The organism is Bradyrhizobium sp. i1.15.2 (assembly GCF_040548425.1).
Lineage (GTDB): Bacteria > Pseudomonadota > Alphaproteobacteria > Rhizobiales > Xanthobacteraceae > Bradyrhizobium > Bradyrhizobium canariense.
On sequence record NZ_JBEPRQ010000003.1, the window covers coordinates 1 to 112,728 of the forward strand.

The following is a 112,728-nucleotide window of genomic DNA, read 5'->3' on the forward strand; positions in this document are numbered from 1 at the left end:
CGCTTTCCACGGCATCTACACCTCCCGCAGAACAAAAGCGGAAAGTGTAACCCATGTGTCCGGTACGAACTGTCACCTATGTCTCGGGTCGCTCATCTTGCGAAAGCAAGGCACCCAAAACCCCGGCTTCCGAAAGGACGTCGGGGTTTTTCTTGTTCGCGGCGAACCGAAGGATCGCGGCTAAGTCGCCCCGCAGCACGATCGCCAGCTCTTCCGCGTCGGGCACGAGCGTCACCTGGTCGACCAGCGTCCGGAAAACTTCCGCAGCCTCGGCCTTACCGTCCTCGTTCTGCAGGCTCTCATAGAGCGCGCCGATCCGCTGGCGGTAGATCTCCGCCATGTTCGGATGCAGTATCGCAGGTGCCCTTATTCCGTGACGTGGCGCAGCCCAGCAGATCTTTCGAGATCATCGTATAACCCACATCACTCGGCGCGACGTCGCCCGGGTCTTCGGAGATGACCTCGCCGGCGAGCGTGGCACAGTGGAGATGGTCGAACGCTATTTCCCTCTCTCCACGCCCATTGAAGATTTCCTCGGAAGCAGCGGTCGCAGCCTGCGCGATCAGATCGATCGGCACATGGATCGCAATCCCGGCGATTGGTCGGTGGAATATCTATTCGGCGAAATCGGCGCACTGGGCTGCTCCAGAGCCCGGTTCGGGGCGTTGCTCGAAGAAGCTGTTCACCCCCTCTCTCGGTCGGGAGAGGAGCAGTTGCAGACGGTCGCTGCCCTCAACAAAGTCCTTGCGCGCGATGGATATGAGCTGGCGCAGGAAAGCGAACTTTCGGGTCACCCGATCTCCGGCTTGCGCCCCCTCGTGCGCGGAGTCGGTGGTCGGCCCAAGAACTTGATCTTCGCCTCGCGCGGACCCAAGCCGGAGATCGGCTTTGCTGACGCCATCAACAACGACATCGTCATTCTTTCCGGCGAGGAGAGCTGCTTGGTCTACGACCGGCCGATCAGTTCAAACGGCCTGCTCTGGTCTGAGCTCGTCGCTTGGTGGAGCGGCGTCACCCCTGGGGCCAATGCAGCAAATCTCGGTGCGCGCCTTCAAGAATCTCTGGCTTCAGACGCGGAGCGCAAGCTCTTCGCCACGTATTTCAAGGCCTATCGATCCGTCCTCGGCGAGGCGCTGCCCGCGCTCCTTCCGCAGGTCTATCTTCACTATGACCCCGCTGTCGTGAAAACCCTGCGCCATCGCCTCCCTCTTCCGCGCCAGCGCATGGATTTTTTGCTGCTCCTCCCCGGGCGCCAACGCATCGTGCTTGAGGTGGACGGAAAGCATCACTTCTCGGAGAATGAGCATCCGTCGTTGAAGGTCTATGCTGACATGGTCTCGGCCGACCGCGAGTTGCGCCTGGCCGGATATGAGGTTTACCGTTTCGGAGCGAACGAGCTGGTCGGCGACGGCGCCGAATCGAGGATCACCGATTTCTTGGAGAAGCTCTTTCGATTGCATCGCGTAGGGCGCTGACCACGCCTCGAAGGGGTCAAATACTCGTTGCATGTCGGAAAATCAGACATTATACTAGCTGCAGGTCCTAGAAAGACACAGCGATGGTAACCGCTACGCTCGCCCCGCCGCCCGTCAAGATTGCGCCGTTCCCCTTGGCCGCCGTCGAGGCAAAACTGCGGGACGAATTGATCGAGGCCGTGAAGATCGAGGCATCGATTAGAGGCATGACCTTGCCAGCGGCACCGGCAGACATCGCCAAAGCATCCGTTCACGTTGACTCGTTGGTGGTCGTTGTAATCCTATGCGCAGTTGAACCGATCGTCGGGTTCGAACTGTCTGAGAGCGTCGTCCGCGCAGGTGGATATACTTCGGTCGACAGCGCACTCGGCCAGCTACTGCCCCGTTTGGAGAAAGAGTGGACGAAGAAGAAAGGAGCGAAATCATGACCGAACTCGCAGTTCATCAGGATGACGATGACGAAGCGCGCCGGCTCCTGGGCGATCGGCTACGTGAAGCTCGCAAATATCTCGGCCTCAAGCAGGAAGAAGTCGCAACCTATTTGAAGATTCCACGAACGGCGCTCACGGATATCGAGAACGGTCAGCGCCGCGTCGAGGCGATCGAACTCGCCCGGCTTGCTAAGCTGTACCGACAGCCGGTGGGCTATTTCACGGGGGAAGACGCTGCAGCGAGCCTGCCAATCGATGTGGCCCACCTGGCGCGCAAGGCGGCCGACCTGTCGGAGCAGGACCGTACCGAGCTCGGACGTTTCGCCGAATACCTGCGCGCTCGGTCGCGCGCCGCGGGAGGCTAGTCGATGGTGGCCGCGGATTATCCGAGCGCGGTACGTGCCGGCACGATGGCCGCGGCCCGGCTGCATCAGCAGCTTGGCCTGCGTCAGCAGATCGAGGAAGCCGGCGGCAACGTCGATGTCTTCGCGGCCATCCATGCCTTGGATTTGCCCCTGCTCGTGCGGCCCCTGCAAGGGCTCCTCGGTGCTTATCTGAACGATCCTGGGCCCGGTGTCCTCGTTACGACGCAGCGTCCGATGAGCATTCAACGGTTCACTGCGGCCCATGAGCTCGGTCACTTCCGCCTGCAGCATCAGCCCAGTCTCGATGACGAAAGCATTCTGCGACGGATGCCGCTGCAGGCGCAGCCGACCGGTGACTTTCAGGAGGTTGAGGCCGACGCGTTCGCGGTCGAGTTCATGATGCCGCGCTGGCTCGTCGCTTGGCATGCGGCTCGCCAGGGCTGGACCGTTCCCGATTTTCGGCGACCGAGTGCGGTCTACCAGCTCTCGTTGCGGATCGGCGCGAGTTATGAGGCGACTTGCTGGACGCTTGCCCGCCACAGGCTCATCCAGGCGGCGCAGGCCCGGGAGCTTCTTCAGACCCAACCGCGTGAGATGAAAGTCGCCCTGCTTGAGGCCTACCAACCGCAAGACTACCGCGGCGATGTCTGGCTGCTCACCGGGCGCGACGCAGGAGCGCGCATCGACGGCAGCCGCAACGATCTGTTTGCTCTCCGGCTCGAAGAACACAGCGGCGGAGGCTATCTCTGGGACATCGATCAGCTCAAGGTGAGCGGGTTCGCCGTCGTTCGCGATGACCTTCAGGCGATTGACGCCGACGGCGTCGGCGGTCCAGTCATCAGGCGCGTGACGGCAACCCCACCGGACACCTATCGCGGTCGGCTCGCAATCGACGAACGTCGACCATGGGATCCCGATCCGCCGCTTGCGACCCTTGCCGTGGACGTCGACCTCACCGGTCCTGAGCAAGAGGGGCTTTCGCGCGCCGAACGGCGGAGGCTGCTTGAGGCGGCATGAGCGACGTTACGATTTCGGCCGATCTGCGGGCTTTTTTCGGCGCTGCCCGCAATCAAGGGGCGCGCCCTACCTGCCTTGCCTTCGCGGCGAGCGATGCACATGCTGCTCTACGTGAGGGATGGGCGCCGTTGTCCTGCGAGTATGCCTTCTTTCAAGCACAGCGGCGTGCCGGCCGAATGCCGAACACCGGCGCACTCTTGTCCTCGATGCTGGAGGCGCTCGGTAAGGACGGGCAACCCGAAGAGAGCGGCTGGCCCTATCTATCGGCAACGCCCGCAGATGCAGCGTCATGGGCGCCGCCGCGCGAGATTGGCAAGCTGTACGGCCGTAACGGTGCAACCGCCACCCACTCGATCGACCGCGTCATCCAGGAATTGGATCAGGGGCGTCCTGTGATCGTCCTGACGATGCTGTCGCGTGCCTTCTATCAACCAAACCCTCAGAGTGTCGTCGATCCGGCGCCGGGCGAGCAACCGGAGCCCGACCGACGTCATGCCGTCGTTGCCGTCGGCCACGGGAAGGTCGACGGCCAGCGTGCCGTCTTGGTGCGCAATAGTTGGGGGCCGAGCTGGGGCGATGCAGGCTACGGCTGGCTCACGGAGCGGTTCCTTGGCCCACGTATCTATGCGGCCGCAACCTTGTTGGAGGAGGTCGATGTACCTGCCGATCCCATCGCAGCCTGACTGCGTGAGCGCCTGGCGCGAAGCCGTGCGCGCCGTCGACGATCGACCGGGCCACTCGGCCTACAATGTCATCATCGATATCGCGGATCCGGTCGCTCATGCGACGCTGGCGAACCCCCGTGTTGCGGTCGTCGACGAGTTCTTGTCTGACTGCGAGAAGTCGGTGGAGACGGTGGCGAACACCATTTTTCCCGCCGGCCTTTATCGCCGCTATGGCGCACCTGCCTTCTTCGATATTTTCCGCGACAATGTTCTGAAGAAGGTTCGGCGAAGCGAACGCTGGTCCGGTTACTATTTCGAGCGCATGATCCAATATCCGGTGACCGAGGGTGACGCGCCCAATCAGCTCTGGGATATCATCGGACGCCTGAAAAACGAGGACGTGCGGGCCCTAAACAAGTTCGAACTGTCGCTATTCGATCCGGTCAGGGACGTCGATAATTCGCCTTATGGCGGACAGTGCCTCAGTTTCATAAGCTTTAAGGTCATGCCTGGCACGGAAAAGACGCTGACCTTGACTGCGATGTATCGCAATCACTTCTACATCGAAAAGCTGCTCGGCAACCTGATTGGTCTCGGCCGCCTGATGGACTTTGTCGCTCACGAGGCCGGCCTCAAGATCGGCGCGCTCACGGTCATTTCCACTCATGCCGAAATCGACCAACCTCGGCGCAACGGAAAGCCCGCCAGCCGGTCCGACATTACCGCGATGATCGCGAAGTTCGATCAGGCAGCAGCCCCTCTCGCGGCTTGAGGGCCGGAGAAGGGAATCTCGAGCGTCTGTCGGTCGCCATTGCCGGCTGCCAGACCGTAGATTCGATTGACGCCCGTGATGAACTCGGTCTGGCCGCCATAACTTGGATGGCGGACGATCTCGACTGTTATATCGAGGCCGTTTAGCGCCATGCCGGCATCGCGGCCGATTGCCACGATCCGGCGCGGCTTGATCATCGCAATGAGAGCCGTGAGCAATGGCCATGTAGCTTCGCGCTCGGCCCTGGTGTGGCAGCGATTCGAGAAGGGGTCATCGGCCTCATGCGGATGGAGAGGAAATATATTCCACAACACGGCGGGCTCGCCGATTCGAGTTAGCACGCTCCAGACGATGGCGGCGGTCCGCTCCGCGACCACCGGACCTCTTGTTGCACGATCCAGCACTATGCCGCCCATCAACGCCGCCGCCTGACCCAAATGTACCTCGTCCGTCAGCGGCACGCCTGTTCTGCGGCCGCCGCGATAGCCCAGATCGCGGGCGATCCAGATCGTGTCTACGTGCGCAGTCATGGCCGCATCCAGGCAGCGGACAAGATTCCGCCGCCGAACGTACGCGGCATCTGCTCGATCATGAGTCGGGCAACAATCGGCATAGGGGTTGAACACCGAAGGTAGGTGCGTTTCGGCGAGGGCTTTGGCAAAGGACTTCGGCGTTTTCAAAGTAGTGTCTCGATTCTGAGGCGACGGTTATTCGTATCGATGTGGAGACGCCCGCGCCGATGCTCGCGCAGGAAGCGGAAAGCGGCATAGCCTTGCAAAATCGCATCTTCCCAAAGCCACATCGGAATTTGCTCGGCTTCATACCCGCCGACGAACTGGCGGACATGCTTGAGCATGTCGAACGGCAGCTCACCAACCTTGACGTCGGCGAAGAAATTTAGAGCCACGGCTTGCCCAAATATCCATGTCGCCACGCCTTCTTCGATCAGCGTGGCGCGTGCTCCATCCTGTGCCTCGTCGATCTTGGGATCACTCTTGCGCTTGAGCCGGAAGAGAGAGCGGATGACAGGTGACCAAGTCAAGACCGCCACGTAGGCGTAGTGAAAAACGTCGTGAAAGCGGTAGTCATCGGCCGTCATGGCGTTGTCGGTCAGACGATCGCCAATGTTCAGGCCGTTGCAGCGCTGAAAAACGTAAGTCTGGCCGCGAACTTTGCGTTCGAACACGTCAACGTAGAGGTCGCGGGGCAATTTTTCTTCAGCTTCCGCGGACTCGTCAAGCGGTGCTGGGTAGATGCGTTCGCGAGGCCACCGATCGAAGATCTTGCCCAAATTCTTGACCGCCGCCGCCTCGAGCGTCACGCCCGCCTCGTTCGCGGCCTGAATTAAGGTTCGCATGATCGCGACAAGGCGCCCCGCCAAAGCCGCTTGGTTATTCGTCAGGCGCCCAGCTTCGTGGTCGGTCATCAGCAAGCCGACTTCGCCCGCGAGCTGGAGCAGTGTCTTCTCGAACGCCGTCGTCGGCTCCGCCCGGCGAGTCATTATCGGGGGTTGGAGGGAAGCGAATGAAAGTGGGCCATCAGGCGTACGCTGCCAGTCCGCATATCCCCGATTTAGATTTGCAGCGATATCGCCGAGAGACAGCCCGCCGCGCGTGGCAACCGCCGTGAGATACCAAAGCACGTCTCCCAATTCCTCGACGACCGCACCTGCATAGCCGAGATACGAGGCTCGATCTCGCTGCTTCTTTTTGACCTCGCTGAGCAGGCTGCCGGTCTCGCCAAACAGGCCGAGCATCGGAAACGTGAGCGAGCCGCTGTCGCTTCGCTGATCGGTGGTCAACGCCTGCGAGACATAGTCCTGAATAGTAAGCGGGGTGAACTCGTCCGTCATGCTGGCCGCTTCTTTCGACGGTCGGAGATTGCTTCGTCGGGGACGGTCACGCCATACGCCTTCAGCGCACGAAGGACGACGACCCGGATCGGCTCGCGCGTCTCCGCAGCCCGAATGCCGAGGTGATGCTTCGTGACCGACGGCACCTGGATCTGGAGGTATTCATCGTTGTCATCGGGTGATTGCGCGCCGGCCGCCTTCATGAAATCACGATATCATGAGTTTCATGAAACCGCTATGGCGAAGTCTGATGGCCGCGGGACAAAGTTGCTCTTGTGCCAATTTATGTCATTTGCTATCATATGACATCAAATGATGGTGGATTATGGCTCCTCTCGAAGAAAATTGGCTCTCGCTGGAGGAAACCGCCACCTACATCGGTGTCGGCAAAACCGTGCTCTATGGGATGGCTCGGGAGGGCACCATTCCTGCCCGTAAAGTCGGGAAGAAGTGGACCTTTGAGAAAGCAGGCCTGGACGCATGGATGCGCGGGCATCGTCCCGTGCAATCGTTCTTCACTGACATCGAATTCAAGATCGAGGGCAATGACGAGCTCCGCGATCCGCAGCGTGAGGGGTACCTACGCACCTACGAATTTTTTCGGGCCGGGAAGAACAAAGCTATTCTGCAGATTCCGGTTGGCTGTGGTAAAACGGGTCTCGCATCGTTGCTGCCACTCGGCCTTGCGGAAGGCCGCGTCCTTATCATCGCGCCCAACCTGACTATCAAGCAGGGTCTCTACGAGGCGATGGATGTCACCAATCGCCAGAAGTGCTTCTGGCGAAAAGCGGCTGTACTCACCGCCGATCAGATGATCTCCGGACCCCTGGCGACTACGCTTGATACCGGCAATATCACCGTCGCCACCCGGTCGCATGTAGTCATCACGAACGTGCAGCAGCTTGCCACGGATCTCGACAAGTGGCTGAACCAGTTCCCCGACAATTTCTTCGACATGATTATCGTCGATGAGGCGCATCACAGCGCTGCGGCCAGTTGGCAGCGTGTGATCGAGCGGTTCCCCCAAGCGAAGGTGATCCTGCTCACCGCAACGCCGTTCCGCAGCGATCGGCAGGAACTCGACGGCGAGCTGGTGTATCGCTACCCGTTCCGGAACGCGACCCTCAAAGGTTACATCAAGCGCCTGAAGTCGACCTATGTCGCCCCGTCGACAATTGAGCTTGGCTTCGCTGACGAGCGCGGCCGCGCCTATACGCTCGACGAGGTCATAAAGCTCAAAGATGAAGACTGGTTCAGCCGTGGGGTCGCGCTGGCCTCGGTGTGCAATCAGCATATCGTCGACACCAGCCTCGAGCGCCTTGAGCAGCTACGCCAAACCGGCACGCAGCATCAGCTCATCGCCGTGGCCTGCTCCATCAACCATGCTCGGCAAATTAGCTCGCTCTATCGTGAGCGCGGTTTCACAGCCGAGGTCATTCACAGCAAACAACGGGAAGATGAACAGGCAGGTATCCTCGCCGCCCTTCGCAACGGCACCCTCGATTGCATCATCCAGGTTCAGATGCTCGGCGAAGGTTTCGACCATCCCAAACTCAGCGTTGCGGCGATCTTCCGACCGTTCAGGTCGCTTGGTCCATACCTTCAGTTTGTGGGCCGGATCATGCGTGTGGTGGTCCAGAATAGCTCGGGTCATCCCGATAATCTCGGGCACATCGTGACGCACCTTGGCATGAACCTCGACGCCCGATTTCAGGAATTCAAGGATTTTGAGAACGACGATAAGGCGTTCTGGGACAAGGTCATTGGCGGCGAGGAACCGGAACCGCCGCAGGCTGTACTCGACGGCATGACGCGCTTGCGTGCCGGCGATCTGGTCGTCGTCCACGATGAAATTGTCGACGCCCTGTGGGAAGAAGACTTCACCAGCCACGAAGACCAGCAAATCGTTGACGACCTGCGCGAGCGGTTCAAGCTTCTCGGCCTCGACGATAGCAAAGTCGAGGAGATGGTACGGATGGCCCAGAAGGCCTCGGTCCGTAAGCTATCGCCGACAGCGCCCTTTGCGGTTCAGCCGCAGCGCGAATGGGAAGAGGCACGCAAGCGGTTAAACGAAGAGGCCAAGCGTCTTGCGACTGTGGTTCTCAATCATGTCGAGCTGACGCCTGCCGGAACCGAGCTGATTTACAAGTACAGGTCGCTAAAACTGAGTGGGCGATCGAACTTCATCGCCGCACTGACCATGGTGAATCACGAAATCAACAAGCGCCTGGGCAAGGACCGTCAGGCCGCCTCGATCGAGGAATTTCGGTCGGTCCTGGACAATCTCGAAGACCTTCTTCAGGCGTTGGCCAAGCGGGTTCGAAAGGCAAAGGCGAACCATGACAAAGAAAACCCCTAAGGGGCGAGTGCCATCGCTGATTGGCGGGACCAATGGGCGGCCCGTGCGCGTGGAAGTTCAACGCCGCTCGGAATGCTATCGCTGCGACGACGAGATTGTCGCTGGAATCTCCTGCATTGCCATTCCGGAGCTTGGAGGCGCCTTCGCCAACAAGCGTCGAGTGTGCGACGCCTGCTACCAGGCAATTCTGAAGCAGACTTCGGACGATTTGGAGGAACTGCGCCGGCTGTAAAAGGGATAACGATGGGCGACGGCTACAATTTCCAGCAACTCAAAAAGCACATTCTTCCGCTCAGCAACGCAGCCGCATGGGAGGTGGCCGTCAAGGAGTGGAGCCTGGTCGGCATTCATGAGGCCGATGAGCCGGTGACCTGTCCGTGTGGGCATTTCCCGATTATTGAAATCTGCTCGATCCACAACCGGGCCACCGGCCACGCGACCGAGGTCGGCAATATCTGCGTGAAGCGGTTTCTCGGGTTACGATCCGACCTGATTTTCACCGCCATCAAGCGGATACGGAAAGACCCAGACAAGAGCCTGAACGCCGACGCGATCGCTTTTTTTCACGAACGCCGCGTGCTCAATGAGTGGGAATCCAATTTCTGCCAGAACACGATGCGCCTTCGGAGCCTGACCTCAGCACAGCTAGGTAAGCGCCGGGACATCAATCAAAGAGTTCTCACAGCCATTGGAAAGCGCGGATTTCAGGGACCGCAGTAGCGAGCACCTGAGGGGGAAAGCCTTCCCCTGCGTCCGAGCCTGAGGTCTCGGCCGACCCCTTCTGCGGGCAGAACCCCGCAACGCGCCTATCAGAGTGAGAGGGCGGACGGGCTTCGCCGTGACGGGTTGAAGAACGGAGGAGAGGCCTCCGGCGCCTGTCGTGGAGATGACCCATGACCCAAGTCGAAGTTCTGAGCGCTGGCCACAACCACGTCGGCGGCTACAAGGTGGACGTGACCCGCGGGACGCGCGTCGGCCGAGTATCGTCGGAATGGTTCTCGCGGCCAGCGGACGAGCGCTACCTATCCCTGTCGGACCTCTATGCCGCGGTGCGTGGACGGACCGAGCGAAGCCGGACCCGAACGGTCGAGAGCGCTGCGATCCGGGTTGAGGCCAGCCGATCGCACCGACCCACTGGAGTTTCGGCCAACTCGCCGGCCTCGTCGGAGCGCCGGCGGCTTACCTCCGTCAGCTTCCGGCACCGCTGGCCGGCATCAATCTGCAATACGGCTTGACCTCGCATTCCGTCGAGCAGGTGAAGACGCTCGAGATCGAAGACGGTCGCGTCGAGCTTCGCGCCGTTACGGGCCCCGAATACGGGCGTATCTTCGACGACGAACTCGTCGCGGCCGTTCAGCGCATCGCCGGCAACGGCACGGGGGATACACGCTGGAAGGTCCCGGGCGTGCTCGACTGGTCGACCGGGGTCTATAATCCGCGCGTCGACATCAGCCAGGATACGACGACCCTCTACGCTTCCGACCGCGACGTCTTCCTGTTCCTGGTCGACGACCTCAACCCGATCGAGGCCGGCCGATTGGCATAGCCGACAAGTGCTGCGATCTCACGTCCGTGAAGCCGAGGCGACGTCATTCCGGGACGACGTTAAAGGAGGGATACGGCCGTCGAAAAGCGGCAAGCACTCGATCGCGCGCTCGGTCCATCTCGCGAGCTGCTGCGCCCGTGAGCATGAAGGTTGGGCAGGTGGGATTGCCGCAGCCGCAGGGCCTGATTTCGCCGGAGGACAGCCAAGCAGTTTGGGATCGCGATCAGCACCGCAATCGGTTGGATGCAGCGGGTCGAGGAGACCGGCAGCGTTGAGCCTGGCCAGATGGGCGGTCATAAGCCGAAGGCGGTTTCAGGAGACCACGCGGTTTGGCTGTCGCAACGGATCAAGGACGGCGATTTCACCATACGGGGCTCGTTGCCGAGCTTGCCGGACGCGGCCTGAAGGTCGACTACCACTCTGTGTGGGATTTCGTGCATGCCGAGAAGCTCAGCTTCAAAAAAAAGCGTGGCGGCTGGGCGAACGCGATCGACCCGACGTGGCGCGGCGGCGCCTCCAATGGACAAAGTATCAACGTCGCGTCGAAGCTGAGCGGCTGGTCTTCATCGACGAGACCTGGACCAGAACCGATATGGCGCCTTTGCGGGGATGGGCTCCGCGCGGGCACAGGCTTCCTGCCACGATTCCCCACGGCCGCTGGAAGACCATGACCTTCCTGGCGGCCCTGCGCCATGACCGGATTGATGCGCCATGGTTCATCGAGGGCCCGATCGATGGCGTGAGCTTTCGCACCTATGTCGAGAAGGTTCTCCTGCCGACCCTTCGTCCTGGCGATATCGTCGTCCTGGATAACCTTGGCAGCCACAGGAGCAAAGCCGTTCGCCAACTCATCCGCTCGGTCGGCGCCAAACTCTTCTTCCTGCCCAAATACTCGCCCGACCTGAACCCAATCGAACAGGTCTTTGCCAAGCTCAAGCATCTGCTCCGCAAAGCTGCCGCGCGAACCGTCGACGCAGTCTGCGCTGCAATCGGCCGCGCACTCGATGCCTTCACCCCCGAAGAATGCGCCAACTACCTCAAAAATTCAGGCTATCGAACTTAATGCCATCACGCTTTAGCTGCTGGTGATCAAGCTTCTCTGAATGGATTACACCATTCCTTGCGCTGCTTCAGCGTCTCCTCAATTCAGCCCGGCGTCGACCATAAATGCTTCAATGAGGTGGGATGCGCACCATCGTTGTTGGCCAGGATTGATTCGCGCCGAGTTCGATGAACTCGATGCGCCGGGCGAGAATGGCTTGGCGAATGTTGAGGACCTAAGCCCCATATCGGCCGATCGACAAACTTCTGCAAAGCGCGATTCATCGCGGATGAACCCACGGCGTTTCGGGCATTGGTCGTTTTCCCCTTTGGATCTGTCGCGAGGCTCTCGACCGTGGAGAGGCTTGCCGAGCAGCTCGTGCGTTGCCCCCCGATTTCTCGATCGATGGCGGACGCAATACGTATTTTAAAACCGAGTAGGACTCAAGTGTTACGTTCATGCCTAATAAAATGCAATTTTAGGTAATAACCCTATCCGCAAGACCAACCTTTTATTGGTTGGTTCCATGAATTGGCCCGCTCCCGGGACTAATTCATGCCGTGCCTTGTTCGCGGAAAAATTGGGCCTCAAGGCGGGGCGTGAAGGTCTTCTTATGCCCTTCCACTTCATGACATGTGACGGCGGACCAAGTTCTAAAATCAATTGATCTTTAGATTGCTCTACAGCTATGTTGCAACTTATGAGGACGCGAGCATATCAGTCTTCCCTTCGGCCGCGAGATGGAAGGAACGGCAGATTGGTTGCTCGCGCCCTCGTGATGATCGGGGTCGAAGAAGACGTACTCTGAGGTCATAAAACAAGCTACCGGACGTCCCGCGAAGCGCAGTGAGATGGCCGTGAGGGCGTTCGAGTTGAGCTCTGAAGCGGAGCAAGAGGTGGGTAGATGTCAATGAATCGAATTTGCGTTTTAGTGGAGCGAACTGGGGGGGCAGGATCGAATACCGAGATGCAGCCGCGGCGTTAGGGCAGTTCGTTGCTCAAAGCGGGATCGTTCTCGTTTATGGTGGCACGGCCAACGGTCTGATGGGGGCCGCAGCTGACGCGGCACTCGCAGCCGGTGGTGAGGTGATTGGGGTGGTGCCACGTCCGATTGCGGAGATCGACCGCGTGCACAACCGCCTCTCTGAAATCAAGGTGGTTGATACGCTCGGAGTGTCCTCTTCCAGGTCCAAGCCGATGGCGAGGATTTCCGGCAGGTTCGTCACGGCCGCAGCATAACAATTGGCAGTATGTGCGATAGTTCCCTTGACGCCAGGCGGCCAGTTGGGCGAGCGGTCGGAACTGGCCAACACACCTCGCCCGCAACTATCGAGCCAACCTGATCCTTACCGGCAGAGAAGGTCTACCTGAACCGGCGACCTGGGAGCAACTCCTCGCGGAGCGCGATCGTGGGATTCCCTTTGATGTCCACTCCCGCAGTTCAAAAGAGTGACGCGTGCGCTCGAAAGAGGTGAGCGGAAGACCGACACGCTCCCCAACGTGATCATTCTCGCTCTCCAAGAAGGTCGCCAAGAAGATCGACCGCGGCGTCATTACTTTGGATGCTTCCGACATGCCGCGCCTGATCTGCCGTCACGCTGCATGAGTGAAGATCGAATGAGCCATCATATAGTCGAATTTTCGCGAAAACTTCGTAAGCGTGAAATCATCGTCGTGCACGAAGGTAGGACTTTTACGCGTCGCAAGCTGCTGACCAAAATGAGCTTGCAGTCCGTCTTGCGTCGCCCATGCATTCGGCTCCAGGCCGAAGTTTGCGTAAGACAGCTTTTCGACTGAAAACATGTCTCCACTAGTCTTACTGCGTCACAAATTTTCGATAGTTGCTTTGACTTGAGATTGCCCTGATGCAGCAAGGGCATCGAGATAGTGTGGAGACGAGAGCCGCGCTAAATCTTCTTCGGACGGTCGCAATCGAATTTGCAACGTGCCGTTCAGGCCGCAATGGCGGATCCTCTCGGCCGATAATTTTCGGGAATAGCAGCGTTCTTGAAGATTTTGGTGGGACCTGCTTCTGAGGGGGAAAACGTTTCTCGCTCTGAGATCAGGAATCCATAAGCGGCGATGCACAGTGTTGCGTGATGGTGAAAGCCGCGCCAACCCCGCCCCTCGAAGTGACCAAGGCCCGATCTCCTGTTTGAGGTCGTGGTAGTCGCGCTCGATGCGCCAGCGCAGCTTGACCATATCGACGAACTGACGAAATCCAATGTTGGAGGGAAGCGTTGAAAGCCAATATTTGGTCGGAGCTTCCTCGCCCTCTGGCCACTCGATCAGAAGCCACTCTTCCGGCCGGCTTTCGGCAAGCCAGTAATCTCGATGTGCCGGACGGACGCGCACACGGGCAAAACGTGAAGACAACCGTTCTGCCGTACCCTCACGCCACGTGATCTTATGCCAAGCATGCGCTGGCAGACCGATCGCAAGCTTCTTGGCCGAAATCGGACGGTGCTTGCTATCACGCTGTAGCAGTTTTGGAGGTCGTCCGTTCCCCGACCACTTCTTTGGCAGACGCGGTCCGGTTCCTAGCGCCCATACTGAGGTTTGTGGCAAGATGCCGGCCACATAGCTCAGGCCCAGCTCGGCAATACTCCCAGGCAGAGCGGTGTCGGTGCCATAGCCGGCGTCCATCAGTACCACGCCGCGCGGCAAGCCCATCGCACAGGCCCAGCGCAAATGATCAAGTGCAATTGCCGGCTTCGTCTTGAAGATGATCTCCCTGGGGACTCCGGCTTTGCGCCGGCGTGTACGATCCGTCACCCACTCCCTTGGTAGATAGAGCCGATAGGCCACCGGCAAACTCGCATGATGGTCCGCAAGCGAAAGCGTCACGGCAACCTGACAATTGTCTTGCTTGCCCAGCTGACCGCAATATTGCCGTGCAACCCCGACCGAATGCCGCCCCTTCTTGGGAAAGTCCGTATCATCGATGATCCAAGCCTCGATCTCTCCGTGGCGTTCGATGCTGGGCAGCACTGACTCACGGACCTTGGCCAAAACCTGCTGATCCGACCAGTCGCCTTGACCGACACAATGCAACAACGCTTGATGCTGCGCTGCAGTCCGCTCAGGAGCCGTCATCGCCGCCATCGGCTCAACACTCTTCCGATCGCACGGCATCATCAGCCCAGTGCAGTAGTCGCGAAGCGGTTTGGCCCGTCCCGCATGTCCGATGACGCTTGCAAGACCCTCAATATAGGCCGAAAATCGCGACGCTACGTCTCCCGATCTTGTCAGACCCATCTCAGCTTCCTCGTGCTGAAAAGTGAGTCTTCTCAAATATATGATTCCTGTCGACAAAGGCCGCGACACTCTGACTCAGTAAGACTAGCAGTTTGCTGAAAAACCATGAAGTGGAGAGGTTTCTTATTCTGGCCGGTCATTGTAGGGGCGGCGCGGTGGAGTTGGATATAATTTGCTGGTCTGGTTTTGGGTGTCCCCTGACGCGGGGTGGCTAAGCGGCAAGGAGTTTGGGGATGCGGATCAGGTTATAGGCGATCAGATTGAGCATGAAGTCGGCGACGCGGCCGATGCCGCGATGTTTGGTCTTGCGCATGGTCCCGTGCTGCTTGCCCCAACCAAAGATGCACTCGACGATCGCCCGTCGCGATTGCGACATGCCGTACCCCGGATGCCGCGTGGTTCGTTCGTCGATGGCGCTGTTGCGGGTCTTTCCGGTTTTGGTGACGGCCTGGTTCTGCGTCACATCTGGTGTCACGTTGATGGCGCGAAGATTGGCGACATGATCGGCGGTATCGTAGGCCTTGTCCTCACCGACCGTGATGCGGCCACCGGCAGCTTTGCTCTTGGCTTTAAGCATGATCTCCGAGGCGCGACGCTCGGCGGTGCCGTTGGCGTGCGTGACCATGCCGGCCACCGCCAGCCCATTCCGGTTCTCCATGGTGGCGTGGCCCATATAGCAAAGCTTGGCCTCCCGCCCGGCCGCCTTGCGATAAAGCCTGCTGTCAGCGTCGCTGGTACTCGCATGGGTGTCATTCTTGCGCTTCTGGCCGTGGAAGTTGGCGCCGTCATCGTCGTCACCGAGCACAGGCAGTTCGGTCGAATTTACGGTGCGCTCAATCACGTCAACGAGTTGGCTCCGCGAGGCTTCGTTAGTGCTGCGATAGCCAAGCGATCTGTGATATTTCCTGGCATTTGAGCGCGGCGGGAAGCGCGGCATAGACGGCAGGGGCACTGCCGGTCGCGATTGCTGCCACACCAGGTCTTCGACTCGCGGTCCGTCGCATGACGGACCGCGAGTAGTTGTTAGATGCACGTCATATCAAACAGTTTCGGACAAGTCCGGCGCAAGCTCCTCGACCAACGTTGCCACGTGGCACCAGTGGTGGCGGGTGCCTTTCGGTAGGAACCTCGGGTGAGCGTTGATATTTCCAGCTATGCGAAGGTAAATCGTTGGATTCTCTTGCTTCGGATGCGAACGCAGAGACCGACGCGGTAAGAAGCCAAGCTACTGCCGCAAGGGTGCGGATCATGGGTCTTTCTCCATTCTTGAGGCACGAGGTGCCTTGTTAGTCTTTCATCGTATCGATCGTGCGTTATTTTGGATTTTATGTGCGCATGAAAAAACCCTGTTTCAGTGAACGTCGCGAGAGGCGGAGCATAAGTTATGCCAAATGCAGTGAAGGCTTAAATTTCAATCGATAGCAATTTTTCGTAGCTTGCGGCTAGGCGGTGCCGTGCATTTTTGTCGAACTCCTTACAGGAATTTGTAGAGAACCGGTCGAGTTCCTTCATCTAACCCGTCCTGTGCGTGAGAGTGCGGTTTTTGGTCGGATTGATGCGGCCGCACATCTCCTCTGACGAGGCGCACAGGACTGCCTTCGGCTTTTCACGCCTGACGACCCGTGCTTTTGCAACGCGCTTGAGGGATGGGTTGGGCGAACGGGGGCGCACGCCCCGCCGGTCAAGGACCGAGCGGCAGCAGCGCGCCTGGCAAGCAGCGGATCAGGTCGGCTTCGGGACATGCCGCGGCGAACGCAAGGCGAATGCGGCTCGTGGTCTCGACGACACGGGCAGCGATTTTCAGGAGACGAAGACGCAGCGTCGCGAACTCGGCTGTGGCCAATTCCCGGACTTTGGGAATGGCGTCGCGCACGGTCAGCATCAGCCAATAAGCGGCCGTATGGAGCACGAGACGGACCTGGTTGGCGAGCGCCGAACGGCAACTGGTGCGATCGGAAGCAAGCTGCGTCTTATGCAGCTTGATCAGATTCTCAGCTTGGCCGCGCGCGCAATACAGGCTGTCGTAGATCCACTCGGCCGAGCCAACATCGAGGCTGGTGACGACGAAGCGGATGTCGAGACCGAGCATCGTCGCCTCTATACGGGCGACGGTGCGCCGTTCGCGATCCCAGGACTTTGCCTTGTGGCGCGTCTCGGTATAGCCGCGCAGAACAGGCAGGTTCTCGATGGCGCGTCGCGTGCGGATGACGTCAGCGACCTCGTCGACTTTTCTGGCGAGAGGCTTGGTACCGGACAGACCGAAGATGTAGTCGATGCCGTTGTTCTCACACCACGTCATCGCCTCCGGCCGAGCATAGTGCCCGTCGCCACGGAACGTAATTCGCGTCTTGTGCCATCGCGTGCGGATGTGCCGTACCAGGCGTCGAAGATGGGCACGCACCTCGACGCCGCCTTGCCGGGCCGCAGGACAACCGCCACGGGCCGGCTCGTCTCCGTGTCGTAGACGTGGATCGGCAGGAAGCAGCGTTCGTCATAATGCGCGTTGAACAGCGAGAGCTGCTGGTGGCCGTGGACGACATCGCAGGTGTCGTCGATGTCCAGGGTGATGGATGCGGGCTCGCACGGATAGCTATCCATCCATGCGTCGACCAAGGTGTAGGTCGGGCGGATCACGTCGCGCAGTCGCGGCGAATTCTCCAGCCGCGACAGCGTCGGTTGGGAACACAAATCCCGGCCGGTGTCCGGCAGGCGACCGCAGGCGAGCTTGAACGCCGGATCGGACCGCAGATGATCGAGGTCGTCGGCGTCCTCGTAGCCGCAGCAGATCGCGAACATGCGAGCGCGGAACATATCGACAAGGCTGTGCACGACCCGCGTCGGATCGCGCCGATCCGGGAACGCCCGGGCCAAATTGTCGGCCAAACCGAGACGCCGCTCGGCCATCGCCAGAAGCATCACGCCCCCATTCGAGGTCAGGCGCCCACCATCGAAGGCAGCTGTGACTTCCTTGGCGTGAACGGCTGGAAACGAGAATGGCAGAATCGTATCATCGGTCATGGCGGGCGTGGTGTTCGCGGCTGAAGGTGATGGGGTTGGCTTCGCAACCGAACCCTACGCCGCATCAGCGCTTTACACCACGCTCGCCAGCCTCTCAGGCGCCCTCTGGCGAATAAGACGGGCTTGCCACATTCGCCTTGCGTTCACCGCGGCATGTCCCGAAGCCGACCTGATCCGCTGCTTGCCAGGCGCGCTGCTGCCGCTTGGTCCTTGACCCGAGGGGCGTGCGCCCCCATTCGCCCAACCCATCCCTCAAGCGCGTTACAAAGTACCGGTCGTCAGGCGGCAAAAAGCCGAAGGCAATCCTGTGCGCCTCGTCAGATGAGATGTGCGGCCGCATCAATCGGGCGAAAAAGCCGCACTCTCACGAATAGGACGGGCTAGCGCTCCATCTCGCCCATAAGGATTTCATCTGAAACGTATCGTGGATTGGAAATGAGAGTCCGCATTTCCGCATTCTTGTCCCCGTCCGTAAACCGGAAGCCCTTCTTGTAGAAAAATTGTGAAGCTCCCTCATCTTGAGAGAGAAGGGATAGATTGGAAAGGCCCGCGGACTCCCTAATATGATCCGCGACTTCGATCATAGCCGTCCCAACCCCTTTGTACCTCGACCGGCCGAGATTCTCTATGGTGAAAATTCGCAAACTGTCGCGCCCCGGCGCCACGGTCATAGCCCCCACCCTATTGCGTTGACTGGCATCAGAAAACAAAGAAACACTTTGGGCGTTGCCAATATTGCTACTTTCTCTGTGTAGCCTGACTGACTCACCGCTCCTCTTGTCAACAGCGAAAGACGCTGGTCCTTCAGCAGCTAAAGCGGCCGTAAAAGCAATGCTATCTGCGCCAGAAGTGCCGGCCAGCGCATCGCGCTGCTGGTCCACACTTTGCCCGTAGGAGGGCATGTTGTTGTAATTGGTTCTCATCACAACGAGTTACTATTTGGACGAGCTGACAGAAAGCTGACAAAGCCGACGTTTCTTGCGAATGCGCAGGCGCAGCCTGACACGCTCGCTTTGATCGTCCAAAGCAGTATTCAGCGTTCTAGCCCGTCTATTCGTAAGAGTGCGGTTTTTGGTCGGATTGATGCGGCCGCACATCTCCTCTGACGAGGCGCATAGGACTGCCTTCGGCTTTCACCGCCTGACGACCCGTACTTTGCAACGCGCTTGCTTGAGGGATGGGTAGGGCGAACGGGGGCGCACGCCCCGCCGGCCAAGGACCGAGCGGCAGCAGCGCGCCTGGCAAACAGCGGATCAGGTCGGCTTCGGGACATGCCGCGGCGAACGCAAGGCGAATGCGGCTCGTGGTCTCGACGACACGGGCAGCGATTTTCAGGAGACGAAGACGCAGCGTCGCGAACTCGGCTGTGGCCAATTCCCGGACTTTGACGATGCCCGCATCGAAGCCGTGATCGTGAGGACGTTGGAGAGTTGCCCCGAGAACGCCACCCATTGGAGTTCCCGCGACATGGCGAAGGCCAGCGACCTGTCGGTGTCGACGGTGCAACGCATCTGGCGGGCCTTCGGGCTCCAGCCGCACCGGATGGAGACGTTCAAGCTCTCGACCGATCCAAACTTCGTGGCCAAGGTGCGCGACGTTGTGGGCCTCTACGTCTCACCGCCGGAGCACGCCATCGTTCTATGTGTGGATGAGAAGTCCCAAATCCAGGCGCTGGACCGCAGTCAGCCGATGCTGCCGATGCGTCCCGGCCAGCCGGCCCGAAGAAGCCATGACTACACAGGCACGGCACCACATCGCTGTTCGCCGCCCTCGACATTGCGAGTGGACGGGTCATCGCCAAGTGCTATGGACGCCACCGTGCTGCTGAGTTCCGCAAGTTCCTCGACGAGATCGAAGCTGCCGTGCCGCGTGAACTCGACGTTCATCTCGTCATGGACAATTACGCTACGCACAAGACCCCAATGATCCGGAGATGGCTGGCTAAACGGCCGCGTTGGCACGTGCACCTGACCCCGACCAGTTCGTCATGGCTCAACCAGGTCGAGCGTTTCTTCGCGCTCCTCACCGACAAGAAGATCAGGCGCGGCAACTATCGAAGCGTCGCCGCTCTCAGGGCTGACATCACTTCGTTCATCGAACGACACAACGCCAATCCAAAACCGTTCCGATGGACTAAGTCCGCCGATGACATCCTTGCTTCCATCGAACGCTTCTGCCGATACAATGCCCCCGCAAAACACGACCCAATGTCGCGAACTTCTGGTTCAGGACACTAGGCGGTTATCGTCAAGGCGGTACATGAAGGGGTGTCCACGGAAGCCGCCGCGCAGTCGGCGGACGTGAAGAAGCCTGCGATGGCGGAGGCCGCCGAGCGGTTGCCGGCCGACAGGGTTTGGTTGCCGCAGGTATTGCGTCTACCACATCGGACGCCGGCATCACACGGCGCATGATTTTAGACTGAGCAAGGGGCCAGGCCGCGCACGCGGCCTTAAATTCCCAAGGTTCAGCGCCTACCATCGCGTCCGCAAATCTTTCGTCGAATGCGCCACGGCCGGATTGACTTCCCTGCCTACGCGCAGCAAGTTACAACCTTTACGGGCAGCATCGAGCCTGCCTAATGTATTGAACAGTTTTACATTCGTTCGGGACGTGGGACCGGGGGGCCTCACCTTGCGTACAATTTTGCTTGCTACTGCCTCGGGGCTAATTGTTTTTGCATGCGCCGCCAGTGGCTGCGTGCAAATCCCGCGCCGAGATGGAATCGCTGCCGTGGACGTCAATGCTGTCGTCAAACGGATTAAGTGCGACCTTAACAGGGCTGTTCTGGATAAGGCGTACACCCTCTTTCCGGAAGAAAAGCTACCCGAACGGCGGCAGCCCTTCCTCTTTTTGCGCTCGTGGGCCGCCAAGATTCGACTGACGGTCGCCATCGACGATAGCTTCCAGATCAATCCGGGGGCCTCGTATACGCAGCCACTCCGTACGGTGAACAACGTCGCCCAAACCTTCACGATCGGCGCGGGAGGTGGCTTGACGACGCAAGCGATCAGGCAGGAGGACGTAGAGTTTCTTATGTCCTTTAAGGATCTCGATGCGGAGAACGACAGCGGACGTTTGAAAACCGGGCTCTACGACTTCTGTCATCCGGAGCCCGGATTGCTGCTTGAGAGCGACCTGGGTCTAGACCGTCTCGTTGACGCGGCTCTTAAGCCCGTCGAGACCGGCGTCTTGCGACCAGGCAACAATTTTGGACCGGGCGCGTCGCCGCCTCCTGCCATTCCCAAACTGGACCTCCCGACAATCGTTGCCGAACGGCGAAAGGTCGATCCGAAAGCCATACCTGAGGATTCCATACGAACGATTGCGGCCCAGTCCGAAAAGATGAGGCAATTCTCAACTCAGCTCATTCAGAAATTCAACATTCCTGACCTGGCGGATAAGACCACCCAGGAACTGAAGGAGACACCGTCGCCGAAGAATGAAAGCGCGGAACGGATCAAACAGATTCTTGCGAACTCGGCCGAAGCCACCCGCATCGAGACGAAGACGCAGGCCATCATAAACAATGTGGTGAAGCCTCGTTACAGTATTGCGCAGGGAGCGCTCGACGGATCGTGTCTAAAGCCGGTCGCTGAAGCGCAATTTGAGGCCATTGCACAATCAGCCAACGTTTCGACGTTCGTAATCAACATCGACAAAGCAGCCGAACTCGCTTCCGACCGGCCGACTGCCGCACCGCCATCCAAAGCCGACGAGGAAAGATTGAAAGAAGCCGCAGAGCAATCCGCGGCTGATCTTAAAAAATTGATCGAGGCCCGCGACAAGGTCATCGTCGCCACCAATACGATGAGAGATGCCATGCTCACCTGTTTGGTCGAGACCAAGAAGATTCAAGAGGCAAAGAAGAGAGAAGGCCCGGCGGTCTTCGATCCGGTGTCAACCATAAGTGAAACAGTCAATTTCTATATAACACTGACGGGAGGCGTCACACCGACCTGGAAATTGGTGCGGGTGACCGCACCCACCTCCGGAAATTTCCTTTCAGGCACGCGCAAGGATACAAATACTCTGATCCTAAGTATGGGGCGCCCCACCCCTGGGTCCAGCGCCGGACCTACGTCCGCCATTGACCAACAGATTCTCTATTCGATCCTCGGACAGGCGATCCCGGCATCGAGGCCGTAGAACCATTTCGCTCGTGCTGGCTTACCATCGCGACGGAGAGCGTCGTGGATAGCCACGATGGCCAGCATCGCAGCGATAGCGCCGATAGGTGAACCTTGTTCACGGACGACTGCTTACTTGGCATGACCCTCTCGCGAGAAGGTGGAAGGACCACCGGGGTCACGCCTGAGTCACAAAACATCCTCGGATGAGTGCCCCGCGAGAACGTCTGATCGTGATCGAAGCGCTGAAACCAACGGCGGACGAGACCGCCACCCGCATGCCAAAGACGGGAGCCCTCGGGCGGAGCCTCCTTGCCTGCCCGCTCGGTCCTGCCGCCCTCGAATTCTCCCGACCAGCCGCGATGGCGCAGCCGATAACAACGGGAGAAACTCAAATGCTCAACGACACCCAAACCGATAAAATCCACAGCCTTAACGACAGTCTCCGGCGCAACCTGTCATTGGCTGTAACGTCCTGCTTACCCCGGGGCATGACCTGCCTCGAACCGGATCGTCTGGCCGAGTTGCTCGAAGCGGTGCGCAGGTTCGACAGCTTCACGCGGGATAACGATCCGCACGGCGAGCACGACTTCGACGCCATTGACGGGAATCCCGAAGGTGCTGCGGGTCGCGCTGGAAGGGACGTAGAAATCTACGGTTGTTTACGCTATAGCCCTCCAACGCCCCAATGAAATCAAGGCGCTGTGTTGCGATTTCGGCAAGCCAGAGTTTTCCGGCATCGTCTATCACGCCAACTATTTGCGCTTCATGGAGCGCGGACGGACCAATCATCTGCGGCTGATGGGCGCCGAGCAGCAGGCATTGTTCGAGCAGGCCGAGGCGGAAGACACAAGCTTCGCCTTCGTGGTGCGCTCGATGCATCTGGATTTCCTCAAGCCTGCCCGGATGGACGACGTGCTCGATGTCGTGACTTGGCCGGTCGCGGTAAAGGGCGCCTCGATCATGCTGGCGCAGGAGGTGCGGCGCGGGGAAAACGTGCTGGTCAAAGCCGAGGTACGCGTCGCCTTCATCAGCGGCGGCCGCGCCCAGCCGATCCCGAAATCGATCCGCGCCTTGATGAAGGCTGATCTGATTTCGTGATCGGGCGATAGCGGGCGGCCCCTCGACTCCCCCGCGCGCGGCGATAGATTGCACTCCCGCCAACCGATGAGGTCCTCATGTCGCGCCCGCCGCTTCCGCCCTTTACCCGTGAGACCGCAGCGCAAAAGGCCCGCATGGCCGAGGATGCCTGGAATTCGCGCGACCCGGTGCGCGTCTCGCTCGCCTATACCGAGGACAGCCGCTGGCGCAATCGCTCCGAAATGTTTCAGGGGCGTGAAGCCATCGTCGCATTCCTCACCCGCAAATGGGAGAAGGAGCACGACTACCGCCTGATCAAGGACCTCTGGGCGTTCGACGAAAACCGCATCGCCGTGCGCTTCCAGTACGAATGGCACGATGCGAGCGGCCAGTGGTATCGCTCCTACGGCAACGAGCAGTGGGAGTTCGACGAGCACGGCCTGATGCGGCGGCGCGAAGCGTCGATCAACGACGTGGTGATTACGGAGAAGGACCGGCGGTTTCACTGGCCGGCACCGGGGCCGAGGCCGGCGGATGTGGCGGGGTTGGGAACCGATCCGTTCTGAGATTTCAAGCCTCATGGTGAGAAGCCGCGAAGCGGCGTCTCGAACCATGCGGGCCCCCGTTGCTGTAGCGGGGCCTCGATCCTTCGAGACGCGCGCAAATGGCGCGCTCCTCAGGATGAGGAGATGGGCCTGCGCGCCAGAAATCTCGTAATCGCCCCACCAAGCTTGGCGTGGTCCATCGGCTCCGCCAGCGACTCCTTCGCCGTGGCAACGACGGCGTCCGGCGCCTTGCCGTCGCGCAGCTCGCAGCACACTTGCGCAAACTCCACGTCGAACTCCGGATGCGGCTGCACGGTGAGCGTCGCGCCGTTGGCGTAGAGCAGGCCGGCGTGCGGGGTGAATTCGGAGGAGAGGATCGTCAGCGCATCGTTGGGCGGCTCGATCACTTGGTCCTGATGCGAGCAGGCGATGGCGACCGCTTCGCCGTCGACGACGCCGTTGTCCGGCAGCACCTGATAGACGTGCCGGCCGATGCCCCAGCCCTTCTCCGACTTGCGTACGGTGCCGCCGAGCGCCTGCGCGATCAGCTGATGACCGAAGCAGATGCCGACCATCGGTGTCCTGCTGGCGTAGGCCGTGCGCACGAAATCTTCCAGCGGCGCGATCCAGTCGAGCCCGTCATAGACGCCGGCGGCGGCGCCGGTGATCAGCACCGCCTCCAAATTGCGCGGATCGGGCAGCGCATCGCCGCTCGGGATGCTAACGATGTCGATCGTGGCTGTCGGATCCTCAGCGCGGACCATGCGCTTGAACATGTCGGGGAACGAACCGTGGCGCTCGCGATATTTCTGTGGGACCTGCCCGGTCTCGATGATAGTGATGCGTGCCATGCGCCCTCTGGTAAAGCTCAAGCTTGGTCGCTTTCTGACCCATGTTGCTGGTGTGGCGCTGTGCGCTCCAGCAGCACACTCTCTTTCCGGACCTCGTTGAGAAACGCCTTGGCCAGGCGCGACAGCGGCTCGGCTTCCGACCATAGCATATAGGCCACCGCGTGCGTCGTCGGCGCGAACGGCCGCACGACGAGGCCGGTCCCGCCGTTCTGCCGCGGCGAGAAGGGATCGACCACGGCGGCGCCGACGCCGGCGGCGGCGAGCACGCAGGCCGTGTTGCAGTAGCGCACCTCGACGGTCGGCTGGAACGGCGCGCCGGCGCGTGCGAAACTGTCGCGCACGGCCTCACCAAGCCGCGTGCCGCGCTCGAGCCCGATGAAGGGCAGGCCGGACAGGTCCGCGGCCGAGATCACGGGCCGGTCGGAGAGCGGGTGCTGCGGCGGCAGCACGCACACCATCTCGCCGGTGTGCACCACCTCATGGGCTATGCCCGGATGATGTGTCAGCCCGAGCGCGAAACCGAGCTCGGCGACGCGGTTGAGCACGCCTTCGATGATGCCCTCATAGCGCCGCACGTCGAAGAACACCCGCGTCTCCGGGCGGCGGCGCAGGAAGGCTGACAGTGCCGAAGGGATGATGCTGTAGGCGAGCGGCGGCGTCGCGACCAGCGCGAGATGCCCGGAGCGGTTCTCGCGCAGATCCCGCACGCGGTTCTCGAGCTTTGCGTGCAGCGCGAAGATCGCCTCGCTCTCCTTGTAGAGCGCCATCGCTTCCGTGGTCGGAAACAGCCGGTTGTTGACGCGTTCGAACAGCGCAAAACCCGCCTGCGCCTCCATCGTCTTCAGCGCGTTGCTGACGGCGGGCTGCGACAGCGCCAGTTCGTCAGCGGCCGCAACCGTGGTGCGGTGGCGGATGACGGCGCGGAGAATCTCGAGCTGACGCAGGTTCATATCACTGCCGATTATACTCTGGGCCAAAACATCATAGCAGAACGAATTGATTTTGCAGCCCCGCTTCCGCGTAATGGCAGCGGATTTGCACGTCGCATCAAAGGGTTCATCCGCCCATTGAGGCGGCACTGCGCACAGATTGGAGGCAATCTTGGTTCGTGTCCTTCGCGCCGCCGCCGCACAGATGGGGCCGACGCAAAAAGCCGATACACGCGAGCATACGCTGTCGCGGATGCTCGCGCTGCTGGAGGAGGCGGCCGGCCGCGGCGCCAGCCTCGTGGTGTTTCCCGAGCTTGCCTTCACGACCTTCTTTCCGCGCTGGCTGCTCGAAGGCGAGGCGCTCGACCATTATTTCGAACGCGGCATGCCGAACCCGAACGTCGCCGCCTTGTTCGACCGTGCGCGTGCGCTGCGCGTCGGCTTCTATGTCGGCTATGCCGAGCTGACGCCGGATGGACGGCGCTACAATTGCGCCATCCTGGTTGACCGCGATGGCGAGCTGCTCGGCCGCTATCGCAAGGTGCATCTGCCGGGCTCGGTCGAGCCGCGACAAGGTGCGCGCTACCAGCAGCTCGAGAAACGCTATTTCGAATATGGCGATCTCGGCTTTCCGGCCTTCCGCTCCGGCTCGGCCTGGGCCCACGCCATCATGGGCATGATGATCTGCAACGATCGCCGCTGGCCGGAATCCTGGCGCGTGCTTGGCCTGCAGGGCGTCGAGCTCGTCTGCATCGGCTACAATTCGGCGGCCTATGATCCCAATGGCGGCAGCACGGAAGATGCCTCCTTGCGGACCTTCCACTCTACGCTGGTAACGCAGGCCAACGCCTACATGAACGCAACCTGGGCGATCTCGGTGGCGAAGGCGGGCGAGGAGGACGGCTCCGGGCTGATCGGCGGCTCCTGCATCGTCGATCCCAATGGCCGCATCGTGGCGCAGGCCGCAACGCTGACTGACGAGGTGATCGTCGCCGACATCGATCTCGACCTCTGCCGCCAGGGCAAGGACAAGATGTTCAACTTCGCCGCGCACCGGCGGCCGGAGCAATACAGGGTAATCACCGAACGCGCCGGCGTCATCGAACCCGCGGTTCTCGACGCGGACTGACAGGATGTTCCAACAACGTTGGCAAAGGAGCCGATATGACGCGCCTCTCGTATTTCCTCGGCATCGCAGCGCTGGCGGCCGCGACGTCCGCGCAGGCGGCGGAGCTTCCGGCCGAGATCAAGCAGGCGGGCGCGTTGAAGCTCACGGTCAACTCCACTTACGCGCCGATGGAATATCGCGATCCCGCGACCAATGAGCTCGTCGGGCTCGACGTCGATCTGGCGAACGATCTCGCCAAGCGCCTCGGCGTGAAGATCGTCTGGAGCGAGACGCCGTTCGCCGAATTGATCCCGTCGCTTCAGACCAAGCGCGCCGATTTCATCATCTCCGGCATCTCCGATCGCGCCTCGCGGCGCGAGACCGCAGATTTCGTCGATTATCTCGGGACCGGCCCACAGTTCTTCGTGATGGCGGAGAACGAAGCCAAAGCTGCGACCGATCTCTGCGGCAAGAAGGTCGGGACCACCCGCAGCACCAGCTTCCCGGTCGAGATCGAGAAGTGGAGCAAGCAGAATTGCGAGCCGGCCGGCAAGCCGGCGATCCAGTACGTGCCGGGCGAGAACTCGATCGACGTCCGCAACCAGCTCAAGCAGGGCCGCATCGACGCCGCCGTACAAGGCAGCGAGACGCTGCCTTATGCGCAGACGCAGGAGCCCGGCAAATACCGCGTGATCGGCGAGCCCTTTGCCAAAGGATATCAAGGCATCATGTTCCGCAAGGACGATGCGGCCCTGCGTGAGGTGGTGACCGAGAAGCTCACCGCGATGATCGCCGACGGCTCCTACAAGGCTGTCCTCGACAAATGGGGTCTCGGCGCCAACGCGGTCGCCCAGCCCATGCTGAACGCGGCGGCGCAATGATGCCGGCACCGGCACTCGCGGAGGGTTTTCCCGATCTGTCGGGGATGCGGATCGCGCGCAAGCCGCATTGGTTTCGCTGGCTCAGCGCAGCGCTGATCGTTGCTGTGCTCGCATTGATCGTTCGCGCCTTCGCGGGCGGCCAGATCGAATGGTCGTATGTTAGCCGCTTCCTGACCGTCAAGGTCATTCTGGAAGGCATCGTCAACACCATGGTGATGGCGGTTCTGGCAATGGCGCTCGGCATCTTCCTCGGCGTGGTCGTCGCGATCATGCGGCTGTCGCCCAATCCGGTGCTGAAGACCGTCGCCGCCGGCTACACCTGGTTATTCCGCGGTACGCCGCTGATCCTGCAACTGCTGCTGTGGTTCAATCTCGCGCTGGTGTTTCCGACCATCGGCATTCCCGGCCTGTGGAGCGCGCGCGCCGTCGACGTCATGACGCCGTTCCTTGCCGCGCTGCTCGGGCTTGGCATCAACCAGGGTGCCTATACCTCCGAAGTGATGCGCGCCGGCATGCTGTCGGTCGATATCGGGCAATATGAGGCGGCGCAGGCGATCGGCATGGGACGCTTGCGTGCGCTGCGCCGGATCGTGCTGCCGCAGGCGATGCGAGTGGTGATCCCGCCGCTCGGCAATGAGTTCATCGGCATGGTGAAGGCGACCTCGCTCGCCAGCGTCATCCAGTATCCGGAGTTGCTGCACAACGCCGAAAACATCTACTACGCCAATTCGCGCGTGATCGAACTCCTGATCGTGGCCGGGCTCTGGTACCTGCTCGTCGTCTCGGTCCTGACGCCGCTCCAGATGCTGCTCGAACGCCGTTTTGCGCGCGGCACGTTGCGGCTCGCGCGATGACAAAACCCCTCGTCGCGATCCGCTCCGTCAGCAAGAGTTTTGGCGAGTTTCAGGCTCTCAAAAATGTCTCGCTCGACATCCGGCCCGGCGAGGTGATGTGTCTGATCGGCGCCTCCGGCTCGGGCAAGACCACGCTGCTCCGCTGCATCAACCAGCTCGCCGCGATCGACAGTGGCGGCATCTGGCTCGACGGCGAGCTCTTGGGCGTGCGGGAGCAGGGCGGCCGGCTGCATCGGCTCAGCGAACGCGAGATCGGGCGGCAGCGGCTGAAGACCGGCATGGTGTTCCAGCGCTTCAACCTGTTTCCACACAAGACCGCGCTCGAAAACATCACCGAAGGTCCGCTCCAGGTCCAGCGCCGAAAATCCGACGAGGTGCGTGCGGAGGCGATCGAGCTGCTGCGGCGCGTCGGATTGTCGGCCAAAGCGGACTCGTATCCCGCCCAGCTCTCCGGCGGCCAGCAGCAGCGCGTCGCGATTGCCCGCGCGCTTGCCATGAAGCCGATGCTGATGCTGTTCGACGAGCCGACCAGCGCGCTCGATCCCGAGCTCGTCGGCGAGGTCTTGGCGGTCATGAAGGAGCTGGCGCGAAGCGGCATGACCATGATGGTCGTGACGCACGAACTCGGCTTCGCACGCGAGGTCGCCGATCGCGTCGTCTACATGGACCAGGGCGCGATCATCGAGCAGGGGCGCGCATCCGATGTCTTGGGCGCGCCGCGCGAAGAGCGCACCAGGGCATTTCTTTCGGCAGTGATCTGAAATGGGGACGTGTTGATGAAGAGACTTTTGGTAGCTGTGGCGCTGTTCGGTGCCATGAGTGTCTCGGCGATGGCCATCGAGCTGCCGGCGGAGATCGCCAAGCGCGGCAGCATCAAGGTGGCGGTGGTGCCGAACTATCCGCCGATGGAGTTCCGCGATCCCGCCACCAACGCGCTGTCGGGCTTCGATATCGACCTCGGCGAGGCGCTCGGGCGCAAGCTTGGCGTCAAGATCGAATGGACCGAGACCAGCTTTGCCGAGTTCATGCCGTCGATTTCGACGGGCCGGGTGGATGCCATTCTGTCCGGCTTCACCGACTATGCGAGCCGGCACGAGATCGCGTCCTTCGTCGATTATTTGCGCAGTGGTCCAAAGTTCTTCGTGCAGCAGTCCCGCGCGTCCGAGTTCAAGGACATGGCGGCGCTATGCGGCAAGAAGGTCGGCGCCAGCCGCCGGACCATGTTTCCGGCTGAGATCGACAAGTGGAGCCAGAAGAATTGCGGCAGCAATTCGATCCAGTTCGTCGGCACCGACGGCTCGGCCGATGCGCGTAACCAGCTCAGGCAGGGCCGTATCGACGCTGCCGTGCAGGGCAACGAAACGCTGCCCTATCTGATGGACCTCGAGCCGGGCACCTATGCGCCGGTCGGCGAGCCCTTCGCGACGCAGTTCACGGGCATCGCGCTGCCGGTCAAGGAAAAGGCGTTGCAGCAGGCGGTGGTCGAGGCGCTCGATGCGCTGATCGCTGACGGCACCTATCGTACCCTGCTTGCCAAGTGGAAACTGAACGACAACGGATTAGAGAAGGCAACCATCAATGCTGGACAGTAAGGCACTCAAGAGCATCCCGCTCGTTCCGGCCAACACCGCGGATCCCGCGCCGGAATACCCGTGGCCGAAGCCGTACAAATCGGCGATGTTCCTCTCCTTCGACGTCGACGCCGAGAGCGCCTGGACCAGCAAGGACGCGGTACATGCGCAGCGGCTCATCACCATGAGCTATGGCGGCTATGAGGCGCGCGTCGGCACGCCGAAACTCCTGGAGCTGCTCGACCAGCTCGATCTCAAGGCGACCTTCTTCGTTACGGGATGGTCGGTCGACGCGCATCCGGCAATGGCGGAATCCATCCTCAAGGCCGGTCACGAGATCGGCCATCACGGCTATCATCACTTGCTGCCTGATCCCGGCGATCCCTGGATCGAGGAGGAGTTGGAACGCGGCTTCGAGGCGCTGAAGCGCCGGCTCGGTGTCAGGCCGACCGGCTATCGCGCGCCTTACGGCGAGTTCACCGAGGAGCTGCGCGTCGCGCTGGTGCGTCATGGCATCGTCTACACGTCCTCCTTCCGTGATGACGTTCGGCCCTATCGCCATCGCCTTGCCGACGGCAAGCCCGGCACGATCGAGCTGCCGGTCACGGCGAGCTATGACGACTGGATGCACGGGCTCTCCGCGCGCTTCAGCCCGCGCTCGATCTTCCCCAAGGAACATGTGCTCTCGATCTGGAAGGACGAGCTCGACGAAACCAGAGACTGGGGCGCGATGGTGACGACGGTGCTGCATCCGCAATGCAGCGGCCGTCCGATGCGGCTGCGCCTGCTGCGCGAATTCCTGACCTACGCAAAGTCGTGCCCCGACGTCTGGATCACGACCGGCGAGAAGATCGCGGAAAATTTTCTGCGCCACGAGGCCAGCAACCGCTAGGCAAAGCCATGACCCGTCGTCGCATCCTTGTCATCAACCCCAACTCCTCCGCGTCGGTGACGGCGGCGATCGACGACGCGGTCGCGCCGCTGCGCATCGCCGGTGGGCCCGACATCGAGGTGGTTGGCCTTGCCGAGGGGCCACCGGGCATCAGCTCGCAGCGCGATGCCGACAGCGTCGTGATGCCGCTGGTCAACCGCGTGTCGCGCGACAATGCGGATGCGTTCGTGCTCGCCTGCTTCAGCGATCCCGGCCTGCATGCGGTGCGTGAAGCCGCCGGCGGCCGCCCGGTGATGGGCATCGCCGAGTGCGGCATCTTTCGCGCGCTGATGCTGGGCGAACGTTTCGGAATCATCGCGCTGTCGCCATCGAGCATTCGCCGCCAGCAGCGGATGGTGCGGGTGATGGGCGTCGATAGCCGTTATGCCGGAAGCTGGTCGGTCGGCGCGAGCGCGGCGGAGACGGCAGGCGCGGACATCCGGGGACGGTTGATCGAAGCCGGCCGCGCGCTGGTCACCCAATGCCGCGCCGATGTCGTGGTGATGGGCTGCGCCGGCATGGCTTCGCATCGCGCAGCGATTGCGGAGGCCATCGGCGTTCCCGTGGTCGAGCCGGCCCAACAGGCGGTCGCGGCCGCGATCGGTGCCGTCTTGCTCAACGGATGAGACGCAAGTGATGAGGTCTGGCTTTTCTGACACCGTTCTGGCCGCGCACTGGCTGCAACCTCTCCCGCTTGCGGGAGAGGTCGCGCCGAACGCGCGGGTGAGGGCTCTCTCCTCTTGGGGGTCCTCGCCTGCGGAGGCACCCTCTCCCCAGCCCTCCCCCGCAAGCGGGGGAGGGGGCGCACCGACGCTGCGGCTGGACATCGCGTCACACAGGAGCCACCCGTAATGCCTATCTCTCGCCGCTCGCTCCTTAGGGCCGCAGCCGCTGTGCCGGCCCTGTCATTCCCGGGCATCGTCCGCGCCGAATCCCAGACCACGCTGCGCTTCATTCCCGTGATCGACCTCGCCTTCGTCGACCCCATCTATTCCACGGCACAAGTGTCGCGAAACCACGGCTTCATGGTCTACGACACGCTCTATGGCATGAGCTCCTCCCTGCAAGTCTCGCCGCAGATGCTGTCGGGCCACGCGATCTCCGGTGACCAACTCCAGTGGGATCTGACGTTGCGCGACGGCCTGTTCTGGCACGACGGCGAGCGCGTGCTTGCGCGGGACTGCGTTGCCAGCATTCGCCGCTGGGCCTCGCGCGACGGCTTTGGCGGTGAGCTGATGGAGGCGACCGACGAGTTGTCGGCCGCTGACGACCGCACCATCCGCTTCCGCCTCAAGCGTCCATTCCCGCTGCTGCCGCAGGCGCTCGGCAAGGCCGCGATCAACGCGTGCTTCATGATGCCGGAGCGGCTCGCGAGTCAGGACCCGTTCAAGCCGCTGACCGAAGTGATCGGCAGCGGCCCGTTCCGCTATCTCGCCGACGAGCGCGTGCAGGGTGCGCGCAACGCCTATGCCAGGTTCGAGCGCTATCAGCCGCGCACGGATGGCAAGCCGGATTGGACCGCGGGCCCGAAGATCGTGCATTACGATCGGGTGGTCTGGACCACCACGCCCGATGCCGGCACCGGCGTCGCTGCGTTGCAGACCGGCGAGCAGGACTGGCAGGAGACCACGCCGCACGACCTGCTGCCGATCATCAAGGCTGCCGGCGACATCGAAACGCGCATCCTCGATCCCCGGGGTTATGCCTGTATGCTGCGCCTCAATCATCTTCAGCCGCCGTTCGACAACCCTGCCGTTCGCCGCGCGCTCCTGGGGGCGATCGATCAATCCGCCTTCATGACCGCGGTGGCCGGTACCGACCCGAACTTTCAGGTCTCCCCGATCGGCTATTTCGCGCCGAATACGCCGATGGCGAGCGAGGTTGGCCTCGACGTGTTCCGCGGCCCGCGTGACTACGCCAAGGTGAAGGCCGACCTCAAGGCCGCGGGGTATAATGGCGAGAAGATCGTGGTGCTCGTCCCCACCAACTCACTGGCGCAGAAGCCGCTCGGCGAGATCGCCGTCGATTCCTTGCGCAAGGCCGGCATGAACGTGGAATATGCCGGACTTGATTTCGCCGTGGTGTTGCAGCGCCAGCTCAAGAAGGACCCGATCGGGCAGGGCGGCTGGAGCGCCGCGGTCGGCAACTGGCAGGGCATCGACTGGCTCAATCCGGCCGGCAACACCAACATCCGCGGCGAGGGCAAGGTCGCCGGCTGGTATGCGAGTGAGAAGATGGCCGGCCTGCGCAGCCAATGGCTCGCGGCCTCGGAGCTCGCCGAGCAGCAGCGCATCTGCCGCGAGATCCAGGCGGTGGCTTTCCAGGAAATCCCCTATATTCCGATCGGCCTGTACAAGCAGCCGACTGCCTATCGCAAAACTATCACCGGCATTCTCGACGGCACCGCCGTGTTCTGGAACGTACGCCCCGCATGAGCACCTCAGCAATTTTCGGCAGCTATGTGCTGTCACGCAAGGATGGCGCGCAGGACGTGTTGCGCGACCACTGGGTCCTGATCGAAGGCAAGACCATCGCCGCGGTCACGCGCGACAAGCCGCAGGCTGACGAGGTGCATGACCGCCCCGGCCGCTTCGTGCTGCCGGGCCTGTTGAACTTGCACAATCACTGCTTCTCGGAAGCGGTGGCGCGCAGCCACACCGAGGACGGCAATGGCCGCAAGAACAACCAGAGCATCGTCTACACGGTGCTGCTGCCGCTGACCAAGCGCGGCGCCGATATCTTGTCGGCGGAAGAGCGTATGGCGGTCGCGCGGCTCGGCATTCTTCAACTCCTGAAGGGCGGCGCCACCACGGTGATGGAGCCGTTCCGCAACTCGATTCCGGAGATGTTCGACGCGGCAGAAGAGATGGGCATCCGCTTCTACGGTGCGCCCTATCTGTTTTCGACCTCGGACGCCAAGGCCGGCCCCGATGGCGTCGTGCACTATTCCGGTGATGACGGCACCGCCGACATGGCGACTTGGGATGCGCTCTACCAACGCTGGAACAATCGCGGCGACGGTCGCATCGGCCTTGCGATGAGCCCACACGCCACCGACACCTGCGGCCCCGATCTCTTGAAAGCCTGCGCCACGCGGGCGCGCGAGCTTGGGGTGCCCATCACGACCCATATGGCGCAGAGTCGCGCCGAGGTTGAAACGATCGGCAAACGCTATGGCGGCCGCACGCCGGCGCAATATCTCGACTGGCTGGGCCTGCTGGCGCCCGATCTGATGGCGGCGCACTGCATGTTCAGCACCGACGACGATCTCAAGCTGATGGCCGCGCGCGGTATGACGGTGCTCAACTGCCCGCGCGTGTTCGCGCGCACCGGCGTCACCGCCGCGTTCAGCCGGTTTGCGGAACACGGCGTTCGCACCGTGGTCGGAACCGATGGCTACAACATGGACCTGCTCGGCGAACTCAATGCCGCGTCGTTGATCTCCAAGATCACCTCAGCGCGGGCCGATGTCGCGAACTCACCCGAATTGATCGAGGCGAACACGGCAATCGCCGCCGATGTCATCTATCGGCCTGACCTCGGCCGCATCGAGCCCGGCGCGACCGCCGACCTCACGATCGTCGATCTCACCCATCCGCATCTTCAACCGCTGTTTGACCCGCGCCGCGCGCTGATCGCGCTCGCCAATCGCGCCAATATCGATCAGGTCATGGTCGACGGCCGCATGCTGGTCGATGCTGGCCGTTATCTCGGCGCTGACGAGGCGGCGATCACAGCTGCCGGGACCGCTGCGATCGGCAAGATCTGGGACCTGCCGGAGGCACAGGCCGCGTTTAACGGCTGAGCGTTCTCCTGGGAGCCACGAAGAAGGTGCGCTCCCTCTCCCGCTTGCGGGAGAGGGAGGGGAGAGGGCTCTCTCCATACTGGGAAACTCCCGATCAGGAGAGAGCCCCAACCCGGCGCTTCGCGCCGACCTCCCCCGCAAGCGGGAGAGGTTGCAGCGAGCCCGTGGCGAAATCGCTTCAACCCAAACGCGTTCTAATCCTCGAACTCCGCCAGCGCCTTGCGCATGGTTTCGACCAGATCCAGCGCCACCGGCGAGGGGCTGCGCTGCGCCGGAAAGACCGCCGAGAATTCGAAGTCGATGCGCGGCAGGAAGCGGCGCACGACGACGCCGCGGGTGGAAAATTCCTGCGCGGTGAAAGGATCGCAGATCGCAACGCCGAGCCCCGACGACACCATGCCGCACATGATCTCCGACAGCGTGGTCTCGACCCTGAGCACGCGGCGGACATCGTGGCGATGGAAGACCTGGTCGACGAGATGCCGGCTCGACGAGCCCGCTGACAACGAGATGAACGTCTCGCCCTCGAAATCGCGCGGTTGCAAAACTTCCTTTTCCGCGAGGCGGTGACCGGTGGGCAGCACTGCAACGCGCGCCGGCGCCGGCAGCTTCTGGCTCGGAAGGCCCGAATGCGCGATCGGCACCTCGGCAAAGCCGACGTCACACTGATTGTTCAGTACCCAGTCGACCACGATCGGCGAGATCACGCCGAAGAAAGCGAGGTTGAGGTTCGGCCGCTCCTTCAGGAAGTGCCCGGTGAGCCGCGGCAAATAGCCATTGGACAATGCTGGAAGTGCCGCGATCCGCAGCGAGCCGGTGCGGCGGCCGCGGATTTCTTCGGCTGCCGCGGTGATGCGTTCGAGGCCGACGAAGGAGCGCTCGACTTCGGTGTAGAGCGCCATGGCCGCAGCGGTCGGCACGAGGCCGGTGCCGCGCCGTTCGAACAGCTCCATCTTCAACAGCGCCTGGAGGTCGCGCAGCAACCGGGAGACCGCCGGCTGCGTCACGGTCATCAGCGCCGCCGCCTCAGTCACGCTGCCGGTCAGCATCGTCGCCCGGAAGGCCTCCACCTGCCGCGAATTGATCCGCGCCATCCTGATTTCCATTCATAACATTTGGGCATGCAGAGGCTGCCATTATTCATTGGACGATGGAAGCCAGAGTTTGCGATCTTTTTCATCAGAGCTGGAGACGGCCCGCTTTTTCGGCAGATTGGAGGGGTTCAAACCTCCGGATCGCGCCAAAACCCGTCGAACAGGGGCCGGAGCCCTGGTCGGACGCGGGATTCGCGCGGAAGGAAATGCGGAAGGTTCAGCCAACGAGACACGTCGGCACGTCACCTCATCCCGGTATGGAGATCGGACCACATGAAGACTTTTCGCCTTCTGACAGCGGTCAGCATCGCGACTCTCATCGCCGCCCCGTCGGTCGCCACGGCCCAGCAAAAGACGCTCTACGTCGCCGGCTATGGCGGCTCGTTCGAGAAGACCATCCGCGACGAGGTGATCCCGGCCTTCGAGAAGGAGAACGGCGTCAAGGTCGAGTACGTGGCCGGCAATTCCACCGACACGCTGGCCAAGCTCCAGGCGCAGAAGGGCAACCAGCAGATCGATGTCGCCATCGTTGACGACGGCCCGATGTACCAGGCGATCCAGCTCGGCTTCTGCGGCAAGCTCGAGGGCTTGCCGGCCGATCTCTATGACACCGCCCGCTTCAAGGACGATCGCGCGGTCGCAATCGGCATCGTCGCCACCGGCCTGATGTATAACACCAAGGTGTTTGCAGAGAAGGGCTGGGCGCCGCCGACCTCCTGGAACGATTTGAAAGACACGAAATACGCCAAGCAGCTCGTGATTCCGCCGATCAACAACACCTATGGCCTCGAAGCGCTGGTGATGCTGTCGAAGATGAATGGCGGCGGCGAGTCCAATGTCGATTCCGGCTTCAAGATCTTCAAGGAGCAGATCAATGCGAACGTGCTCGCTTATGAGCCGTCGCCGGGCAAGATGACCGAGCTGTTTCAGTCCGGCCAGGCCGTGATCGCGGTGTGGGGCACGGGCCGCGTGCAGAGCTTTGCCAATACCGGCTTCCCCGTAGACTTCGTCTATCCGAAGGAGGGGGCCGCGACGCTGCTGACCACCGCCTGTCCGATCACCAAGCCGAACGCCTCGCCGCTTGCGTCCAGCTTCGTCAAGATGCTGCTCGAACCCAAGATCCAGCTCGTGATGCTGAAGGACTACGGCTACGGCCCGGTGCTGAAATCGCTGATCATCCCGCCCGAGCTCGGCAAGATGGCGCCGATCGGCGAGCGCGCCGCAAAGCTGTACAATCCGGATTGGACCGTCATCAACGAGAAGCGCGAGGAATGGACCAAGCGCTGGAATCGCGAGGTCGAACGCTGATCGGTCATACCGGAGACAGTGCGATGGCCTATCTCGAGCTCGAAGGGGTCGCCAAGCAATTCGGAGCGCAGACTGTCGTCGACGACTTCAGTCTCGCCGTCGGGAAGGGGGAGTTCGTCTCCTTTCTCGGCCCCTCCGGCTGCGGCAAGACCACGACCCTGCAGATGATCGCGGGCTTTCTTGATCCGACGCGCGGCACGATCCGCCTGGAGGGCAAGGACCTGACCGCGATCCATCCGGCCAAACGCGGGCTCGGCATCGTGTTCCAGAGCTACGCGCTGTTTCCACACATGACCGCGGCCGAGAATGTCGCCTTCGGCCTCGAGATGCGCAACGTACCGCGTGGCGAACGGACCGAGCGCGTCCGCGCCGCGCTCGCGATGGTCGGGCTTGCCGGCTATGAGGATCGTCACCCGCGCCGCATGTCCGGCGGCCAGCAGCAGCGGGTGGCGCTGGCGCGCGCGCTGGTGATCAAGCCGAGCGTATTGCTGCTCGACGAGCCGCTATCCAATCTCGATGCCAAGCTGCGCGAGGAGATGCAGATCGAGCTGCGCCAGATCCAGCGCACCATCGGCACCACCACGATCCTCGTCACCCACGACCAGAACGAGGCGATGTCGCTGTCCGACCGTATCGTGGTGATGAGCCAGGGCCGGATCGAGCAGATCGGCACGCCGCAGGAGACCTATGAGAAGCCGGCCTCGGCCTTCGTCTCGCAGTTTTTGGGCAAGACCAACGACTTTGCCGCGACGATAGATCGGGCGAGTGCGCCTGCGCGATTGATCGCCGGCTCGTGGAGTGCGCCTGCGCCTGCCGGGCGCAATGGTCCCGTCACCATCAGCATTCGCCCCGAGCGGATCGACTTTGGCGACGCAGGCCTCAGTGCAAAGATCGTCACGCGCATCTTCCAGGGCAATCACTGGCTGTTCCAGTGCGAGAGCGAATGTGGCCCGGCGACCGTGATCCGCCAGAATGACGGCCGGTCGCAGCCGGCCGAAGGCGAGGCAGTTCACCTCACCTGGCGGCCGGAGGACATGGGCGTGAGGGGCGTCGCATGAGCGCTTCCGCCGAGGAACGAAACGCACGCACGCCCTGGGCGCTGACCGCGCCCGCTTTGATGCTGTTCATCGGCGTGCTCCTGATTCCGCTCGCAATGACTGTGATGCTGTCGTTCCACGATTGGGGCCAGTATAAGGGCATCGAGCCGGTCTTCATCCTCAAGAACTGGCACGAGATCGCAACCGATCCCTATTACGCCGAGATGTTCGGGCGGACGTTTCGCATCGCGATCCTGACCACGCTGCTCACCGCGCTGCTCGGTGCACCCGAAGCCTACATCGTCAATCGCATGGGCGGACGCTGGAAGAGCGTTTTCCTGCTGGTCATCCTGGGGCCGCTGCTGATTTCCGTGGTGGCGCGGACGCTCGGCTGGGCGCTGCTGTTCGGCGGTAACAACGGGCTGGTCAACAAGCTGTTGATGTCGGCCGGGCTGATCCGCGCGCCCATCCCCTTCATGTTCACTGAAACCGGGATGGTGGTCGCGCTTGCGCACGTGATGATGCCGTTCATGGTGCTGTCGGTGTGGGCGGCTCTGCAGCGTCTCGACCCGCAGATCGAGAATGCCGCGTTGTCGCTCGGCGCCGGCCCTGTGACCATAATCCGCCGCATCATCATGCCGCAGATCATGCCGGGCGTACTGTCAGGGGCGATCATCGTGTTCTCGCTCTCGGCCAGTGCGTTTGCGACGCCCGCCATCATTGGCGGCCGCCGGCTCAAGGTCGCGGCGACGCTCGCCTATGACGAGTTCCTCAACACGCTGAACTGGCCGCTGGGTGCGGCGGTCGCCACGCTGCTGCTGGCCGCGCTGGTCTTAATCGTCGTCGGCAGCAACGCACTGATCGAGCGTCGTTACGCGGAGGTGTTCCGATGAGCCGGAACGGCCCGCTTGCGCTGATCTTCCACATCGTCTTCGTCATCGTCATGGTGGCACCGATCCTCGTCGTCTGCCTCGTCGCGTTCACGCCAGAAGGCTTCCTGTCGCTGCCGACCAACGGCTTTTCGTTGCGCTGGTTCAGGGCGATCGCCAACTATCCCGAATTCGTCCATGCTTTCTGGGTCAGCCTTGGCCTTGGCGCATTATCGTCGTTCGTCGCGCTATTATTCGCGGTACCGGCGGCGCTCGCGATCGCGCGCTATCGGTTCCGCGGTCGAGATGCGCTCGCGGCCCTCTTTCTCTCGCCGCTGATGATCCCGCATATCGTGCTCGGCATCGCCTTCCTGCGCTTCTTCACGTCGGCGGGCCTCGGCGGCAGCTTTGCCGCGCTGATCATCGCGCATGTCATCATCGTGTTTCCGTTCGCGCTGCGGCTGACGCTTGCGGCGGCGACCGGCATGGATTTGTCGGTCGAGATGGCGGCGGTCTCGCTCGGTGCCGGCGGCTGGACGCTGTTCCGCCGCGTGACGCTGCCGTTGATCCTGCCCGGCGTCATCAGCGGCTGGGCACTCGCCTTCATCCAGTCCTTCGACGATCTCACCATGACCGTCTTCCTCGCGGCACCCGGCACCGAAACATTGCCGGTGCGCATGTTTCTGTACATCCAGGACAACATCGATCCGCTGGTGACGTCGGTCTCGGCCTGCGTGATCGCGATCACCATGACCGCCCTTATTCTGCTCGACCGCTTCTACGGGCTCGACCGCGTGCTCGCCGGCAAGGGCGATACAGGGCGATAGGAGAATCCATGCGAACAGATTACGACGTCGCCGTCGTCGGCGGCGGATTGCTCGGCTCCGCGATTGCGTGGGGCCTGGGAAGGCTCGGCAAGAAGGTGGCCGTGCTCGACGAAGGCGACATCACAAAGCGTGCTTCGCGCGCGAATTTTGCGCTGGTCTGGGTACAGAGCAAAGGGCTTGGCATGCCGGCCTATACCGTTTGGACGGTGCAGGCGTCGCAGGCGTGGAGCCGGCTCGCGTCCGAGCTGAAGCAGCAGACCGGCCTGGATGTCTCTCTTCAGCAGAATGGCGGATTTCATCTCACGCTCGGCGAGGACGAATTCGGCCAGCGCGCTGAGCTGGTCAAGCGCATGCACAACCAGACGGGCGCCGCCGACTACAAGATGGAGATGCTCTCCGCCTCCGAAGTGAAGAAGTCACTGCCGCTGATCGGCCCCGAAGTTTCCGGCGGAAGCTATTGCCCGCTTGACGGTCACGTCAATTCGCTGCGGACCTTTCGTGCGTTCCACACCGGCTTTAGGGCATTCGGCATCGACTATTTTCCGGAGCGTCCGGTCTCGGCGATCAGCAAGAGTGGCGACGAATTCCGCCTGACGACGCCGCAGGGCGAACTCCGTGCCGCCAAGATCGTGCTCGCCGCCGGCAATGCCAACCAGACGCTGGCGCCGATGGTCGGTCTCTACGCCCCGATGGGCCCGACCCGTGGCCAGATCGTAGTGACCGAACGCACCATGCCGTTCCTGCCGCATCCGCTGACAACGATCCGTCAGACCGACGAGGGCACGGTGATGATCGGCGACAGCAAAGAAGACGAGCTCGACGATCGCACGCTGAAGCACTCGATCAGCGCCGTGATGACCGATCGTGCCCAGCGCATGTTCCCGCATCTCGCGCGGCTCAACGTGGTCAGGAGCTGGGCCGGCATTCGCGTCATGCCGCAGGACGGCTTTCCGATCTACGACCAGTCGGAGACGCATCCCGGCGCTTTCGTTGCCTGCTGCCATTCCGGCGTGACGCTCGCCTCCAACCACGCCTTCGAGATCGCACGCATGGTTGCGCAGGGCGCGCTCGAGCCCGAGCTGGTCGGCGCGTTTTCAGCCAGTCGGTTTAGCGCCGCCGGTGCTGCGAACAACAGCGGCTACTAGCGACATTGAAGGAACCAAGATGTTCAAACGATCCGAACAGGACAAGCGGCCGCCAGTGCAGATCTTCGTCGACGGCGTTGCCGTCGCGGCGCGGCAGGGCGATACCGTCTCCGCAGCGCTACTGGCTTCGAACTGCGATGCCCGCCGTTCGACCGCGGTGAGCGGTGCGCCGCGTCTGCCCTATTGCATGATGGGCGTGTGCTTCGACTGCCTCGTCACCATCGACGGCGTCGGCAACCGCCAGGGCTGCCTTGTGCCCGTCGCCGAGGGCATGCAGGTCGAGATCCAGAAGGGCAAGCGGGAGATCGGAAAATGACTGTGGCTCCCAAGCGCGAAGACTACGATGTGGTGGTGGTCGGCGCCGGGCCTGCCGGCCTCGCCGCCGCCGCGACATCCGCCGAAGCCGGCCTGTCGACGTTGCTGCTCGACGAGAATATCGGCCCCGGCGGCCAGGTGTTTCGTGCCATCGCCTCGACGCCCGTGACCGACCGCAAACAGCTCGGTGAGGACTATTGGGTCGGTTCCGATCTCGTGCAGGCGCTGCGCGCAGGCAACGCCGAGGTCATTCACCGCGCCACGGTCTGGAGCCTCGACCGCAACCTCGAGATCGCGGTCTCGATCGGCGGCGCCTCGGCCTTCGTCAAGGCGAAACGCGTGATCCTCGCGACCGGCGCGCTGGAGCGGCCATTCCCGATTCCCGGCTGGACGCTGCCGGGCGTGATGACCGCGGGCGCCGCGCAGACGATGTTGAAATCATCGGCCCTGGTGCCGGATGGCCGTACGGTGATCGCAGGACAGGGGCCGCTGCTCTGGCTCCTCGCCGCGCAGATATTGCGTCTCGGCGGCCGCATCGATCGCATTCTCGACACCACCGAGCGCGGCAATTATTTCGCGGCTCTTCCCCACGCCTTCGCTTTCCTGACGTCGCCCTATTTCGCCAAGGGCCTGTCAATGATGCGCGAGGTGAAGGCGAAGGTGCAGGTCGTCTCCGGCGTCACCGAGCTTTCGGCATCTGGCGACGGCCAGCTCGCGAGCGTGAGCTATGTCGCCGGCGGCGAACGCGAGACCGTCCTTGCGGATCTCTTGCTGCTGCACCAGGGCGTCGTGCCCAACGTCAATCTGGCGATGGCGGCCGGAATCGAGCATCGCTGGGATGATCTGCAATTGTGCTGGTCTCCGGTGCTCGATGCCAGCGGCACTTCGTCGGTCGCGGGCATTGCGATCGCCGGCGACGGTGCCGGCATCGGCGGCGCGAACGCAGCCGTGGTGCGCGGCCGCATCGCGGCGCGCGCGGCAGTGGAGGCGTTGGCGCCTGCGGCGGCGACAAAGCTTGCGACGATGGCGACGCTCCGCGCCGATCTCGCCAAGGCCGAGCGTGGCCGCGTTTTCCTGGACACGCTGTTCCGTCCGGCGCAGCAGTTTCGCATTCCCGCGGGCGACACCATCGTCTGTCGCTGCGAGGAGGTCACCGCAAAGGATATTCTCGACGCCGTCGCGATCGGCGCGACCGGGCCGAACCAGCTCAAGGCCTATCGCCGCACCGGCATGGGTCCGTGCCAGGGTCGGCTCTGCGGCCTCACCGTCACCGAGCTGATGGCGCAGGCACGAGGCAAGAGCCCGCAGGAGATCGGCTATTACCGGCTGCGCGCGCCGGTCAAGCCGATCACGCTCGCCGAGCTTGCCGCGGTTCCAAAGAGCGAAGACGACATCAAGGCGGTGGTGCGCGGATGACTAAAAACGTGGATGCGATCGTCGTCGGCGGCGGCATCCACGGGTGCTCGACTGCGCTGCATCTGTGTCTTGCCGGCCTGAAGCCGGTGCTGATCGAGAAGGACTATGCCGGCCGGCACGCCTCCGGCGTCAACGCCGGCGGCGTGCGCCAGCTTGCGCGGCACATCCCCGAAATCCCGCTTTCGATCCGCTCGATGGGAATCTGGGAGAAGATCACCGATCTCCTCGACGACGATTGCAGCTTCGAGAGCTATGGCCAGGTTCTCGTCGCAGAGAACGAGGAGGAACTCGCGGCCTGCCGTGCACGTGTGGCCGAGCTCAACGCGCTCGGCTTCACCCATGAGGAGCTGATCGATGCGGCCGAGCTGCGGCGCCTCGTGCCTGCGGTCGCCGAGACCTGTCCCGGCGGCGTGGTCTCGCGCCGCGACGGTGCAGCCAATCCCGCGCAGGCGACGACGGCGTTCCGGCGCAAGGCCGGGCAGCTCGGTGCGACCGTGCGCGAGGGCATTGCCGCCACGAACATCCGGCACACCGATGGCCTCTGGCATGTCGATGTCGGCGCCGAGAGCTTTGCCGCGCCCGTGCTCGTCAATGCCGCCGGCGCCTGGGCCGGGACCATCGCAGCCGCGCTCGGTGAGCCCGTTCCGGTCGAGACAGTTGCGCCGATGCTGATGATCACCTCGCGCGTGCCGCATTTCATCGACCCGGTCGTGATCCTGCGCGGTCGCAAACTGTCATTCAAGCAATTCAGGAACGGCACGGTGCTGATCGGCGGCGGCCATCTGGCAACGCCGTACCGAGATCGCAACGAGACCGTGCTGGACTGGAAGAGCCTCGCGACGAGCGCCCGCACCGTGTTCGAGCTGTTCCCGGTCATGCGCGACGCGACGATCATGCGGGCCTGGGCCGGCATCGAGGCCAAGACCAAGGACGATCTGCCCGTGTTCGGACCGAGCAGCCGCCACAAGGGCCTCTATCACCAGTTCGGCTTCTCGCTCCACGGTTTCCAGCTCGGCCCCGGCGCGGGCGCCGTCATGGCGGAGCTGATTGTCAATGGCGGCACCCAGACCCGCATCGGCGATCTCGGCATCGACCGTTTCCATCCCTCCACGCTCTAGCAACAAGAGGACATCATGAGCATCACCCGCAGCATCCGCACGCCCATCATGCACCGCGCCGTCGAAGCCAACGGCTTCGTCTTCATTGGCGGCACCATCGCCGACGACACCTCGGTGTCGATGGGCGAGCAGACCCGCAACATCCTCGGCAAGATCGCGGGCTATCTGAAGGAAGCGGGCACCGACAAGTCGCGCGTTGTGAGCACCTCGATCTTTGTCACGGATCTTTCCAAGAAGAAGGAGATGGACGCGGTCTGGACCGAGTTCTTCGGCGACAATCTGCCGACCCGTGCCACCGTCGGCGTCGCCGATCTCGGCGGCAGCGCGCTGATCGAGGTCGTGGTCACCGCGCTCAAGGGCTGATCGCGCAGGCCGGCGGGCACGTCAGCACTCCCGCGCGCTGTCGTCCCTGCGAGCCTCGCCTTGATCTCGCGCTTCGATGGGACTAGTTAGAAGCTCCTCAAACAGGATATTCGAGAGCCATGGATTTTACCCCGACCGCAAAGCCGACCTGCCTTGCTCACGGGGAATTCCATGCCTGCTTCAATCATCCTGTCCAACCTGTCGCTGTCCACGCCTGACGGCCGCTCTCTTTTTTCCAATATCGATCTGACGTTCGGCGCCGAGCGGACCGGCCTCGTCGGCCGCAACGGCGTCGGGAAGACGACGCTGCTTGCAGCGATTTTGCGCGAGCACATCCCCCAGTCGGGGCGCATTGCCGTCAATGGAACTGTCGGTCTGCTGCGGCAGGATGTCCAGCCGCTTGCGGGCGCGAAGGTGATCGATCTGTTCGTTGTGCGAGCCGCGCTCGATCTCCTTCGCCGTGCCGCGCGCGGGGATGCCTCGGCTGAGGAGGTCACCGAGGTCGATTGGACCCTCGAAACGCGGCTTGCATCCGCCCTTGCGCGCATCGGGTTCGATGTCGCTCCGGAGCTCGAGCTCGGCAGCCTGTCGGGCGGCCAGGTCACGCGGGTTCGTCTCGCCGCGCTGATCTTTGCGGAGCCGGATTTCCTGCTGCTCGACGAGCCCACCAACAATCTCGATCGGGAGGGGCGCAAGGCCGTGATCGATTTCCTTGCGTCCTGGCGCGGTGGGGCGATTGTCGTCAGCCACGATCGGAGCCTGCTCGAAACCATGGATGCGATTGTCGAGCTGACGTCGCTCGGAGCCGCGCGATACGGCGGCAATTGGAGCAGTTATTGCGAGCAGAAAGCTGCCGCGCTCGCGGCTGTCGGGCACGACCTCGCGCATGCCGAGAGGCGGCTGTCCGCGATCGAGGGGAAGACGCAGGAGGCTGCGGAGAGGAAAGCGCGCAAGGACAGCGGCGGTAAGAAGAAACGCACCAAGGGCGACATGCCGCGCATCCTGGCCGGCGCGCGCAAGGACCGTAGCGAAGACACCGGCGGCAAGAACGCGCGGATCGCCGAGCGGCGGCGTGCGGATGCGCTTGAGGCCGTCGATAGGGCGCGGCGCCGCATCGAGATTCTTCAGCCGCTGTCGGTGAAGCTGCCCTCGACTCAGCTGCCGGCCGGCAGGGAGGTAGTCTGGCTCGATTGTGTCAGTGCCGGCTATCGGCCGGACCGGGAAGTCTTGCGCGAGCTATCGCTCGCGATCGTCGGTCCGGAGCGCTTGGCAATTGTCGGGCCCAACGGTTCCGGCAAGACGACGCTGCTGAAACTCATCGCTGGCGAACTACGTCCGCTCTCCGGCACCGTGCGGGTCAGGCCCGACCTTGCGCTGTTCGATCAGAAGGTCAGCCTGCTCGATCCCGCGGTCTCTATCCTGGACAATTTCAGGCGCTTCCATCCGAAGGCGGGTGCAAATGAATGCCATGCCGCGCTGGCCCGGTTCATGTTTCGCGCCGATGCCGCCTTGCAGATCGTAGGACATTTGAGCGGCGGGCAGATGTTTCGCGCCGGCCTCGCCTGCGTGCTGGGCGGAGCGATGCCGCCGTCCTTGCTGATCCTCGACGAGCCGACCAATCATTTGGACATTGAGGCAATCGAAGCCGTCGAAGCGGGCTTGAGGGCCTATGACGGCGCGCTGCTCGTCGTCAGTCATGACGAGGCGTTCTTGCAGGCGATCGGGATCACGCGCAGGGTCGAACTGGCCGGCTAAGTCCGCTGCCCATCGTTGATTAACAAAAACCCGACGCCCTGCCCCCAGCGCGTCGGGTGAAAAAAATGACTATCAATCCGTGATCCCAACGCAGCAGTTGTGACTCGCGTTGCGCCAATTTACCACTCCGGGAAACTACCGCGTTGGAACCGGACTCCGCCAAACCTGCGCGGCTTAGGAGGCGGCGCTGCCGCCCGGTTCAAGCGCCTCACCCATCTCCAGCGGATGGGCCATGGCGTCGTGCAGCGCATCACGGTCGAGCTCGCCTTCGGAGATGCTGATGACGACGCAGGCGACACCGTTACCGATCAGATTGGTGAGCGCGCGGCACTCGCTCATGAACTTGTCGATGCCGACCAGGATCGCGATCGACTGGATCGGGATGTCCGGCACGATCGAGAGCGTTGCCGCGAGCGTGATGAAGCCCGCCCCGGTCACGCCCGAGGCGCCCTTCGAGGTGATCATGGCGATGCCGAGAATGCCGAGCTCCTGCCAGATGGTCAGATGGGTATTGGTCGCCTGCGCCAGGAATAGCGTCGCCAGCGTCATGTAGATGTTGGTGCCGTCGAGGTTGAAGCTGTAGCCGGTTGGAATGACGAGGCCGACCACCGAACGCGAGGCGCCGAGATGCTCCATCTTCTGGATCATCTGCGGCAGCACCGTCTCCGACGACGAGGTGCCGAGCACGATCAGGAGCTCGTCCTTGATGTAGGCGATGAAGCGCAGGATCGAGAAGCCGGCGAGCCTTGCGATCGCCCCCAGCACGACCAGCACGAACAGCATGCTGGTGAGATAGAACGTACCGATCAGGGCGGCCAGGTTGAGCAGCGAACCGAGGCCGTAGGCGCCGACGGTGAAGGCCATCGCGCCGAACGCCCCGATCGGGGCGACGCGCACGATGATGCGGATGATGCCGAAGAACATCTTTGCGGCCTTGTCGATCGCTTCCGCAATGGGCTCGCCGGCCTTGCCGAGAAAGGCGATGGCGAAGCCCGACAGGATCGAGATCAGCAGCACCTGCAACAGATCGCCGCGTGCGATGGCGCCCAGATAGCTGTCGGGGATGATCGCCATCAGATGGGCGACGATGCCTTCTTCCTTGGCCTTGGTGACGTAGGTCGCCACCGATTTCGGGTCGATCGTGGCGGGATCGATATTGAAGCCATGTCCGGGCTGGAGCACCTCGCCGACCAGCAGGCCGACCGCGAGCGCCACGGTCGAGACGGTCTCGAAATAGATCAGCGACTTCAGCCCGACCCGGCCGACGCGCTTGAGGTCGCCCATCGAGGAGATGCCGTGCACCACCGTGCAGAAGATCACCGGCGCGATCATCATCTTGATCAGCGCGATGAAACCGTCACCGAGCGGCTTCAGGGCCTTGCCGAGATCGGGATAGAAATAGCCGACGAGCACCCCGAGCACGATCGCGATCAGCACCTGGATGTAGAGGATCTTGTACCAGGGCTGGTGCCGCCGGTGGATGGCTGGCTGGATCGCGATCTGTGTCATAGAATAGGCCCCGGAACGTATTGATCTTGTTTGATTTGCATCATGTGATGGCCGCTGCAGAAGCGACAATCACATTTTTGTCTGTTCGCACGAAGATCGGTCGCTGCACCGCAACTGGGGGGAACATGCCGATTGCAACGGGCTCCGACGAGCGAGCGCAAGGCTATTTCCCGCATTGGACTCTGAAGTCCTCCGGCGTGATCATGCCCGAGGAGCGGCTGCCGCTTGGCCAGACCGTGGTCTCCGGTCTCCAGCATTGCGTCGCAATGTCGGGCTCGACGATCATCGCGCCGCTGCTGATGGGGTTCGATCCCAATGTTGCGGTGCTGTTTTCCGGCATCGGCACGCTGATCTTCTTCGTCATCGTCGCGGGGCGCGTGCCGAGCTATCTCGGCTCGAGCTTCGCGTTCATCGCGGTCGTGATCGCCGCGACCGGTTACGTTGGGCACGGGCCGAACCCGAACCTGTCGGTTGCGCTTGGCGGCATCGTCGGAGCCGGCGTCCTCTACGGCGTGATCGCGCTGATCGTGATGTGGTCGGGGGTTGGCTGGATCGAGAAGCTGTTGCCGCCGGCCGTCACCGGCGCCGTGGTCGCCGCGATCGGCCTTAATCTCGCGCCGGTGGCGGTGAAGGCCGTGAGCGCCAATGCGTTCGACACGGGAATCGGGCTCGCGACCGTTCTGATCATCGGCGTGGTTGCCGTTGGCGCGCCTGGCCTGTGGCGCCGCCTGCCGATCATTCTCGGCGCGATCGGCGGATATCTTTTGTACCTGCTGTTCGCGAACGGCTTTGGCTTCGGCAAGCCGATCGACTTCACGCAAGTTTCGGCCGCGCCGTGGATCGGCCTGCCGAGTTTTACCACGCCGACCTTCCAGACCGATGCGATCGTTCTGATCGCGCCGGTCGCGATCATCCTCGTCGCCGAGAACCTCGGTCACATCAAGGCAGTCGGCGCCATGACGGGCCGGAGCCTCGATGACTATCTCGGCCGCGCCTTGCTCGCCGACAGCCTCGCGACCATCGTGGCGGCCTGCGGCGGCGGCACCGGCGTTACCACCTATGCTGAAAACATCGGCGTCATGGCGGCGACGAAGGTCTATTCGACCTTGCTGTTTGCCTTCGCGGCCCTGGTGTCGATCGTGCTCGGCTTCTCGCCGAAGTTCGGCGCGCTGGTCCTGTCGATCCCGGGCCCTGTCATCGGTGGACTCTCGATCGTGCTGTTCGGATTGATCGCCGCGATGGCCGGCCGGATCTGGGTCGAGAACAAGGTCGACTTCTCAAGTCCGGCAAACCTGATCACCGTCGCGGTCGCGCTCACCGCAGGCGCCGGAGACCTCACGCTCAAATTCGGTGCCTTCACCATCGGCGGGATCGGCACCGCAACCTTTGGCGCCATCATCCTGTACCAAATTTTGACATCGCCATTCGCGCGCCGCGCTGAATGAATCGCAGCGATGCGCTGAGGGATGGAACAAAAGGCCGGTTCCGTCGCTGATCAGGGCATCCCGGAGAGAACCCATGCCACAAACCGATCGCTCGACCTCGTTTCACTCGCGTCTTGTCGGCCAGTACGCGCTGGTGACCGGCGCCTCCCAAGGCATTGGCCGTGCCGTCGCAATCCGGCTCGCGCAGGAAGGTGCGACCGTCGCCATCAACTATGTCGATCACCCTGAAAAGGCCGAGGAGACGCTCGCGCTGGCACGGACGGCATCGAGCGATCGGGGCCACGGCAGGCTCGATCATGCAATCGTCAAGGCCGACGTGAGCAATGAGCAGGAGGTCGCGGCGATGTTCGAGATGGTTTTGGCGCGCTGGAAGCGCCTCGACTGCCTCGTCAACAATGCCGGCTTCCAGCGGGAATCGCCGAGCGAGTCGCTCGACATCGAAACCTATCGCCGCATCATCGACGTCAATCTCAACGGCGCCGTATTCTGCGCCCAGAAGGCGCTCGCGCATTTCGTGGCGCGCGGCGCAGGCGGCAGCATCATCAATTGCTCCAGCGTGCACCAGATCATCCCGAAACCCGGCTATCTCGCTTATTCCATCAGCAAGGGCGGCATGGCCAATCTGACGCGCACGCTGGCGCTGGAATTCGCGAGCCGTGGCATTCGCGTCAATGCGGTAGGTCCCGGCGCGATCGACACCCCGATCAACGCGGCCTGGACCGGCGATCCGGAAAAGCGCAGTGTGGTCACCAGCCACATTCCGCTCGGCCGCGTCGGCACGCCGGAAGAGATCGCGGCCGTGTTCGCCTTCCTCGCCTCCGATGAAGCCAGCTACATCACCGGCCAGACCATCTACGCCTGTGGAGGTCTGACGCTGTTTCCCGAGTTTCGCGACAACTGGGCGAGCTAGCGGGCGTCCTGGCCCATCTGGCAAAACCGAGCGCAGCAGACTACATCTGCGCCATGACAAATCATCCGCTCCGCGATTTCGTCGGCCGGCACGAAAATCTGTTCGTGCTGACCGGCGCCGGCTGCAGCACCAATTCGGGCATTCCCGATTATCGCGACAGTCACGGCAATTGGAAGCGGACCCAGCCCGTGAACTTCCAGGCTTTCATGTCGGAAGAGCATACGCGTCGGCGCTATTGGGCGCGCAGCCTGATCGGCTGGCGGCGGTTCGGCCAGGCGAGGCCGAACGATGCGCATCACGCGCTTGCCCGGCTCGAGGCGAGCGGGCGTTGCGGAATGCTGCTGACCCAGAACGTCGACCGGCTGCATCAATCCGCCGGCCACCGCCAGGTGATCGACCTGCATGGCCGGCTCGATCTGGTCCGCTGCATGGGCTGCGGAGCGAAGACGCCGCGGAGCGAATTCCAGGAGATGCTCGGCGGCGCCAATGCGGAATGGTTGACGCTCGATGCCGCCGATGCACCCGACGGTGATGCGGACCTGGAGCATGCGGATTTTTCGTCATTCAAGGTGCCTCCTTGCGAAGCCTGCGGCGGCATTCTCAAGCCCGATGTCGTATTCTTCGGCGAGAACGTCCCGCGCGACGTGGTCGCTACCGCGCAGGATCATCTGGCGCAGGCCGACGCCATGCTCATCGTCGGCTCGTCACTGATGGTCTATTCCGGCTTCCGCTTCGTGCAGGCTGCCGCGCACCGGCAAATCCCGATCGCTGCGGTCAATCTCGGACGCACCCGCGCCGATGATCTCCTTACGCTGAAGGTCGAGGAGCGCTGCGAAGCGGCGCTTGCATTCCTGCTCTGATGGCGCGGGCTGCGAACACGCCTTGCCTATTGCATGGGTGCCAAGCAGAATAGCTGGACACAGCATGTTCCTGTCATCCATGGCATGGAAATTGCTGCGCTTTTGTCCTCAGTCTTGACGATCAGCACGGAGAATTTGGAATGCTTGAGGGAGCCGAGGTGCGGCTTGCCGTTGATATCGGTGGCACGTTCACCGACATCGTGCTGGACGTGGGCGAGGTGCGCAAGACGCGCAAATTGCTGACGACACCGCAGCGGCCGGAAGAGGCGGTGCTGGACGGCATGCGACTCATTCTCGCTGATGCGCGCGCCCATATCAGCGACATCGACGTCTTCATTCACGGCACGACGCTCGCGACCAATGCCATCATCGAGCGTCGCGGCGCCAAGACGGCGTTGATCGCGACCGAGGGCTTTCGCGACGTGCTCGATATCGGCACCGAGAGCCGCTACGACCAGTATGACCTCAGCATCGACAAGCCCAAGCCGCTGGCGCCGCGATCCCTGCGCTTCACCGTGCCCGAGCGTATCGACGCCCACGGTGCCGTCCGCCTCCCGCTGGACGAAGCGGCGGTGCGTGCGCTCGCGCCACGATTGCGCGCGCTGAATGTCGAGAGCGTCGCGGTCGCCTTCCTGCACTCCTACGCCAATCCCGAGCACGAGCGCCGCACGGCCGCGATCATCAGCGAGGAGATGCCCGGCATTTCCGTGACCGTGTCTTCCGCGGTGTGCCCGGAGATCCGCGAATATGAGCGCACATCGACTGCGGTGGCCAACGCCTATGTGCAGCCCCTGATCGATGGTTATCTCGCCCGCATGTCCGACGCCTTGCAGGTCGAGCAGTACCGCGGCGCGATCTATCTCGTCACCTCCGGCGGCGGTGTCACCTCGATCGAGACGGCGCGGCGCTTTCCGGTGCGCCTTGTCGAATCCGGTCCCGCCGGCGGCGCCATTTTCGCGGCGCAGATCGCGGCGCGTCTCGGCGAGAGCAAGGTGCTGTCCTTCGACATGGGCGGCACCACGGCCAAGATCTGCCTGATCGAAAAATACCAGCCCGAGACCTCGCGCGTGTTCGAGGTCGATCGCGCCGCGCGCTTCCTGAAAGGTTCTGGTCTGCCGGTGCGGATTCCCGTGATCGAGATGGTCGAGATCGGCGCCGGCGGCGGCTCGATCGCCCATGTCGACGCGATGAAGCGCGTCACGGTCGGCCCCGAGAGTGCCTCCTCGGAGCCCGGACCCGCCTGCTACGGCCGCGGCGGCCTGCGCCCCGCCGTGACGGATGCCGACGTTGCGCTCGGCCTGATCGACCCCGACGCTTTTGCGGGTGGAACGATCAAGCTCGACCCTGAGCTCTCGAAGCGGGCGCTGCTGCGCGCCGTGGGCGAGCCGCTGGGCCTGTCGGCGGAGACTGCGGCCTATGCCGTGCACGAGGTCGTCTGCGAGAACATGGCGAGTGCGGCCCGCGTGCATGCGGTCGAGCGCGGCGAGATTGTCGGTCAGCATACGCTGATCGCCTTCGGGGGCGCGGCACCGCTGCATGCGGCGCGCGTCGCCGAAAAGATCGGCGTCTCCCGCGTGATCGTCCCTTCCAATGCCGGCGTCGGCTCGGCCGTTGGCTTCCTTGCGGCTCCGATCGCCTACGAGCTGGTGCGCAGCCGTCATGTCCGGCTCGACGATTTCGACACCGATGGTGTTTCCGACCTGCTCCAGGAGATGGTGACCGAAGCGCGTACGCTGGTCGAGACGGGTGCGGCCGGTGCGCCGGTGCGCGAGCGCCGCGCCGCCTTCATGCGCTATGTCGGCCAGGGCCATGAGATCTCGATCGAACTGCCGAACCGCCGGTTGGCGACGGCCGACCTGGCCGGACTGCGCCAGAAGTTCGAGGCGGATTATGCGGCGATGTTCGAGCGGTCGATCCCGGGTGCGGCAATCGAGGTGTTGAGCTGGTCCGTGCTCGCGACGACCGAGGCGCGCAATCCGGCTATGGTCGCGGCCGTTACGCGCAAGCCCGCCGGGAAGGCGACCGGCAGCCGCAAGTTCTTCGATGGTAGGGCAGGGGAGGTGATCGAGATCCCGCTCTATCGCCGTGAAGACATGGCACCGGGCGCGACGATTGCAGGTCCCGCGGTGATCGCGGAGGACGAGACCTCGACGTTCGTCTCTAACAGTTTTGATGCCCATATCGATGGTGCTGGCAGCATCGTCATGGAACGGAAGGCGGCCTGATCATGAGCAAGGCAAGCGGCGCGAGCCTGATCGACCTTCAGATCATGTGGCACCGGCTGATCGCCGTGGTCGAGGAGCAGGCGCAGGTGCTGCTCCGCACCGCCTTCAGCCCGATCGTGCGCGAATGCGGTGACCTTTCGGCCGGCGTGTTCGACCTCAAGGGCCGGATGCTGGCGCAGGCGGTGACCGGCACGCCCGGCCACGTCAACTCGATGGCGGAATCGGTCAAGCACTTCATCGCCCACTTTCCGATCGAGACGATGAAGGAGGGCGACGCTTACATCACCAACGATCCCTGGATGGGCACCGGCCATCTCAACGATTTCGTCGTCACCACGCCCTGCTTCAAGGACGGCAAGCCGGTGGCGCTGTTTTCCTGCACCAGCCATCTCATGGACATCGGCGGCATCGGCTTCGGGCCTGATGCCACCGACGTGTTCATGGAGGGGCTCTACATCCCCATGCTGAAGCTGATCGACCGGGGCGTCGTCAACGAGACGCTGATGGCGATGATCCGCACCAACACGCGGCTGCCGATCGACACCGAGGGCGACACCTACTCGCTTGCCGGCTGCAACGACGTCGGCTGCGAGCGCCTGGTCGAGATGATGACCGAGTTCGGCATCGACACGCTCGACGCACTCGGCGACTACATTTGCGACCGCTCGCGCGAGGCCGTGCTGGCTGAGATCGCCAAGCTGCCGAAGGGCACCTGGCGCAACACCATGGTGGTCGACGGCTATGATGCGCCGGTCTCGCTTGAGGCGACGCTGACCATCTCGGACGCGGGCATTCACGTCGATTTCGACGGCACCTCGGCCGCGTCCAGGTTCGGCATCAACGTGCCTCTGTCCTACACCATCGCCTACACCGTGTTCGGTCTCGGCTGCGTCGTCGCCTCGCAGATCCCGAACAATGCCGGCTCGCTCTCGCCGCTGACGGTGTCGGCTCCCCCTGGCGCAATCCTCAATGCGCCGAAGCCGGCGCCGGTCGCCTCGCGCCATATCATCGGCCAGATGCTGCCCGACGTCGTGTTCGGCTGCCTGCGCCAGATCATTCCCGAGCGCGTGCCCGCGGAAGGCACCTCGTGCCTGTGGAATCTCAATGTGCGCGGACAGACCCGCTCGGGCGCCGGCGGCAATTACGGGTTCTCGATGGCGGTGACCTCCAATGGCGGCACCGGCGCGCGCTTCGCGAAGGATGGGCTGTCCGCGACCGCCTATCCCAGCGGTGTGCGCGGCACGCCGGTCGAGATCGCCGAGACGCAGACGCCGCTGATCTTCTGGCGCAAGGAACTGCGGCCGGATTCCGGCGGGGCAGGGCGCACCCGCGGCGGCCTCGGCCAGATCATCGAGGTCGGCAGCGGCGTCGATGCGCCGTTCGACATTCTGGCGGCGTTCGACCGCATCGATCATCCGCCACGCGGCCGCGATGGCGGCAAGAACGGCGAGGCCGGCTATGTCGGCCTGAAGTCCGGCAAGAAGCTGCGTGGAAAAGGCTTTCAGCAGGTGCCGCCAGACGATCGGCTGGTGGTGCTCACACCAGGCGGCGCCGGCATCGGCGATCCCAGGGAGCGCGCGCCGACAGCCGTCAACGACGACATCGAAAGCGGCCTCGTGTCGGCCGACAACGCGGTTGCAGTTTATGGGCATACGCGATGACGCTTCAGGCGTCGTGCGCGTAGCAAACGGAGGGGCCTAATGATCACGCGACGGAATTTTACAGCGGGCGCAGCGACACTGCTCGCAGCCGGCCACATTTCGACCCGCGCGCGAGCTGCGACGGTGAGCTGGGACATGTCGACGGTATGGCCCGACGGCAATTTCCACACCCAGAACGCGTTTGCCTTCGCCGACGAGGTGAAGAAGCAGAGCGGCGGTTCGGTCGCGATCACCGTGAAGGCCGGCGGACAGCTCGGCTTCAAGGGCCCCGAGCATCTGCGCGCCGTGCGCGACGGCCTGGTGCCGCTTGCCGACGTCCTCAACATCCAGCAGGTCGGCGACGAGCCCTTCATGGGCGTCGAAAGCATTCCCTTTCTCTGCGGCTCCATGGACGAATTGAAGGTGCTGCACAAATATGTGCGGCCCGAATACGAGAAGGTCGCCGCGCGCAACAACCAGAAGATCCTCTACATCGTGCCCTGGCCGACGCAGTATCTGCACCTCAAGGTCAAGGTCGCCGATGTCGACGGCTTGAAGAACATCAAGATCCGCGTGCCCGACAAGAACGCCGTCGACATGCTGGCCGTGGTCGGCATGGCGCCGGTGATGATTCCCTGGGGCGAGACCATCCCGGCGCTGGCGTCGGGCGCAGTCTCCGGCGTATCGACCTCGGCGGTGTCGGGCGTCGACGGAAAATTCTGGGAATTCTTGAAATACATCTACCCGACCAATCACGTCTGGTCGTCGCAGATGCTCACCGTCAACCTCGATTCCTGGAAGGCGCTGAGTGCCGATCAGCAACAGCTCGTCGTGGGCATTGCCGCCAAGATGGAGCCGGGCTTCTGGGCGAACTCGCTCAAGGCCGACGTCGACAGCCTCAACCGGCTCAAGGAAGGCGGCATGGAGGTGGTGCCGGTCTCGGAGGCCATGATCACGGACATTCGCGCCAAAACCGCGCCGCAGCTTGACGCTTTCGTCAAGCGCGTGCCGGCGGCCGACAAGCCGGTGCGGGCCTATCTCGCCGAAATGAAGCGCTGAGGACGGGCCGTGGTCAGCGTTTCGCCCGCAGCTCCGCACAGTCTTAACGCAGCGGCGCCGGCGCCGCTGCGCATCCTGCTCGACGGCATCGATCGTCTTGGCCGGCTGGACGGCTGGATCGGCGGCGGCTGCCTCTTGATGCTGACGCTGCTGATGCTGTGCGAGGTCGCAACGCGCTTCCTCTCGAACTTCCTGCCGTTCTTTCCGCCCACGATCTCGATCGCGTGGGAGTATTCCTCCTATCTGATGGCGGCGTCCTTCACCTTCGGCGCAGCCATGACCCTGCGTGTTGGCGGCCATATCCGTGTCGTGCTGCTGCTGAAGAACGTCCCGGCCCCCTTTCAGCGCGCGATCGAAATCCTGTCGGCCGCCGCCGGCTTCGCCTTCATGGCCTTCCTGACATCGTCGATGGCGAAGTTCGCCTTCGGCGCCTATGTGCGCGGCCAGGTTTCGACCTCGAGCGACACCCCGCTGTGGTTTCCGCAGGCCGTCGTCGCCTTCGGCATGCTGCTGCTGACGCTCCAGTTCCTGGCGCGCGCGATCCAGGCCGTGCTCGGCCTGCCGCTGGAGGATCATCGCATGAAGGCCTCGCCCGTCGAATGATCGCCCTCGCGCCAGCGGACACCGGATTCCATGACCATTGAAGTCGTCGCTCTCTTCGCGATCCTGTTTGCGCTTCTAGCCTGCGGCGTCTGGATCGGCCTGACGCTTGCGCTCACTGCGACGCTGCTGCTGGCGATGTTCCGCTCGATCCCGCTCGACAAGCTGCTGCCGCAATACGCCTGGAACATCTTGACGACGCAGGAATTGCTGGCGTTGCCACTGTTCATCCTGATGGGCGAGTTGCTGTTTCGCACCCGCTTGTCACGTTCGCTGTTCCAGGGGCTCGCGCCCTGGGCAGGGCTTCTGCCGGGTCGTCTTCTGCATGTGAACGTGATCGGCTGCACCATCTTCGCGGCGATCTCCGGCTCGTCGGCGGCGACGACGCAGGTGATCGGCCGCATGTCGCTCAACGAACTCACACGCCGCGGCTATTCCCGCGACATCGCGATCGGCTCGCTCGCCGGCGCCGGCACGCTCGGCTTTTTGATCCCGCCGTCCAACATCATGATCATCTATGGCGTGCTCGGCGACGTTTCTATTCTCAAGCTCTTTACCGCCGGCGTGCTGCCCGGCCTCCTGCTGGCGGCCACCTTCATGGGATGGGTGATGCTGCACACGACGTTCAACCGCACGCTGGTGCCGGAGTCCGAGGCAAAGCTCTCGCAGGTGCCGTGGCGCGAACGTTTTGCGGCGCTGAAGGACCTTGCGCCGGCGCTGTTCCTGATCGCCTGCGTGCTCGGCTCGATGTATGGCGGGCTGGCCACGCCGTCGGAGGCCGCCGCGGTCGGCGTGCTCGGCGCGGCACTGGTCGCCTGGGCGCAGGGCTCGATGTCGCAGCAGGTGATCCGCGACGTGCTGATCGGCTCGATCGTGACCTGCTCGATGATCGCACTGATCGTGCTCGGCGCCTCGATCCTCGGCAACGCCGCGGCCTTCCTCGGAATCCCGCAGGCGGTCGCCGCCTTCGTGAAAGGCTTGGGGCTATCGCCCTTCATGCTGATCGTGGTTCTGATTATCTTCTACCTGATCCTCGGCTGCTTCCTCGACGGCTTCTCGATGATCGTGATGACGCTGCCGATCGTGCTGCCGATCGTGAAGGGCGCGGGCTTCGACGAGATCTGGTTCGGCATCTTCCTCGTGCTCGCCGTCGAGATGGCCCAGATCACGCCGCCGGTTGGTTTCAACCTGTTCGTGATCCAGGGCTTGACCGACGACGGCCTCGGCTACATCGCGCGGGTCACGATGCCGTACCTGCTCATCATGGTCGGCTTCGTTCTGCTGCTGACGCTCTGGCCCGGCATCGTCACGATCCTCCCGAGGGTGCTGTACGGATAGATTGCGCCGCCCCGGCCGCTCAGCCGGGACGGCGCCTCAATCGTCAAAGCTTACGCCGCGGCCTTCTTCCGCGCCTGCTCGGCCTTGTACAGCTCGAACTCTTCCGCGATCGCCTTGGCGATCGACGGCCGTTGACGCAGGCGTTCGTAATAGGCCTTCACATTTGGCCATTTCGCGAGCTCGATCGGCGGCGTCGCCATGGTCCAGTTGATGACCGTGATGAGATAGGCGTCGGCAACGCTGAAATGGTCGAGCAGGAAGTCGCGCCCCTTCAGGTAATTGTCGAGATAGTCCAGCCGCGACAGGTTCTTCTCCAGCGCATACGCTTTCGTTTCCTGCGGCGCCTTGCGGTCGAGCACCGGGATGAACAGGCCCTTGTGCAGTTCGGTGCCGATGAAGCAGAGCCATTGATGCAGCCGCGTGCGATCGATGCCCGCTGCAGCGCCGAGGCCCGATTGCGGGAAGCGGTCGGCGATGTATTGCAGGATCGCGGCGTTTTCGGTCAGCACCACGCCCTCGTCGGTGCGCAGTGTCGGCACGAGGCCGATCGGATTCACGGTTCGGAAGTCAGTGCCGTCGCTCAGCACTGTCTTGGTCGGCGGATCGACTTCGAGATAATTGGCTTTGGCGCCGGCTTCATACAGCGCGACGCGGCTCGCCATCGAACAGGCGAGCGGCGAGAAATAAAGATCCATCTTGAGCCTCCTTGGGCAATTCTTCGATGTGACATTCGGAGTGTCGCTCAACCCGGCCAGATTGATTTTTGTACTGTCTTGCATATTATGGAGGCGGTCAAGGATTAAATTGCGAAATGGTACAAAAATCGAAGCCGCCAACTGCTGCCACGGAGCCTAAACGCCGCGGCCGTCCGCGCGCTTATGAACCCGACATCGCGCTTGGCAAGGCGCTCGACCTGTTCCGCACGCAGGGTTTCGCGGCGACCTCGCTCGACGATCTCAGCGAGGCCACCGGCATGAATCGCCCGAGCCTCTACGGCGCCTTCGGCGACAAGCGCGAGCTCTACATCAAGAGCTATCAGCGCTACCGCGAGGACGCGCGCGCATCGATGGTGGAGATCTTTCGCCAGGAGATGCCCGTGCGCCGGCGGCTGGAGCGTATCTTCGCCTCCGCGCTGAACATCTATCTCTCCGGCGAGACCGGCCCGCGCGGCTGCTTCACCGTGGTCACGGCGGCCTCCGAGGCGGTCGGCGATCCCGACATCCGCGCCATGGTGCTGGATGGCCTGTCTGAGCTCGACAAGGCATTTGCGAGTTGCTTCCGCCGCGCCAAGGAGAAAGGCGAGTTGCCCGACAGCGCCGATCCCGCCGTGCTGGCGCAGCTCGCTTCAGCGACCGTGCACTCAATTGCCATCCGCTCCCGCGCCCGCGTATCGCGGAAGGAGCTCGAGGCGATCGTGAAGGGGGCGATCGACATGATGGTAGGAGGAAAGAGCTAGGCGGTTGCGTGCGGCGAGCTATCTCCCAAACGTCGTCCTGGCGAAAGCCAGGACCCATAGCCACCGAGTCTGGTTTGGCGAAGATTCGGAGTTCCCGCCGTCGCGCCGCAGCTCCAGGACGACATTGAGTTTGTAGCCCCGCCTACGCCGCGCGAATATGCGCCAGGAAACGATCCACCTCATCGCGCAGCCGCTGCGATTGTTTCGACAGCTCGATCGCCGAGCCCAGGACTTCCTCCGCCGCTGTTCCCGTCGCGGCGATGCCGGCGGTGACGCCCGCGATGTTTTGCGAGACCTCGCCGGTGCGGGCGGCCGCCTGCTGGACGTTCTGCGCGATCTCCTGCGTCGCGGTGCCCTGCTGGCCGACGGCGGCGGCAATCGCGGCGGAGATCTCGTCGACTTCCTGGATCGTTGCGCAGATCGATTGGATGCCGTCCACTGCGCCGGTGGTCTCGCCTTGTACCGCCGTCACCTGGGCGCCGATCTCCTCGGTCGCCTTGGCGGTCTGGGTTGCCAGCGCCTTCACCTCGGAGGCAACCACCGCAAAGCCGCGGCCGGCTTCGCCCGCGCGCGCCGCCTCGATCGTCGCATTGAGTGCCAGCAGATTGGTTTGCTCGGCGATGCCGCTGATGAAGGAGACGACGTCGCCGATTTTCTGCGCAGCGTCGGCCAGACTCTGCACGCGCTCGTTCGACCGTCGCCCGTCGCTCGCAGCTTTGCCGACTACCGCGGTCGCGTGCGCAAGGCGCCGGCTGATCTCGGCCATCGACGACGACAGCTCTTCCGCGGCGGCAGCGACCGTCTGCACATTTTCCGAGGCGAGCGCCGAGGCCGACGACACCGTGCCGGTCTGCTGCCGCGATCGCTCGACGATATCAGACATCGAGCGCGCGGTGTTCTCCATCTCGACCGCGGCCGAGGAGACCGTGGTGACGACGTCGCGGATGCTGGCTTCGAAATTGTCGGCGAGAGCGGCGAAGGCGCGCCGTTTCTCCGCTTCGGATTGCGCCTTGGTGTCGGCCTGTTCGGTCTGGAGCCGGTTGAAGTTGACGGCGTTGTCGCGGAACACCGCGACAGCCTTGACCATCGCGCCGACCTCGTCATTCGCTTTGCCGACGGGGACGGTGACATCGAGGTGTCCGTCGGCCAGCTCGCGCATCACGGTGGTGATGGAGATGATCGGACGGGAGATGCTGCGGGCGATGAGATAGCCGACGATGGCGGCGAGCACGAGCCCGAGCGCGGCGATGCCGAATGCCAGCAGCCAGGCTCGGTCGGCGGAGGCCACATAGTCGGCATTGTCCATCACCAGTTCGACCGCGCCGAGGGACTTACCGGAAAAATCCCTGATCGGTCCGAGCAGCGCGGCCACTGGCGTGGTGTCGAGCTTGGCCTGTCGTATCGTGAAGTCGCCGCCGGCGGCGCGGCCGTAATCGGCCGCATCGAAGAAGCTCTTGCCCTTCAGCGTGCCGCCGAACAGCTTGAAGCCGCCGCCGTCCGCGAGATGGAAGGCGATGTCGACATGGCGGTTGGTCTTGAAGTCGTCCAGGAAGGACTGGCCGAAGGTCAGGCCAAACTCCACCGAGCCGAGATGCTTGCCGGCTTGCGCGATCGGCACCACGCCGCGGATACCGAGCCCGGCCAAGCCGCCCTCGAGGCCGACCACGACCTTGTGCTCCTGGTTGGCCATGATCACGGTCCTGCGGAAGCCCGAGAGGTCGTCGCCAAATTTAGCAGGCTGGTGTACGCGCAGGAACGAGGTCGCGGGCGCCACATGGAACTGGAACTGTTCGATGCCGTACTCCGATTTGGTCGCGGCAAACACCGGCCCGAACAGGCCGATCAAAGCGTTGCGATCCTGTTTGGCCATCGCGTCCTGCGTCGCCGGTATTGCGGCGACGACGGCGCTCATGGCGGCGGCACGCTGGGATTCCTCGGCAATTCGCGACTGGAGCGCGTCGTAATGGCTGCGCAGCTCGCGCTGATCGGCGCGGTCGATGATGCCGGAAATGATCCACATCGCCCCGAGCACGGCGAACAGGGCGGTCGCCGCCGCCGTCACCGCCAGCGCAACCGTGATCCGCATCCTGAGGCCGAGCGTGAAGCGCATGTCCGACTCGTTCGTTGAGCGTTGATTAACAACGCCTATCAACTTCTCGCTAAGAGAGGGTGAACGGGATACCGGCCGACGATCAGTGATTTTACGGGCTCGATGGCACGTGAGGTCTCAATACCCCCGCGCCCGGTCCACCACGTTCTCCAGCACGCCACCGGCCTCGAACCGCGCGATCTGCTCGGCGACATAGGCCGAGATCGCGTCAGCGTCGGTGTCGGCGGCGTTGTGCGGGGTCAGCAGCACCTTGGGATGGGTCCAGAACCGGCTGTCCGCCGGCTGCGGCTCCTGCACGAAGACGTCGAGCGAGGCGGCGCCCAGCGTGCCGTCGTCGAGGCAGGCCAGGATGTCGGCTTCGTTCTGAAGGCCGCCGCGGCCGGCGTTGATCAGCACGGGCGCACCGAGCGGGCTTTTGCGGTTGAGCTTGGTGAAGACATCGCGGTTGAGGATGCCGTGTGTATCAGGCGTCAGCGGCAACAGGCTGACGAGGATATCGGTCGTGCGCAGGAATGCATCGATCTGCCCGGCGCCATGGAAGCATTCGACGCCCGCGATGGTGCGCGGGCTGCGGCTCCAGCCGGCGACGCGGAAACCAAGCCGCCGCAGCACATCGGCCGCGTCGGCGCCGAGCGTGCCCAGTCCCATGACACCGACCGTGACGGCGCTCGCCGGCCATTGATAGGTCGGCTCCCAGCGCTTTTCGCGCTGCGACTGGCGCAGATAAAGCTCCTGGCGGTGGTGCATCAGCACGTGCTGCACGACGTATTCGGTCATGCGGCCAGTCAGATCGGGCACGGCGACACGCACCAGCGGCACGTTCGGCAGGCTCTTGTCCGCCATCAGCGCATCGACGCCGGCGCCGAGATTGAAGATCGCCCGCAGATTGGGGAAGGAGCCGAGGTCGCCCGGCACCGGCTTCCACACCGCGGCATAGTGCACCTCGGCCGGATCGAGCCCGGCATCGGGCAGCAGCACGACGCGGCGGCCGCCGCAGACCGCGTCGAACCGGGCCTTCCAGCGCTCCGGCAGCCAGTTTTGCTGCGTGCTGTTGATCAGGACGGCCAGTGTGCCTACGGTCATTCGAGTGCCTCTATAGGTTCCGCTTTTGAGGGCCCTCCTTGGCACGATCTTCCGGATTTTTCTTGCAAATTTTTTCCGCAGCCCTGTCGGGGCGAGGCATATTGGATCGTCTTCAAAACAAGAGGTCAGGGAAGGTACTGCCCATGCTTTATGCGATCCTTTGCTATCACGACGAGGACTTCGTCGGCTCCTGGAGCAAGGACCAGGACGAAGCCGTGATGAAGAAGCTCGCCGTGGTGCAAGAGAAGCTCACGAGCCAAGGCCGGCTCGGTCCGGTGGCGCGGTTGCTGCCGACCACCGCGGCCGCGACGTTGCGTAAAGAGGACCCGCCGCTGGTGCTCGACGGCCCCTACGCGGAGACCAAGGAGCAGTTGCTCGGCTTCTATATCGTCGATTGCAAAAACCTCGACGAGGCGCTCGACGTTGCGCGCGACCTCGGCGCCGCCAATCCCGGCGGCGCCTATGAAGTGCGGCCCGTGGGCGTGTTCAGGCCCGGAGGAAATCTGACGTGAGCGAGGCCGATACCGCCTGGATCGAGACCGCGCTGACCTCGGCGCGCCCCCAGGCGGTCGGCGCGCTGCTGCGCTATTTCCGCGATCTCGACACCGCCGAGGAGGCATTCCAGAACGCCTGCCTGCGCGCGCTGAAGACATGGCCGCAGAACGGGCCGCCGCGGGATCCCGCGGCCTGGCTGATCATGGTCGGCCGCAACGTTGCGATCGACGAGGTGCGCCGCACCCGCAAGCAGCAGCCGCTGCCGGAGGACGACCAGGCGATCTCCGATCTCGACGACGCCGAGGGCGCGCTCGCGGAGCGGCTCGACGGCTCGCACTACCGCGATGACATTCTGCGGCTGATGTTCATCTGCTGCCATCCAGGGCTGCCGGCGACGCAGCAGATCGCGCTGGCGCTCCGTATCGTCTGCGGCCTGACCGTGAAGCAGATCGCGCGCGCCTTCCTGGTGTCGGAAGCGGCGATGGAGCAGCGCATCACGCGTGCCAAGGCCAAGGTCGCGGAGGCCGGGACGCCGTTTGAAACGCCGGGCGCGGTCGAGCGCGCGGAGCGGCTCGCCGTTGTCGCCGCGATGATCTATTTGATCTTCAACGAGGGCTATTCGGCGAGCGGCGACACCGCCGAAATCAGGAAGCCGCTGTGCGAAGAAGCGATCCGGCTGGCGCGGCTGCTGTTGCGGCTGTTCCAGAGCGAGCCGGAGATCATGGGGCTCACGGCGCTCATCTTGTTGCAGCATGCGCGCAGTGCCTCGCGCTTTGCCGCGGATGGTTCGCTGATCCTGCTGGATGACCAGGATCGTTCGCTGTGGAACGGCACCATGATCGCGGAAGGCCTCGCGCTGATCGACAAGGCGATACGCCATCGCCGCAGCGGGCCCTACCAGATCCAGGCCGCGATCGCCGCGCTGCATGCCCGCGCGGCGACGCCCGAGGAGACCGACTGGGCGCAGATCGACCTGCTCTATGGCGCGCTGGAGGTGGTGCAGCCCTCGCCGGTGGTGACGCTCAACCGCGCGGTCGCGGTTTCCAAGGTGCGCGGACCGCAAGCCGCGCTCGACCTGATCGAGCCGCTGGCGCCAAAGCTTGCCAACTACTTCCATTTCTACGGCGTGCGCGGCGCCTTCCTGATGCAGCTTGGCCGCAACGACGAAGCCCGCATCGCCTTCGACCGCGCCATCGCCCTCGCCAACACGTCCGCAGAAGCCGCTCACATCCGCATGCATCTCGATCGCCTGATCCGCGACAGCCAGCCGAACGGCGCAAATGGCGGCGCCAGGCAGGGCGCGAAGGTCGAAGGCGCCAAGGTGAAGTAGGGAGCGCCTGCTTCGGGCATCGCAAAAATTTTCGCTTCGCCTTGTCGGGCCCGGTCCCCTCCCTTCGTCCTAGGAGCGTATCCAGGGAGCCATTCATGCTGAAAGCCATTGCCATCATCGCCGTCGTGCTCGCTATCGGACTCGCGGGTGTCCTCGTCTTCGCATTGACGAAATCCGGCACCTTCCGCGTCGAACGCAGCCTCGCCGTGAAGGCGCCCGCCGATGCGATCTATCCGCTGGTCGCCGACTTCCATCGCTGGACCGCCTGGTCACCTTACGAGGGCCGGGACCCCGCGATGAAGCGCAGCTTCGGCGGAACTGCGCCGGGCAAGGGCGCGACCTATGCCTGGGACGGGAACAACAATGTCGGCGCCGGCCATATGGAGATCCTCGAGGCGAGTGCGCCGTCAAAACTCCGGATCAAGCTCGACTTCGAGCGGCCTTTCGAAGGCCACAACACCGCCGAGTTCACCTTTGTGCCGCAAGGCGATGCCACACTGGTCACGTGGGCGATGTCCGGTCCGGCGCCGTTCCTGTCCAAGGTCATGCAGGTGTTCATCAACATGGACAACATGATCGGCAAGGATTTCGAGGCGGGCTTGGCCAGCCTGAAGAAGCTCACCGAGAAGTAGCGCCGTCACCCCGAATGAAAGCAAAACGGAGAGAAACGATGCTCAATCCCTATCTGTTCTATCAGGACACCTGCGAAGCGGCGTTCAACTACTACGCCAAGGTCTTGGGCGGCAAGATCGATGCGATGATGCGCGCCTCGGATGCGCCGCCGGAGGTGCCCGCCACGCCCGGCCGCGAGAAGATCATTATGCATGCGCGGATGTCGCTGCCAGACGGCAGCGTCCTGATGGCCTCCGACGCACCAGGCGAGCATTTTCACAAGCCGCAGGGCTTTTCGATCTCGCTCACGGTCGCGGATCCCGCGGACGGCGAGCGCAAGTTCAACGCGCTGGCCGACGGCGGCACCGTCACCATGCCCTTCAGCAAGACTTTCTGGGCCAAGGGTTTTGGCATGTGCGTCGACAAGTTCGGCATTCCCTGGATGGTGAACTGCCCGGCCGAGGGAATGTGACAGCCGCGATCGCTTGACGCGCCAAGCGGCGATCCCCTCTCCCTGACGATGCGGAGAGGGGCGCGCATGAGACGTTGCGTGATGTGCCGATCGACCGCATGCCGCCTCAGCGGATCGATCCGGTCACGTCATTGCTCGGTGGTTGGGAGGAGGGAACGCAGCGCGGGCAGATCACGAGCTTTGTCCCGAGCTGCTTGTCATTCTCCGCTTCGATTTCGTCATGGATTGCCCACCACGCCGCGGAGTACGGGCGCAAGGTGCCGAGGACTCTTTCTCGCTCCTGATTCGGATCACTCGCCGCGGGAGCTTGGGTCGCCACGCGACGCTTGATGACGTAGGGACGGTTCGGATCCTGACCGAGGCCGTCCCATGCGATCGGACGGCGTTCCTGAGCAGGCGCGACCACGCATCCCATGAGCGTTGCGCAAAACGTGAGCAAGACAAAGCCGTGTCGCATCATGCCGAACCCTTGGGTGTTGTATGCGACGCGCCAAATTCGCTTGCCGAAGCTTGCGTCGCACCGCTCAAATGGAACCTAAGGGAAACGCCTGGCCGACACGGCCGAATATGAATTTTAGTGTCGCACCACATTGCGAGAGCAGTGAGGCCGCTTCGTGAAATGATGCGGACCGCATCGCACAACAACTGGCGCAATATTAGGCTGTGAACTCCGGGGCAGAATCGTTATTTATTTCGTCATAAACTCTAAAAACTGGGGCGGGCGGACTTGGAAGGGGAGCGACCGATGGCGGCGGCGCTGCAGATCAACTTTGCACTTTGGGGTATGCTCATCTGCGCGAGCATGGAATTGACCCAGCTGATCCAGAGTTTTTATTAGGCCTCACGAAGCAGGTGACCGGCGCGATTTGGCGGGCGCTTGCGTCCGCTGATCGTCACCGGCAGCGCGGATAGATCGCGGCGAGGTCGCGTCCCTTCAACAGAAGCAACCGCGACGAGAGGCCGCCGCGGCGGCTGATCCAGTCGCGCACCGGGCCGGGATAGGCCGCAAGCACCGCATCGGATGCTTCCGGCTCGGCGTAGAAGCGTCCGCGCCGGTCGACCGAGCGCGCCGCATGAAAGCCAAGCACGGCACGCTTGGTGACGCATATCCGCTCGCCCGGCACGATGCTCAGCACCAGCGTGCAGGCGGACAGGCAGGGACCGTCGATCACCACGCGCTCGCCGCTCTCGCGCACTTTCTCGAACAAATCGAGGAACGGCCCGACCTGTCCACCGGGCGACTGGATGATGCGGATTTCGGCCAAGGCAGGCGTGGCGGCGAGCAGCGCGGATACGAGCATCAAAGCCCTGAGGAAGGTGACGCGTCGCATGAAGCCTCCGCGAATTCGAGTCCGTAGGATTGGCCGACGAGAAGAGGTGGGTGACGCTTCGCTAGGCCAACCTACGCCGTGCCTACCCGTTCCGCCGTTCGCCGCGCAGCGTCGGCAGGCCGATGCCCGCCGCATCGAAGCCGCCATCGACGGCCAAAATTTGTCCGGTGATGTAGCTGGATCGTTCCGAGCACAGGAAGTAGATCGCTTCGGCGAGTTCCTCTTCCAGGCCGTAGCGGTTGAGCGGGATGGCGTCGTGGTAGTCGGCGCGGATCTCCCTGGTGTGCACCTGCTTCGCCATCGCGGTGTCGACCGGTCCCGGTGCGACCGCGTTGACGCGGATGTTGAAGGACGCAAGCTCGACCGCGAGCTGCTTGGTGAGGTGCGCGAGGCCCGCCTTGCTGGTGCCGTAGGCCGAGCGCAGCGTCGAGGCGCGCACCGCCGAGATCGAGGTGATGTTGACGATGGCGCCGCCATTGCCGTCGCGCATCAGCGGCACCGCCGCCTTGGTGCAGAGAAACGGGCCGGTGAGGTTGACCTCGAGCACGCGCCGCCAATCGGTCTCCGACGTCTCCATCAGCGGCGCGAACACGGCAATGCCGGCATTGTTGACGAGCGCGTCGAGCCGGCCGAACCGCCTTTCGACCGACATCATCGCGGCGGCAACCGCGGCTGCGTCCGAGACGTCGCAGGTCAGCGCCAGCGTGGCCTCGTCCCGGCCGATCTCGGCGACCGCGCGGCCGAGCAGCTCGCCCTCGATGTCGAGCAACGCAACCCGCCAGCCCTCGGTCAAAAACTTCTTCGCGGTCGCAAGCCCGATGCCACGCGCGGCTCCGGTGACGAGGGCAACGCGGTGCGGGGTAGGGGGCATTGGCTGATCGGTCCTTATGAAAGATCGCGCGAGCGCGAGCCTCTTTTACTTCGCTTTCGTTCCGACGAGGAAGGCCTTAACTCGAAGCCACGATGTCGGGACGGTCCTCGATGGATCGTCTTCCAGGGGATCATTGCCAGGGAGACCCGGAATGTCCAACGATCACGAGCGCCTGATTCGAGACCTTTTCGCCGCATATCTCGACAACGACCGGCAACGGGTCGCCGACGCGTTGGCGGACGATTTCCGCTTCACCAGCCCGTTCGACGAGGACCTCGACAAGGCGGCCTATTTCGAGCGTTGCTGGAGGGACACCGGCTGGATTGCGCGGCACGACATCGAGCGGATTGTCGTCCAAGGTGACGAGGCCTTCGTCACCTATCTCTGCCTGGCGACAGATGGCAGGAGCTTTCGCAACACCGAGTTCTTCACCTTCGCCGGCGGCAAGGTTCGCCGCATCGAGGTTTATTTCGGCGCTGCCCGGCAGGACGGGCGTTTCCTGCCGCAGGCGCGCTAAATAATTGTCGCCACGCTGTCGGTTCCGTCAGGGTTCGCTCGTCTTGGGTAAGGGCGACTAAGCAAGCAAGGAACCTCCATGCGATTCATGATGCTGATGATCCCGCTCGGCTACGAGACCGCAGCGCCCGACGTTCAGCTCGATCCCGAGCGGGTCGCTGCGATGATGCGCTACAACGAGGTGCTGAACGACGCCGGCGTGCTGATCACGCTCGACGGCCTGCACCCGCCCTCGATGGGCGCGCGCGTCTCGTTTGCGGCCGGCAAGCCCATCGTGACCGATGGCCCGTTCGCCGAGGCCAAGGAGGTCCTGGGCGGGTACTGGATGATCGAGGTTGCATCGCGTGCCGAGGCGATCGCCTGGGCCAGGCGGTGTCCGGCCGCACCGAACGAAATCATCGAGATCCGTCAGGTGCAGGAGATGAGCGACTTTCCGCCTGACGTGCAGGAGGCCGCCGCCGGTTTCGGCGACCTCAAGAAATAGCCGCAGCTTTGTCTATCCATCAGCAAAGGAGAGAACCGATGAGCACCGATACCTATCTCGCCGTTTTCCTCGGCAGCAAGACCAGCTCCAAATGGGCCGCATGGGATGCGATGCCCGAGGCCGAGCGCAAGGCGAAGGAGCAGGAGGGCATGGCGGCCTGGAAGGGCTGGGTCGAAAAGCACCAAGGCGCGATCCAGGCCATGGGCGGGCCGCTCGGCAAGACCAAGAAGGTCGACGGCAAGGGCCTCGCCGACATCGCCAACGAGATGGGCGCCTTCACCGTGGTGCGTGCGGCCTCGCACGAAGCCGCGGCGAAGATGTTCGAAAACCACCCGCACTTCACGATCTTCCCCGGCGAACGCGTCGAGATCATGCCGGTGCTGCCGATCCCTGGCGGCTAGGGCTTCGGCCGCTGCCCCGGACCGGGGAGAATACGGGCTGATCAACCCGTCGCCGCTAGTGACCTTCCTGCCCAGCTCATGTAAAGGTCGTTCACATGAGCTGGCGCAAGGAGACGCGCCGCGCCGAGCGCGGCTATCACCACGGCAATCTGAAGGAAGCCCTGCTGCAGGCCGCCCTTGGATTGATCGCCGAGAAGGGCGCGGCCGGCTTCACCTTTGCCGATGCCGCGCGCATGGCCGGCGTCAGTGCGGCGGCACCGTACCGGCATTTTCGCGACCGTGACGAACTGCTGTCCTCGATCGCGCAGCGCGGTTTCGAGCAGTTCGAATCGCGCCTGACCGCGGCCTGGGACGACGGACGGCCCGACACCGTCACGGCGTTCGAGCGTGTCGGCAGGGCCTATCTCGCCTTCGCCCGCGAGGAGCCCGCGTTCTACAACGCGATGTTCGAATCGGGCGTGCCGGTGGATGTCAATCCGGCGCTACAGGCCGCTAGCGAGCGTGCTTTCAACGTCATTCGTGCCGCGGCGGAGCGGCTTGCCGCGCTGGCGCCGCCGGGCACGCCGCGGCCTCCGGCGATGATGATGGCCCTGCACATCTGGTCGATGGCGCATGGCGTGGCCTCGCTGTTCTCCCGCGGCGATGCCGCGCGTCGAAAGCTGCCGATGTCGCCGGACGAGCTGCTCGAAGCCGAGGTGCTGATTTATCTCCGCGGTCTCGGCTTCCCGACCGATCGCCGTCCTCCGGCGAAAAGCGCCGAGCCGCCGCCGGTGCCACCGGAGGCATCCTCCGGTTCCGGCGTGCCGCCCGGTGGTCCCTGGGGCAAGCCGAAATAAAGTTACCCAAATAATTGCCTCGCCCTGTCAGGCGGTCGGCTTGACAAAATCGCGGGATGATCTACCTATGTAAATGTTATTTACATTCACAACGGCGCTGATGCCGTCATGGAGAGGGAAATGGCCTACACCGCTGATGTCAATCGATGGCGCGGCCCTTCGGACCAACACTACGAGCGCCCCCACATGCTCAACACGCCTTGGCATCCCGGCTGGATCGCCGTGACCATCCTCGGCTTCATCATCTGGTGGCCGATCGGACTTGCCCTTCTCTTTTTCACACTCGGGAGCAGAAGAATGTCGTGCTGGAGCAACCAGGATCGCTGGCAGAACAAGATGGAGCGGATGCAGTACAAGATGGACCGTATGCGCGGCCGCATGGAGCGCCACGGTTTCGGCTTTGGCTTCGGCCCGCCCTCGAGCGGCAACCGCGCCTTTGACGAGTACCGCACCGAGACATTGCAGCGGCTCGAGGAAGAGCAGGTCGAGTTCAAGAACTTCCTCGACCGTCTGCGTCACGCCAAGGACAAGGAAGAGTTCGACCAGTTCATGGCGCAACACAAGACGCGCCCGACCCCGCCGCCGACCGACCAGCAGCAGGGTTGATCTCAAGGTTGATCTCGAGACTGACGCTTCTCAAAGCCGTCAGGCGCATGCCCCCAAAGTCCTGATGGCCCCAAGCCGCCCGCCTGCGCAACCCGCAGGCGGGCGGTTTGTTTTTGGGAATGCGCGGCAGGCCGCCGCGACCGTCTGGAAATGTCCTGGCCTGGAAAGTCTTGGCCTGGAGAGACTTGGTCAGCGCGCCGTGGCGAGCTGCGCGCGAACCGACTCCAGGAAGTGTTCGTAGGCGTAGTCCACGATCTCGTTGAGTGATCGCGTTCGCGCGAACATCGCCTTGGCCTCGGTGAGAAACTCCTCGCGGGTGGGAATCTTCGGCAAATGCAGATGGGTCAGTGCATCGACGCCTTCATGCGCGCGACTGAGGATGTCGTGCAGCGTCGGCAGTTGCAACTGGGCCAAATCGGCTCGGCGTAGCGCCGACGAGATCGCGTGCGCCAGGGTCTGCGCATCGAACCGTCCGGCAAGCTCGCGGGCCGCCCGGTTGATGACGCGTGCGCCGAGCGGCTGCTCGTTGCGCAGCACCTGCTCGGGCGGCGACTTCATGTTCCAGACGATGCCGAACCAGGACAGCACCTTCAGGATGTAATAGGTGATGTCGATCTCCCACCAGCGAAAACCCTGCCGCACGCTGCTCTGGTAGGCGTGATGATTGTTGTGCCAGCCCTCACCGAGGGTGAATAAGGCCAGCAGCCAATTGTTGCGGGAATCATCGCCGGTCACGTACCGCTTGCGTCCATGCACGTGGGCGAGGGAATTGATACAGAAGGTCGCGTGATAGACCAGCACGGTGCTCCACAGGAAGCCGACGACGAGACCGGACCATCCGCCAACCAGGAAGCAGAGCGCAGCCAGCGTCACGGCCGGCAGGAGTTCCAGGCGATGCAGCCACATCAGCTCCGGATAGGCGGCGAAATCGCCGACCTTCACGAGGTCGGTGCCATCGTGCTCCCGGTAAAAAATCCAGCCGAGATGGCTATAGAGGAAGCCTCGGTGACGCGGCGAATGCACGTCGTCCTCGGTATCGGAATGCAGATGATGATGTCGATGCTTGGCCGCCCACCACAAAACGCTTTTTTGCGCGGTGCTTTGCGCAAGCCAGGCCAGGATGAACTGAAACACCCGGCCGGTCGCAAAAGCCCGATGGGAGAAATAGCGGTGGTAGCCCGCTCCGATCGCAAACATGCGCACGACATACAGCGAGGCGCAGATCGCGACGGCCTGCCAGGTAATGCCGGTCCAGATGGCGGCAACGCAGCCGAGATGAACCAGCAGGAACGGCAGGGCGGAGGGATACATGATGTCGTCGTGTTGGTCGTCGGCGGGGGCGTTGGGCGACATGTATTGGCGTGACCTTGGATGACAGAGATTCGAGTTTCGCTTCGGCAGCATTGAGGGCCGCTGTGTACGAAAAACCCGGCGATGGCGGACCACCGCGGGGTCTTGAACGAGGTGCTTGGACAACCCTGGCCCAAGGCGGCCGCACGCGGCAAAGTCAACCTGAGGCCATAGCTTCGACCGCGAACTCGACGGCCTATATATGATCCAGGCCGCTTGGCATGCAAGCTCGTAGCGTCACGGGGTGCGTGGCGCGCGGGCTGCCGACGGTTTATATCCGACAGTGAAAAGGAAGCGTCAAAATACCGCAGGCAGCAACGATGGCGGAAGCGGCGATGACGGCGAGCGAGGCCCTCTGGCAGGAGATCCGCGACGAGGCGCAGCGCGCAGCGGCAGCCGACCCCATATTCGGCAAGGCTCTTGTCGGACTCATCCTCGTCCATGACGATTTTACCGCCGCACTGTCCGATCTGATCGGACGCCGGCTTGGCGACAGCGCGGCCGAACGCGAGCGCTTCACGACGTTTTCCCGCGACGCCTTCCATGGCCAGCCGGATCTGATCGAGGTGGCCGGCTGCGACTTACAAGCCATTGTTCTCCGCGATGCCGCCATCACCGGACTGTTGGCGCCGCTGCTGCATTTCAAGGGCTACGTCGCCTTGCAGGCATGGCGCGTCTCGAACTGGCTCTGGCATCACGACTATCGCGACGCGGCGCTGCTGTTTCAGAACGAGGCCTCCAACGTCCTGCAGGTCAGCATTCATCCGGCGGCGAGCTTGGGATCATCGGTGTATCTCGACCACGCCACCGGCATCGTGATCGGTGCAGATGTGGCGATCGGCGACGACGCCACCATCCTTCAGAACGTCAGCATCGGTCGTGGCACGGAACTGCCGGCGCGCTCGCCTCGCATCGGTCGCGGCGTCTTCATCGGCTCCGGCGCCACAATTCTCGGCAACGTCAGGATCGGCGCTTGTGCGAAGATCGGCGCCGACACCGTCGTGACGAGCGACGTGCCCCCGGGCTGCACCGCAATCGGCAATCCGGCGCGGCTGACCAATTGCCCCGAACCCGCCTCGGCGGCCTGACTCGCCCTCACGTCATCAAGCGACGTACTCCTCGTTCAGGCGGCGCGGCGGCGGCTCTCGCCACCATGATGCGGGGTGACCGGTTCCGAACTGGTCTGGCCCGGCGCGTCCAGCACCGCGACATGATGCCGGTAGACCATTTCCCAGCCTTTCCATCCCGTGAACAGGAGGATGCCGACCACAATCAGCGAGAGCACCACGCCCCACGGTTTGACCGCAGCCTCCGCGCCTTGCGCGTAGCGGAGGTAGAAATTGATCGCAGCCAGCACCACCGCCACGAGATTGCCGATCATGTGATACCAGGCATCGTTGAGGCTGCGGATACGGGCGTCGCTGAAGAAGTCGGTGAATCCTGCCACGGCAGCAACGAGCGCCATGACGATGCCGGCGCCGATCAGCCACATGGCAGCTCTGGCCCAGAAGCCGTCGCCGGTTCCGATGAAGGCGAGATCGGCGATGGGCGCGCCGACCAGGAAGGCGACGGGGAACGGGATGATCATGGGGTGGAGCGGATGATCGCCGATGGCGGCGGTCGTCTTGGGGTTGACGCTCATGGCAAAACCTCGCGAGAAGTGATTTTCCAGACAATTTTTCGGGCGAGGGCTGGTTCCTCCAACGTGATGTCAGCAACAGCCGGGGCCGGCAGCTTGCCAACCGCCTGCGCCCGCTCGCTTTCCGGCAGCCAAATCCGCCCGCGGTAACCCAGCATTAACCATCGCCGGGCTCTGGTAATTGCGGACAATCGCGCCCAAAGCCGGAAGTCTGAGCCTTGGGGGCGGGCCCATAGTTTTGACATCTTGGCAGGGAATGCAGGCGGCTGGCTTTGGAAGAGCCCTGCACCCCAGAAAGACAAGGCTTTGAGCGGGCTTGCCGGCCGCGCCGGTTCTAGCGCGGCTATTGGGGAACCGGCGGCCATTTGCTGGCCGGGACATTAGATCGGGACATCAGGTAACGATCGCCTTGAGAGGATACTGCTTATGAATCCGGCCGACGTGGCTCAGTCAGCCCTTCCGGTTGCCGCTTCCGCGGACGTGTCGCTGATCGCGCTGTTCTGGCAGGCTCACTGGATCGTGAAAGCGGTGATGCTGGGGCTTCTCGCCTGCTCGGTCTGGGTCTGGGCGATCGCCATCGACAAGATCTTCCTGTTTGCCCGCACCCGCCGCTCGATGGACCGTTTCGAGCAGGCTTTCTGGTCCGGCGAGTCAATTGAAGACCTCTATCGCACGCTCTCGGCCAAGCCGACGCATTCCATGGCGGCCTGCTTCGTCGCGGCGATGCGAGAGTGGAAGCGTTCGTTCGAGAGCCAGGCCCGCTCGGTCGCAGGCCTTCAGATGCGCATCGACAAGGTCATGAATGTCTCGATCGCCCGCGAGGTCGAGCGGCTGGAACGCAGGCTACTGGTGCTCGCCACCGTCGGCTCCGCAGGCCCCTTCGTCGGCCTGTTCGGCACCGTCTGGGGCATCATGTCGAGCTTCCAGTCGATCGCGGCGTCGAAAAATACCTCTCTGGCGGTGGTGGCCCCTGGTATCGCGGAGGCGCTGTTTGCGACCGCCGTCGGCCTTATCGCCGCCATTCCTGCCACTATTTTCTACAATAAGTTCACCTCCGAGGTGAACCGGCAGGCCCAGCGCCTCGAAGGCTTCGCCGATGAATTTTCAGCCATCCTGTCGCGCCAGATCGACGAGCGGGGCTGACGGACGGCATGTATAGTGTGAAGGGCAATTTGGGCACCAGACCATGGGCATGAACGTCGCGAGTTCGTCCGGAGGCGGTGGGCGCCGTGGCCGGCGTAGGCCGGTCGTGGCCGAAATCAACGTCACGCCGATGGTGGACGTGATGCTGGTGCTGCTCATCATCTTCATGGTGTCGGCGCCAATGCTGACGGTCGGCGTGCCGCTCGACCTGCCGCAGACCCAGGCCAAGAGCCTCGAAAACAACGACCAGAAGCCGATCCAGATGTCGGTCGACATCAAGGGCAAGGTGTTCATCAACGACGCCGAGATCGCGATCAACGAACTGATCCCCAAGCTGAAGGCGATCACGGACGCGCGCGGCGGGCTCGAGGAGCGCATCTATCTGCGTGCCGACAAGAAGGCGGATTACGGGACGGTGGCCAAGGTCATGGGCCAGTTGTCCGGCGCAGGCTTCAAGAAGCTGGCGCTCGTCACGGAAGCGGATCAGGGGTAGACCGTGAAGGTGAAGGTCGACAAGACACTCGTTGCGTCGATTGCCCTCCACGTCCTCGTGCTGGGATGGGGGCTCGTCACCTTTAGCAGCAGGGCTTTCGTTCCGGCCGAAGAGTCGCTGCCGATCGACATCATCTCCACCGACCAGCTCGCGCAGATGATGTCGGGGCAGAAGACCGGCGACAAGAAAGAGCCGAAGCCGAAGGTCGAGAAGATCGCGGAAGCCAAGCCCGAGGAAGACGCCGTCGGCAAGGTCACCGAGAAGAAAGAGCTGATCAAGACCAACTCGACGCCCGAACCGCCGCCAAAACCCGTCGAGAAGCCGGTCGAGAAGAAGCCCGAGCCGCCCAAGCCCGTCGCCGAGGCGAAGCCCAAAGAAGAACCGAAGCCGCCGGAAAAAAAGCCTGACCCGGCCAAGGAAGATCCGATCGCCGAGCTCCAGAAAAAGCTCGAAACCAAGAAGCCGCCGCCCAAGCCGCCGGAGCAGAAGGTCGCAGCGGTGCAGCCGCAGCAGGTGCCGAAGCCCAAGGAGCGCAGCTTCGATCCCGCGCAGATCCAGCGCGATCTCGACAAGCGCGCGGCGACCCGGCACGAACTCGCCGGCTCGACGCTGAATGCGTCGGCCTCGCTGGGATCGACGAGCGGAACGGCCGCCAACAACATTGCGACCTGGCGGGGGGCGTTCCAAGGGGCGGTGAAGCGCTGCTTCACGCCGACCTATAACGGGCAGGATGCGGATCAATACGAAGCCGACATCGACATTCCCATGAAGATCGACGGATCGCTCGCGTCCGAGCCGATCGTCGTCGCGGTGAGGGGGCCGTCGCGGTCGATCGCACAGGCGGTGGCGGAGAGTGCCAGACGCGCCATCGTGCAGTGTCAGGTCTATTCGTTCATGCCGAAGCAGCAATACGAGAGCTGGAAGCTCATTCCGATGACTTTCGGCCTGAAAGACATGTTGTGACATCCGAACAAAAGAATTTTGCGATGAATGACGTTCGATCGATGAACCGCCGCCGCTTCATGACCCTGACCGGATCGACGCTCGCGATGCTCGGAGGCGGGCAGGCCTTCGCCCAGCAGCCGCAGGGACGGCTCCGTATCGATCCCACGGAGTTTCGGCCGATCCCGATTGCGATCACCAATTTCGTGCCCGGCTCGCCGGCCGACGGCGACGTTGGCAACGGCGTCACTCAGGTCATCACCAACAATCTGAAGCGCTCGGGCCTGTTCGCGCCGGTCGACCAGGCTGCCTTCATCGAGCGCATCAGCAACATCGACGTCGCGCCGCAATTCGAGAACTGGAAAACCCTCAACGCGCAGGCCCTCGTCACCGGCCGCATGACGCGGCAGCCGGACGGGCGCCTCAAGGCCGAATTCCGCTTGTGGGATGTGGTCACCGGCCAGCAGCTCGCCGGCCAGCAATATTTCACCTCGCCGGAATATTGGCGCCGCATCGCCCACATCATCTCCGACCAGATCTATGAGAAGCTGACCGGCGAGAAGGGCTATTTCGACAGCCGCGTCGTGTTCGTCGACGAGACCGGGCCGAAGGAGCGCCGCGTCAAGCGGCTCGCGATGATGGACCAGGACGGCGCCAATGTGCGCTATCTGACCCGCGGCTCCGACCTCGTGCTGACGCCGCGCTTCTCGCCGAACTCGCAAGAGATCACCTACATGGAGTTCGGGCAGGGCGATCCGAAGGTCTACCTGTTCAACATCGAGACCGGCCAGCGCGAGATCGTCGGCAACTTCCCGGGCATGACCTTTGCCCCGAGGTTCTCGCCGGACGGCCAGCGCGTCATCATGAGCCTGCAGCAGGGCGGCAATTCCAACCTGTTCGTGATGGATCTGCGCTCGCGCTCGACCACGCGCCTCACAGACACGCCCGCGATCGACACCTCTCCTTCCTACTCCCCGGACGGCGCCCGCATCTGCTTCGAGTCCGATCGCGGCGGCAGATCGCAGATCTATGTCATGGCCGCGGGCGGCGGAGCGGCGCAGCGCATCTCCTTCTCCAAGGACGACAACAACGCCACCTATTCGACGCCGGTGTGGTCGCCGCGCGGCGATTACATCGCCTTCACCAGGCAAGGTGGCGGGCAGTTCTCGATCGGCGTGATGAAGCCGGACGGCTCCGGCGAACGGCTTCTGACTTCCGGCTACCACAACGAAGGCCCGACCTTCTCGCCGAACGGCCGCGTGTTGATGTTCTTCCGCGATCCGGGCGGCAGCGGCGGGCCGTCGCTGTTCTCGGTCGACATCTCGGGCCGCAACGAGCTGAAGGTGCCGACGCCGGGCTTCGCCTCCGACCCCGCATGGTCGCCGCTATTGTCCTCGACATCGGGCTAGCCGCCCGTCCTCGATGCGCAATGATTTGACCGCGCGCCTTTTTCGAAAACTTGGCGCGATGTTTCCCCGCGATAATTGTTCTTTAAGGTTGCACTCGGCAAACTTTTCCCATGGGTTTGTTTCTATTGATCTATTTCGACTGTTGCTCGTTCAAAACAACTCGACTTTAACGATATTCCCTCAGAAAGACTTCATACCGGATCGGTAAAACTGCGCTCCAGACAGGACGCGCGTAAACACCAGATGCAGTTTGCAAGTCAGAGCGGAGAGCCGGAACAGCGGCCGCCGAAAACTTCGGCGGCGCAAATCGATTCGCTGTTCGAAGCGCCTGGTCCGCTGCTGGCAGGACTCATTTTCGTGTCGATCGGTGCGGCCCTGACCGCGCTGAGGACGGGCGAGCCGCTGATCTGGGCGTGCGTCGCACTTCTTGTCCTGGCGGGGACTGCGCGGGCGATCGACCTGCGCCTCTATCAGGCACGTCAGTCGGTCATGACCATCGAGGCGGCAGCACGCTGGCAGAAGCGCTATCAGATCGGGGCAAAGATCCAGGCGGCTGCGATCGGCATCTGGTGCGCCACCGCCCTGCTGGCCACCGACGACGCTGTGGCCCACATGATCGCCTTATCGGTCACCACCGGAATCGCGGCGGGCGGCGCGGGCAGGGCATATGGCCGGCCTGCGATCTTCCACCTCCAGGCCGTGCTGATTTTCGGTCCGGCCGTGCTTGCCTTGGCACTGCGTGGAACGCCCTACTACATCGCGATGGCGCTGGTCAGCGCCGCGTTCCTGATGGCGATCATGCAGCTCTCGGTGAATCTGCACCGAATCTTCATGGGAGCGGTCGTGGCACGGGAGCGTGAAGCCGCGCTCGCCGGCCAGTTCGATACGGCGCTGAACAACATGCCGCACGGCCTCTGCATGTTCCGCGTCGACGGACAGCTGGCGGTCATGAACCACCGCTTCGGCGCAATGATGAATCTGCCGGAAGGTCTGGCGCAACGCGGCGTCAACGCGCGTGACATCGTCGCGGCGTGCGTCAGCGCCGGGTCCATCTCGGCTGGGAGCGGCGAGCGGATCGTCACGGACATCGAGAGTTCGCAAGCCAAGGAGATCATCACCGCCGATCCCGATACGCAGCGAAACAGGTCGTTGTCCTGGACTGTCCAGCCGATGGCTGACGGTGGCGCGGTGGTGCTGGTCGAGGACATTACCGACCGTCGCAGCGCCGAGGCCAAGATTACGCATCTGGCGCGCTACGACGACCTCACCGCGCTTCCCAACCGCGTTCATTTCCGCGACGAGATCGAAAGGCTGCTGGCGATCTCGCACGACGCCGAGCGCCTGTCCGCGCTGCTGTTCGTCGACCTCGACCAGTTCAAGCAGGTCAACGACACGCTCGGCCATCCCTGCGGCGACCAGCTGCTGTGCGCGGTCGCCAACCGTCTGCGCGAGATGCTGCGCCCCGAGGATTTCGTCGCCCGCTTCGGCGGTGACGAATTCGTCGTGTTCCAGGAGAACATCTCCTCGCCCGAGGACGCCGCTGCGCTGGCGCGCCGGATCGTCGAGCGGCTGAGCGAGCGCTACCGCATCGACAATCATCTGGTCGAGATCGGCGCCAGCGTCGGCATCGCGTTGACCGCGCCGGAGGGCGTCAGCGCGGACACGCTGCTCAAGAACGCCGATATGGCGCTGTACCGGGCCAAGGCCGACGGTCGCGGCACATTCTGCTTCTTCCGCGACGAGATGGCGGCGACCGTCGAGGCGCGCCGCATCCTCGAGCTCGATCTGCGCAAGGCGCTCGCCAATGAGGAGTTCGAGCTGTTCTACCAGCCGCTGGTCAATCTGAAGTCCGGCAAGATCACGACGTGCGAGGCGCTGCTGCGCTGGAATCATCCGGTGCGCGGCACGGTCTCGCCGGTCGACATCATCCCGGTCGCCGAGGACATGGGGCTGATCGTCGATCTCGGCCGCTGGATCCTGCGCCGCGCCTGCATGGAATGCATGAAATGGCCGGAGGGCGTCAGCGTCGCCGTCAACTTCTCGCCGCAGCAATTCCACCAGCGCGACGTCTTGAGCGAAATCCGCTACGCGCTCGAGGTTTCGGGGCTGCCGGCGCATCGGCTGGAGATCGAGATCACCGAATCCTCGCTGTTGCGCAACACCCAGCTCACGCACGACATCCTGTCGCAATTGCATGCGATCGGCGTGGGCATTTCGCTGGATGATTTCGGTACCGGCTATTCGAGCCTCAGCTACCTGCACAATTTCCCGATGCAGAAGGTGAAGATCGACCGCTCCTTCCTCGAAGGCATCGATGCCGACCGGCCGCTGACGCTGCTGCGCGGGGTGGCGCGGCTGTCGGCCGATCTCGGCATGGCCGTCGTGGTCGAGGGCATCGAGACCAATGATCAGCTCGAGCTGATCAGCGCCGACGGCACCGTGACCGAAGGGCAGGGCTATCTGTTCAGCCGGCCGGTGCCGGCAGTCCGGATTCGCCAATTGCTCAATGCCTCGCATGGCCGTCGCGGGGCTGAGGACCAGATCGTCATGGTGTCCTCGCGATCGATCGCCTGATCTTTCGCTGCCCCACTTCTTCAACGCCCTCGGCTCTCGTTCGCGCCCCGTGTTTTTGCGGGCCGCAAGGTTAACCCTAACGTTTCTAAGCCTTTGCAATTCCGTTAATGAACCATTAATCTCGTCACACTCGCAGAAGTTGCTTTGGAGTGTAGGGGTACTGGATGACGTCTGGGGCTGAACCGCAAACGGTGCTCCTTCCGCGGGGAGCCGCTCTGTTTGACCGCATCGATTACCGCCTGATCGAAACTCCTGAGGACCGCGACAACCTCTATCTGATGCGGTACCGGGCCTATCTGCACGCCGGACTGATCGAGCCGTCGGAGTCGCGGCGCGTGACCGATCGCTTCGACGATGCGCCCAACACCTGGAATTTCGGGGTCTATGTCGATGGAGAGCTCTGCAGCTCCGTTCGCATTCACGTCCTGACGTCCGACTGGCGAATGTCCTACACGACCGAAGTGTTTGGCGACGTCCTGCATCCCCGGCTCGACCGCGGCGAAGTCCTCATCGATCCGTGCCGGTTTGTTGCCGATCCCGAAAAGCACCAGCGTTTTCCGGAGCTACCCTATCTGACGGTGCGGCTGGCTTTTGTGGCTTGCGATCATTTCAACGCCGACACCGGGCTGGCCATGATCCGGACCGATCATCAGGCGTTCTATCGTCGCATCTTCCTGCACGAGACCATTTCACCGGAGCCGCGCGGGTTTCCGGGCTGGCCCACCAAGAAGGCCGTGCTGATGGCGTCCGATTTCCGCAACCAGCGGGAAAAGGTCCTGACGCGCTTTCCGATCATGCGCTCCAGCGCTTTTGAGCGGCGCATGTTGTTTCAACGCAGCGGCCCGCGCCAGGCGGCCCCGCGCCCGGTGTCGCTGGCGACGCAGCGGACCCCGGACGTAGCCGCCTCGGCAACGGGTTCTGCCCGCTAGGCGCTAGGGTCTCCACACGACGAGCCTAAAATTCCAGCAAAGCCCGCGGTTTTTGCCGGTCGGCGCGGCTTGCCTTCACCATCGCGCCACATTTACAACCCATTAACCATGACGGTTGCTTTTCGCTGGTTGGGGGCATTTGACCGGCTGTGGCAAGGTTCCATCAAGGTTGACGGAACGTTCGCTTAACCAACCCCCTGTAGACCGGACAGCAGTGGACGAAACGTGAGCGTGGAGGCTCCGGAATGAAACATCCTATGCGCATCCTCCAGGGATTGAAGCTGGCCGCGGTGCTTGCCGTCGCGCTGTCGATGGGGGCCTGTGCCAACAAGAACGCTGCCACGGATGCGATGGCCAACGCGGCGACGCCGGGCAGCCAGCAAGACTTCGTCGTCAATGTCGGCGACCGCGTGTTCTTCGAAAGCGACCAGACCGATCTGACCCCGCAGGCGATCGTGACCCTGGAGAAGCAGGCGCAGTGGCTCCAGAGCTATCCGCGCTACAGCTTCACCGTCGAAGGTCATGCCGACGAACGCGGCACCCGCGAATACAATATCGCGCTCGGCGCCCGCCGTGCCCAGTCGGTCCGTTCGTTCCTCGCCTCGCGCGGCATCGATCCGAACCGCATGCGAACGATCTCGTACGGCAAGGAGCGGCCGGTGGCCGTTTGCAACGACATCTCCTGCTGGTCGCAGAACCGCCGCGCCGTCACCGTGCTGAACGCGAGCTCCTGACGATCGGTCAGGCGCCGTTCATCTTCAGAAACCGATTATGCCGGCGCCCTCTCGGGCGCCGGTTTCGTTTCAGCGATCTGTGACGGAAACCCGTTTGTTACAGTCACAGTTTTGGCGTACTCCCCTTCAATGTGTGGCGCGTCGAATGTTCGGTCGCAGGCCATTTCGCTTTCGTCGTCAGGGCAAGATGTCATCCAGATTTAAGGTTTTCACCGGCACCGTGGCGATCGCCGCGCTGCTCTCTTTGTGCTCGCCCGCCCTCGCACAATCGGACGATGCAGATCCCGAGATGCGGATCGAGCGGCTGGAGAATCAGCTGCGCCAGCTCACCGGCCAGAACGAAGAGCTGCAATATCGCAACCGCCAGCTCGAAGAGCGGCTGCGAGCGCTCGAGGGCGGCGCGCAAGCTGCACCCGGCCAGGCGCCGGTCCAGCCCAATGTCGCGGCCATGCCGCCCGCGCAAGCCGCGCCGGCCTATCGCCAGCCGCCGCACCAGCAAGCGGCCCAGCCGAATTACGAGCAGCCGCAGATCGCCTCTCCGGCGCCGATCGTTCAGGAGCAGCCTGCGCCCGGCGCGCCGGGCACGCGCCGCCGCGGCGATGCCTTCGACCCGAACCAGAGCCCGAATGCGCCGGGTGCGCCACGCGCGCTCGGCGGCGGGCAGCAACCGATGCCCGCCGGTGCCCCGAGCGGCGCGCCCGGCGGCCGTGGCGCCGGCGAACCGCTCGATCTCGCCAATAGCGGCCCCCGCTATCCGCAGGCGGCCGCGCCCCAGGCTGCGCAGCCCGGCTATCCGCCGGCCCCATCCGGCTCTCCCGCGCCGGCAGGCGCCCCGGCGCTGACGACCCTGCCGCCCTCGGCAACGCCGCGCGACGAATTCGATCTCGGCATCGGCTACATGCAGCGCAAGGACTATGCGCTGGCCGAGCAGACCATGAAGAATTTCTCGCAGAAATATCCGAGCGACCCGCTGCTCGGCGACGCCCAATACTGGCTCGGCGAGAGCTATTTCCAGCGCCAGCAATATCGCGACTCCGCGGAAGCCTTCCTCGCCGTCACCACCAAATACGACAAATCCGCCAAGGCGCCGGACGCCCTGCTGCGGCTCGGCCAGTCGCTGGCGGCGCTGAAGGAGAAGGAGGCCGCATGCGCCGCCTTCGGCGAAGTCGGCCGCAAATATCCGCGCGCTTCGGCCGGCGTCAAAGCCGCGGTCGACCGCGAGCAGAAGCGGGTGAAGTGCTGACCCGCGGCGATTGATCCTGACAAGATTGATGGCGCTGCGCTAAACATTCGGTCCATCCGCGGACGATTGCAGCGTCATGTCAGACGACGACAATTCACCGATCTCGGCGCGTGAGGCCAAGCGCCTCTTCGCAGGCCTGAAAGGCGCGCGGGGACTGTTGCTCGCGGTCTCCGGCGGGCCCGACTCGGTGGCGCTGATGTGGCTTGCGGCGCGCTGGCATCGCAGCCTCGCACACGGCCCGCGTCTCACCGTCGTCACCATCGACCACGGCTTGCGGCCGGAGGCGGCGCGCGAGGCGCGCGAGGTCAAGCATCTCGCGACCGGGCTTGGCTTGCCGCACCGGACCGTGCGCTGGCGCGGCGCCAAGCCGAAAACGGGACTGCCGGCCGCCGCGCGCGAAGCCCGCTACCGCCTGCTGGTGCAGGCCGCACGTGTCGCCGGCGCGAGCCACGTGCTGACCGCCCACACCCGAGACGACCAGGCCGAGACCCTGTTGATGCGTCTTCTCCGCGGCAGCGGATTAGCCGGGCTGTCGGCGATGGCCCGTCTCACCGAGCGCGACGGCGTCATCCTTGCGCGTCCACTGCTCGACGTTCCGAAGTCGCAGCTGATCGCGACCTTGAAGCGGGCGAAGATCGGCTTTGCCGACGATCCCACCAACCACGACGCTGCCTTCACCCGGCCGCGGCTGCGTGCGCTGCTGCCGCAGCTCGCGGGGGAGGGCGGTGATGCCCGCAGCCTGGCTCGGCTCGCGGCAAGGCTGGCGCGCGCCAATGCGGCCGTCGAGGTGCTGACCGATGGAGCCGAGCGCTTCCTCCGTTTGCGGGATCGCGGCGATGCGCCGCAGGCCGGCGTTCGAAGCTTCGAGGCCCCCGTGTTTGCCGCCCTGCCGGAGGAGGTCCGGCTGCGGATCCTGCTGCGGGCCATCAACGCGTTCGGGCATGAGGGACCAGCGGAACTCGGCAAGGTCGAATCTCTCCTGGCCGTGCTCGATCAGGCCATGGCGGCGGGAAGTACGGCTGCAAATGGCCGGCCGGTGGTGAAGCAGACCCTTGCGGGAGCCTTGATCAGCCTTGCCGGGGGGCGTATCCACATCGCGCCGGCGCCGGCGCGGCGGCGCAAGGGGAGCTAAGCCGCGGACCATGACACCAGCCGTTTCGGCGGCGCGACGTCAGGTCACCTTAACCAGGCGGGAAAAACCCCTGTCCGGGCGCCATTATTTCAGCGGGAATCGCTCTAAGATGGGATAAATAGTCCCATCTCGTTCCCTTGGCAGCGACCGGGGCGGCACCTAAATTGTAATGCGTCTAACCGAGAGGATTCCTTGGGATTTCCTCGTACGGCTTAAAGTAACTGCCCGAGGATCAGGCCGCGATCCGCGCGACCACGAAGGAAGATCGATGAACGCCAATCTGCGCAATTTCGCCCTCTGGGTCATCATTGTCCTGCTGCTGTTGGCGTTGTTCACGCTCTTCCAGAATCCGGGTCAGCGCGCCTCCTCGCAGGACATCGCCTTCTCCCAGCTCTTGAGCGAGGTTGATCGCGGCAATGTGCGCGACGTCGTGATCCAGGGGCCGGACATTCACGGCACCTTCACCAACGGCTCGAGCTTCCAGACCTATGCGCCGAGCGATCCGACGCTCGTGAAGCGCCTCTATGACAGCAAGGTGCAGATCACCGCGAAGCCGCCCGGCGACAACGTGCCGTGGTTCGTCTCGCTGCTGGTCTCCTGGCTGCCCTTCATCGCGCTGATCGGCGTGTGGATCTTCCTGTCGCGGCAGATGCAGGGCGGCGCCGGCAAGGCGATGGGCTTCGGCAAGTCGCGCGCAAAAATGCTGACTGAAGCGCATGGCCGCGTCACCTTCGAGGACGTCGCGGGCGTCGACGAGGCCAAGCAGGACCTGCAGGAGATCGTCGAATTCCTGCGCGACCCCGGCAAATTCCAGCGCCTCGGCGGCCGCATTCCGCGCGGCGTGCTGCTGGTCGGCCCTCCCGGCACCGGCAAGACCCTGATCGCGCGTGCGGTCGCGGGCGAAGCCAACGTGCCGTTCTTCACCATTTCGGGTTCTGACTTCGTCGAGATGTTCGTCGGCGTTGGCGCTTCCCGCGTCCGCGACATGTTCGAGCAGGCCAAAAAGAACGCGCCCTGCATCATCTTCATCGACGAAATCGACGCCGTCGGTCGTCACCGTGGCGCCGGCCTCGGCGGCGGCAATGACGAGCGCGAGCAGACGCTGAACCAGTTGCTGGTCGAGATGGACGGCTTCGAGGCCAACGAGGGCGTGATCCTGATCGCCGCGACCAACCGTCCCGACGTGCTCGACCCCGCGCTGCTGCGTCCCGGCCGCTTCGACCGTCAGGTCGTGGTGCCCAACCCGGACGTCGTCGGCCGCGAGCAGATCCTCAAGGTCCACGTCCGCAAGGTGCCGCTGGCGCCGGATATCAACCTCAAGACCATCGCGCGCGGCACCCCGGGCTTCTCTGGCGCCGACCTGATGAACCTCGTCAACGAAGCTGCGCTCACCGCCGCCCGCCGCAACAAGCGGATGGTGACCCAGGCCGAGTTCGAGGAAGCCAAGGACAAGGTGATGATGGGCGCCGAGCGCAAGTCGCTCGTCATGACCGAGGAAGAGAAGCTTCTGACGGCCTATCACGAGGGCGGCCACGCCATCGTCGGCCTCAACGTCGTTGCGACCGATCCGATCCACAAGGCGACCATCATTCCGCGCGGTCGTGCGCTGGGTATGGTCATGCAGCTGCCCGAGCGCGACAAGCTGTCGATGTCGCTCGAACAGATGACATCGCGCCTTGCCATCATGATGGGTGGCCGCGTCGCCGAAGAGCTGATCTTCGGCCGCGAGAAGGTGACTTCGGGTGCGTCGTCGGACATCGAGCAGGCGACGCGTCTTGCGCGCATGATGGTGACGCGCTGGGGCCTGTCCGAGGCGCTCGGCACCGTGTCCTACGGCGAGAACCAGGACGAGGTTTTCCTGGGCATGTCGGTGTCGCGCACCCAGAACGCATCGGAAGCGACGGTTCAGAAGATCGACACCGAGATCCGGCGCTTCGTCGAAGAAGGCTATAACGAGGCAACGCGTATTCTCACCGAGAAGCGCGCCGATCTTGAAGCTCTCGCCAAGGGCCTGCTCGAATTCGAGACGCTCTCCGGCGACGAGATCATCGACCTGCTCAAGGGCAAGAAGCCGAACCGCGAATCCGTGCTCGAGCCGACCACCCCGCGCGCCTCGGCCGTGCCGCCGGCCGGCAAGTCGCGCCCGCGACCCGATCCGGATCCCGGCCTGGAGCCGCAGCCGCAGGCGTAACCGCGCACGGCAGATTGAATTGAAAAACGCGGCGGAAACGCCGCGTTTTTTGTTGCGTGGTGCTTTTCGAACGTGGGCAACTGAGCATCTCGCGACGAACAGGTATGTGCGCAAAGCCGCCCTTGCGCAGTGCCGACCATCTATGGGCGCCGCCATTGGTGGCACCCTTACCTTTACTCGCTCTCCGACCCCGCGACTCATCGCGATTGGAGTCTGCGATGAAGTCGTGGCATGCTCTTCCCAATTAAGGCGCGGCTCGACCGCGCAGACAAAGGGGAGGGCAAGCCGATGCGCTTTGCGAGGACATTGGGCGCGCTTGGCGCCGTTTCGTTCCTGATAGTCTCATTCCCGTCCGCTCCATCCGCCGCCGCCGAAATGCGCGGCGTCACCGCGACCGAGATCAAGATCGGCCAGACCATGCCCTACAGCGGGCCGGTGTCGGCCTTCGGGGCGCTCGGCAAGGGCGAGGTCGGCTATTTCAAGATGCTGAACGAGAAGGGCGGCATCAACGGCCGCAAGGTCAATCTGATCTCGTTCGACGACAGCTATGCGCCGCCGAAATCAGTCGAGCAGACCCGCAGGCTGGTGGAGAGCGACGAGGTCGCGCTGATCTTCTCCTCGATCGGTACCGCCCACAACACGGCGATCGCGAAATACCTCCAGTCCAGGAACGTGCCGCAGCTCTTCATCGGCTCCGGCGCCTCGAAATTCGCCGACGTCGCACAATATCCGCAGGCAACGATGGGCGTGCAGGCGCCGTTCCGCTACGAAGCGCGGCTCTATGCGCGTTACGCGCTGGCGAAGAATCCGAACGCGAAGTTCGCCGTTATCTCGCAGAACGACGATTACGGCCGCGATTATCTCGCCGGGCTGAAGGACGTGCTCGGCGAGAAATACGATACAGTGGTCACCGGCGCGACCTACGAGATCCAGGACCCGACCATCGATTCCCAGATCGTGAAGCTCAAGGCCTCGGGCGCCGATGTATTCGTGATCGCGGCGACGCCGAAATTCGCGGCGCAAGCGATCCGCAAATCCTTCGAGATTGGCTGGCGGCCGATGACGTTCCTATCCAATGTTGCGGTGTGGGTTTCGACGGTGATGGAGCCTGCGGGACTGGAAGCCGGCACCGGCATCCTCTCCACCGCTTACGTGAAGGACCCCGACGATCCCGCCTGGAAGGACGATTCCGGCGTCAGGGGCTGGCGCGAGTTCATGACCAAATATTTGCCGGAGGCCGACCAGCACGACACCAATTATGTCAACGCCTACAACAGTGCGATGGCGCTGGAGGCTGTGCTGAAAGCCTGCGGCAATGATCTGTCGACCGAGAACATCCTCAAGCAGGCTTTTGCAATTCGCGATCTCGAATTGCCGATGCTGCTGCCCGGCATCAAGGTCAACACCGGCACGACCGACCATGTCCCGGTCGACCAGATGCAGTTCATGCGCTTCAACGGCAAGAGCTGGGATAGATTCGGCGAACTGCAGACGGGCAATTGATGATTAATGAGGGATCGGCTTTTTGATCGGGCCGATGCGAGTCCAGAACTGAGATCATCTCTCCCTACCGATAAGTCCGATCTGCCCGCGAATGCATGTCCTGTCCGCTACTCATCACTTCGGCGTCCCCATCGCCAGCCGCAGATTGGATTCAGGAATGCGGCGACATTGCCGGCTTGCCAGACCCTGCCGGACTGCGCAACGCGCCGAAGACGACGCCAATGAGAGCGACGATGAGGAGCGGCGATAGTCGTCCCGCCGGAATATACACCGCCGGGCTGAGCAACGGCACCATCCAGATGCCGAGCCCGATCAGCCAGTCGCGAAAGCGTGGAGCATCGATCGATGCGGCAAGCCGCAGCACGACGGCGACCGTCAGCAGCGTCGCGTCATAAGGGCCCGAATGCGGGGCCGCCAGCACGGTTGCCGCAAGCAGTACGATCAGCTTGTTGTTGGTGCTGAGCGAGGAGCGAAAGGCCGCGAACGTCGCCGCCGCGCTCGAAAGGATCGCGGCCAGCTGCAGGATGGAGGCCAGCCGCTCCGGCAGGCCCAGCAGCATTGCGCAGGCCCATACGCTGTGACCCCAGATGCGGCCATAGGCGAGCCATTTCGCGTCGGGGCTGACCAGATTGTTGTACGCCTGCGGTATCCACCAAAGCCACAATTCGACGCCAAAAATCATGGCACTTGCAGCCGCCAATGCGAATGCCGAGCATGCAGCAGCGCACAGGCTGCCATAACGGCGCGACCCCACCAGCGCGAAGGCGACGAGCAGGAAGAATTGCGGCTTGAAACTCAGCAGCCCGAGGATTGCCCCGGCCAGGAGCGGTCGCGGTCCGAGCAGCCTGACGCCCGTGACCAGCAGTGCGGCAACGAGAAAAGCGCATTGTCCATCGGCCAGGTTGAGAGATGCCGATGGCGAGACCAGCACGGCCGCGATGATGTAGGGCGTCAGTTGCGGCTGATCGGCCCGGTTGCGAAGCGCCCAGCCCAGGAAGCCTGCGGTCGCGGCCTGGAATGCGACATAGGAGCCGATGAAGCCAAGCGGCGCGAATGGCAGCAGCAGAACGAGGAAGCCGGGCGGATAGAACCATGGACGGAACTCCAGAGGGACCGAGAGCCATGATGCGAACGACTGGTTGAGATAGGCCGTGAACGCGTCACCATCGATGACCAGCGCAAGATTGCCGGCGAGCAACGATCTGATGGCGCCGTAAAACACCATCCAGTCCGTGCCGGGAGCGACGTGGTTCAGCCCGATCCAGCCGGGATGGGTGAAGGTGGAGATCAGGACGCCCCAGCCGAAGAGCGTTGCGATCGAAAACGCTGGCAACATCACGAGGGGAATTCCGATCCAGCGGCGCGATGGACCGGATATCTGCTGTTGAGCGGACGCGCTCACTTGACGGCTTCCCTCGAGGACTCCGCTTCCGGCGTCGCGCCGGCCTCTGTGCCGCCGGTTCGCACGTGGATCACGGCGATGTTGTCGGCGTAGAGCCGCTTCCAGCCCTTGATGTGGTCCAGCACCTGGGCGGCCGGCGCGTCCGCGACCATGAGCGTGGCGTCGATCTTGTACGCGTCGAGGAGCCGCGTCAGGGTGTCGAGCTTCTTGAGCTCCACGGCCTTGAAGACGTCCATGGCGAAGGTTTCGCCGTAGAGCTCGGCGCGGCCGTCAATGAAGACCGGGATGTCGCGCGAGATCAGATAGCCGCCGAACTGGTAGGCGTTGAAGACGCGCTGCGCCTGGCGTTTCTCGAGCAGATCGACGGCGGCAACCGGTGTCTGATCCATCGTGAAGGTGAAGCGGTGATGCGCCATGTAAAGTGAGGTCGAGGTCCAGCCGGCGGCCACGATCATCAGCGCACCGGTTGCGGTGACGTAGCGGGCGGCCCAACTCTCGCCGCCCTGCGTGCCAGGCTGTAGCAGCGCAGTCCGTTCGCCGAGGGGCTTGGCCAGCACCAGCGGTACCAGGAAGGCAAAGGCCTCGATGCTCCTGACGTGGGTGAGCGCCATCCAGGTCAGAAGCAGGATCAGAAGAATACGCGGCGGCGAGAGCGTCAGGCCGCGATACAGCCCGATCGCAATCAGGCCGAACAGCGCGCCTTCGAATGCGTTGAAGGATGCGAAGCTCGCGGGCGACCATTCGGAGATGACCGTCAGCAACTCGCCGAGATTGAGGATGTTGATCGCGCCGAGCAATGTGCGCCAGCCATAGGGCGTGACGCAGCTTGCGGCGAGTGCCGCAACACCGAACAGGAACCAGCGCGACAGCAGCCGGACCTGCTTGCTGGACTCCATGCCCCAGAGCGCCACAAACGACATCGGGCCGATCAGCGCCAGGCCCAGCACGAAGCCGCCATGTAGGTTCGACCACAGCGACATCAGCGGCAGCCAGTACCATGACGGGGCGCCCTTGCGGTCGGCTGCGGCCATCAACACGCCGACCCACGCGATCATCACGGGCAGCGCCAGCATATGCGGCCGCGCCAGAATGTGGTGCAGCGACAGCAAGATCGCGAACATCGCGAACAGGACCGCGCGCGGAATTTCCAGATGGGCCTCGAGCAGGCTGACCAGGATCGCCGCCGACAATGCGACAGCAAGTGCGGTGAGGATCACCGGGCCGGCCCAATCCCATTGCGCGTAGGAGAGAGCGAACAGCACCTGCGACAACCACGAAGTCGAAACCCAGGGCGCCCCCGGCCGCGTGAAGGAATAGAAGTCGGTGTAGGGAAGCGCGTGGTGATCGAGGATCCATTGCCCGATCTTGATCTGCCAGAGCGAGTCGGAGTCCTGAAGCAGCGTGTCGCCGACATACAGGAAGAAGAGATAGGCGCCCGCACCGACGCATAGCGGCACCAGCGCTCGCGCACGACTCTGCACCGTGATGCTGTTGGCAAAGGAAAGGGACATGCCGCCTCGTCGTCCTGGTGTTTTTGTCGTTGTGCCGAGCGATCGACATTGGACCATGGCGGTCATAATTCCGGGTAAACCGGCGGTGCCGGGCCGGCTTGATGTCTCGACAATTTAACGGATCATTTTAGATTTCGGTTTACCATCGGCGAATACACGCAAACCGCTCTGTGTTTCCGCAGTCGAATTAACTGCGGCGCAATTCTTTGCCACTACGTTTGGTTCCATGGTCAAGCGGCGCTGGGAAGCCAAAAAGACCAGATCAGTTGTAGCCTCGTGTACTCATTTGGAGCTCTTTATGAAGAACCTCGTTGCGCGTTTCGCGAAAGATGAATCCGGCGCCACCGCCATTGAATACGGTCTGATCGCCGCCGGCATCGCGCTGGCGATCATCACTGTCATCAACAGCCTGGGCACCACGTTGAACGCCAAGTTCACCTCGATCTCGAGCAGCCTCAAGTAAGGCTGAACTCATCGCGAACTGAGAGAGCTCCGTCATTGACGGGGCTCTTTTTCTTTTGGTCGACGATTTCCGGGTCCGGGACATCGTGAAGCTGTAGCAAGCTTGTAGCACGGCAACGTGTCCGCCTCAGCTCCAAGAGCGCAGGCGGAAACGTTCCCGCTGTCGAGAACATCGAACATTGGAAGTTGCTGATGGGCACAGCGCTACGCGCGGACCCTAGGGTAACTTGCCGCCCGTCATTCCGCGAGGCCGGGCTGCCAGACCGCCGAGCGCGCAGGCGCGGCAAACGTTTGCCGCGCGCGGCCGTGCCATTCGAGATAGAATTTCGCCGCCCAGATCGACGCTGCGGCGACTGCGATTCCGCCGGCGACGTCGATGATGTAGTGCGCGCCGATCACCGGTGTCGCCGCGATCATCAGCAGATTCAGCGCTGCCGCGATGCCGCCGAGGCCGCGCACCGGCCACAGCGCCCACATGTAGAGCACGGCGGATGCGGCGTGGAAGCTCGGAAACGAGACGATGCCGGCGAGGAAGAACAACCGGAGCTCGTGCAGGCTACCGTCGCGAAGCGCGAGGATGTCGCGCAACTGCCCGGCATAGACCGCGGTGTTGATTTCGGGAAAATGCGCGGCGGACAGCTGCAGCCCCCAATAGGTGCCGATCGCGGGCACGACGGCGGAGATCGCGATGGTGACCGCGAGCGCGAGGCTCATCGCGAGCATGAACAATTGCAGCCGCATATAGCGCGCCGTCAGTGCCAGCACGACGGGAATGCCGAGCAGCGGCAGTTTGATCAGCCCGTATCCGCGAGCCAGGCAGTCCGCGAGCCAGGGATGGTCGTTGACGTATCGCGCGATCGGTTCGGGATCGAGGCCGAGTGCACGGTCGATCGTAAGCAGCGCCTGGTCCTGCAGTGGCCAGTTCAGCTTGGCCGCGACATAGCTGAGCGGTCCGACGATGGCGCAGGTGAGAATGATCTGTCCGATCGTTCCGAGCGAAAACAGCAACTTCGGGTCGGCAAGCTCGCCTTTGAGGATGCGGTGGCCATAGGCCAGCGCGAGCAGGAGTGCAGCGACTGCCAGCGTCACGCCGTAGGCGACCGGTTCGAGGCTCAGGCCAGTGAAGGGGAGGCCCAGCGCCAGCAGGCTGCCCATGGCTGCGATGGGAAGCCAGTTCAGGTGGAAGAGCTGCCAGGCGGTCCGGGCGTCCGTGTCGACCATGCTGCACCGAGGTGGGATCGCAATACCGCAGCACAGTCGCGGAGCAGGTTTAAGATGGCGGTAACGATCGTGGTTACCCCTTCACCAAAGCAGTTCGCGAGGTTTTTAGCTGTTTGAGCTCGCGCTTTTTTTTGGCGTGACGCTTCATGCATTTGCACCTTGTCATCCACTCTGAATAGTTGTTCAGTCCTTGCGGGGCGATTTGCGACATCGGTGACGAAGCGTTCGGCCGCAGGGCGTGCGGCCGGCGTGTGGGACAGGAAGCGCGCCATGGTTTATCGGCGGACGCATCAAGTGGTGAAGCGCCTTGCGGCCCGGCGCAGTGCGATACTGGCGGCGGCGCGGGAGGCGGCGGCGGAAGGCGGGATGGCGGCGGTGCAGATTGCGCCGGTCGCGGTTCGCGCCAGCGTCGCTGCGGGTACGGTCTACCGCTACTTCCCCTCCAAGGCCGATTTGATCTCCGAATTGATCGCCGAAGTCTCCCGCGACGAGCTCACGGCGATCCGGCGAGCCGCCGATGCGGCGCCGGGGCCGTCCTCGGCGCTGGCGGCGGCGGTGACCACCGTAGCGGTCCATACCCTGTCGCAGCGCAGGCTCGCCTGGGGCATCCTGGCCGAGCCGGTCGATGTCGATGTCAGCGCTTCACGCCTCGCCAGCCGGCGCGAGATCGCGGGTGAGATGGCCTCGCGCATCGACGCCGCCGTGCGCGCCGGCCACCTGCCGGCGCAGGACACCGCGCTCGCCGCCACCGCGCTGCTCGGCGCCTTGCACGAAGCCCTGGTCGGACCGCTTGCGCCGGATAATCTCGAAGATCCCGCCAGGATGCGCGATGCCGTGCAGACCGTGACGTTGCTGGCGCTCCGCGCGGTCGGCGTCATGGACGCCCGCGCCAGGGGTCTCGTTGTGCAGCAGACGCTGTTGCCGACCGCGAAAGCGCTGGTTGGGGCCTAAAACGTCCGCCTGATCGACCGAGGGACCCGATCGCGCCCAGGCCATTGCCCGAATTCGCCTTTGCGAAAAACCCCAGCACATTCGCCGGACCAGCCTGCTACTGTGCATGGGGTTGTTTTCGACATTTTTTGTTTGCCGCGTGCTGGCGAACCTAGATATTCGCTTCGCCCTCGGGGCCGACCGAGGCGATGCGCACCATGTTGGTGGTGCCGGGGATGCCGAGCGGCACGCCGGCGACGATGATCACGCGTTGGCCGGCCCGGACGAAGCCATCGCGGAACGCGATCTGGCCGGCGCGGCTCACCATGTCGTCCTGGTCGCGCGCATCCTCCGCCACCACGCAATGCACGCCCCAAACGACCGACAGTCGGCGTCCCGCCGCGACGTTCGGCGTGATCGCCACGATCGGCGGCTTCGGCCGCTCGCGCGCCACGCGCACGGCGGTCGATCCCGAGCTGGTCCAGCAGATCAGGGCCGGCAGGTCGAGCGTCTCGGCGATCTGCCGCGCGGCGTCCGCGATGGCATCGCCGGCGGTGGCTTCCGGCGCGGGGCGCTGTGCGGTGATGACGGAGCGATAGATCGGGTCGCGCTCGACCTCCTCGCCGATGCGGTTCATGGTCGAGACGGCCTCGACCGGGAATTTGCCGGCCGCCGATTCCGCCGACAGCATGATGGCGTCGGCGCCTTCGTAGACGGCGGTGGCGACGTCGGAAACCTCGGCGCGGGTCGGCACCGGCGACTGGATCATCGATTCCAGCATCTGGGTCGCGATCACCACCGGCTTGCCGGCGCGCCGCGCCATGCGCGTCATCTGCTTCTGCAGGCTCGGCACGCGTTCCAGCGGCAGCTCGACGCCGAGGTCGCCGCGCGCCACCATCAGGGCGTCGGAGGCGTCGATGATGTCGGCGAGGCGATCGATCGCCTGCGGCTTCTCGATCTTGGCCATCACCGCGGCGCGGCCGCGGATCATCTTCTTGGCCTCGAGCACGTCATCCGCGCGCTGCACGAAGGACAGCGCGATCCAGTCGACGCCGGTGACCAGCGCCGCTTCGAGGTCGGCGCGGTCCTTCGGCGTCATTGCCGAGACCGGCAGGTCGGTGTCCGGCAGGCTGACGCCCTTGCGGTCGGACATCCGGCCGCCGACCACGACGCGCGTCACCGCGTGGTCTTTCGAGGTCTCCTCGGCGATCAGGCGCACCTTGCCGTCGTCGAGCAGCAGCGAATGGCCCGGACGCAGCGCGGCCAGGATCTCCGGATGCGGGAGTTGGACGCGGGTTGTGTCACCCGGTGCCTTGTCCGAATCGAGCGTGAAGGTCTGGCCGTTCTGGAGTTGGACCGCGCCTTCGGCGAAGGCACCGAGCCGGAGCTTTGGTCCCTGGAGATCGACCAGAATGCCGATCGGTCTGCCGTAGCTGCTCTCGACGTTGCGGATCGTCGCCACCAGCTCCCGCATCTTGTCATGCGGGGTGTGGCTCATGTTGATGCGGAACAGGTCGGCGCCGGCCTCGAACAGGCGGCGGATCATCGCAAGGTCCGAAGAGGCGGGTCCAAGCGTCGCGAGAATCTTGATACGGCGAAGACGCCTCATGGCTTATTTCCAGACGGGGGCGAGGGAGCGGGCGGGAGGCCAGGCGCGGCGGGGGGCGTACCACCGGGCGGGCCATTGGGCAAACCGGGAACCCCCGGGCCAACCGGGCCGGGCATTCCCGGCACGCGCTGCTGTTTTGACGGCTGCTCGTTGGCATCGGTGAGCTGCACCGTCCAGGCCCGCTGCTCGCCGGTATCGACCTCGAAATAGCCGGTGCGGTCATAGCCCCGTGCAAGGCAATCCTCGGTGCCGCGGATGGTGAACTCCTTGTCGCGCGAGCACATGAAGGCCTGGCCCGACCATTCGCCGCCGCGGTCATAGTCGATGGCGTAGATGTAATAGAAGCGGGCCACCAAGGTTCCCCGCAGCAGGGTCTCGCAGGAACGGGACGAGATGTTCCACCAGCCTTCGGTGGTCCAGCCCTCGGCATCCTTGTAGCCAAGCGCGATGCCGACCCGGCTCGATGTGTTGTTGCAAAGCCGGAAATCGGCGGAGGCCGGGCTGGCCCAGAGGCACAGCAGGCCAACCACCAGCACCGGGACCAACCGGGCGAGCAGGCGAAAGGGGGAGCGGGGAGATTCGGCGATCATTGTCGCGGAAGCTATATCAGATCATTGACGATTTGGCGTAGGGCCCGGGAACTGCCCCGAAGCCGGCTTCGGGCCCGTTTGCGCCGCGATATGGCAAAATCTGTGACAGGCCCCACCTGATCTCGTAAGGGTGACCCCATCCAGGTCACAGCCAATTTCGCAAAGCCGAGGGATCCAGCCATGGCAATCGACGACAAAACCAGAACGGAACTCGAGGCTGCCGCTTTCCGGCGCCTGGTCGATCATTTGAAGACGCGGACAGACGTCCAGAATATCGACCTGATGAACCTCGCAGGCTTCTGCCGCAACTGCCTGTCGAACTGGCTTAAGGACGCCGCCGACGCCCAAGGCGTCGCCTTGAGCAAGGACGAGAGCCGGGAAGCCGTCTATGGCATGCCCTACGAGGCGTGGAAGTCGAAATACCAGGGCGCGGCCACGCCTGAGCAGCTCGATGCCATGAAGAAGGTTCATCCGGGGCACTGAACGGCCGCGCCGGCAGCCCGAGATGCGCTGCCCCTGAGTCGCATCACACAACAGCTTTCTTCGACCCGCCGCAGGAAGGTGTGGGCGCGCTGTGGACGAGCGCGATGCTGCCTTGAACGCGAGAGGTCCGAACCCTAAGGGTCTAACCAGCACGCGCGGTGAGGATGCCGGCGTCACCTCGTTTTGCCAGTTCCATTGGGAGTACCAAGATGGCCACCTCCGCCGCCGTCCGCGACGACGAGCCCGCGACGAAATTTGCCAAGGACCAACTCAAGTCCATCATCGAGCGCATTGAGCGGCTGGAGGAAGAGAAGAAGGCGATCTCCGACGACATCCGCGACGTCTTCGCCGAGGCCAAGGGCAACGGCTACGACGTCAAGGCACTGCGCACCATCGTGCGCATGCGCAAGCAGGACCCGAACGAGCGCGCCGAGGCCGAGACGATTCTCGAGACCTACATGCAGGCGCTGGGGATGATCTGAGCCCGGTGTCGTGTCCTGGCGAAGGCCAGGACCCATTATCCCAGGGAGCAGTTTGGCGAAAATTCGTCGCTTGGTATCCGTACCGCGTGAGCCAGATGGATCACGCGGTACGGATCCTGGCTTTCGCCAGGACGACGACAGAGATTTTGGTAACGGCGCGGCTTATCAGCCTCAGCGCAGCGAAGCCGTCCGCATGACGAAGGACGTTGTCTCGAGCTTGGCGGTGGCGGTGCCCGAGAAACTGTCGCAGGACAGGCCCTGCATCGGATCGTCGGCAAAGCCCATGGCGACCACGGATTGCGGCTTGACGAAGTAGGCGCGCATTGCGGCCGTGTCGAGCTCGCCCATCAGCGTGACCGACATCGCGCGGCTGGCGCTCGGCGACAGCATCACGATCTTGAGCCAGATGCTTTCGCCCTTGGCTGCGGAGAGCCGGGTCGCGGTTGCGACCATGCCGTCGACGCGCTTGCCGACCACCGTGTTGATCTCGGTCGCGGGTGCAAGGTTACGCGACGCGGCGGTGGGACGTGCGGAGCGCGGGATCGGCGCGGAGGCGGCGACGACATTGGCGCGGTCGACCGGGGAGGCGGACGCCGGCGCGTAGGCCAGGGCCTGATAGGCGGCGCTGGACACGCTCGCGGTCGGCTGCGGATCGGTGGCGGCGGCAAGCGCCTGGCGCGCCTTCAGCGCAGCCACTTGAGCTGGCGTCGCCTGCTGCGGCGCAGCCGGGGCATCCCAGAAGCCACGGGCATTGATGATATCGGCGGGAGTCTCGGGCTTGGCGTCAGCGGATTTGCCGGCGGCCGGTTTGTCAGCCACGGATGCCGGCTTCGACTTGGGCAGCGCGACGATCTGCGCATCGGCCGAGGCGAGCTGAATTGTCGCTGCGACTGACGGCTTGGCGCGCGGCGTCGGCACCGGATCGGCCGGCTTGGTCGCGGCGGCGACCACGGTCGGCGCGACAGGCTTCGCGGCCGGAGCGGGCGCGCCCTCGTCATCCTCGTCGTTGCTCGTGGCGGCCGGAGCCGGCTTGCCCTTGAACAGGCTGGCAAAGAAATTCGACTTGTTGCCGGAATCCTCGCCGCTGCCGCGCCGCTCGATCTCGGCCTTGGCAAGCTCATAGCCCTTCAGCGGCGTGCCGTCGGTCGGAACATGGACGGTGCGTCCGTCCGGGAAGACCCTGGCGAGCTGGTCATGCGTCATGCGCGGCCAGTGCCGGATGCTGCCGGTGTCCAGATGCACGAAGGGCGAGCCTGAGGTCGGGTAGAAGCCGACGCCGCCGCGCTGGAGGCGCAGGCCGGCGAAGCGGATCTGCTCCAGCGGCACGTTCGGGATGTAGAAGTCCATCGCATGCCCCAGCATGTGCTGGCTGAAGCGCGCCACGCCGGCGGAGCGGCGGCGGAGCATGGCGTTGGTGGCGGGCGAGCGGTAGGAGGAGATGATCTGGATCGGCTGCTTGGCATCGACGTCGCGATAGACTTCCCAGAGGATGTCGAACAGGTGACGGTCCATGACCGTCTCGTCCTGGGTACGCCAGTCGCGCAGGAAGTGGTTGAGCTGCTTCAGCGCCGTTTCGTCGTAGCGTCCGTCACGCTTGAAGGTGACGGTGAGGTCTTCGCCGGAATGGGTGTGGTGGAAGGAGAGCGTCTTGGTCTCGTTGAGCGCGGCGGCGTCATGAACTGAACCCGCGGCAGCAAGCAGCAATACGGCAGCGAGGCCGATCCTGGAACCGGCCTTCACTCCCGCATGGGACAACGACAGCACAGCGAATTGGCGTGCGATTCCAGTCAGCACGTTAGAGCCCACCCAGTCGACGAGCGTTCAAAATGGACTCTCCCGCTAACCCCGTTAGCGCGCGAAAGAGGATGAACGCTTTGTTAAAGCGAGAAGGTTAATTCGAGGTTGACCTTCCCGCCCCCAAACCAAGTCAGATCGCGAACCTAACCGGGTGAGTGTGGCAAAAAAACGCCCGCTGCCCGAGGTCAGGTGGAGAATGGTTAACGTTAAGCGACCCCATCCATAGGATGAGACCGCTGATTTTATTGCACAATTTCAGGAAATCAGGCTTCAGAGCGGGCCTAGCTCAGCGGGTGAACACCCGCTGCTGCTGCGGACGGCGGCCGACCGGTGCCGGCGGCGGGGTCGGCGCTCCGAACAGCCGCTCGAAGAAGTTCGGGCCGGACGAGCCGCCATTGTTGGCCGCCAGCACGCCGTTCGGCAGCGTCGTTGCCGGGCGTGAATAGCTCGGCTGGGAGTGCGCGACGACGTTCTCGAGGTCCTTGCCGCGGCCGTTCTTCAGGATGTTGATCATGGTCGCGTCGCGGCCATAGACGTCCTTGCGGAATTGCAGCTTGCCGCCCTCGTCCACGAATGCGGTCTGATAGGTGATGTTGACCGGGATCGGGGTCGGGAATTTCAGGTCGATCTCGCTCTTGCCGTACATGCTGCGCACGCGCTCCGGCGTGTACTTCTCGTTCGGCATCGCGATGTTGAGCAGCACCGAGGCGTACTGATCCGGGTTCTGCACGCGCATGCAGCCGTGGCTGAAGGCGCGTTCGTCCCGGGCGAACAGGTTCTTGTCCGGCGTGTCGTGCTGATAGACCAGGAACTTGTTCGGGAAATTGAAGCGGATGCGGCCGAGCGCATTGGCTTCACCGGGCGGCTGCGAGATGTGGACCGAACCATCGCGGTTCTGCTCGAGCTTGAGGCCCATGCGCTGGAGCACGGTCGGGTCCTGCTGAAGCGCCGGCAAGTATTCGTTGTAGACGATCGACGGCGGCACGTTCCAGGTCGGATTGACCGTGATGTACTTCATCGTCTCGGTGAGCAGCGGGGTCGCATGTGTGCCGGGCTTGCCGGTGACGACGCGGGTGGTCCAGACCTGCTGGCCGCGCTGCATCACCTTCAACGTGTAGTCGGGAATGTTGAGGATGACATAGGCATCGCCCAGCGAGGGCACGCCCAGGTCGCGCGGCAGCCAGCGCCAGCGCTCCATGTTCACCAGCACCACGTCGATCTGCTTGTCGCGCTTCGGGGTGTTGATCGCCTTGACCGTCTTGTCGTCGAGGATGCCGGTCGCCTTGAGCTCGGCGCTGTTCTGGAATTTGCGCACGGCTTCTGCGACTGCCGCGTCATAGCGAGTATCGTTGGCATTCTCGGCGATGCCAAGCTTGGCCCGCAGCTGCGGCACGCGCGGATCTTCAACGACGATTTCAGCCTGCTTCTTGCCGGCCGGCGTGTATTTCAGTGTTGGACCATCGGCGATCTCGATCACCGGGCCGTTGCCCTGGCCGCGGAGCTCCGCGAGCTTCGCCTTCAGCTCCTTGTAGAGCTTCTGCGGCGGATTGTAGCTGTCGAGCGCCGCGGAGGCGTCCGCTGCGGTCGTGACCTTGGCGAGCACCTCGTTCGGATCGACCGGATGCTCGGGGTAGAGGATGTCGCCGCTGACCTGCGACCAGTGCATGCGGCCGCTCTGGGCCTGACGCGCATAGTCGAACATGCTGGCGGTGAGCTTGAGCTCGGCATTGGCGAGCGCATCGGGTGTCGTGGCGGCTGCGAAGTCCGGCAGCGGGTAATCGGCGGGATTGAGACCGTCGGACGCCGCGTCCTTCAGCCGTGCGATCACGCCCTTGGCCGCAGTGGTCAGGCTGCCGGCCTGGGTCCAGACCGGTGCGAAGTCGCGTGCGCCGTAAAACTTCTCGATCGCCGCGCGTTCGTTCTTACGGTCGAAATAGCGCGAAGCGTTGGCGCCGATGATGTCCTTGAGCTTGTCGGCGACCGGCTGGTCGGCCGCGGGAACGTTGCTCGCGGCCTTCACCGGCTCCGAGGCCGGAGCAGCAGCGGTGGCGGGCGCGGCCGGCGTTGGGGTCGCCGTGTCGGCCTTGGCAGGTTCGGACTTGGCAGGCTCAGTCTTCGCCGTCTCGCTCTTCGTCGCCTCGGCGGCGGGCGTGGTGGCGACGTCGGAAGGCTTGGTCTCGACCTTGTCCGGCGCGGGAGCGGCTTCGGCCTTCACGGGTTCCTTGACCGGCTCCTTTGCCGAGTCCTGAACCGTGGCGGTGGTGTCGAGCTTGATGTCGGATGCGGTCGGGGGCGGGACGTTTGCGGGTTCGGGGCGCGGGATCGCAGCTTCGATCGCGAGCTCGGCAGCGCTGCTGCGCGCCTGATCCTGCGCCAGGGCTGAGCTGGCCGATACCGTGAGGAAGGTCGCCGCGACCGTCATCAAGACACGGTCAAAGCCTGCACGGTGGTTCAAACAGTCACGCATTGTGTCGCACCCCTCGGGTGAACTGTCCCCCGTGGAACAGCTTCGTTATCGCCTATTGAGTTTCGGCTAAACCGCGCCGGCCTCTCGAAAGTTGCACGCCTGCACGCAACGATTCCTACGCAGACGATATACAGGCCCCGATTTCGCGGCCAGCGCTACCCGGGACAACTCACGACAAACTGACTTCAAGCAAGCCGCTTGGCAACGGATTGTGCGCTTCTGCCACGCGCTTTTCCCTGTGTCTGTCACTTCCAGGTCACGGTTCAGATCGCAGTCGAATTCCGTCGTCATGCGAATGGCTTACAGTCGTCTCGCGGCGCCCGGACGAACCTTCGTTCGCATCAGGCTCAGTGCGTCTCCTCGCCGCTTTTGCCGCCATGGCCGGGAACCCCGGCTTCATCGAGTTTGCGGTAGAGGGTGGACCGGCCGATTTTGAGGCGGCGGGCGACCTCCGACATCTGCCCGCGATAATGCGAGATCGCGAAACGGATGATCTCGTTCTCGATCTCCTCCAGCGGCCGGACGTCGCCGGTCGCGGTCAGCATGGAGAGCGCACCCGCCACGGGTAGCGGCGCGATCGGTATTTCATTACCTGATACGAGGGAGGGGGCCGCGATCGGCTCCAGCATCAGCGGCGCGGTCGGAATGTCTGTTCCCGGATGCGGCTGCGAGGCGATCAGGGGGAAGTCGTCAAGGCCAAGCTGGTCGCCGTCGCTCATCACCACGGCGCGGTAGACCGCGTTTTCAAGCTGGCGGATGTTGCCGGGCCAATCGAGCTGGGCGAGGTGCGCAACAGCCTCGCCGCTGATGCCGGTGATGGGGCGGTTCTCCTCCGCGGCAAAGCGGGCCAGGAAATGCCTGAGGAGATGTGGAATGTCCTCGCGCCGGGCGCGCAGCGAGGGGATCGTCAGCGGCAGCACGTGCAGGCGATAGAACAAGTCTTCCCGGAAGTGGCCCTGCTTGACTCGCTCAAGCAGCCTGCGGTTGGTCGCCGAGATGATGCGGACGTCGACCTTCACGGGTTTGCGGCCGCCGACCGCCTCGACCGCGCCTTCCTGGAGCGCGCGAAGCAGCTTGACCTGCGCGCTCAGCGGCAGCTCGCTGACCTCGTCCAGAAACAGCGTGCCGCCATGGGCTTCGACGAACTTGCCGGTGTGGCGTTCGGTGGCGCCGGTGAAGGCACCCTTCTCGTGACCGAACAGGATGGATTCGACGAGGTTGTCGGGGATCGCGCCGCAATTGACGGCGACGAACGGCTTTGCCTTGCGCTCGCCGCTGCCATGAATGGCGCGCGCGAACATCTCCTTGCCGACGCCGGACTCTCCCTCGATCAGCACGGGGATCGAGGAGTTTGTTGCTTTCTGCGCCGCGCGCATCACGCCCGCCATCGCCTCGGCGCGGGTGATGATGTCGGAGAAGGTCAGCCGGCCCTCGCGGCTATGACGGATGCGCTGCAATTCGCCCTTGAGCGCGGACGAATTGAGCGCGTTGCGAAGAGAGACCTGGAGCCGCTCCAGGCCAACCGGCTTGACCACGAAATCGGCCGCGCCCGCGCGCATCGCCGAGATCACATTGTCGATGCCACCATGGGCCGTCTGCACGATGACGGGGATGCTGAGACCCGCTTCGCGGATTTTCGCCAGGACGCCCATGCCGTCGAGGCCGGGCATCACGAGATCGAGGATGACGCCGTCGATGGCCGCGTCAGGGGCGGTGAGGGCGGCGATCGCCGCATCGCCGGAGTCCACCACGATCGTCTCATAGCCGCATTTCTGCACCATGTTTTCGACCAGCCGGCGGGCTACAGCGTCGTCGTCGGCGATCAAAATACTGGCAGCCATGGTGTTCCCCGCACGCTACTACTATCTGTCTCGAATCGGGGCACTCTGGCCGAAGCCGATTAACGCACTGTTAAACCCTGATGCCCCCGCCCGCCGTTGCGATTGTTGAACACAGGTTTCCCACACAATGAATTCGCGCTCCAAGCCTGCAGTTAAGAAGTCCGCCATCAGCAAGCCCGCTCTTCGCAAGCCGAACACCAAGACATCCGCAGCCAAGGCAAAACCCTCCAAGCGTGCACCCGCCAAGCCTTCGCTTGCCAAGCCTTCATCCGCGAAGCCTGCGAGCAAGACCGGCAAGCTTCCGGAGTGGAACCTCGCCGACCTTTATTCCGGGATCGATGCGCCGGAAGTGGCGCGCGATCTCGCAAAGATGGATGCCGATTGCGTCGCGTTCGAGACGGACTACAAGGGCAAGCTCGCAACAGGAACAGCAAAGGAAGATGGCGGAAAATGGCTCGCTGAAGCCGTCCGACGCTATGAGGCGATCGACGACCTCGCCGGCCGGCTCGGCTCGTATGCCGGCCTCGTTCATGCCGGCGACAGCGTGGACCCCAAGATTTCAAAGTTTTACGGCGACGTTTCCGAGCGCCTGACGGCGGCATCGACGCATCTGCTGTTCTTCGCGCTCGAGCTCAATCGCATCGATGACGATATTTTGAACCGCGCGATGCAGGCCGCCGAGCTCGCGCACTACCGTCCCTGGATCGAGGATCTGCGCAAGGAGAAGCCGTACCAGCTCGACGACAAGCTCGAGCAGCTCTTCCTGGAGAAGGCGCAGACCGGCTATTCAGCCTTCAACCGGCTGTTCGACCAGACCATCTCGGGCCTGCGCTTCAAGGTCGGATCCAAGGAGCTCGCGATCGAGCCGACGCTCAATCTGTTGCAGGACCGCGACGGCGCCAAGCGCAAGGCCGCGGCGGAGGCGCTCGCAAAGACCTTCAAGGCCAATGAGCGCACCTTTGCGCTGATCACCAACACGCTGGCCAAGGACAAGGACATCTCCGACAGCTGGCGCGGCTTCAAGGACGTCGCGGATTCCCGGCATCTGAACAACCGCGTCGAGCGCGAGGTGGTGGATGCGCTGGTCGCCTCGGTGCGTGCGGCCTATCCAAAATTGTCGCATCGCTACTACGCGCTGAAGGCACGCTGGTTCGGCAGGAAGCGCCTGGCCTATTGGGACCGCAACGCGCCGCTGCCTTTTGCGGCGACGGACGTCATCGGCTGGGGCGACGCGCGAAGCATGGTGCTCACCGCCTATCGCGGCTTCTCGCCAAAGATGTCCGACATCGCCGAGCGCTTCTTCACGGACCGCTGGATCGATGCGCCGGTGCGCCCGGGCAAGGCGCCGGGTGCCTTCTCGCATCCGACCACGCCATCCGCGCACCCCTACGTGCTGATGAACTACCAGGGCAAGCCGCGCGACGTGATGACGCTCGCCCATGAGCTCGGCCACGGCGTGCATCAGGTGCTGGCGGCCAGGAACGGCGCGTTGATGGCGCCGACGCCGCTGACGCTGGCGGAGACGGCAAGCGTCTTCGGCGAGATGCTGACCTTCCGGCGGCTGCTGGCGCAGACCAGGAGCGCAAAGCAGCGCCAGGCGCTGCTCGCCGGCAAGGTCGAGGACATGATCAACACCGTGGTGCGGCAGATCGCGTTCTATTCCTTCGAGCGCGCGGTCCACACCGAACGCAAGAACGGCGAGCTCACCGCGACGCGGCTCGGCGAGATCTGGCTCTCGGTGCAGGGCGAGAGCCTCGGGCCGGCAATCGAGATCAAAGCGGGCTACGAGAACTACTGGATGTACATCCCGCATTTCATCCATTCGCCGTTCTACGTCTACGCCTATGCGTTCGGCGATTGTCTGGTGAACTCGCTCTACGCCGTCTACGAGAACGCGGCCGAAGGCTTTGCCGAGCGCTATCTCGACATGCTCGCCGCCGGCGGCACCAAGCATTATTCCGAACTGTTGCGGCCGTTCGGCCTAGACGCCAAGGATCCGAAGTTCTGGGACGGGGGCCTGAGCGTCATCGCCGGCATGATCGACGAGCTGGAAGCGATGGGCTGAGGCGAGCCGTCTTCGGCGCTGCAGCGAGCGGGTTGGGTCGGCCGTCCGAATGTCCCGTTGTTCCAACGACGGGCGGGGCGGGTTGTACAGTTCCCGCCCTGCACATTGAACGTTTGTGCCTGGGGCCAGACTAATTCTTGCAGGCGGGTTCGACCTGCAATGCAATCTATGATTGTTGATTGTCGTGGTGTGCTCGGCCCGGGAGGCGAACATGGCCAGGATCAGTGCCCCAGACCCCAAGGTGGAGCCGCCACGGGCTGTCGAGGAACAGCAGCTGTGGGGGACACAGCACCGGAAGATCGTCAAGCGCGAGCTCGCAGCCATCAACAACCGCCGCCGCGCCCAGGGCGTGGATCCCGTCGCATACCCTGGCGACGAAAAGGCGATCGACACGGTCGGCCTTGCGCTGTCAGGCGGGGGGATCCGATCCTCCGCAATCTGCCTCGGCGTCTTGCAGGCTTTCAATCACCACGGGCTGATCAAGCACATCGACTATCTGTCGACCGTATCCGGCGGCGGTTACACCGGCTGTTCGTTCACGGCGACCATGACGCGGGCGCAGAATTTCGTCTTCGGAAGCACGCCGACACCCGGAGCCGAGAGCGCCAATGAGATCAGTGACACGCCTGCGGTGGGCCATATCCGGAATTACTCGAACTACCTCGTTCCGGCCGGCGCGCGCGACCTGATCACCGGCGTCGCAATCGTCGTGCGTGGGCTCGTTGCCAATCTGAGCCTGACGCTGCCGGTCGTACTGCTCGTTGCCGTGATCACGATCCTGTCCAACGCCGCACGCTCGTCACTCTATACGACCAATTTCTTCGGGCTGAGCGTCGACGACACCAGCAATCTTGGTCCCCTCTCCAGCCTGGGATTGATGCCTGCCTTCTTTCTTGGCGGCCTTGTTGCCGCCTCGCTGCTTTTGCTGGTCGGTCGCCTTTTCAAAGTCGGGCGACGCGAGCTGTTTCGCTACCTGGCCGGTCTTGCGTTTGCGCTGGGACTCATCTGCGCGATCGCCAGCTGCCTGAACGTCGATCACTTTGGGCTTTCGCTTGCAGCGCTCCTGCTCGGCCTCGTGCTTTTCTTCGGCTGGGCGGTGCTACGATCGATTTCGTCGACCAAGGGAGGTGAATTCCGCGGCTATCCGTCGACTGTCGGCGCGACCTATCTCGTTCTGCTTGCCGCCATCTGCTTCTTCGAATTCCAGCCCTTCATGATCGCCCAGATGTTCGATGTCGCCGACGCCAACACGGTTCAGTCCGGCGGCATCATTGGGGGCGTTGCAATCAAATGGCTCCAATCGCTTGCGGCCATCACTGCGCCGGTTGCGGCGGCCGTCACGCTGTTCCGGCAGCAATTCGCCGACCTGCTGAAGGGCGCCGGCGCCTCGGACCTTGGCTCACGCCTGCTCGCCCATGCGGCGAAAGCAGCCGTGCTTGTCGCGGGACTGGCGCTGCCCTTACTGATCTGGGTCGGATATCTCTATCTTTGCTATTGGGGCATCGCGAACGACAAGACGCTCGACGCCGCCTACCGCCAATATCCCATGATCGAGGAGTGGGGAGCGGCTGGCGTGCAACCCGTGCCGCCCGCGGCCGGTGTCGACGTCAAGGGAAATGTCCAGTTCGACTCGGCGACGCGCAAGCTCTCGGCCGAGATCACCAATGGCGAAGCGAAGGTCGTCGCCTCCAAGCCGGTGGGGCCGATCTCGCACATCCCCGCATGGCTGTTTTCTGTTGCATCATTGCAGTCCCCGAACACATTCACTTGGTCGAAGTACCAGTTCGGCAACAGTGTCAGCTGGCGGATGGTGCTGCTCTACTTCTTGTCGGGCTCGGCCCTGTTCGGCCTGTCGTGGGTCCTCGGGCCGAATGCCAATTCGTTGCACCGGCTCTATCGTGATCGCCTCAGCAAGGCCTTCTTGTTCAATCCGCTCTACTACGCTGACGGGGAGCCGTCGCGGAACATGCCGAGCCTGGACCAGGGGCGGGATTTCCTTCCGCTCGACGAGGAGAAGCTGAGCGGTCTGCTGCATCAGTTGGTCTACGGCGCTGATCCAGCGGGAGCGATGACGGTCACGACATCGAAAAAAAGCAGCCTGGCCTCGCCATATCCCATCATCAACGCCGCGCTGAACATCCAAGGATCCGATTTCGCCAATCGGCGGGGACGGAACGCTGATTTCTTCATATTCTCGCCGCTGCACGTCGGCAGCGAGGCCACCGGCTATGCGAATACACCGGCCTTCGAGAAGGTTGCGCCGGGCCTCGATCTTGCGACCGCGATGGCGATCTCCGGGGCCGCCGCTTCGTCGAACATGGGCTCGGGCTCGATCCGCTCACTGACCCCGACCCTGGCGCTCCTCAACGTGCGCCTGGGGTACTGGTTGAAGAACCCGCGCTGGGTCTCGACAAAGGACAAGCCGCAGCACCACTCGACCCCTTTGTTTCTATGGTCTGAGATCTCGGGCCGGCTCTACGAGAATGCCGATGCGGTCTACCTGACGGACGGCGGACACATCGAGAATCTCGGTGTCTACGAGTTGTTGCGACGACGCTGCAAGGTGATCATCGCGGTTGACGCGGAAGCCGATGCGCCGATGAATTTCTCGTCGCTGGTGACGCTGCAGCGTTATGCGCGCATTGATCTCGGGATCATCATCGACCTGCCGTGGACCCCGATCCGCAACACGACGCTCGAGTGGATGAAGTGCAACGCCACCAAATCCCCGGCCGCGGCCCGGCGCGCGGCGAGCGGACCGCACATGGCGGTCGGCACCATCGACTACGGCTCGGGGGAAAAGGGGTATCTCGTGTATATCAAGTCGTCCCTGACCGGAGACGAGAACGACTACATCCGCGACTATGCACGCCGCAACGACACCTTCCCGCACGAAACCACCGGTGACCAGTTCTTCTCGGAGGAGCAGTTCGAGGTCTACCGCGCGCTGGGTTTCCACATGACCCACGGTTTTCTCACCGAGGATGCCGGCGCGGATGCGATCGTCGTCAACGTTCCGGGAGAACGCTGTGCAAAGCGAAACTTCTGCGACAGCAAGGTGGAGCCGATCGGCGCAGTCCGCCGTGCGCTCGGCCTGCGCTGAGAGGCCTTCGGTTCGTGGCGCCTGAGACCGCCTCCAACGGGCGGACCACCGGTCCGAGCGGGATTCCGCCAATCGGAATTCCAAATGACCCGATTTGCCGGGAAACCGCGCCTCCGTGCCGTTGCCCTGCCCGAAAGTTTGCGGTATCCCAGCCATGAAATTCGACTTTCGACTGGGGACAATTCATGGCTGACCATAGCGAAGTGGCGTACAGCACCGCCGACGGCAACGACTACGTTGCCCACGAGCAGACCTACGAGGGCTTCATCAAGCTGGTGAAGTACGGCACGGTCTCGGTCGCGCTTATCGTGATCCTGATGGCGATCTTTCTGACCTGATCCATCGCCTGCAGCACCGCCAGCGTCGTCGGTGCCCATAAAATTTGCAATCAAGCCGGATTGAAAACCGGTATCCAACGTTGCGGGAGTAACGCTAAGTTCGCGTGCGCGCTCTTTCCCGCGTCGCCGGAGGGCCTATGAAGATCGCCGTTGCCAAGGAAATCGATCCGTCGGAGCCGCGGGTCGCCGCTTCGCCGGATACGGTGAAGAAGTTCAAGGCGCTGGGCGCCGAGATCGCCGTCGAGCCGGGCGCCGGCCTCAAGTCGGGTCTGCCGGACTCCGAATTCACCGCCGTGGGCGCCACCGTCAGCGCCGACGCGCTGAAGGACGCCGACATCATCATCAAGGTGAAGCGCCCTGAAGCCTCCGAGTTGGCGCAGTATAAGCGCGGCGCGCTCGTCATCGCCATCATGGACCCCTACGGCAATGAGGCCGCGCTGAAGACGATCGCCGATGCCGGCGTCTCCGCCTTCGCGATGGAATTGATGCCGCGCATCACGCGCGCGCAGGTGATGGACGTGCTGTCCTCGCAGGCCAACCTTGCCGGCTACCGCGCCGTGATCGAGGGCGCCGAGGCCTTCGGACGCGCCTTCCCGATGATGATGACCGCAGCCGGCACGGTGCCCGCCGCCAAAGTGTTCGTGATGGGCGTCGGCGTCGCCGGCCTCCAGGCGATCGCGACCGCGCGCCGTCTCGGCGCCGTCGTTACCGCGACCGACGTCCGGCCCGCCACCAAGGAGCAGGTCGAATCGCTCGGCGCAAAATTCCTCGCCGTCGAGGACGAGGAATTCAAGAACGCGCAGACCGCCGGCGGCTACGCCAAGGAAATGTCCAAGGAGTATCAGGCCAAGCAGGCCGCGCTCACCGCCGAGCACATCAAGAAGCAGGACATCGTGATCACCACCGCGCTGATTCCGGGCCGGCCTGCGCCGAGGCTCGTCACGGCCGACATGGTCAAGTCGATGAAGCCGGGGTCGGTTCTGGTCGATCTCGCCGTCGAGCGCGGCGGCAATGTCGAAGGCGTCAAGGCGGGCGAGGTCGCCGAGGTCGATGGCATCAAGATCGTCGGCTATACCAACGTCGCCGGCCGCGTCGCCGCGTCGGCCTCCAGCCTCTACGCGCGCAATTTGTTCAACTTCATCGAAACGATGGTCGACAAGACCAGCAAGGCGCTGGCCGTGAACTGGGACGACGAACTCGTCAAAGCGACCGCGCTGACCAGGGACGGCGCCGTCATCCACCCGAATTTCCAGCCGAAAGCGTAAGGAGAGCCGTCATGGAGCATATTGCACAAGTCGTCGATCCCTTCGTCTTCCGGCTGTCGATCTTCGTTCTCGCCGTCTTCGTCGGCTATTTCGTGGTGTGGTCGGTGACCCCGGCGCTGCATACGCCGCTGATGAGCGTGACCAACGCGATCTCCTCGGTGATCGTGGTCGGCGCGCTGCTCGCGGTCGGCGTCGGCATGATCTCGAGCGGCTCGGGCTGGGCGCGCGGCTTCGGCTTCATCGCGCTCATCTTTGCCTGCGTGAATATCTTCGGGGGCTTCCTTGTCACCCAGCGCATGCTGGCGATGTACAAGAAGAAGGTGAAGTGAGCGGCGTGCACCTCGGGGTGACGAAGACAAAGGGGACCTGAGATGAACGCCAATCTGGCTGCAGTTCTGTATCTCGTGGCGGGTGTGCTGTTCATCCTGTCACTGCGCGGGCTGTCCAGCCCCGCCTCATCGCGGCAGGGCAATTTCTTCGGCATGATCGGCATGGCGATCGCGGTCGCCACCACGCTGGCCAGCCATCCGCCGGCGGACGGCCTCGCCTGGATCCTCGTGATCCTTGGCATCGCGATCGGCGGCAGCGTCGGCGCGGTGATCGCCCGCCGCGTGCCGATGACCTCCATGCCGGAACTGGTCGCCGCCTTCCATTCGCTGGTCGGCATGGCCGCGGTGCTGGTCGCCGCCGGTGCGTTCTACGCGCCGGAGGCCTTCGACATCGGCAGCCCCGGCAACATCCATCCGCAGAGCCTGGTCGAGATGTCGCTCGGCGTCGCCATCGGCGCGCTGACCTTCACCGGCTCGGTGATCGCGTTCCTGAAGCTGTCCGCGCGGATGAGCGGTGCGCCGATCATCCTGCCGTTCCGCCACATCATCAACATCGCGCTCGCGATCGCCCTCGTCGTCTTCATCGTCGGGCTGGTGATGTCGGGCAGCGCGCTCGACTTCTGGCTGATCGTCATCATCGCGCTGGCGCTCGGCGTCCTCATGATCATCCCGATCGGCGGCGCCGACATGCCGGTCGTGATTTCGATGCTGAACTCGTACTCGGGCTGGGCCGCGGCCGGCATCGGCTTCACTCTCGGCAATTCCGCGCTGATCATCACCGGCGCGCTGGTGGGATCGAGCGGCGCGATCCTGTCCTACATCATGTGCCACGCGATGAACCGCTCTTTCATCTCGGTCATCCTCGGCGGCTTCGGCGGCGAGACCGCGGCGGCCGGCGGTGGCGGCGGCGAGCAGAAGCCGGCCAAGCTCGGCTCGGCGGATGATGCGGCCTTCATCATGAAGAACGCGCAGAAGGTCATCATCGTGCCCGGCTACGGCATGGCGGTGGCGCAGGCTCAGCATGCGCTACGCGAAATGGGCGACGTCCTGAAGAAGGAAGGCGTCGAGGTGAAATACGCCATTCACCCGGTCGCCGGCCGCATGCCCGGCCACATGAACGTGCTGCTGGCCGAAGCGAACGTGCCCTATGACGAGGTGTTCGAGCTCGAGGACATCAACTCCGAATTCGCGCAGGCCGATATCGCGTTCGTGATCGGCGCTAACGACGTCACCAATCCGGCCGCCGAAGAGGACAAGACCTCGCCGATCTACGGCATGCCCGTGCTCCAGGTCTGGAAGGCCGGCACCGTGATGTTCATCAAGCGCTCGCTCGCTTCGGGCTATGCCGGCATCGACAATCCGCTGTTCTATCGCGACAACACCATGATGCTGCTCGGCGACGCCAAGAAGGTCACCGAGAACATCGTCAAGGCGATGTAGCGCGGAGGCAAGCGGGCCATTGCCAAAGCGACGCGCGAGCAGCGCGTCGTATGGCACACCGCTCATTGGGCGGCGTGCGGCCGGCGCGCCTCCCGCGAGGTCATGAAATTGCTGCGGAGCCGGTGCAAAGCCTTTACGGGGGCCGGGCCGTGTCATCATGACCATCGTCAAGTGGATCGCCATCCTGCTCGTGACCGTCTATTGCGCCGGTCTCCTCGTGCTGTATGTCAGGCAGCGCGAGATGCTGTTTCCGATCCCGCCCGTCGGTCGCACCGCGCCGGATGCCGCAGGCCTCCCTGAGGCCGAAGAGCACGTCCTGACCACCTCTGATGGCGAGAAGGTCATCGTCTGGCACGTGCCGGCGAGGCCCGGCCGCCCCGTGATCCTGTATTTCCCAGGCAATGGCGATTATCTCGCCGGTCGCGTCAGCCGTTTTAAGGCCATGACGGCGGACGGCACCGGCCTCGTCGCGCTGTCCTATCGCGGCTATGCCGGCTCGAGCGGGGCGCCGAGCGAGGCGGGCCTGCTGCGCGATGCCGCGGCCGCCTACGCCTTCACCACTGCGCGCTACGCGGCGGAACGAATCGCCGCCTGGGGCTTTTCGCTCGGGACAGGCGTGGCGGTCGCGATCGCCTCGGAGCATCGTGTTGGAAAACTCATCCTGGAAGCGCCCTATACATCGACGGCCGACATTGCAGCATCATCGTTCTGGTTCGTTCCGGTGCGTCTGCTGATGCGCGATCCCTTTCATTCCGACGAGCGCATCCCGCGCGTCACTGTGCCGCTATTGGTGATGCATGGCACCAATGACCTTGCCATTTCGATCGTGTTCGGAGAGCGTCTGTTCGCGCTTGCGCATGAACCGAAGCAGTTCGTTCGCTTTGCAGGCGGTGGACACGACAATCTCGATGCGTTCGGTGCGATTGAAACGGCGAGGCGATTCATTGCTTCCTAGACGACTTGTCGTTCGGCGCGCGAGCGGGTTCATCGCCGCGATCCTCGTCGTGTTGTTGCCACAGCACGCATGGGCTGCGACCGGGCTCGACGGCGCGGCGATGGGCTGGCCCTATGCGCTTCCCTTTGCCGGCCTGCTGCTGTCGATTGCGCTCGGCCCGCTGCTATTTGCACGATTCTGGCACCATCATTACGGCAAGATCGCCGCAGCCTGGTCGCTGCTGGCACTCGCCTCGCTCGTCATCTTGGCCGGGAGCACGGCGACGCTGGCGGCGCTCGTTCACGCCATGCTCGCCGAATATCTCGGTTTTATCGTGCTGCTGTTCTCGCTCTATGTCGTGGCTGGGGGCATTCTCGTGACGGGCGACATCAAGGCGACACCGGCGGCCAACGCCGGCATCCTTGCGCTCGGCACCGTGATGGCGAGCGTCGTCGGCACCACGGGAGCGGCCATGATCCTGATCCGCCCTCTGATCCGCGCCAACCGGCCGCGGCGCTACAACGCCCATGTCGTCATCTTCTTCATCATCCTGGTCGCCAATGTCGGTGGTGCGCTGAGCCCGCTCGGCGATCCCCCGCTGTTCGTCGGCTTCCTGCACGGTGTCGACTTCTTCTGGACCACGCGGACCATCTGGCTGCAGACGGCGATCGTTGCCGGACTGCTGCTCGCGATCTTCGTCGTCATCGACGTCTGGCGCTTCCGTAGCGAACCTTTGTTCAGCGCCGCCGGCGCCGCGAAGCCGGTCCGCATCCGCGGCCTCGTCAACCTGGTGCTGATCGCAGCCATCGTCGCGAGCCTGCTGGCGTCGGCGATGTGGAAGCCCGGCATCGCCTTCGACATTCTCGGAACCAGGCTGGAGCTGGAAGACGTCGCCCGCAACGCGGCGCTGCTGGCCATAGCGGCCCTGTCGGTGTGGTTGACGCCGGACGAGCACAGGCAGGCCAACGGCTTCACCTGGGAGCCGATCCGCGAGGTCGCGAAGCTGTTCGCCGGCATTTTTGTCGCGATCATCCCGGTCATCGCCATGCTCGATGCCGGCCATCACGGCGCGTTCGCCTGGCTGTTGTCGGCCGTGACGGCGCCGGACGGCACGCCGCGCGAGGTTGCCTATTTCTGGTTCACCGGTCTGATGTCGGCGTTCCTCGACAATGCGCCGACCTATCTGTTGTTCTTCGAGCTCGCCGGCGGCGACCCGCAGGTGCTGATGCACGAACTCTCGGGCACGCTCGCCTCCATTT

At 63.5% G+C, this 112,728-nt stretch carries 102 protein-coding genes and 6 pseudogenes (1 of these 108 only partly in view); 78 read left to right on the plus strand and 30 right to left on the minus strand.

What is annotated here, in order from left to right:
* Positions 1–76: 76 nt before the first annotated feature.
* Entirely contained in the window at positions 77–340 is a 264-nt protein-coding gene (locus ABIB80_RS07515) for a hypothetical protein (RefSeq protein WP_354127160.1), read from the minus strand.
* Between the two features lie 82 nt (positions 341–422).
* Here ABIB80_RS07515 and ABIB80_RS07520 point away from each other — a divergent pair, with 82 nt between their 5' ends.
* From ABIB80_RS07520 to ABIB80_RS07545, 6 genes are all read left to right on the plus strand, one after another.
* Positions 423–1,475, plus strand: a complete 1,053-nt coding sequence (locus ABIB80_RS07520; protein WP_354127284.1) for an AbiJ-related protein — start codon at positions 423–425, stop codon at positions 1,473–1,475.
* 83 nt (positions 1,476–1,558) lie between these two features.
* Positions 1,559–1,903 (plus strand): hypothetical protein, encoded by a 345-nt coding sequence (locus ABIB80_RS07525; protein WP_354127161.1) that lies wholly within the window; start codon positions 1,559–1,561, stop codon positions 1,901–1,903.
* Positions 1,900–2,271: a helix-turn-helix domain-containing protein gene (locus ABIB80_RS07530; RefSeq protein WP_354127162.1), complete on the plus strand. Its 372-nt coding sequence runs from the start codon at positions 1,900–1,902 to the stop codon at positions 2,269–2,271. The genes ABIB80_RS07525 and ABIB80_RS07530 overlap by 4 nt, the downstream gene beginning before the upstream one ends.
* Positions 2,272–2,274: 3 nt before the next feature.
* Positions 2,275–3,288 carry an ImmA/IrrE family metallo-endopeptidase gene (locus ABIB80_RS07535; protein WP_354127163.1) on the plus strand — a complete coding sequence of 338 codons (1,014 nt, stop codon included), beginning with the start codon at positions 2,275–2,277 and terminating at the stop codon, positions 3,286–3,288.
* On the plus strand, positions 3,285–3,971 hold the full coding sequence (locus ABIB80_RS07540) for a C1 family peptidase (protein ID WP_354127164.1): 687 nt from the start codon (positions 3,285–3,287) through the stop codon (positions 3,969–3,971). The genes ABIB80_RS07535 and ABIB80_RS07540 overlap by 4 nt, the downstream gene beginning before the upstream one ends.
* A complete protein-coding gene (locus ABIB80_RS07545) occupies positions 3,943–4,725 on the plus strand; it encodes a hypothetical protein (RefSeq protein ID WP_354127165.1) in 783 nt (260 codons plus the stop codon). The genes ABIB80_RS07540 and ABIB80_RS07545 overlap by 29 nt, the downstream gene beginning before the upstream one ends.
* On the opposite strand, the gene ABIB80_RS07550 is transcribed toward ABIB80_RS07545, so the two are convergent.
* The 3 genes from ABIB80_RS07550 to ABIB80_RS07560 are packed head-to-tail and all read right to left on the minus strand — an operon-like array spanning position 4,698 to position 6,780.
* Positions 4,698–5,405, minus strand: a complete 708-nt coding sequence (locus ABIB80_RS07550) for a uracil-DNA glycosylase (protein WP_354127166.1) — start codon at positions 5,403–5,405, stop codon at positions 4,698–4,700. The two genes, ABIB80_RS07545 and ABIB80_RS07550, sit on opposite strands and share 28 nt — an antisense overlap.
* Positions 5,402–6,577, minus strand: coding sequence for a nucleoside triphosphate pyrophosphohydrolase family protein (locus ABIB80_RS07555; RefSeq protein ID WP_354127167.1), 1,176 nt, complete (start codon positions 6,575–6,577; stop codon positions 5,402–5,404). Before ABIB80_RS07555 ends, ABIB80_RS07550 begins: the two co-directional genes overlap by 4 nt.
* Entirely contained in the window at positions 6,574–6,780 is a 207-nt protein-coding gene (locus tag ABIB80_RS07560) for a hypothetical protein (RefSeq protein WP_354127168.1), read from the minus strand. The genes ABIB80_RS07555 and ABIB80_RS07560 overlap by 4 nt, the downstream gene beginning before the upstream one ends.
* Positions 6,781–6,902: 122 nt before the next feature.
* Between ABIB80_RS07560 and ABIB80_RS07565 the strand changes: the two genes are divergently transcribed.
* The 6 genes and pseudogenes from ABIB80_RS07565 (at position 6,903) to ABIB80_RS07590 (ending at position 12,763) form a co-directional block, all read left to right on the plus strand.
* Positions 6,903–8,936 (plus strand): DEAD/DEAH box helicase family protein, encoded by a 2,034-nt coding sequence (locus tag ABIB80_RS07565; RefSeq protein WP_354127169.1) that lies wholly within the window; start codon positions 6,903–6,905, stop codon positions 8,934–8,936.
* A complete protein-coding gene (locus ABIB80_RS07570) occupies positions 8,917–9,168 on the plus strand; it encodes a hypothetical protein (RefSeq protein WP_354127170.1) in 252 nt (83 codons plus the stop codon). Before ABIB80_RS07565 ends, ABIB80_RS07570 begins: the two co-directional genes overlap by 20 nt.
* Positions 9,169–9,179: 11 nt before the next feature.
* Positions 9,180–9,656, plus strand: coding sequence for a hypothetical protein (locus ABIB80_RS07575; RefSeq protein WP_354127171.1), 477 nt, complete (start codon positions 9,180–9,182; stop codon positions 9,654–9,656).
* Positions 9,657–9,829: 173 nt separating this feature from the next.
* Positions 9,830–10,476, plus strand: a pseudogene (locus tag ABIB80_RS07580) (DUF932 domain-containing protein); the annotation flags it as partial.
* A gap of 207 nt (positions 10,477–10,683) precedes the next feature.
* Positions 10,684–11,545 (plus strand): annotated as a pseudogene (locus tag ABIB80_RS07585) (IS630 family transposase); the annotation flags it as partial.
* Positions 11,546–12,445: 900 nt separating this feature from the next.
* Positions 12,446–12,763 (plus strand): SLOG cluster 4 domain-containing protein, encoded by a 318-nt coding sequence (locus ABIB80_RS07590; RefSeq protein ID WP_354127172.1) that lies wholly within the window; start codon positions 12,446–12,448, stop codon positions 12,761–12,763.
* 354 nt (positions 12,764–13,117) lie between these two features.
* Here ABIB80_RS07590 and ABIB80_RS07595 read toward each other — a convergent pair whose 3' ends face one another.
* From ABIB80_RS07595 to ABIB80_RS07620, 6 genes and pseudogenes are all read right to left on the minus strand, one after another.
* Positions 13,118–13,327 (minus strand): hypothetical protein, encoded by a 210-nt coding sequence (locus ABIB80_RS07595; protein ID WP_354127173.1) that lies wholly within the window; start codon positions 13,325–13,327, stop codon positions 13,118–13,120.
* 149 nt (positions 13,328–13,476) lie between these two features.
* Positions 13,477–14,782: pseudogene (locus tag ABIB80_RS07600) on the minus strand (IS701 family transposase).
* 211 nt (positions 14,783–14,993) lie between these two features.
* Entirely contained in the window at positions 14,994–15,623 is a 630-nt protein-coding gene (locus ABIB80_RS07605; protein ID WP_354127174.1) for a transposase, read from the minus strand.
* A gap of 840 nt (positions 15,624–16,463) precedes the next feature.
* A pseudogene (locus ABIB80_RS07610) lies at positions 16,464–17,800 on the minus strand (IS1380 family transposase).
* Between the two features lie 380 nt (positions 17,801–18,180).
* Positions 18,181–18,723 (minus strand): GNAT family N-acetyltransferase, encoded by a 543-nt coding sequence (locus ABIB80_RS07615; RefSeq protein ID WP_354127175.1) that lies wholly within the window; start codon positions 18,721–18,723, stop codon positions 18,181–18,183.
* A gap of 292 nt (positions 18,724–19,015) precedes the next feature.
* A pseudogene (locus tag ABIB80_RS07620) lies at positions 19,016–19,192 on the minus strand (transposase); the annotation flags it as partial.
* A gap of 15 nt (positions 19,193–19,207) precedes the next feature.
* Here ABIB80_RS07620 and ABIB80_RS07625 point away from each other — a divergent pair.
* The 5 genes and pseudogenes from ABIB80_RS07625 to ABIB80_RS07645 form a co-directional block, all read left to right on the plus strand.
* A pseudogene (locus ABIB80_RS07625) lies at positions 19,208–20,037 on the plus strand (IS630 family transposase); the annotation flags it as partial.
* A 493-nt stretch (positions 20,038–20,530) separates the two neighbouring features.
* Entirely contained in the window at positions 20,531–21,946 is a 1,416-nt protein-coding gene (locus ABIB80_RS07630; protein ID WP_354127176.1) for a hypothetical protein, read from the plus strand.
* A 214-nt stretch (positions 21,947–22,160) separates the two neighbouring features.
* A complete protein-coding gene (locus ABIB80_RS07635; protein ID WP_354127177.1) occupies positions 22,161–22,619 on the plus strand; it encodes a DUF3768 domain-containing protein in 459 nt (152 codons plus the stop codon).
* The gene (locus ABIB80_RS07640; protein ID WP_354127285.1) at positions 22,597–23,028 is read left to right on the plus strand and encodes a YbgC/FadM family acyl-CoA thioesterase; all 432 of its coding nucleotides are present in this window, start codon (positions 22,597–22,599) and stop codon (positions 23,026–23,028) included. The genes ABIB80_RS07635 and ABIB80_RS07640 overlap by 23 nt, the downstream gene beginning before the upstream one ends.
* Before the next feature lie 77 nt (positions 23,029–23,105).
* Positions 23,106–23,573 (plus strand): nuclear transport factor 2 family protein, encoded by a 468-nt coding sequence (locus ABIB80_RS07645; RefSeq protein ID WP_007596408.1) that lies wholly within the window; start codon positions 23,106–23,108, stop codon positions 23,571–23,573.
* Between the two features lie 110 nt (positions 23,574–23,683).
* Here the strand turns inward: ABIB80_RS07645 and ABIB80_RS07650 are convergent, their stop codons facing one another.
* Both ABIB80_RS07650 and ABIB80_RS07655 read right to left on the minus strand, forming a co-directional pair.
* On the minus strand, positions 23,684–24,403 hold the full coding sequence (locus ABIB80_RS07650) for a type 1 glutamine amidotransferase (protein WP_007596407.1): 720 nt from the start codon (positions 24,401–24,403) through the stop codon (positions 23,684–23,686).
* A gap of 17 nt (positions 24,404–24,420) precedes the next feature.
* Positions 24,421–25,353 carry a LysR family transcriptional regulator gene (locus ABIB80_RS07655; RefSeq protein WP_007596406.1) on the minus strand — a complete coding sequence of 311 codons (933 nt, stop codon included), beginning with the start codon at positions 25,351–25,353 and terminating at the stop codon, positions 24,421–24,423.
* A gap of 151 nt (positions 25,354–25,504) precedes the next feature.
* On the opposite strand from ABIB80_RS07655, the gene ABIB80_RS07660 reads away from it, so the two are divergent.
* The 9 genes from ABIB80_RS07660 (at position 25,505) to ABIB80_RS07700 (ending at position 34,482) form a co-directional block, all read left to right on the plus strand.
* Positions 25,505–26,461: an N-carbamoyl-D-amino-acid hydrolase gene (locus ABIB80_RS07660; RefSeq protein ID WP_007596405.1), complete on the plus strand. Its 957-nt coding sequence runs from the start codon at positions 25,505–25,507 to the stop codon at positions 26,459–26,461.
* Positions 26,462–26,496: 35 nt separating this feature from the next.
* A complete protein-coding gene (locus ABIB80_RS07665; protein ID WP_007596404.1) occupies positions 26,497–27,321 on the plus strand; it encodes an ABC transporter substrate-binding protein in 825 nt (274 codons plus the stop codon).
* Positions 27,318–28,175 carry an amino acid ABC transporter permease gene (locus ABIB80_RS07670; RefSeq protein WP_035993541.1) on the plus strand — a complete coding sequence of 286 codons (858 nt, stop codon included), beginning with the start codon at positions 27,318–27,320 and terminating at the stop codon, positions 28,173–28,175. The genes ABIB80_RS07665 and ABIB80_RS07670 overlap by 4 nt, the downstream gene beginning before the upstream one ends.
* Entirely contained in the window at positions 28,172–28,936 is a 765-nt protein-coding gene (locus ABIB80_RS07675) for an amino acid ABC transporter ATP-binding protein (RefSeq protein WP_354127178.1), read from the plus strand. Before ABIB80_RS07670 ends, ABIB80_RS07675 begins: the two co-directional genes overlap by 4 nt.
* 15 nt (positions 28,937–28,951) lie before the next feature.
* Complete coding sequence (locus ABIB80_RS07680) at positions 28,952–29,767, plus strand: ABC transporter substrate-binding protein (RefSeq protein ID WP_007596398.1); 816 nt, start codon at positions 28,952–28,954, stop codon at positions 29,765–29,767.
* Complete coding sequence (locus ABIB80_RS07685) at positions 29,754–30,638, plus strand: polysaccharide deacetylase family protein (RefSeq protein WP_007596396.1); 885 nt, start codon at positions 29,754–29,756, stop codon at positions 30,636–30,638. Before ABIB80_RS07680 ends, ABIB80_RS07685 begins: the two co-directional genes overlap by 14 nt.
* Positions 30,639–30,646: 8 nt before the next feature.
* The gene (locus tag ABIB80_RS07690) at positions 30,647–31,303 is read left to right on the plus strand and encodes an aspartate/glutamate racemase family protein (RefSeq protein ID WP_007596394.1); all 657 of its coding nucleotides are present in this window, start codon (positions 30,647–30,649) and stop codon (positions 31,301–31,303) included.
* A gap of 225 nt (positions 31,304–31,528) precedes the next feature.
* Positions 31,529–33,112, plus strand: coding sequence for an ABC transporter substrate-binding protein (locus ABIB80_RS07695; protein WP_007596390.1), 1,584 nt, complete (start codon positions 31,529–31,531; stop codon positions 33,110–33,112).
* Positions 33,109–34,482: an amidohydrolase family protein gene (locus ABIB80_RS07700; protein WP_007596388.1), complete on the plus strand. Its 1,374-nt coding sequence runs from the start codon at positions 33,109–33,111 to the stop codon at positions 34,480–34,482. The genes ABIB80_RS07695 and ABIB80_RS07700 overlap by 4 nt, the downstream gene beginning before the upstream one ends.
* 194 nt (positions 34,483–34,676) lie before the next feature.
* On the opposite strand, the gene ABIB80_RS07705 is transcribed toward ABIB80_RS07700, so the two are convergent.
* A complete protein-coding gene (locus ABIB80_RS07705) occupies positions 34,677–35,576 on the minus strand; it encodes a LysR substrate-binding domain-containing protein (RefSeq protein ID WP_007596387.1) in 900 nt (299 codons plus the stop codon).
* Between the two features lie 273 nt (positions 35,577–35,849).
* Here ABIB80_RS07705 and ABIB80_RS07710 point away from each other — a divergent pair, with 273 nt between their 5' ends.
* The 10 genes from ABIB80_RS07710 (at position 35,850) to ABIB80_RS07755 (ending at position 45,729) form a co-directional block, all read left to right on the plus strand.
* The gene (locus tag ABIB80_RS07710; RefSeq protein ID WP_007596385.1) at positions 35,850–36,884 is read left to right on the plus strand and encodes an ABC transporter substrate-binding protein; all 1,035 of its coding nucleotides are present in this window, start codon (positions 35,850–35,852) and stop codon (positions 36,882–36,884) included.
* Positions 36,885–36,907: 23 nt separating this feature from the next.
* Positions 36,908–37,942, plus strand: a complete 1,035-nt coding sequence (locus ABIB80_RS07715; protein ID WP_007596383.1) for an ABC transporter ATP-binding protein — start codon at positions 36,908–36,910, stop codon at positions 37,940–37,942.
* Entirely contained in the window at positions 37,939–38,814 is an 876-nt protein-coding gene (locus ABIB80_RS07720) for an ABC transporter permease (RefSeq protein ID WP_354127179.1), read from the plus strand. The genes ABIB80_RS07715 and ABIB80_RS07720 overlap by 4 nt, the downstream gene beginning before the upstream one ends.
* Positions 38,811–39,617, plus strand: a complete 807-nt coding sequence (locus tag ABIB80_RS07725) for an ABC transporter permease (RefSeq protein WP_007596380.1) — start codon at positions 38,811–38,813, stop codon at positions 39,615–39,617. Before ABIB80_RS07720 ends, ABIB80_RS07725 begins: the two co-directional genes overlap by 4 nt.
* 8 nt (positions 39,618–39,625) lie before the next feature.
* A complete protein-coding gene (locus ABIB80_RS07730) occupies positions 39,626–40,762 on the plus strand; it encodes an NAD(P)/FAD-dependent oxidoreductase (protein ID WP_007596378.1) in 1,137 nt (378 codons plus the stop codon).
* A 19-nt stretch (positions 40,763–40,781) separates the two neighbouring features.
* Entirely contained in the window at positions 40,782–41,078 is a 297-nt protein-coding gene (locus ABIB80_RS07735; RefSeq protein ID WP_007596376.1) for a (2Fe-2S)-binding protein, read from the plus strand.
* Positions 41,075–42,493, plus strand: a complete 1,419-nt coding sequence (locus tag ABIB80_RS07740; protein WP_219681719.1) for an FAD/NAD(P)-dependent oxidoreductase — start codon at positions 41,075–41,077, stop codon at positions 42,491–42,493. Before ABIB80_RS07735 ends, ABIB80_RS07740 begins: the two co-directional genes overlap by 4 nt.
* The gene (locus tag ABIB80_RS07745) at positions 42,490–43,611 is read left to right on the plus strand and encodes an NAD(P)/FAD-dependent oxidoreductase (RefSeq protein ID WP_007596368.1); all 1,122 of its coding nucleotides are present in this window, start codon (positions 42,490–42,492) and stop codon (positions 43,609–43,611) included. The genes ABIB80_RS07740 and ABIB80_RS07745 overlap by 4 nt, the downstream gene beginning before the upstream one ends.
* A 15-nt stretch (positions 43,612–43,626) precedes the next feature.
* Positions 43,627–43,974: a RidA family protein gene (locus tag ABIB80_RS07750; RefSeq protein WP_007596366.1), complete on the plus strand. Its 348-nt coding sequence runs from the start codon at positions 43,627–43,629 to the stop codon at positions 43,972–43,974.
* Between the two features lie 171 nt (positions 43,975–44,145).
* Positions 44,146–45,729: an ABC-F family ATP-binding cassette domain-containing protein gene (locus ABIB80_RS07755; RefSeq protein ID WP_007596364.1), complete on the plus strand. Its 1,584-nt coding sequence runs from the start codon at positions 44,146–44,148 to the stop codon at positions 45,727–45,729.
* Positions 45,730–45,903: 174 nt separating this feature from the next.
* Here the strand turns inward: ABIB80_RS07755 and ABIB80_RS07760 are convergent, their stop codons facing one another.
* Complete coding sequence (locus ABIB80_RS07760) at positions 45,904–47,238, minus strand: dicarboxylate/amino acid:cation symporter (RefSeq protein WP_007596363.1); 1,335 nt, start codon at positions 47,236–47,238, stop codon at positions 45,904–45,906.
* 125 nt (positions 47,239–47,363) lie between these two features.
* On the opposite strand from ABIB80_RS07760, the gene ABIB80_RS07765 reads away from it, so the two are divergent.
* The 8 genes from ABIB80_RS07765 to ABIB80_RS07800 all read left to right on the plus strand — a co-directional run bounded on the left by ABIB80_RS07765 (position 47,364) and on the right by ABIB80_RS07800 (position 57,315).
* Complete coding sequence (locus tag ABIB80_RS07765; RefSeq protein ID WP_007596361.1) at positions 47,364–48,683, plus strand: solute carrier family 23 protein; 1,320 nt, start codon at positions 47,364–47,366, stop codon at positions 48,681–48,683.
* Positions 48,684–48,756: 73 nt separating this feature from the next.
* Positions 48,757–49,593 carry an SDR family oxidoreductase gene (locus tag ABIB80_RS07770; RefSeq protein ID WP_007596359.1) on the plus strand — a complete coding sequence of 279 codons (837 nt, stop codon included), beginning with the start codon at positions 48,757–48,759 and terminating at the stop codon, positions 49,591–49,593.
* Between the two features lie 53 nt (positions 49,594–49,646).
* Positions 49,647–50,453 carry an NAD-dependent protein deacetylase gene (locus ABIB80_RS07775; protein ID WP_007596352.1) on the plus strand — a complete coding sequence of 269 codons (807 nt, stop codon included), beginning with the start codon at positions 49,647–49,649 and terminating at the stop codon, positions 50,451–50,453.
* 140 nt (positions 50,454–50,593) lie between these two features.
* The gene (locus tag ABIB80_RS07780) at positions 50,594–52,678 is read left to right on the plus strand and encodes a hydantoinase/oxoprolinase family protein (protein ID WP_007596350.1); all 2,085 of its coding nucleotides are present in this window, start codon (positions 50,594–50,596) and stop codon (positions 52,676–52,678) included.
* Between the two features lie 2 nt (positions 52,679–52,680).
* A complete protein-coding gene (locus ABIB80_RS07785) occupies positions 52,681–54,339 on the plus strand; it encodes a hydantoinase B/oxoprolinase family protein (protein ID WP_007596349.1) in 1,659 nt (552 codons plus the stop codon).
* Between the two features lie 39 nt (positions 54,340–54,378).
* A complete protein-coding gene (locus ABIB80_RS07790; RefSeq protein ID WP_007596348.1) occupies positions 54,379–55,377 on the plus strand; it encodes a TRAP transporter substrate-binding protein in 999 nt (332 codons plus the stop codon).
* 9 nt (positions 55,378–55,386) lie between these two features.
* Complete coding sequence (locus tag ABIB80_RS07795) at positions 55,387–55,980, plus strand: TRAP transporter small permease subunit (protein ID WP_007596347.1); 594 nt, start codon at positions 55,387–55,389, stop codon at positions 55,978–55,980.
* Between the two features lie 30 nt (positions 55,981–56,010).
* Complete coding sequence (locus ABIB80_RS07800) at positions 56,011–57,315, plus strand: TRAP transporter large permease (RefSeq protein WP_007596346.1); 1,305 nt, start codon at positions 56,011–56,013, stop codon at positions 57,313–57,315.
* A gap of 50 nt (positions 57,316–57,365) precedes the next feature.
* Here ABIB80_RS07800 and ABIB80_RS07805 read toward each other — a convergent pair whose 3' ends face one another.
* Positions 57,366–58,010 carry a glutathione binding-like protein gene (locus ABIB80_RS07805; RefSeq protein WP_354127180.1) on the minus strand — a complete coding sequence of 215 codons (645 nt, stop codon included), beginning with the start codon at positions 58,008–58,010 and terminating at the stop codon, positions 57,366–57,368.
* A gap of 116 nt (positions 58,011–58,126) precedes the next feature.
* On the opposite strand from ABIB80_RS07805, the gene ABIB80_RS07810 reads away from it, so the two are divergent.
* A complete protein-coding gene (locus ABIB80_RS07810; RefSeq protein WP_007596344.1) occupies positions 58,127–58,771 on the plus strand; it encodes a TetR/AcrR family transcriptional regulator in 645 nt (214 codons plus the stop codon).
* Positions 58,772–58,913: 142 nt separating this feature from the next.
* Here ABIB80_RS07810 and ABIB80_RS07815 read toward each other — a convergent pair whose 3' ends face one another.
* On the minus strand, positions 58,914–60,881 hold the full coding sequence (locus ABIB80_RS07815) for a methyl-accepting chemotaxis protein (RefSeq protein WP_007596343.1): 1,968 nt from the start codon (positions 60,879–60,881) through the stop codon (positions 58,914–58,916).
* Positions 60,882–60,998: 117 nt separating this feature from the next.
* Complete coding sequence (locus ABIB80_RS07820; protein ID WP_007596341.1) at positions 60,999–61,964, minus strand: 2-hydroxyacid dehydrogenase; 966 nt, start codon at positions 61,962–61,964, stop codon at positions 60,999–61,001.
* 143 nt (positions 61,965–62,107) lie between these two features.
* Between ABIB80_RS07820 and ABIB80_RS07825 the strand changes: the two genes are divergently transcribed.
* The 4 genes from ABIB80_RS07825 to ABIB80_RS07840 all read left to right on the plus strand — a co-directional run bounded on the left by ABIB80_RS07825 (position 62,108) and on the right by ABIB80_RS07840 (position 64,873).
* Positions 62,108–62,476, plus strand: coding sequence for a YciI family protein (locus ABIB80_RS07825; protein ID WP_007596340.1), 369 nt, complete (start codon positions 62,108–62,110; stop codon positions 62,474–62,476).
* A complete protein-coding gene (locus ABIB80_RS07830) occupies positions 62,473–63,789 on the plus strand; it encodes an RNA polymerase sigma factor (RefSeq protein WP_007596339.1) in 1,317 nt (438 codons plus the stop codon). The genes ABIB80_RS07825 and ABIB80_RS07830 overlap by 4 nt, the downstream gene beginning before the upstream one ends.
* 95 nt (positions 63,790–63,884) lie before the next feature.
* Complete coding sequence (locus tag ABIB80_RS07835; protein WP_007596338.1) at positions 63,885–64,421, plus strand: SRPBCC family protein; 537 nt, start codon at positions 63,885–63,887, stop codon at positions 64,419–64,421.
* A gap of 38 nt (positions 64,422–64,459) precedes the next feature.
* Positions 64,460–64,873 (plus strand): VOC family protein, encoded by a 414-nt coding sequence (locus ABIB80_RS07840; RefSeq protein ID WP_007596337.1) that lies wholly within the window; start codon positions 64,460–64,462, stop codon positions 64,871–64,873.
* Positions 64,874–64,979: 106 nt separating this feature from the next.
* Here the strand turns inward: ABIB80_RS07840 and ABIB80_RS07845 are convergent, their stop codons facing one another.
* The 3 genes from ABIB80_RS07845 to ABIB80_RS07855 form a co-directional block, all read right to left on the minus strand.
* Positions 64,980–65,333 carry a hypothetical protein gene (locus tag ABIB80_RS07845; protein ID WP_007596336.1) on the minus strand — a complete coding sequence of 118 codons (354 nt, stop codon included), beginning with the start codon at positions 65,331–65,333 and terminating at the stop codon, positions 64,980–64,982.
* A 433-nt stretch (positions 65,334–65,766) separates the two neighbouring features.
* The gene (locus ABIB80_RS07850) at positions 65,767–66,204 is read right to left on the minus strand and encodes a hypothetical protein (RefSeq protein WP_007596334.1); all 438 of its coding nucleotides are present in this window, start codon (positions 66,202–66,204) and stop codon (positions 65,767–65,769) included.
* An 82-nt stretch (positions 66,205–66,286) separates the two neighbouring features.
* A complete protein-coding gene (locus ABIB80_RS07855; RefSeq protein WP_007596332.1) occupies positions 66,287–67,075 on the minus strand; it encodes an SDR family NAD(P)-dependent oxidoreductase in 789 nt (262 codons plus the stop codon).
* A gap of 151 nt (positions 67,076–67,226) precedes the next feature.
* Here ABIB80_RS07855 and ABIB80_RS07860 point away from each other — a divergent pair, with 151 nt between their 5' ends.
* The 5 genes from ABIB80_RS07860 (at position 67,227) to ABIB80_RS07880 (ending at position 69,918) form a co-directional block, all read left to right on the plus strand.
* Positions 67,227–67,592, plus strand: coding sequence for a nuclear transport factor 2 family protein (locus tag ABIB80_RS07860; RefSeq protein WP_007596330.1), 366 nt, complete (start codon positions 67,227–67,229; stop codon positions 67,590–67,592).
* Between the two features lie 78 nt (positions 67,593–67,670).
* On the plus strand, positions 67,671–68,075 hold the full coding sequence (locus ABIB80_RS07865) for a YciI family protein (protein ID WP_007596329.1): 405 nt from the start codon (positions 67,671–67,673) through the stop codon (positions 68,073–68,075).
* A 38-nt stretch (positions 68,076–68,113) separates the two neighbouring features.
* Positions 68,114–68,476: a YciI family protein gene (locus tag ABIB80_RS07870; protein WP_007596326.1), complete on the plus strand. Its 363-nt coding sequence runs from the start codon at positions 68,114–68,116 to the stop codon at positions 68,474–68,476.
* 95 nt (positions 68,477–68,571) lie between these two features.
* On the plus strand, positions 68,572–69,312 hold the full coding sequence (locus tag ABIB80_RS07875; RefSeq protein WP_007596325.1) for a TetR/AcrR family transcriptional regulator: 741 nt from the start codon (positions 68,572–68,574) through the stop codon (positions 69,310–69,312).
* Between the two features lie 120 nt (positions 69,313–69,432).
* Complete coding sequence (locus tag ABIB80_RS07880) at positions 69,433–69,918, plus strand: DUF2852 domain-containing protein (RefSeq protein ID WP_007596323.1); 486 nt, start codon at positions 69,433–69,435, stop codon at positions 69,916–69,918.
* A gap of 189 nt (positions 69,919–70,107) precedes the next feature.
* On the opposite strand, the gene ABIB80_RS07885 is transcribed toward ABIB80_RS07880, so the two are convergent.
* Positions 70,108–71,271 (minus strand): acyl-CoA desaturase, encoded by a 1,164-nt coding sequence (locus ABIB80_RS07885; RefSeq protein WP_007596322.1) that lies wholly within the window; start codon positions 71,269–71,271, stop codon positions 70,108–70,110.
* Between the two features lie 317 nt (positions 71,272–71,588).
* Here ABIB80_RS07885 and ABIB80_RS07890 point away from each other — a divergent pair, with 317 nt between their 5' ends.
* On the plus strand, positions 71,589–72,356 hold the full coding sequence (locus ABIB80_RS07890) for a serine acetyltransferase domain-containing protein (protein ID WP_007596321.1): 768 nt from the start codon (positions 71,589–71,591) through the stop codon (positions 72,354–72,356).
* A gap of 35 nt (positions 72,357–72,391) precedes the next feature.
* Here ABIB80_RS07890 and ABIB80_RS07895 read toward each other — a convergent pair whose 3' ends face one another.
* Positions 72,392–72,910: a DUF2231 domain-containing protein gene (locus ABIB80_RS07895; protein ID WP_007596320.1), complete on the minus strand. Its 519-nt coding sequence runs from the start codon at positions 72,908–72,910 to the stop codon at positions 72,392–72,394.
* 423 nt (positions 72,911–73,333) lie between these two features.
* On the opposite strand from ABIB80_RS07895, the gene tolQ reads away from it, so the two are divergent.
* The 11 genes from tolQ to ABIB80_RS07950 all read left to right on the plus strand — a co-directional run bounded on the left by tolQ (position 73,334) and on the right by ABIB80_RS07950 (position 87,200).
* Complete coding sequence (gene tolQ, locus ABIB80_RS07900; protein WP_007596319.1) at positions 73,334–74,050, plus strand: protein TolQ; 717 nt, start codon at positions 73,334–73,336, stop codon at positions 74,048–74,050.
* Positions 74,051–74,093: 43 nt separating this feature from the next.
* Positions 74,094–74,543 (plus strand): protein TolR, encoded by a 450-nt coding sequence (gene tolR, locus ABIB80_RS07905; RefSeq protein WP_007596316.1) that lies wholly within the window; start codon positions 74,094–74,096, stop codon positions 74,541–74,543.
* 3 nt (positions 74,544–74,546) lie between these two features.
* Positions 74,547–75,506, plus strand: coding sequence for a cell envelope integrity protein TolA (tolA, locus tag ABIB80_RS07910; RefSeq protein WP_007596315.1), 960 nt, complete (start codon positions 74,547–74,549; stop codon positions 75,504–75,506).
* Positions 75,507–75,547: 41 nt separating this feature from the next.
* A complete protein-coding gene (gene tolB, locus ABIB80_RS07915; protein ID WP_007596313.1) occupies positions 75,548–76,894 on the plus strand; it encodes a Tol-Pal system beta propeller repeat protein TolB in 1,347 nt (448 codons plus the stop codon).
* Between the two features lie 243 nt (positions 76,895–77,137).
* Positions 77,138–79,468 (plus strand): putative bifunctional diguanylate cyclase/phosphodiesterase, encoded by a 2,331-nt coding sequence (locus tag ABIB80_RS07920; RefSeq protein WP_007596307.1) that lies wholly within the window; start codon positions 77,138–77,140, stop codon positions 79,466–79,468.
* A 164-nt stretch (positions 79,469–79,632) separates the two neighbouring features.
* Positions 79,633–80,397 (plus strand): N-acyl amino acid synthase FeeM domain-containing protein, encoded by a 765-nt coding sequence (locus tag ABIB80_RS07925; RefSeq protein WP_007596306.1) that lies wholly within the window; start codon positions 79,633–79,635, stop codon positions 80,395–80,397.
* A 245-nt stretch (positions 80,398–80,642) separates the two neighbouring features.
* Positions 80,643–81,131, plus strand: coding sequence for a peptidoglycan-associated lipoprotein Pal (gene pal / locus ABIB80_RS07930; RefSeq protein ID WP_007596304.1), 489 nt, complete (start codon positions 80,643–80,645; stop codon positions 81,129–81,131).
* Positions 81,132–81,318: 187 nt separating this feature from the next.
* A complete protein-coding gene (gene ybgF / locus ABIB80_RS07935; protein WP_007596303.1) occupies positions 81,319–82,374 on the plus strand; it encodes a tol-pal system protein YbgF in 1,056 nt (351 codons plus the stop codon).
* A 76-nt stretch (positions 82,375–82,450) separates the two neighbouring features.
* Positions 82,451–83,506 (plus strand): tRNA lysidine(34) synthetase TilS, encoded by a 1,056-nt coding sequence (gene tilS, locus ABIB80_RS07940; RefSeq protein WP_007596302.1) that lies wholly within the window; start codon positions 82,451–82,453, stop codon positions 83,504–83,506.
* 268 nt (positions 83,507–83,774) lie between these two features.
* Positions 83,775–85,697, plus strand: coding sequence for an ATP-dependent zinc metalloprotease FtsH (gene ftsH / locus ABIB80_RS07945; RefSeq protein ID WP_007596301.1), 1,923 nt, complete (start codon positions 83,775–83,777; stop codon positions 85,695–85,697).
* Between the two features lie 288 nt (positions 85,698–85,985).
* A complete protein-coding gene (locus tag ABIB80_RS07950; protein ID WP_007596300.1) occupies positions 85,986–87,200 on the plus strand; it encodes an ABC transporter substrate-binding protein in 1,215 nt (404 codons plus the stop codon).
* Between the two features lie 151 nt (positions 87,201–87,351).
* Here ABIB80_RS07950 and ABIB80_RS07955 read toward each other — a convergent pair whose 3' ends face one another.
* Positions 87,352–88,536: a glycosyltransferase family 87 protein gene (locus ABIB80_RS07955; RefSeq protein WP_007596299.1), complete on the minus strand. Its 1,185-nt coding sequence runs from the start codon at positions 88,534–88,536 to the stop codon at positions 87,352–87,354.
* Positions 88,537–88,598: 62 nt separating this feature from the next.
* A complete protein-coding gene (locus ABIB80_RS07960; RefSeq protein WP_007596298.1) occupies positions 88,599–90,113 on the minus strand; it encodes a hypothetical protein in 1,515 nt (504 codons plus the stop codon).
* A 298-nt stretch (positions 90,114–90,411) separates the two neighbouring features.
* Between ABIB80_RS07960 and ABIB80_RS07965 the strand changes: the two genes are divergently transcribed.
* Complete coding sequence (locus tag ABIB80_RS07965) at positions 90,412–90,576, plus strand: Flp family type IVb pilin (RefSeq protein WP_007596297.1); 165 nt, start codon at positions 90,412–90,414, stop codon at positions 90,574–90,576.
* A 236-nt stretch (positions 90,577–90,812) separates the two neighbouring features.
* Here ABIB80_RS07965 and ABIB80_RS07970 read toward each other — a convergent pair whose 3' ends face one another.
* On the minus strand, positions 90,813–91,796 hold the full coding sequence (locus ABIB80_RS07970) for a phosphatase PAP2 family protein (RefSeq protein WP_007596296.1): 984 nt from the start codon (positions 91,794–91,796) through the stop codon (positions 90,813–90,815).
* 270 nt (positions 91,797–92,066) lie between these two features.
* Here ABIB80_RS07970 and ABIB80_RS07975 point away from each other — a divergent pair, with 270 nt between their 5' ends.
* Positions 92,067–92,747 (plus strand): TetR/AcrR family transcriptional regulator, encoded by a 681-nt coding sequence (locus ABIB80_RS07975; protein ID WP_007596290.1) that lies wholly within the window; start codon positions 92,067–92,069, stop codon positions 92,745–92,747.
* Positions 92,748–92,898: 151 nt separating this feature from the next.
* Here the strand turns inward: ABIB80_RS07975 and pyk are convergent, their stop codons facing one another.
* Both pyk and ABIB80_RS07985 read right to left on the minus strand, forming a co-directional pair.
* Positions 92,899–94,335 (minus strand): pyruvate kinase, encoded by a 1,437-nt coding sequence (gene pyk / locus ABIB80_RS07980; protein ID WP_007596289.1) that lies wholly within the window; start codon positions 94,333–94,335, stop codon positions 92,899–92,901.
* Positions 94,332–94,925 carry a DUF1036 domain-containing protein gene (locus tag ABIB80_RS07985; RefSeq protein WP_007596288.1) on the minus strand — a complete coding sequence of 198 codons (594 nt, stop codon included), beginning with the start codon at positions 94,923–94,925 and terminating at the stop codon, positions 94,332–94,334. The genes pyk and ABIB80_RS07985 overlap by 4 nt, the downstream gene beginning before the upstream one ends.
* A 180-nt stretch (positions 94,926–95,105) precedes the next feature.
* Here ABIB80_RS07985 and ABIB80_RS07990 point away from each other — a divergent pair, with 180 nt between their 5' ends.
* Together ABIB80_RS07990 and ABIB80_RS07995 are read left to right on the plus strand one after the other, a co-directional pair.
* Positions 95,106–95,408, plus strand: a complete 303-nt coding sequence (locus ABIB80_RS07990; RefSeq protein WP_007596287.1) for a DUF1244 domain-containing protein — start codon at positions 95,106–95,108, stop codon at positions 95,406–95,408.
* A gap of 209 nt (positions 95,409–95,617) precedes the next feature.
* A complete protein-coding gene (locus tag ABIB80_RS07995; RefSeq protein ID WP_007596286.1) occupies positions 95,618–95,890 on the plus strand; it encodes a DUF2312 domain-containing protein in 273 nt (90 codons plus the stop codon).
* A 171-nt stretch (positions 95,891–96,061) separates the two neighbouring features.
* Here the strand turns inward: ABIB80_RS07995 and ABIB80_RS08000 are convergent, their stop codons facing one another.
* The 3 genes from ABIB80_RS08000 to ABIB80_RS08010 all read right to left on the minus strand — a co-directional run bounded on the left by ABIB80_RS08000 (position 96,062) and on the right by ABIB80_RS08010 (position 101,995).
* The gene (locus ABIB80_RS08000; protein WP_007596285.1) at positions 96,062–97,684 is read right to left on the minus strand and encodes a peptidoglycan L,D-endopeptidase MepK; all 1,623 of its coding nucleotides are present in this window, start codon (positions 97,682–97,684) and stop codon (positions 96,062–96,064) included.
* Between the two features lie 289 nt (positions 97,685–97,973).
* Positions 97,974–100,154, minus strand: coding sequence for a L,D-transpeptidase scaffold domain-containing protein (locus tag ABIB80_RS08005; protein WP_007596284.1), 2,181 nt, complete (start codon positions 100,152–100,154; stop codon positions 97,974–97,976).
* A 347-nt stretch (positions 100,155–100,501) separates the two neighbouring features.
* Positions 100,502–101,995, minus strand: a complete 1,494-nt coding sequence (locus ABIB80_RS08010) for a sigma-54-dependent transcriptional regulator (protein ID WP_007596283.1) — start codon at positions 101,993–101,995, stop codon at positions 100,502–100,504.
* 127 nt (positions 101,996–102,122) lie between these two features.
* On the opposite strand from ABIB80_RS08010, the gene ABIB80_RS08015 reads away from it, so the two are divergent.
* The 8 genes from ABIB80_RS08015 to ABIB80_RS08050 form a co-directional block, all read left to right on the plus strand.
* A complete protein-coding gene (locus tag ABIB80_RS08015; RefSeq protein WP_007596282.1) occupies positions 102,123–104,060 on the plus strand; it encodes a M3 family oligoendopeptidase in 1,938 nt (645 codons plus the stop codon).
* A gap of 211 nt (positions 104,061–104,271) precedes the next feature.
* Positions 104,272–107,163 carry a patatin-like phospholipase domain-containing protein gene (locus ABIB80_RS08020; RefSeq protein ID WP_007596281.1) on the plus strand — a complete coding sequence of 964 codons (2,892 nt, stop codon included), beginning with the start codon at positions 104,272–104,274 and terminating at the stop codon, positions 107,161–107,163.
* Between the two features lie 185 nt (positions 107,164–107,348).
* Positions 107,349–107,501, plus strand: coding sequence for an aa3-type cytochrome c oxidase subunit IV (locus tag ABIB80_RS08025; protein WP_007596280.1), 153 nt, complete (start codon positions 107,349–107,351; stop codon positions 107,499–107,501).
* 137 nt (positions 107,502–107,638) lie between these two features.
* Positions 107,639–108,766: a Re/Si-specific NAD(P)(+) transhydrogenase subunit alpha gene (locus tag ABIB80_RS08030; RefSeq protein ID WP_007596279.1), complete on the plus strand. Its 1,128-nt coding sequence runs from the start codon at positions 107,639–107,641 to the stop codon at positions 108,764–108,766.
* Between the two features lie 11 nt (positions 108,767–108,777).
* Positions 108,778–109,095, plus strand: coding sequence for a proton-translocating transhydrogenase family protein (locus ABIB80_RS08035; RefSeq protein WP_007596278.1), 318 nt, complete (start codon positions 108,778–108,780; stop codon positions 109,093–109,095).
* A 42-nt stretch (positions 109,096–109,137) separates the two neighbouring features.
* Positions 109,138–110,535, plus strand: a complete 1,398-nt coding sequence (locus ABIB80_RS08040) for an NAD(P)(+) transhydrogenase (Re/Si-specific) subunit beta (protein WP_007596277.1) — start codon at positions 109,138–109,140, stop codon at positions 110,533–110,535.
* Between the two features lie 157 nt (positions 110,536–110,692).
* The gene (locus ABIB80_RS08045) at positions 110,693–111,490 is read left to right on the plus strand and encodes an alpha/beta hydrolase (protein WP_007596276.1); all 798 of its coding nucleotides are present in this window, start codon (positions 110,693–110,695) and stop codon (positions 111,488–111,490) included.
* Positions 111,444–112,728, plus strand: partial view of a sodium:proton antiporter gene (locus ABIB80_RS08050; protein WP_051058434.1) — the 5' portion only. It continues 197 nt past the right edge of the window; only the first 1,285 of its 1,482 coding nucleotides appear in the window; the start codon lies at positions 111,444–111,446; its stop codon lies off the right edge, out of view. Before ABIB80_RS08045 ends, ABIB80_RS08050 begins: the two co-directional genes overlap by 47 nt.

What these genes read in the sequence shown, in the direction of transcription:
- ABIB80_RS07515 (WP_354127160.1), bottom strand. Translation starts at nt 340, where the DNA reads ATGGCGGAGATCTACCGCCAGCGGATCGGCGCGCTCTATGAGAGCCTG.
- ABIB80_RS07525 (WP_354127161.1), top strand. Translation starts at nt 1,559, where the DNA reads ATGGTAACCGCTACGCTCGCCCCGCCGCCCGTCAAGATTGCGCCGTTC.
- ABIB80_RS07530 (WP_354127162.1), top strand. Translation starts at nt 1,900, where the DNA reads ATGACCGAACTCGCAGTTCATCAGGATGACGATGACGAAGCGCGCCGG.
- ABIB80_RS07535 (WP_354127163.1), top strand. Translation starts at nt 2,275, where the DNA reads ATGGTGGCCGCGGATTATCCGAGCGCGGTACGTGCCGGCACGATGGCC.
- ABIB80_RS07540 (WP_354127164.1), top strand. Translation starts at nt 3,285, where the DNA reads ATGAGCGACGTTACGATTTCGGCCGATCTGCGGGCTTTTTTCGGCGCT.
- ABIB80_RS07545 (WP_354127165.1), top strand. Translation starts at nt 3,943, where the DNA reads ATGTACCTGCCGATCCCATCGCAGCCTGACTGCGTGAGCGCCTGGCGC.
- ABIB80_RS07555 (WP_354127167.1), bottom strand. Translation starts at nt 6,577, where the DNA reads ATGACGGACGAGTTCACCCCGCTTACTATTCAGGACTATGTCTCGCAG.
- ABIB80_RS07560 (WP_354127168.1), bottom strand. Translation starts at nt 6,780, where the DNA reads ATGAAGGCGGCCGGCGCGCAATCACCCGATGACAACGATGAATACCTC.
- ABIB80_RS07565 (WP_354127169.1), top strand. Translation starts at nt 6,903, where the DNA reads ATGGCTCCTCTCGAAGAAAATTGGCTCTCGCTGGAGGAAACCGCCACC.
- ABIB80_RS07570 (WP_354127170.1), top strand. Translation starts at nt 8,917, where the DNA reads ATGACAAAGAAAACCCCTAAGGGGCGAGTGCCATCGCTGATTGGCGGG.
- ABIB80_RS07575 (WP_354127171.1), top strand. Translation starts at nt 9,180, where the DNA reads ATGGGCGACGGCTACAATTTCCAGCAACTCAAAAAGCACATTCTTCCG.
- ABIB80_RS07595 (WP_354127173.1), bottom strand. Translation starts at nt 13,327, where the DNA reads ATGTTTTCAGTCGAAAAGCTGTCTTACGCAAACTTCGGCCTGGAGCCG.
- ABIB80_RS07615 (WP_354127175.1), bottom strand. Translation starts at nt 18,723, where the DNA reads ATGAGAACCAATTACAACAACATGCCCTCCTACGGGCAAAGTGTGGAC.
- ABIB80_RS07645 (WP_007596408.1), top strand. Translation starts at nt 23,106, where the DNA reads ATGTCGCGCCCGCCGCTTCCGCCCTTTACCCGTGAGACCGCAGCGCAA.
- ABIB80_RS07650 (WP_007596407.1), bottom strand. Translation starts at nt 24,403, where the DNA reads ATGGCACGCATCACTATCATCGAGACCGGGCAGGTCCCACAGAAATAT.
- ABIB80_RS07655 (WP_007596406.1), bottom strand. Translation starts at nt 25,353, where the DNA reads ATGAACCTGCGTCAGCTCGAGATTCTCCGCGCCGTCATCCGCCACCGC.
- ABIB80_RS07665 (WP_007596404.1), top strand. Translation starts at nt 26,497, where the DNA reads ATGACGCGCCTCTCGTATTTCCTCGGCATCGCAGCGCTGGCGGCCGCG.
- ABIB80_RS07670 (WP_035993541.1), top strand. Translation starts at nt 27,318, where the DNA reads ATGATGCCGGCACCGGCACTCGCGGAGGGTTTTCCCGATCTGTCGGGG.
- ABIB80_RS07675 (WP_354127178.1), top strand. Translation starts at nt 28,172, where the DNA reads ATGACAAAACCCCTCGTCGCGATCCGCTCCGTCAGCAAGAGTTTTGGC.
- ABIB80_RS07680 (WP_007596398.1), top strand. Translation starts at nt 28,952, where the DNA reads ATGAAGAGACTTTTGGTAGCTGTGGCGCTGTTCGGTGCCATGAGTGTC.
- ABIB80_RS07685 (WP_007596396.1), top strand. Translation starts at nt 29,754, where the DNA reads ATGCTGGACAGTAAGGCACTCAAGAGCATCCCGCTCGTTCCGGCCAAC.
- ABIB80_RS07690 (WP_007596394.1), top strand. Translation starts at nt 30,647, where the DNA reads ATGACCCGTCGTCGCATCCTTGTCATCAACCCCAACTCCTCCGCGTCG.
- ABIB80_RS07695 (WP_007596390.1), top strand. Translation starts at nt 31,529, where the DNA reads ATGCCTATCTCTCGCCGCTCGCTCCTTAGGGCCGCAGCCGCTGTGCCG.
- ABIB80_RS07700 (WP_007596388.1), top strand. Translation starts at nt 33,109, where the DNA reads ATGAGCACCTCAGCAATTTTCGGCAGCTATGTGCTGTCACGCAAGGAT.
- ABIB80_RS07705 (WP_007596387.1), bottom strand. Translation starts at nt 35,576, where the DNA reads ATGGCGCGGATCAATTCGCGGCAGGTGGAGGCCTTCCGGGCGACGATG.
- ABIB80_RS07710 (WP_007596385.1), top strand. Translation starts at nt 35,850, where the DNA reads ATGAAGACTTTTCGCCTTCTGACAGCGGTCAGCATCGCGACTCTCATC.
- ABIB80_RS07715 (WP_007596383.1), top strand. Translation starts at nt 36,908, where the DNA reads ATGGCCTATCTCGAGCTCGAAGGGGTCGCCAAGCAATTCGGAGCGCAG.
- ABIB80_RS07720 (WP_354127179.1), top strand. Translation starts at nt 37,939, where the DNA reads ATGAGCGCTTCCGCCGAGGAACGAAACGCACGCACGCCCTGGGCGCTG.
- ABIB80_RS07725 (WP_007596380.1), top strand. Translation starts at nt 38,811, where the DNA reads ATGAGCCGGAACGGCCCGCTTGCGCTGATCTTCCACATCGTCTTCGTC.
- ABIB80_RS07730 (WP_007596378.1), top strand. Translation starts at nt 39,626, where the DNA reads ATGCGAACAGATTACGACGTCGCCGTCGTCGGCGGCGGATTGCTCGGC.
- ABIB80_RS07735 (WP_007596376.1), top strand. Translation starts at nt 40,782, where the DNA reads ATGTTCAAACGATCCGAACAGGACAAGCGGCCGCCAGTGCAGATCTTC.
- ABIB80_RS07740 (WP_219681719.1), top strand. Translation starts at nt 41,075, where the DNA reads ATGACTGTGGCTCCCAAGCGCGAAGACTACGATGTGGTGGTGGTCGGC.
- ABIB80_RS07745 (WP_007596368.1), top strand. Translation starts at nt 42,490, where the DNA reads ATGACTAAAAACGTGGATGCGATCGTCGTCGGCGGCGGCATCCACGGG.
- ABIB80_RS07750 (WP_007596366.1), top strand. Translation starts at nt 43,627, where the DNA reads ATGAGCATCACCCGCAGCATCCGCACGCCCATCATGCACCGCGCCGTC.
- ABIB80_RS07755 (WP_007596364.1), top strand. Translation starts at nt 44,146, where the DNA reads ATGCCTGCTTCAATCATCCTGTCCAACCTGTCGCTGTCCACGCCTGAC.
- ABIB80_RS07760 (WP_007596363.1), bottom strand. Translation starts at nt 47,238, where the DNA reads ATGACACAGATCGCGATCCAGCCAGCCATCCACCGGCGGCACCAGCCC.
- ABIB80_RS07765 (WP_007596361.1), top strand. Translation starts at nt 47,364, where the DNA reads ATGCCGATTGCAACGGGCTCCGACGAGCGAGCGCAAGGCTATTTCCCG.
- ABIB80_RS07770 (WP_007596359.1), top strand. Translation starts at nt 48,757, where the DNA reads ATGCCACAAACCGATCGCTCGACCTCGTTTCACTCGCGTCTTGTCGGC.
- ABIB80_RS07775 (WP_007596352.1), top strand. Translation starts at nt 49,647, where the DNA reads ATGACAAATCATCCGCTCCGCGATTTCGTCGGCCGGCACGAAAATCTG.
- ABIB80_RS07780 (WP_007596350.1), top strand. Translation starts at nt 50,594, where the DNA reads ATGCTTGAGGGAGCCGAGGTGCGGCTTGCCGTTGATATCGGTGGCACG.
- ABIB80_RS07785 (WP_007596349.1), top strand. Translation starts at nt 52,681, where the DNA reads ATGAGCAAGGCAAGCGGCGCGAGCCTGATCGACCTTCAGATCATGTGG.
- ABIB80_RS07790 (WP_007596348.1), top strand. Translation starts at nt 54,379, where the DNA reads ATGATCACGCGACGGAATTTTACAGCGGGCGCAGCGACACTGCTCGCA.
- ABIB80_RS07800 (WP_007596346.1), top strand. Translation starts at nt 56,011, where the DNA reads ATGACCATTGAAGTCGTCGCTCTCTTCGCGATCCTGTTTGCGCTTCTA.
- ABIB80_RS07805 (WP_354127180.1), bottom strand. Translation starts at nt 58,010, where the DNA reads ATGGATCTTTATTTCTCGCCGCTCGCCTGTTCGATGGCGAGCCGCGTC.
- ABIB80_RS07810 (WP_007596344.1), top strand. Translation starts at nt 58,127, where the DNA reads ATGGTACAAAAATCGAAGCCGCCAACTGCTGCCACGGAGCCTAAACGC.
- ABIB80_RS07815 (WP_007596343.1), bottom strand. Translation starts at nt 60,881, where the DNA reads ATGCGCTTCACGCTCGGCCTCAGGATGCGGATCACGGTTGCGCTGGCG.
- ABIB80_RS07820 (WP_007596341.1), bottom strand. Translation starts at nt 61,964, where the DNA reads ATGACCGTAGGCACACTGGCCGTCCTGATCAACAGCACGCAGCAAAAC.
- ABIB80_RS07825 (WP_007596340.1), top strand. Translation starts at nt 62,108, where the DNA reads ATGCTTTATGCGATCCTTTGCTATCACGACGAGGACTTCGTCGGCTCC.
- ABIB80_RS07835 (WP_007596338.1), top strand. Translation starts at nt 63,885, where the DNA reads ATGCTGAAAGCCATTGCCATCATCGCCGTCGTGCTCGCTATCGGACTC.
- ABIB80_RS07840 (WP_007596337.1), top strand. Translation starts at nt 64,460, where the DNA reads ATGCTCAATCCCTATCTGTTCTATCAGGACACCTGCGAAGCGGCGTTC.
- ABIB80_RS07845 (WP_007596336.1), bottom strand. Translation starts at nt 65,333, where the DNA reads ATGATGCGACACGGCTTTGTCTTGCTCACGTTTTGCGCAACGCTCATG.
- ABIB80_RS07850 (WP_007596334.1), bottom strand. Translation starts at nt 66,204, where the DNA reads ATGCGACGCGTCACCTTCCTCAGGGCTTTGATGCTCGTATCCGCGCTG.
- ABIB80_RS07855 (WP_007596332.1), bottom strand. Translation starts at nt 67,075, where the DNA reads ATGCCCCCTACCCCGCACCGCGTTGCCCTCGTCACCGGAGCCGCGCGT.
- ABIB80_RS07860 (WP_007596330.1), top strand. Translation starts at nt 67,227, where the DNA reads ATGTCCAACGATCACGAGCGCCTGATTCGAGACCTTTTCGCCGCATAT.
- ABIB80_RS07865 (WP_007596329.1), top strand. Translation starts at nt 67,671, where the DNA reads ATGCGATTCATGATGCTGATGATCCCGCTCGGCTACGAGACCGCAGCG.
- ABIB80_RS07870 (WP_007596326.1), top strand. Translation starts at nt 68,114, where the DNA reads ATGAGCACCGATACCTATCTCGCCGTTTTCCTCGGCAGCAAGACCAGC.
- ABIB80_RS07875 (WP_007596325.1), top strand. Translation starts at nt 68,572, where the DNA reads ATGAGCTGGCGCAAGGAGACGCGCCGCGCCGAGCGCGGCTATCACCAC.
- ABIB80_RS07880 (WP_007596323.1), top strand. Translation starts at nt 69,433, where the DNA reads ATGGCCTACACCGCTGATGTCAATCGATGGCGCGGCCCTTCGGACCAA.
- ABIB80_RS07885 (WP_007596322.1), bottom strand. Translation starts at nt 71,271, where the DNA reads ATGTCGCCCAACGCCCCCGCCGACGACCAACACGACGACATCATGTAT.
- ABIB80_RS07890 (WP_007596321.1), top strand. Translation starts at nt 71,589, where the DNA reads ATGGCGGAAGCGGCGATGACGGCGAGCGAGGCCCTCTGGCAGGAGATC.
- ABIB80_RS07895 (WP_007596320.1), bottom strand. Translation starts at nt 72,910, where the DNA reads ATGAGCGTCAACCCCAAGACGACCGCCGCCATCGGCGATCATCCGCTC.
- tolQ (WP_007596319.1), top strand. Translation starts at nt 73,334, where the DNA reads ATGAATCCGGCCGACGTGGCTCAGTCAGCCCTTCCGGTTGCCGCTTCC.
- tolR (WP_007596316.1), top strand. Translation starts at nt 74,094, where the DNA reads ATGGGCATGAACGTCGCGAGTTCGTCCGGAGGCGGTGGGCGCCGTGGC.
- tolB (WP_007596313.1), top strand. Translation starts at nt 75,548, where the DNA reads ATGAACCGCCGCCGCTTCATGACCCTGACCGGATCGACGCTCGCGATG.
- ABIB80_RS07920 (WP_007596307.1), top strand. Translation starts at nt 77,138, where the DNA reads ATGCAGTTTGCAAGTCAGAGCGGAGAGCCGGAACAGCGGCCGCCGAAA.
- ABIB80_RS07925 (WP_007596306.1), top strand. Translation starts at nt 79,633, where the DNA reads ATGACGTCTGGGGCTGAACCGCAAACGGTGCTCCTTCCGCGGGGAGCC.
- pal (WP_007596304.1), top strand. Translation starts at nt 80,643, where the DNA reads ATGAAACATCCTATGCGCATCCTCCAGGGATTGAAGCTGGCCGCGGTG.
- ybgF (WP_007596303.1), top strand. Translation starts at nt 81,319, where the DNA reads ATGTCATCCAGATTTAAGGTTTTCACCGGCACCGTGGCGATCGCCGCG.
- tilS (WP_007596302.1), top strand. Translation starts at nt 82,451, where the DNA reads ATGTCAGACGACGACAATTCACCGATCTCGGCGCGTGAGGCCAAGCGC.
- ftsH (WP_007596301.1), top strand. Translation starts at nt 83,775, where the DNA reads ATGAACGCCAATCTGCGCAATTTCGCCCTCTGGGTCATCATTGTCCTG.
- ABIB80_RS07950 (WP_007596300.1), top strand. Translation starts at nt 85,986, where the DNA reads ATGCGCTTTGCGAGGACATTGGGCGCGCTTGGCGCCGTTTCGTTCCTG.
- ABIB80_RS07955 (WP_007596299.1), bottom strand. Translation starts at nt 88,536, where the DNA reads ATGTTGCCAGCGTTTTCGATCGCAACGCTCTTCGGCTGGGGCGTCCTG.
- ABIB80_RS07960 (WP_007596298.1), bottom strand. Translation starts at nt 90,113, where the DNA reads ATGTCCCTTTCCTTTGCCAACAGCATCACGGTGCAGAGTCGTGCGCGA.
- ABIB80_RS07965 (WP_007596297.1), top strand. Translation starts at nt 90,412, where the DNA reads ATGAAGAACCTCGTTGCGCGTTTCGCGAAAGATGAATCCGGCGCCACC.
- ABIB80_RS07970 (WP_007596296.1), bottom strand. Translation starts at nt 91,796, where the DNA reads ATGGTCGACACGGACGCCCGGACCGCCTGGCAGCTCTTCCACCTGAAC.
- ABIB80_RS07975 (WP_007596290.1), top strand. Translation starts at nt 92,067, where the DNA reads ATGGTTTATCGGCGGACGCATCAAGTGGTGAAGCGCCTTGCGGCCCGG.
- pyk (WP_007596289.1), bottom strand. Translation starts at nt 94,335, where the DNA reads ATGAGGCGTCTTCGCCGTATCAAGATTCTCGCGACGCTTGGACCCGCC.
- ABIB80_RS07985 (WP_007596288.1), bottom strand. Translation starts at nt 94,925, where the DNA reads ATGATCGCCGAATCTCCCCGCTCCCCCTTTCGCCTGCTCGCCCGGTTG.
- ABIB80_RS07990 (WP_007596287.1), top strand. Translation starts at nt 95,106, where the DNA reads ATGGCAATCGACGACAAAACCAGAACGGAACTCGAGGCTGCCGCTTTC.
- ABIB80_RS07995 (WP_007596286.1), top strand. Translation starts at nt 95,618, where the DNA reads ATGGCCACCTCCGCCGCCGTCCGCGACGACGAGCCCGCGACGAAATTT.
- ABIB80_RS08005 (WP_007596284.1), bottom strand. Translation starts at nt 100,154, where the DNA reads ATGCGTGACTGTTTGAACCACCGTGCAGGCTTTGACCGTGTCTTGATG.
- ABIB80_RS08010 (WP_007596283.1), bottom strand. Translation starts at nt 101,995, where the DNA reads ATGGCTGCCAGTATTTTGATCGCCGACGACGACGCTGTAGCCCGCCGG.
- ABIB80_RS08015 (WP_007596282.1), top strand. Translation starts at nt 102,123, where the DNA reads ATGAATTCGCGCTCCAAGCCTGCAGTTAAGAAGTCCGCCATCAGCAAG.
- ABIB80_RS08020 (WP_007596281.1), top strand. Translation starts at nt 104,272, where the DNA reads ATGGCCAGGATCAGTGCCCCAGACCCCAAGGTGGAGCCGCCACGGGCT.
- ABIB80_RS08025 (WP_007596280.1), top strand. Translation starts at nt 107,349, where the DNA reads ATGGCTGACCATAGCGAAGTGGCGTACAGCACCGCCGACGGCAACGAC.
- ABIB80_RS08030 (WP_007596279.1), top strand. Translation starts at nt 107,639, where the DNA reads ATGAAGATCGCCGTTGCCAAGGAAATCGATCCGTCGGAGCCGCGGGTC.
- ABIB80_RS08035 (WP_007596278.1), top strand. Translation starts at nt 108,778, where the DNA reads ATGGAGCATATTGCACAAGTCGTCGATCCCTTCGTCTTCCGGCTGTCG.
- ABIB80_RS08040 (WP_007596277.1), top strand. Translation starts at nt 109,138, where the DNA reads ATGAACGCCAATCTGGCTGCAGTTCTGTATCTCGTGGCGGGTGTGCTG.
- ABIB80_RS08045 (WP_007596276.1), top strand. Translation starts at nt 110,693, where the DNA reads ATGACCATCGTCAAGTGGATCGCCATCCTGCTCGTGACCGTCTATTGC.